The sequence below is a fragment of the Streptomyces sp. NPDC058401 genome, from assembly GCF_042722885.1.
Classification (GTDB): Bacteria; Actinomycetota; Actinomycetes; order Streptomycetales; family Streptomycetaceae; genus Streptomyces.
Map to the genome: position 1 here is coordinate 1 of NZ_JBHXKA010000016.1, position 98634 is coordinate 98634.

General features: G+C 72.6%; 92 protein-coding genes and 1 riboswitch. Of the genes, 39 read left to right on the forward strand and 53 right to left on the reverse strand.

What is annotated here, in order from left to right:
• Positions 1 to 123: 123 nt before the first annotated feature.
• The 3 genes from moaA to ACFWNV_RS08510 all read right to left on the reverse strand — a co-directional run bounded on the left by moaA (position 124) and on the right by ACFWNV_RS08510 (position 3340).
• On the reverse strand, positions 124 to 1113 hold the full coding sequence (gene moaA, locus ACFWNV_RS08500; protein ID WP_383942507.1) for a GTP 3',8-cyclase MoaA: 990 nt from the start codon (positions 1111 to 1113) through the stop codon (positions 124 to 126).
• A 209-nt stretch (positions 1114 to 1322) separates the two neighbouring features.
• Positions 1323 to 2978 (reverse strand): cation acetate symporter, encoded by a 1656-nt coding sequence (locus ACFWNV_RS08505; RefSeq protein WP_383942510.1) that lies wholly within the window; start codon positions 2976 to 2978, stop codon positions 1323 to 1325.
• Positions 2975 to 3340, reverse strand: coding sequence for a DUF485 domain-containing protein (locus ACFWNV_RS08510; RefSeq protein ID WP_383942513.1), 366 nt, complete (start codon positions 3338 to 3340; stop codon positions 2975 to 2977). Before ACFWNV_RS08510 ends, ACFWNV_RS08505 begins: the two co-directional genes overlap by 4 nt.
• Positions 3341 to 3625: 285 nt before the next feature.
• Here ACFWNV_RS08510 and ACFWNV_RS08515 point away from each other — a divergent pair, with 285 nt between their 5' ends.
• Complete coding sequence (locus ACFWNV_RS08515) at positions 3626 to 5176, forward strand: S8 family serine peptidase (RefSeq protein ID WP_383942516.1); 1551 nt, start codon at positions 3626 to 3628, stop codon at positions 5174 to 5176.
• An 81-nt stretch (positions 5177 to 5257) separates the two neighbouring features.
• Here ACFWNV_RS08515 and ACFWNV_RS08520 read toward each other — a convergent pair whose 3' ends face one another.
• Genes ACFWNV_RS08520 through ACFWNV_RS08530 form a run of 3 tightly spaced genes read right to left on the reverse strand, consistent with a single transcriptional unit; the run spans position 5258 to position 7977 of the window.
• The gene (locus ACFWNV_RS08520; protein WP_383942519.1) at positions 5258 to 6301 is read right to left on the reverse strand and encodes a zinc-dependent alcohol dehydrogenase family protein; all 1044 of its coding nucleotides are present in this window, start codon (positions 6299 to 6301) and stop codon (positions 5258 to 5260) included.
• 18 nt (positions 6302 to 6319) lie between these two features.
• On the reverse strand, positions 6320 to 7048 hold the full coding sequence (locus tag ACFWNV_RS08525) for a lysoplasmalogenase (RefSeq protein WP_383942522.1): 729 nt from the start codon (positions 7046 to 7048) through the stop codon (positions 6320 to 6322).
• Complete coding sequence (locus tag ACFWNV_RS08530; RefSeq protein WP_383942525.1) at positions 7045 to 7977, reverse strand: sterol desaturase family protein; 933 nt, start codon at positions 7975 to 7977, stop codon at positions 7045 to 7047. The genes ACFWNV_RS08525 and ACFWNV_RS08530 overlap by 4 nt, the downstream gene beginning before the upstream one ends.
• A 128-nt stretch (positions 7978 to 8105) precedes the next feature.
• Here ACFWNV_RS08530 and ACFWNV_RS08535 point away from each other — a divergent pair, with 128 nt between their 5' ends.
• Entirely contained in the window at positions 8106 to 11072 is a 2967-nt protein-coding gene (locus ACFWNV_RS08535; RefSeq protein WP_383942527.1) for an NACHT domain-containing protein, read from the forward strand.
• A gap of 116 nt (positions 11073 to 11188) precedes the next feature.
• Here ACFWNV_RS08535 and ACFWNV_RS08540 read toward each other — a convergent pair whose 3' ends face one another.
• From ACFWNV_RS08540 to ACFWNV_RS08555, 4 genes are read right to left on the reverse strand one after another with little or no spacing between them, the layout of a single operon-like run.
• Positions 11189 to 12430: an amidohydrolase family protein gene (locus ACFWNV_RS08540; protein ID WP_383942529.1), complete on the reverse strand. Its 1242-nt coding sequence runs from the start codon at positions 12428 to 12430 to the stop codon at positions 11189 to 11191.
• On the reverse strand, positions 12427 to 13713 hold the full coding sequence (locus tag ACFWNV_RS08545; RefSeq protein ID WP_383942532.1) for an amidohydrolase family protein: 1287 nt from the start codon (positions 13711 to 13713) through the stop codon (positions 12427 to 12429). Before ACFWNV_RS08545 ends, ACFWNV_RS08540 begins: the two co-directional genes overlap by 4 nt.
• A 12-nt stretch (positions 13714 to 13725) precedes the next feature.
• Positions 13726 to 14610: an SDR family NAD(P)-dependent oxidoreductase gene (locus ACFWNV_RS08550; protein WP_383942535.1), complete on the reverse strand. Its 885-nt coding sequence runs from the start codon at positions 14608 to 14610 to the stop codon at positions 13726 to 13728.
• Positions 14610 to 15407 carry an acetoacetate decarboxylase family protein gene (locus ACFWNV_RS08555; protein ID WP_383942538.1) on the reverse strand — a complete coding sequence of 266 codons (798 nt, stop codon included), beginning with the start codon at positions 15405 to 15407 and terminating at the stop codon, positions 14610 to 14612. Before ACFWNV_RS08555 ends, ACFWNV_RS08550 begins: the two co-directional genes overlap by 1 nt.
• A 156-nt stretch (positions 15408 to 15563) precedes the next feature.
• Here ACFWNV_RS08555 and ACFWNV_RS08560 point away from each other — a divergent pair, with 156 nt between their 5' ends.
• The 6 genes from ACFWNV_RS08560 (at position 15564) to ACFWNV_RS08585 (ending at position 22055) form a co-directional block, all read left to right on the forward strand.
• Complete coding sequence (locus ACFWNV_RS08560; RefSeq protein ID WP_383942540.1) at positions 15564 to 16187, forward strand: TetR/AcrR family transcriptional regulator; 624 nt, start codon at positions 15564 to 15566, stop codon at positions 16185 to 16187.
• A gap of 145 nt (positions 16188 to 16332) precedes the next feature.
• A complete protein-coding gene (locus ACFWNV_RS08565; RefSeq protein WP_383942732.1) occupies positions 16333 to 18957 on the forward strand; it encodes an MXAN_6230/SCO0854 family RING domain-containing protein in 2625 nt (874 codons plus the stop codon).
• A 59-nt stretch (positions 18958 to 19016) separates the two neighbouring features.
• Positions 19017 to 19991: a DEDDh family exonuclease gene (locus ACFWNV_RS08570; RefSeq protein WP_383942543.1), complete on the forward strand. Its 975-nt coding sequence runs from the start codon at positions 19017 to 19019 to the stop codon at positions 19989 to 19991.
• A gap of 143 nt (positions 19992 to 20134) precedes the next feature.
• On the forward strand, positions 20135 to 20368 hold the full coding sequence (locus tag ACFWNV_RS08575) for a hypothetical protein (RefSeq protein ID WP_112453882.1): 234 nt from the start codon (positions 20135 to 20137) through the stop codon (positions 20366 to 20368).
• 124 nt (positions 20369 to 20492) lie between these two features.
• Positions 20493 to 21290 carry an SURF1 family protein gene (locus ACFWNV_RS08580; protein ID WP_383942546.1) on the forward strand — a complete coding sequence of 266 codons (798 nt, stop codon included), beginning with the start codon at positions 20493 to 20495 and terminating at the stop codon, positions 21288 to 21290.
• A 9-nt stretch (positions 21291 to 21299) separates the two neighbouring features.
• Positions 21300 to 22055, forward strand: coding sequence for an SDR family oxidoreductase (locus tag ACFWNV_RS08585; protein WP_383942549.1), 756 nt, complete (start codon positions 21300 to 21302; stop codon positions 22053 to 22055).
• A 25-nt stretch (positions 22056 to 22080) separates the two neighbouring features.
• On the opposite strand, the gene ACFWNV_RS08590 is transcribed toward ACFWNV_RS08585, so the two are convergent.
• The 8 genes from ACFWNV_RS08590 to ACFWNV_RS08625 form a co-directional block, all read right to left on the reverse strand.
• Positions 22081 to 22629, reverse strand: a complete 549-nt coding sequence (locus ACFWNV_RS08590; protein WP_383942552.1) for an alkaline shock response membrane anchor protein AmaP — start codon at positions 22627 to 22629, stop codon at positions 22081 to 22083.
• The gene (locus tag ACFWNV_RS08595; protein ID WP_383942555.1) at positions 22626 to 23156 is read right to left on the reverse strand and encodes a DUF6286 domain-containing protein; all 531 of its coding nucleotides are present in this window, start codon (positions 23154 to 23156) and stop codon (positions 22626 to 22628) included. The genes ACFWNV_RS08590 and ACFWNV_RS08595 overlap by 4 nt, the downstream gene beginning before the upstream one ends.
• Complete coding sequence (locus tag ACFWNV_RS08600; protein WP_383942558.1) at positions 23153 to 23515, reverse strand: hypothetical protein; 363 nt, start codon at positions 23513 to 23515, stop codon at positions 23153 to 23155. Before ACFWNV_RS08600 ends, ACFWNV_RS08595 begins: the two co-directional genes overlap by 4 nt.
• The gene (locus tag ACFWNV_RS08605) at positions 23512 to 23769 is read right to left on the reverse strand and encodes a hypothetical protein (protein ID WP_383942560.1); all 258 of its coding nucleotides are present in this window, start codon (positions 23767 to 23769) and stop codon (positions 23512 to 23514) included. The genes ACFWNV_RS08600 and ACFWNV_RS08605 overlap by 4 nt, the downstream gene beginning before the upstream one ends.
• A gap of 10 nt (positions 23770 to 23779) precedes the next feature.
• Complete coding sequence (locus tag ACFWNV_RS08610) at positions 23780 to 24217, reverse strand: Asp23/Gls24 family envelope stress response protein (protein ID WP_383942563.1); 438 nt, start codon at positions 24215 to 24217, stop codon at positions 23780 to 23782.
• Positions 24218 to 24645: 428 nt separating this feature from the next.
• Positions 24646 to 25425: an enoyl-CoA hydratase/isomerase family protein gene (locus ACFWNV_RS08615; protein ID WP_383942566.1), complete on the reverse strand. Its 780-nt coding sequence runs from the start codon at positions 25423 to 25425 to the stop codon at positions 24646 to 24648.
• Between the two features lie 171 nt (positions 25426 to 25596).
• Positions 25597 to 25818, reverse strand: coding sequence for a helix-turn-helix domain-containing protein (locus ACFWNV_RS08620; RefSeq protein WP_327307398.1), 222 nt, complete (start codon positions 25816 to 25818; stop codon positions 25597 to 25599).
• A gap of 350 nt (positions 25819 to 26168) precedes the next feature.
• Positions 26169 to 27767 (reverse strand): ABC-F family ATP-binding cassette domain-containing protein, encoded by a 1599-nt coding sequence (locus tag ACFWNV_RS08625; protein WP_383942570.1) that lies wholly within the window; start codon positions 27765 to 27767, stop codon positions 26169 to 26171.
• A gap of 286 nt (positions 27768 to 28053) precedes the next feature.
• Here ACFWNV_RS08625 and ACFWNV_RS08630 point away from each other — a divergent pair, with 286 nt between their 5' ends.
• Together ACFWNV_RS08630 and ACFWNV_RS08635 are read left to right on the forward strand one after the other, a co-directional pair.
• On the forward strand, positions 28054 to 28944 hold the full coding sequence (locus ACFWNV_RS08630; RefSeq protein WP_383942572.1) for a neutral zinc metallopeptidase: 891 nt from the start codon (positions 28054 to 28056) through the stop codon (positions 28942 to 28944).
• Positions 28945 to 29029: 85 nt separating this feature from the next.
• A complete protein-coding gene (locus tag ACFWNV_RS08635) occupies positions 29030 to 29425 on the forward strand; it encodes a VOC family protein (protein WP_266876850.1) in 396 nt (131 codons plus the stop codon).
• Positions 29426 to 29461: 36 nt separating this feature from the next.
• On the opposite strand, the gene ACFWNV_RS08640 is transcribed toward ACFWNV_RS08635, so the two are convergent.
• Positions 29462 to 30955 carry a hypothetical protein gene (locus ACFWNV_RS08640; protein ID WP_383942575.1) on the reverse strand — a complete coding sequence of 498 codons (1494 nt, stop codon included), beginning with the start codon at positions 30953 to 30955 and terminating at the stop codon, positions 29462 to 29464.
• Positions 30956 to 31108: 153 nt separating this feature from the next.
• The gene (locus ACFWNV_RS08645; protein ID WP_383942578.1) at positions 31109 to 32251 is read right to left on the reverse strand and encodes an alpha/beta hydrolase; all 1143 of its coding nucleotides are present in this window, start codon (positions 32249 to 32251) and stop codon (positions 31109 to 31111) included.
• Between the two features lie 322 nt (positions 32252 to 32573).
• Here ACFWNV_RS08645 and ACFWNV_RS08650 point away from each other — a divergent pair, with 322 nt between their 5' ends.
• The 7 genes from ACFWNV_RS08650 (at position 32574) to ACFWNV_RS08680 (ending at position 41293) form a co-directional block, all read left to right on the forward strand.
• Positions 32574 to 33845, forward strand: coding sequence for an anion permease (locus tag ACFWNV_RS08650; protein WP_383942581.1), 1272 nt, complete (start codon positions 32574 to 32576; stop codon positions 33843 to 33845).
• A gap of 28 nt (positions 33846 to 33873) precedes the next feature.
• Positions 33874 to 34095: a hypothetical protein gene (locus ACFWNV_RS08655; protein WP_243338472.1), complete on the forward strand. Its 222-nt coding sequence runs from the start codon at positions 33874 to 33876 to the stop codon at positions 34093 to 34095.
• Between the two features lie 160 nt (positions 34096 to 34255).
• A riboswitch (cobalamin riboswitch) is annotated at positions 34256 to 34346 on the forward strand.
• 58 nt (positions 34347 to 34404) lie between these two features.
• Positions 34405 to 35382, forward strand: coding sequence for a cobalamin biosynthesis protein (locus ACFWNV_RS08660; RefSeq protein ID WP_383942585.1), 978 nt, complete (start codon positions 34405 to 34407; stop codon positions 35380 to 35382).
• The gene (locus ACFWNV_RS08665) at positions 35379 to 36899 is read left to right on the forward strand and encodes a cobyric acid synthase (RefSeq protein WP_383942588.1); all 1521 of its coding nucleotides are present in this window, start codon (positions 35379 to 35381) and stop codon (positions 36897 to 36899) included. The genes ACFWNV_RS08660 and ACFWNV_RS08665 overlap by 4 nt, the downstream gene beginning before the upstream one ends.
• A gap of 286 nt (positions 36900 to 37185) precedes the next feature.
• The gene (locus ACFWNV_RS08670) at positions 37186 to 39300 is read left to right on the forward strand and encodes a putative cobaltochelatase (RefSeq protein ID WP_383942591.1); all 2115 of its coding nucleotides are present in this window, start codon (positions 37186 to 37188) and stop codon (positions 39298 to 39300) included.
• The gene (cobO, locus tag ACFWNV_RS08675) at positions 39300 to 39899 is read left to right on the forward strand and encodes a cob(I)yrinic acid a,c-diamide adenosyltransferase (RefSeq protein WP_243338462.1); all 600 of its coding nucleotides are present in this window, start codon (positions 39300 to 39302) and stop codon (positions 39897 to 39899) included. The genes ACFWNV_RS08670 and cobO overlap by 1 nt, the downstream gene beginning before the upstream one ends.
• A complete protein-coding gene (locus ACFWNV_RS08680; protein ID WP_383942594.1) occupies positions 39893 to 41293 on the forward strand; it encodes a cobyrinate a,c-diamide synthase in 1401 nt (466 codons plus the stop codon). Before cobO ends, ACFWNV_RS08680 begins: the two co-directional genes overlap by 7 nt.
• A 29-nt stretch (positions 41294 to 41322) precedes the next feature.
• Here the strand turns inward: ACFWNV_RS08680 and ACFWNV_RS08685 are convergent, their stop codons facing one another.
• The gene (locus tag ACFWNV_RS08685) at positions 41323 to 42069 is read right to left on the reverse strand and encodes a ZIP family metal transporter (RefSeq protein WP_383942597.1); all 747 of its coding nucleotides are present in this window, start codon (positions 42067 to 42069) and stop codon (positions 41323 to 41325) included.
• Between ACFWNV_RS08685 and ACFWNV_RS08690 the strand changes: the two genes are divergently transcribed.
• The 3 genes from ACFWNV_RS08690 (at position 42070) to ACFWNV_RS08700 (ending at position 45088) form a co-directional block, all read left to right on the forward strand.
• The gene (locus ACFWNV_RS08690) at positions 42070 to 42279 is read left to right on the forward strand and encodes a hypothetical protein (protein WP_383942600.1); all 210 of its coding nucleotides are present in this window, start codon (positions 42070 to 42072) and stop codon (positions 42277 to 42279) included.
• Positions 42276 to 43700 carry an Rv2231c family pyridoxal phosphate-dependent protein CobC gene (gene cobC, locus ACFWNV_RS08695; RefSeq protein ID WP_383942602.1) on the forward strand — a complete coding sequence of 475 codons (1425 nt, stop codon included), beginning with the start codon at positions 42276 to 42278 and terminating at the stop codon, positions 43698 to 43700. The genes ACFWNV_RS08690 and cobC overlap by 4 nt, the downstream gene beginning before the upstream one ends.
• A gap of 149 nt (positions 43701 to 43849) precedes the next feature.
• A complete protein-coding gene (locus ACFWNV_RS08700; RefSeq protein ID WP_383942605.1) occupies positions 43850 to 45088 on the forward strand; it encodes a CapA family protein in 1239 nt (412 codons plus the stop codon).
• Positions 45089 to 45141: 53 nt separating this feature from the next.
• Here the strand turns inward: ACFWNV_RS08700 and ACFWNV_RS08705 are convergent, their stop codons facing one another.
• Together ACFWNV_RS08705 and ACFWNV_RS08710 are read right to left on the reverse strand one after the other, a co-directional pair.
• Positions 45142 to 46041 carry an SCO1860 family LAETG-anchored protein gene (locus tag ACFWNV_RS08705; protein ID WP_383942607.1) on the reverse strand — a complete coding sequence of 300 codons (900 nt, stop codon included), beginning with the start codon at positions 46039 to 46041 and terminating at the stop codon, positions 45142 to 45144.
• Between the two features lie 318 nt (positions 46042 to 46359).
• Positions 46360 to 47487, reverse strand: a complete 1128-nt coding sequence (locus ACFWNV_RS08710) for an amidohydrolase family protein (protein ID WP_383942610.1) — start codon at positions 47485 to 47487, stop codon at positions 46360 to 46362.
• Between the two features lie 97 nt (positions 47488 to 47584).
• Here ACFWNV_RS08710 and ACFWNV_RS08715 point away from each other — a divergent pair, with 97 nt between their 5' ends.
• On the forward strand, positions 47585 to 48673 hold the full coding sequence (locus ACFWNV_RS08715; protein WP_383942613.1) for a pyridoxal-phosphate-dependent aminotransferase family protein: 1089 nt from the start codon (positions 47585 to 47587) through the stop codon (positions 48671 to 48673).
• A gap of 86 nt (positions 48674 to 48759) precedes the next feature.
• Here ACFWNV_RS08715 and ACFWNV_RS08720 read toward each other — a convergent pair whose 3' ends face one another.
• From ACFWNV_RS08720 to ACFWNV_RS08755, 8 genes are all read right to left on the reverse strand, one after another.
• Positions 48760 to 49818, reverse strand: a complete 1059-nt coding sequence (locus ACFWNV_RS08720) for an aminotransferase class V-fold PLP-dependent enzyme (protein WP_383942615.1) — start codon at positions 49816 to 49818, stop codon at positions 48760 to 48762.
• An 83-nt stretch (positions 49819 to 49901) separates the two neighbouring features.
• Positions 49902 to 50612, reverse strand: coding sequence for a DsbA family oxidoreductase (locus ACFWNV_RS08725; RefSeq protein ID WP_383942618.1), 711 nt, complete (start codon positions 50610 to 50612; stop codon positions 49902 to 49904).
• Positions 50613 to 50670: 58 nt separating this feature from the next.
• Positions 50671 to 51180, reverse strand: coding sequence for a GNAT family N-acetyltransferase (locus tag ACFWNV_RS08730; RefSeq protein WP_383942620.1), 510 nt, complete (start codon positions 51178 to 51180; stop codon positions 50671 to 50673).
• 44 nt (positions 51181 to 51224) lie between these two features.
• Positions 51225 to 52676 (reverse strand): penicillin-binding transpeptidase domain-containing protein, encoded by a 1452-nt coding sequence (locus ACFWNV_RS08735; RefSeq protein WP_383942623.1) that lies wholly within the window; start codon positions 52674 to 52676, stop codon positions 51225 to 51227.
• A 62-nt stretch (positions 52677 to 52738) separates the two neighbouring features.
• Entirely contained in the window at positions 52739 to 53392 is a 654-nt protein-coding gene (locus tag ACFWNV_RS08740) for a response regulator (RefSeq protein WP_383942735.1), read from the reverse strand.
• 92 nt (positions 53393 to 53484) lie between these two features.
• Positions 53485 to 54891 carry a sensor histidine kinase gene (locus ACFWNV_RS08745; protein WP_383942626.1) on the reverse strand — a complete coding sequence of 469 codons (1407 nt, stop codon included), beginning with the start codon at positions 54889 to 54891 and terminating at the stop codon, positions 53485 to 53487.
• Between the two features lie 10 nt (positions 54892 to 54901).
• Positions 54902 to 55897, reverse strand: a complete 996-nt coding sequence (locus ACFWNV_RS08750; RefSeq protein ID WP_383942629.1) for a hypothetical protein — start codon at positions 55895 to 55897, stop codon at positions 54902 to 54904.
• 131 nt (positions 55898 to 56028) lie between these two features.
• A complete protein-coding gene (locus tag ACFWNV_RS08755; protein ID WP_383942632.1) occupies positions 56029 to 56814 on the reverse strand; it encodes an IclR family transcriptional regulator in 786 nt (261 codons plus the stop codon).
• A 156-nt stretch (positions 56815 to 56970) separates the two neighbouring features.
• Here ACFWNV_RS08755 and ACFWNV_RS08760 point away from each other — a divergent pair, with 156 nt between their 5' ends.
• A complete protein-coding gene (locus ACFWNV_RS08760; RefSeq protein WP_383942634.1) occupies positions 56971 to 58494 on the forward strand; it encodes an aldehyde dehydrogenase (NADP(+)) in 1524 nt (507 codons plus the stop codon).
• A 28-nt stretch (positions 58495 to 58522) separates the two neighbouring features.
• Here the strand turns inward: ACFWNV_RS08760 and ACFWNV_RS08765 are convergent, their stop codons facing one another.
• Together ACFWNV_RS08765 and ACFWNV_RS08770 are read right to left on the reverse strand one after the other, a co-directional pair.
• Positions 58523 to 58891, reverse strand: a complete 369-nt coding sequence (locus ACFWNV_RS08765; protein ID WP_383942636.1) for an SHOCT domain-containing protein — start codon at positions 58889 to 58891, stop codon at positions 58523 to 58525.
• 58 nt (positions 58892 to 58949) lie between these two features.
• The gene (locus ACFWNV_RS08770; RefSeq protein WP_383942639.1) at positions 58950 to 59396 is read right to left on the reverse strand and encodes a DUF6325 family protein; all 447 of its coding nucleotides are present in this window, start codon (positions 59394 to 59396) and stop codon (positions 58950 to 58952) included.
• 141 nt (positions 59397 to 59537) lie between these two features.
• On the opposite strand from ACFWNV_RS08770, the gene ACFWNV_RS08775 reads away from it, so the two are divergent.
• The 3 genes from ACFWNV_RS08775 to ACFWNV_RS08785 all read left to right on the forward strand — a co-directional run bounded on the left by ACFWNV_RS08775 (position 59538) and on the right by ACFWNV_RS08785 (position 61402).
• Entirely contained in the window at positions 59538 to 59765 is a 228-nt protein-coding gene (locus ACFWNV_RS08775) for a hypothetical protein (protein WP_383942642.1), read from the forward strand.
• Between the two features lie 92 nt (positions 59766 to 59857).
• The gene (locus ACFWNV_RS08780; protein ID WP_383942645.1) at positions 59858 to 61132 is read left to right on the forward strand and encodes a TerD family protein; all 1275 of its coding nucleotides are present in this window, start codon (positions 59858 to 59860) and stop codon (positions 61130 to 61132) included.
• A 102-nt stretch (positions 61133 to 61234) separates the two neighbouring features.
• Entirely contained in the window at positions 61235 to 61402 is a 168-nt protein-coding gene (locus tag ACFWNV_RS08785; protein WP_383942648.1) for a hypothetical protein, read from the forward strand.
• A gap of 113 nt (positions 61403 to 61515) precedes the next feature.
• Here the strand turns inward: ACFWNV_RS08785 and ACFWNV_RS08790 are convergent, their stop codons facing one another.
• Together ACFWNV_RS08790 and ACFWNV_RS08795 are read right to left on the reverse strand one after the other, a co-directional pair.
• Positions 61516 to 62982 (reverse strand): alkaline phosphatase PhoX, encoded by a 1467-nt coding sequence (locus ACFWNV_RS08790; protein ID WP_383942651.1) that lies wholly within the window; start codon positions 62980 to 62982, stop codon positions 61516 to 61518.
• 166 nt (positions 62983 to 63148) lie between these two features.
• Positions 63149 to 64696, reverse strand: coding sequence for a hypothetical protein (locus tag ACFWNV_RS08795; protein ID WP_383942654.1), 1548 nt, complete (start codon positions 64694 to 64696; stop codon positions 63149 to 63151).
• Between the two features lie 264 nt (positions 64697 to 64960).
• Between ACFWNV_RS08795 and ACFWNV_RS08800 the strand changes: the two genes are divergently transcribed.
• The 3 genes from ACFWNV_RS08800 to ACFWNV_RS08810 all read left to right on the forward strand — a co-directional run bounded on the left by ACFWNV_RS08800 (position 64961) and on the right by ACFWNV_RS08810 (position 67761).
• The gene (locus tag ACFWNV_RS08800) at positions 64961 to 66802 is read left to right on the forward strand and encodes an endonuclease/exonuclease/phosphatase family protein (protein ID WP_383942657.1); all 1842 of its coding nucleotides are present in this window, start codon (positions 64961 to 64963) and stop codon (positions 66800 to 66802) included.
• A gap of 59 nt (positions 66803 to 66861) precedes the next feature.
• Positions 66862 to 67329 (forward strand): GNAT family N-acetyltransferase, encoded by a 468-nt coding sequence (locus ACFWNV_RS08805; RefSeq protein WP_383942660.1) that lies wholly within the window; start codon positions 66862 to 66864, stop codon positions 67327 to 67329.
• A gap of 177 nt (positions 67330 to 67506) precedes the next feature.
• Positions 67507 to 67761, forward strand: a complete 255-nt coding sequence (locus ACFWNV_RS08810; RefSeq protein WP_383942663.1) for a hypothetical protein — start codon at positions 67507 to 67509, stop codon at positions 67759 to 67761.
• A 169-nt stretch (positions 67762 to 67930) separates the two neighbouring features.
• Here the strand turns inward: ACFWNV_RS08810 and dapD are convergent, their stop codons facing one another.
• Together dapD and ACFWNV_RS08820 are read right to left on the reverse strand one after the other, a co-directional pair.
• Positions 67931 to 68911: a 2,3,4,5-tetrahydropyridine-2,6-dicarboxylate N-succinyltransferase gene (gene dapD / locus ACFWNV_RS08815; RefSeq protein WP_383942666.1), complete on the reverse strand. Its 981-nt coding sequence runs from the start codon at positions 68909 to 68911 to the stop codon at positions 67931 to 67933.
• Positions 68912 to 68920: 9 nt separating this feature from the next.
• Positions 68921 to 70204, reverse strand: a complete 1284-nt coding sequence (locus tag ACFWNV_RS08820; protein ID WP_383942669.1) for an MFS transporter — start codon at positions 70202 to 70204, stop codon at positions 68921 to 68923.
• Between the two features lie 102 nt (positions 70205 to 70306).
• Here ACFWNV_RS08820 and ACFWNV_RS08825 point away from each other — a divergent pair, with 102 nt between their 5' ends.
• A complete protein-coding gene (locus ACFWNV_RS08825; protein ID WP_383942671.1) occupies positions 70307 to 71179 on the forward strand; it encodes a winged helix-turn-helix transcriptional regulator in 873 nt (290 codons plus the stop codon).
• Between the two features lie 64 nt (positions 71180 to 71243).
• On the opposite strand, the gene ACFWNV_RS08830 is transcribed toward ACFWNV_RS08825, so the two are convergent.
• Positions 71244 to 71792 carry a TetR/AcrR family transcriptional regulator gene (locus ACFWNV_RS08830; protein WP_383942674.1) on the reverse strand — a complete coding sequence of 183 codons (549 nt, stop codon included), beginning with the start codon at positions 71790 to 71792 and terminating at the stop codon, positions 71244 to 71246.
• A 176-nt stretch (positions 71793 to 71968) separates the two neighbouring features.
• Between ACFWNV_RS08830 and ACFWNV_RS08835 the strand changes: the two genes are divergently transcribed.
• The gene (locus ACFWNV_RS08835) at positions 71969 to 73633 is read left to right on the forward strand and encodes a hypothetical protein (RefSeq protein WP_383942677.1); all 1665 of its coding nucleotides are present in this window, start codon (positions 71969 to 71971) and stop codon (positions 73631 to 73633) included.
• A gap of 49 nt (positions 73634 to 73682) precedes the next feature.
• On the opposite strand, the gene ACFWNV_RS08840 is transcribed toward ACFWNV_RS08835, so the two are convergent.
• Complete coding sequence (locus ACFWNV_RS08840; RefSeq protein WP_383942679.1) at positions 73683 to 74006, reverse strand: DMT family transporter; 324 nt, start codon at positions 74004 to 74006, stop codon at positions 73683 to 73685.
• Positions 74007 to 74219: 213 nt separating this feature from the next.
• Here ACFWNV_RS08840 and ACFWNV_RS08845 point away from each other — a divergent pair, with 213 nt between their 5' ends.
• On the forward strand, positions 74220 to 75131 hold the full coding sequence (locus ACFWNV_RS08845) for a hypothetical protein (protein ID WP_383942682.1): 912 nt from the start codon (positions 74220 to 74222) through the stop codon (positions 75129 to 75131).
• On the opposite strand, the gene ACFWNV_RS08850 is transcribed toward ACFWNV_RS08845, so the two are convergent.
• The 11 genes from ACFWNV_RS08850 to ACFWNV_RS08900 form a co-directional block, all read right to left on the reverse strand.
• Positions 75118 to 76425, reverse strand: a complete 1308-nt coding sequence (locus ACFWNV_RS08850; protein WP_383942738.1) for a DUF3616 domain-containing protein — start codon at positions 76423 to 76425, stop codon at positions 75118 to 75120. The genes ACFWNV_RS08845 and ACFWNV_RS08850 overlap by 14 nt on opposite strands.
• Before the next feature lie 140 nt (positions 76426 to 76565).
• Complete coding sequence (locus tag ACFWNV_RS08855) at positions 76566 to 77948, reverse strand: hypothetical protein (RefSeq protein ID WP_383942685.1); 1383 nt, start codon at positions 77946 to 77948, stop codon at positions 76566 to 76568.
• Between the two features lie 258 nt (positions 77949 to 78206).
• A complete protein-coding gene (locus ACFWNV_RS08860) occupies positions 78207 to 78551 on the reverse strand; it encodes a metal-sulfur cluster assembly factor (protein ID WP_215020285.1) in 345 nt (114 codons plus the stop codon).
• The gene (gene sufU / locus ACFWNV_RS08865; RefSeq protein ID WP_327307360.1) at positions 78548 to 79009 is read right to left on the reverse strand and encodes a Fe-S cluster assembly sulfur transfer protein SufU; all 462 of its coding nucleotides are present in this window, start codon (positions 79007 to 79009) and stop codon (positions 78548 to 78550) included. Before sufU ends, ACFWNV_RS08860 begins: the two co-directional genes overlap by 4 nt.
• Positions 79010 to 79038: 29 nt before the next feature.
• A complete protein-coding gene (locus ACFWNV_RS08870; RefSeq protein WP_383942690.1) occupies positions 79039 to 80295 on the reverse strand; it encodes a cysteine desulfurase in 1257 nt (418 codons plus the stop codon).
• The gene (sufC, locus tag ACFWNV_RS08875; protein ID WP_383942692.1) at positions 80292 to 81059 is read right to left on the reverse strand and encodes a Fe-S cluster assembly ATPase SufC; all 768 of its coding nucleotides are present in this window, start codon (positions 81057 to 81059) and stop codon (positions 80292 to 80294) included. Before sufC ends, ACFWNV_RS08870 begins: the two co-directional genes overlap by 4 nt.
• Positions 81060 to 81066: 7 nt before the next feature.
• A complete protein-coding gene (locus ACFWNV_RS08880) occupies positions 81067 to 81384 on the reverse strand; it encodes a bifunctional 3-phenylpropionate/cinnamic acid dioxygenase ferredoxin subunit (protein ID WP_250742308.1) in 318 nt (105 codons plus the stop codon).
• Entirely contained in the window at positions 81384 to 82562 is a 1179-nt protein-coding gene (gene sufD / locus ACFWNV_RS08885) for a Fe-S cluster assembly protein SufD (RefSeq protein WP_383942696.1), read from the reverse strand. Before sufD ends, ACFWNV_RS08880 begins: the two co-directional genes overlap by 1 nt.
• 59 nt (positions 82563 to 82621) lie before the next feature.
• A complete protein-coding gene (sufB, locus tag ACFWNV_RS08890) occupies positions 82622 to 84037 on the reverse strand; it encodes a Fe-S cluster assembly protein SufB (RefSeq protein WP_266909690.1) in 1416 nt (471 codons plus the stop codon).
• Entirely contained in the window at positions 84034 to 84795 is a 762-nt protein-coding gene (locus ACFWNV_RS08895; RefSeq protein WP_383942700.1) for a helix-turn-helix transcriptional regulator, read from the reverse strand. Before ACFWNV_RS08895 ends, sufB begins: the two co-directional genes overlap by 4 nt.
• A 119-nt stretch (positions 84796 to 84914) precedes the next feature.
• A complete protein-coding gene (locus ACFWNV_RS08900) occupies positions 84915 to 85706 on the reverse strand; it encodes a formate/nitrite transporter family protein (RefSeq protein WP_383942703.1) in 792 nt (263 codons plus the stop codon).
• Between the two features lie 133 nt (positions 85707 to 85839).
• Here ACFWNV_RS08900 and ACFWNV_RS08905 point away from each other — a divergent pair, with 133 nt between their 5' ends.
• The 4 genes from ACFWNV_RS08905 (at position 85840) to ACFWNV_RS08920 (ending at position 89740) form a co-directional block, all read left to right on the forward strand.
• Positions 85840 to 86766, forward strand: coding sequence for an ABC transporter ATP-binding protein (locus ACFWNV_RS08905; RefSeq protein ID WP_383942706.1), 927 nt, complete (start codon positions 85840 to 85842; stop codon positions 86764 to 86766).
• Entirely contained in the window at positions 86763 to 87530 is a 768-nt protein-coding gene (locus ACFWNV_RS08910) for an ABC transporter permease (RefSeq protein WP_383942708.1), read from the forward strand. The genes ACFWNV_RS08905 and ACFWNV_RS08910 overlap by 4 nt, the downstream gene beginning before the upstream one ends.
• A 79-nt stretch (positions 87531 to 87609) precedes the next feature.
• Positions 87610 to 88746, forward strand: a complete 1137-nt coding sequence (locus tag ACFWNV_RS08915; RefSeq protein WP_383942711.1) for a hypothetical protein — start codon at positions 87610 to 87612, stop codon at positions 88744 to 88746.
• Positions 88747 to 88750: 4 nt separating this feature from the next.
• Entirely contained in the window at positions 88751 to 89740 is a 990-nt protein-coding gene (locus ACFWNV_RS08920; protein WP_383942714.1) for a heme A synthase, read from the forward strand.
• Positions 89741 to 89815: 75 nt separating this feature from the next.
• Here the strand turns inward: ACFWNV_RS08920 and ACFWNV_RS08925 are convergent, their stop codons facing one another.
• The 3 genes from ACFWNV_RS08925 to ACFWNV_RS08935 form a co-directional block, all read right to left on the reverse strand.
• Complete coding sequence (locus ACFWNV_RS08925; RefSeq protein WP_383942717.1) at positions 89816 to 90925, reverse strand: amidohydrolase; 1110 nt, start codon at positions 90923 to 90925, stop codon at positions 89816 to 89818.
• A 141-nt stretch (positions 90926 to 91066) separates the two neighbouring features.
• Positions 91067 to 91429 carry a hypothetical protein gene (locus ACFWNV_RS08930; protein WP_383942719.1) on the reverse strand — a complete coding sequence of 121 codons (363 nt, stop codon included), beginning with the start codon at positions 91427 to 91429 and terminating at the stop codon, positions 91067 to 91069.
• A gap of 69 nt (positions 91430 to 91498) precedes the next feature.
• A complete protein-coding gene (locus ACFWNV_RS08935; protein ID WP_383942741.1) occupies positions 91499 to 92446 on the reverse strand; it encodes a heme o synthase in 948 nt (315 codons plus the stop codon).
• 269 nt (positions 92447 to 92715) lie between these two features.
• On the opposite strand from ACFWNV_RS08935, the gene tkt reads away from it, so the two are divergent.
• From tkt to opcA, 4 genes are read left to right on the forward strand one after another with little or no spacing between them, the layout of a single operon-like run.
• Complete coding sequence (tkt, locus tag ACFWNV_RS08940; protein WP_383942722.1) at positions 92716 to 94803, forward strand: transketolase; 2088 nt, start codon at positions 92716 to 92718, stop codon at positions 94801 to 94803.
• A 35-nt stretch (positions 94804 to 94838) separates the two neighbouring features.
• Positions 94839 to 95957, forward strand: a complete 1119-nt coding sequence (gene tal, locus ACFWNV_RS08945) for a transaldolase (RefSeq protein WP_383942725.1) — start codon at positions 94839 to 94841, stop codon at positions 95955 to 95957.
• Positions 95958 to 95962: 5 nt separating this feature from the next.
• Positions 95963 to 97492: a glucose-6-phosphate dehydrogenase gene (gene zwf / locus ACFWNV_RS08950; protein ID WP_250742320.1), complete on the forward strand. Its 1530-nt coding sequence runs from the start codon at positions 95963 to 95965 to the stop codon at positions 97490 to 97492.
• Positions 97489 to 98532, forward strand: coding sequence for a glucose-6-phosphate dehydrogenase assembly protein OpcA (gene opcA, locus ACFWNV_RS08955; protein WP_383942729.1), 1044 nt, complete (start codon positions 97489 to 97491; stop codon positions 98530 to 98532). The genes zwf and opcA overlap by 4 nt, the downstream gene beginning before the upstream one ends.
• Positions 98533 to 98634 lie beyond the last annotated feature (102 nt).

The window sequence follows — 98634 nt, forward strand, 5'->3', positions numbered from 1 at the left end:
GGGGGCGGGGTCTCCCCCCGGGGCCTCCCCCCCCGCGCGGGGGGGCCCGCCCCGGGGGGCCCGGCGGGGCCGTAGCCGCTGCGAGCCCTCGGGGTCGCTCCGAGCCGTTGCCGGCGGCGGAGCTCAGCCGCCGATCGCCGACATCGGGCGGTCGGGCTGCAGGAAGGTCGGGTCGTCGAGGCCGGATCCGGCCTTCTTGCCCCACATCGCCACCTTCCACAGGCGGGCGATCTCCTCGTCCGGGGCGCCCGAGCGCAGGGCGGCGCGCAGGTCGGACTCCTCGGTGGCGAAGAGGCAGGTGCGGATCTGGCCGTCGGCCGTGAGGCGCGTACGGTCGCAGGCTCCGCAGAAGGGGCGGGTGACCGAGGCGATGACGCCGACGGTGGCCGGGCCGCCGTCGACGACCCAGCGCTCGGCGGGGGCGGAGCCGCGCTCCTCGGAGCCCTCTTCGGTGAGGGTGAAGCGGGTGCGCAGGGATTCCAGGATGTCACCGGCGGTGATCATGCCGTCGCGCTTCCAGCCGTGCTGGGCATCGAGCGGCATCTGCTCGATGAAGCGGAGCTCGTACTCGTTCTCCACGGCCCAGGCCAGCAGGTCGGGGGCCTCGTCGTCGTTGAGTCCGGGCATCAGGACCGCGTTGACCTTGACGGGGGTGAGGCCGGCTTCGCGGGCGGCGGCCATGCCCTCGATGACGTCCTTGTGGCGGTCGCGCCGGGTCAGGGTCTTGAAGACCTCGGGCCGCAGGGTGTCCAGGGAAACGTTCACCCGGTCCAGGCCGGCGGCCTTGAGGGCCTGTGCGGTGCGCTTGAGGCCGATGCCGTTGGTGGTCAGCGACATCTTGGGGCGCGGCTCCAGGGCCGCGCACTGCTCGACGATCCCGACGAGGCCGGGGCGGAGCAGCGGTTCGCCGCCGGTGAAGCGGACTTCCTTGATCCCGAGCTCGGTGACCGCGATGCGGATCAGCCGGACGATCTCGTCGTCGCTGAGCAGATCCGATTTGCCGAGCCACTGCAGGCCCTCCTCGGGCATGCAGTACGTACAGCGCAGATTGCACCGGTCGGTGAGTGAGACGCGCAGGTCAGTGGCTACGCGGCCGTAGGTGTCGAGAAGCACTGTAAGCCCCCTCCCCTGTCCGGTTTGTAGAGGTTTGCGTCGCGATGGATGAGAGTACGAGCGCTATCAACGAGCCTACGCGACACCTGTGACGTATAGGGGTGCCCGAATGAACGAGACGAGGCGTGGCCGTGTCGTAGGGAAATACGACACGGCCACGCTCGGTGCTCGGAGGATCCGTTTAGGTGTTGGCGCCGAGGCGCAGGGGGTCAGTGCGCGCCGGTTCCGGTGAGCGAGCGGACTTCGAGCTCGGCGAACTTCTGCGGGTCGGCCTTCTCCTTGGAGAGGACGGTTCCCAGCCACCCCAGCAGGAAGCCCAGCGGGATGGAGATGATGCCGGGGTTCTCCAGGGGGAACCAGTAGAAGTCGGCGCCCTTGAACATCGAGGTGGGCTTGCCGGAGACGACCGGCGAGAACAGCACCAGGACGACCGAGGAGACCAGGCCTCCATAGATGGACCACAGGGCGCCCTGGGTGGTGAAGCGCTTCCAGAAGAGGCTGTAGAGGATCGTCGGCAGGTTCGCCGAGGCGGCGACCGCGAAGGCCAGGGCGACGAGCCCGGCCACGTTCAGGTCGCGGGCCAGGGCGCCGAGGCCGATGGCCACGGCTCCGATGACCACGGTCGACCAGCGGGCCGCCCGTACCTCTTCCTTCTCGCTCGCCTTGCCCTTGCGGATCACGTTCACGTAGATGTCGTGGGCGAAGGACGAGGAGGAGGCCAGCGTCAGGCCCGCGACGACCGCGAGGATCGTGGCGAAGGCCACCGCGGAGATCACGGCGAGCAGCACCGCGCCGCCGGTGGAGCCGGCGCCGCCGCCGATCTCCTGGGCGAGCAGCGGGGCCGCGGTGGTGCCGGCCTTGTTGGAGGCGATGATGTCGGCCCGCTTGAGCAGGGCCGCGGCGCCGAAGCCGAGGACGATCGTCATCAGGTAGAAGGCGCCGATGATGCCGATGGCCCAGTTCACGGACTTCCGGGCGGCCTTGGCCGTGGGGACCGTGTAGAAGCGGATCAGGATGTGCGGGAGGCCCGCGGTGCCCAGGACCAGGGCGAGGCCCAGCGAGAGGAAGTCCAGCTTCGAGAGGGAGTCCTTGCCGTACTTCAGGCCCGGCTCCAGGAACTTCGTCCCCTGGCCGCTGTTGTCGGCGGCCTGGCCCAGCAGGTCCGAGATGTTGAAGTGGAACTTGAGCAGCACCAGGAAGGTGATCAGCAGCGTGCCCGCGATCAGCAGCACGGCCTTGATCATCTGCACCCAGGTGGTGCCCTTCATCCCGCCGATGGTGACGTAGAGGATCATCAGGACGCCGACCAGCGAGACGATCACGACCTTGCCGAAGTCGCTGGTGATGCCGAGGAGCAGCGAGACGAGCACGCCGGCGCCGGCCATCTGGGCGAGCAGGTAGAAGATCGAGACCACGATGGTGGAGGTGCCGGCGGCGGTGCGCACGGGGCGCTGGCGCATCCGGTACGCGAGCACGTCGCCCATCGTGTAGCGGCCGGAGTTGCGCAGCGGTTCGGCGACCAGGAGCAGGGCCACCAGCCAGGCGACGAGGAAGCCGATGGAGTAGAGGAAGCCGTCGTAGCCGAAGAGGGCGATGGCTCCGGCGATGCCGAGGAAGGACGCGGCGGACATGTAGTCGCCGGAGATGGCCAGGCCGTTCTGGAATCCGGTGAACTGGCGGCCGCCGGCGTAGAAGTCGGCGGCGTCCTTGGTCTGGCGTCCGGCCCAGATGGTGATGGCCAGGGTGGCGACGACGAACGCGCCGAACAGACTGATGATCAGGGGGCGGTGCTCGGAGGCGCCGGCGGCGGTGGTCGTGCCCGCCGTGGCCGCCCCGGCCAGGGCCACGTACAGCGGGGCGCTCATTCGCCCGCCTCCATCCTTGCCTTGATGGCCGAGGCCTTGGGGTCGAGCCGGGTCGCCGCGTGGCGCGAGTACAGCCAGGCGATGAGGAAGGTCGTCGCGAACTGTCCGAGGCCCAGGACGAGCGCGACGTTGATGTTGCCGAAGAGCTTCGTCCCCATGAAGCCGCCCGCGTAGTTGGAGAGCAGGACGTAGAGCAGGTACCAGGCGATGAACGCCACGGTGAGCGGGAAGGCGAAGGAGCGCTGGGCGCGGCGCAGTTCGGCGAACTCCGGGCTCTGCTGGACGCGCACGAACTCTTCGGCCGCCGGGGTCGCCGGCGGCGCTCCCGGACTGCTCGGAGGCGGCGCTGCTTCGGTGGTCACGGGGGACTCTCCTTGTGACGCGGGGGCGGTGGGAACGGCGGGGACTGCGGGGACGGCGGACAAAACAACCTCCGTGGGGGGACGGTGGTGCCGATCCCCCTGTCAACGGCACGTCCGGCGCGTCGGGGCGGTTCAACACCTGTTTGTTTCTTTGGGAACTGATTCCTCGAACTGATTCCTCGAACTGATGGCGCGGAGTCGAACGGCGGCACTAGGTTCACGTGACATGAACCCGTCGGGCGCGACCGCGCCCGCACGGCTTTTTCACGATGATGTGGAGAACCCATGGCTCATCTGGGAACCGGTAACCGGCGGCGCGCTCTCGCCGTTCCGGTCGGCCTGGCGCTCACCGCCTCGCTCGCCTTCCTGCCCACGGTCGCGGCCTCCGCCGCCCCGGTCGGCGTGACGGCGGACTCGGCGGCCACGGCCAAGCCCGACACCTCCGGCCCCAAGCTGTCCTACGTGGCCAACTTGACCTCGTACGGAAGCGTGAAGCAGGCGAAGAAGGCGATCGAGCGGGCCGGCGGCACCGTGGTGATCGCATATGAGCAGATCGGTGTGGTCGTAGCCCACTCCCAGAACCCGGAGTTCGCCAAGCAGCTCCGCGGTCAGCGCAGCCTGTTCGTCTCGGTGGGCGCCACCCGTACGGCCCCGCTCTCGGTCGTGCAGACCACCGAGGAAGGCACGACGCAGCGGCTGAGCGACTCCGACGCCGCGAAGGCGGCGGCGCAGGCGGAGCCGGGGCAGGAGCCCCTGGAAGCGAACCAGTGGGACCTGCGGGCTATCAAGGCCGATCAGGCTCACAAGATCAACGATGGCAGCCGCAAGGTCACGGTGGGCGTCATCGACACGGGCGTGGACGACACCCACCCCGATCTGGCCCCGAACTTCTCCAAGGGCCAGTCCGCCAACTGCGTGGGCGGCGTCGCCGACACCACCGAGGGCGCCTGGCGTCCGTACGCGGACGGCAGCGACCACGGCACCCACGTGGCGGGCACCATCGCGGCCGCACGCAACGGCATAGGCATCAGCGGTGTGGCGCCCGGCGTCCAGGTCGCCGCGATCAAGGTGAGCGAGCCCGCGACCAGCCTCTTCTTCACCGAGGCCGTCGTCTGCGCCTTCATGTTCGCCGCCGAGAAGGGGATCGAGGTGACCAACAACAGCTACTACACCGACCCCTGGCTCTACAACTGCAAGACGGACGACGACCAGAAGGCGCTGGTGGAGGCCCTCGGCCGGGCGACGAAGTACTCCGAGCGCAAGGGCGTGCTCAGCGTGGCCTCGGCCGGCAACTCCAACCACGACCTGGCGTCCAACGCCATCGTGGACGACACCAGCCCGGACGACGTGGAGACCCCGGTCACCCGCACCATCGACCCGCACGTCTGCCTGGACCTGCCCACGCAGCTCCCCGGCGTGGTGACGGTGAGCGCGACCGGCAACCAGGGCTTCAAGTCCTACTACTCCAGCTACGGCCTGGGCGTCGTGGACGTGGCGGCCCCCGGCGGCGACAAGTGGCAGATCCCCGCCACCCCGGACGCCAACGGCCGCGTGCTGTCCACCCTCCCCGGCGGCGGCTACGGCTACAAGCAGGGCACCTCGATGGCCGGCCCGCACGTCGCCGGTGTCGCGGCGCTGCTCAAGAGCGCGCACCCGTGGGCGAACCCGGCGCAGCTCCAGCTGCTCCTCAAGGCCCAGGCCACGAAGACGGCCTGCCCCGAGAAGGTCTACGACGCGGCGGGCGTGCTGGTCGACGCCACCACCTGCAACAGCAAGTGGGGCCAGAACAGCTACGACGGCTTCGGCGTGGTCGACGCGCTGAAGGCCGTGAAGTAACCGGCTGATACGGGGAAGGGCCGGGCGGGGAACATCCCGCCCGGCCCTTCCTCGCGTTACCGGCTTCCTACCGCCCTGCGGTCAGGGCTTGATCATGACCTTCAGCGCGCTGCGGTCGTCCATCGCCCGGTAGCCGTCCGGGACCTCGTCCAGGCTGACGGCCCGGTCGAAGACCGGCGACGGGTCGATCGCACCGCTGAGCACGTCCGCGAGCAGCTCGGGGATGTACGCGCGGACCGGTGCGACGCCGCCGCGCAGGGTGAGGTTGCGGTCGAACATGACGCCGAGGTCCAGGCCGGTGCCGCTGCCGTGCGGGACGCCGACGTAGCCGATGGCCCCGCCGTCGCGGGCGATGTTCACGGCGGTGCGCATGGACTGCTCGGTGCCGACCGCCTCGATGACCGAGTGCGCGCCCTGGCCTCCGGTGAGCTCGCGCACGGCCGCCTCGGCGGCCTCGCCGCGCTCGGCGACCACGTCGGTGGCCCCGAAGAGCTTCGCGATGTCCGTACGGACGGCGTGCCGGCCCAGCGCGATGATCCGGTCGGCGCCCAGGCGCTTGGCCGCGAGGACCCCGCACAGGCCGACGGCCCCGTCGCCGACGACGGCGACCGTGGAGCCCTTGCGGACCCCGGCGCCGAGCGCGGCGTGGTGGCCGGTGCCCATGACGTCGGACAGCGCGAGCAGTGCGGTGAGCAGGTGGTCGTCGGAGGCGGCGTCGGCGGGCAGCTTCACCAGCGTGCCGTCGGCGTGCGGGACCCGGACGGCCTCGCCCTGGCCGCCGTCGTGGCCGACCGAGCCCCAGAAGCCGCCGTGCTCGCAGGAGGTGTAGAGGCCCTCGGTGCAGTAGGCGCAGGTGCCGTCGGACCACATGAAGGGGGCGACGACGAGGTCTCCGGCGCGCAGGTCCGAGACGGCGGAGCCGGTCTCCTCGACGACGCCGAGGAACTCGTGGCCGATCCGCTGGCCCGGCTGGCGCTTGGCCTCGCCGCGGTAGGCCCACAGGTCGCTGCCGCAGATGCAGGCGCGCAGGACGCGGACGACGGCGTCCTCGGGGCGCTGGATGGCAGCGTCGGGCACCTCCTCCACGCGGATGTCGTGCGGGGCGTGGATGACGGTGGCGCGCATGGTGGTGCAGTCCTCCGGTTAGGAAATGGTTGAGCCCTGTAGGGCTTCCCTACCGTACGCCCGCTCCGGCGCGAGTGCTCCCGTGGCCAGCAGGTACTGGGCCGCCACGTACGTGGCCATGACCCAGAAGTCGGGGCGGGGCGGCTGGGGCCACTCGGCGACCCCGGTGGCGATGAGCGTGTCGGAGAGCAGGAACAGCGCCCCGCCGAGCCCGGCCCGCCGTCCCAGGGCGCTGGAGCGGTAGGCCATGGCGGTGAGCAGCAGGCTGTACCCGGCGACCGGGATCCGCAGCTCCGCGGGCAGGTCGCCCCAGAGCAGCGTGACGGTGGACAGCAGCGCGCCGGCGTACGCGGCCCCGAGCACGGGGCCCGTGCGGCGGCGGCCGAACAACACGAGGTAGCAGACGTGCCCGGCGGCGAAGGAGCCCATGCCGATCAGGAAGGCGGGATCGGCGTCGAAGAGCAGGGCCAGGTCCCCGCCCCAGCCGAACAGCAGGGCCGCGATCAGCAGGCGGGGGGCGCGGCGGGTGATGACGTAGGCGACGAGCAGCGGCATCAGCAGCGGCTTGGCGATCAGGTGCCCGGTGTGCCAGCCCGCCAGCAGGGATCCGAGGTCCAGGGCGGTGGCGACGGCGAAGGCGACGAGCAGCGCCCTGGTGGCGGGGCCGGAGCCCGGCGGGAGGACGGGGCGTGCCCAGGAGGGCGTACGGGACTGCGTGCGATCGGGGGCGGACCCGGTGGCGCTCACGCGGCGTGCTCCGGGGCGGGGACGGAAGCGGGGGCGGGGGCGGCGGCGGAAGCGGCGGCGGCGGAAGCGGGCGCCTCGGCCTGCGCCGCCTGAGGCGGCTGCGCGGGCTGCCAGCCCGGGCCGCGGAACACGCGTCCGGCGCGCTCGCGCCAGGTGGCGGCCCCGCGTACGTCGCGGGCGATGGAGGCGTATTCGTGGGTGGCGACGCGCAGCGGGTTGTAGGTGCCGATGTTCTTGGTGAGGCCGAAGACGGGCTTGTCGGTCTCACCCACCCAGGAGCCGAACATCCGGTCCCAGACGATGAGGATGCCGCCGAAGTTCCGGTCCAGGTAGCCGCCCTGGGAGGCGTGGTGGACGCGGTGGTGGGAGGGCGAGTTGAAGACGAACTCGATCGGCCGGGGCAGCTTGTCGATGCGCTCGGTGTGGATCCAGAACTGGTAGACGAGGTTGACCGAGTAGCAGAAGGCGATGGCGGCCGGGTGCACGCCCAGCGCGATCATCGGGAGGTAGAACGGCCAGGAGGTGGCGCTGGTCCAGGGCTGGCGCAGGGCGGTGGTGAGGTTGAACTTGCGGCTGCTGTGGTGGACGACGTGGCAGGCCCACAGGATCCGGATGACGTGGTGGCCGCGGTGCTGCCAGTAGTAGAGGAAGTCCTGGGCGAGCAGCATCAGCGGAACGGTCCACCACAGGACGGGGACGCGCAGCGGGGTGAGCTCGTAGACGGCGGTGTAGATCGCGACGATCGGGATCTTCCAGAGGAAGTCGAAGCCGAGGCTGCCGATCCCCATGCCGAGGCTGGTGACGGCGTCCTTGGTCTCGTACCCGGCGGAGTCCTCGTCGGGATGGATGCGGTAGCTCACGAGCTCTATGACGGTGAGCAGGACGAAGGCGGGTATGGACCACAGCACGACATCGGGCAGGTTCGGCATGTCCGCACCATAGAGGCGGGTTCGGGGGCTCGGCTAGAGGTTGTTACCGATCGGTATCCATCGGTGTTACCGACGGTTCACGAGATGCTTCCGGATGAGGGTCTCCGGGACTGGGGGAAGGCGTGGGGATGGGGCAGGAAGCGGGATTCGAGGAGGTCGCCCCGGCGGCGGCGGACGCGGTGGCGCGGGCCCTGGTCAGGGCGCGGCCCCCCGGGGGACCCAGGCTCAGGCCGCCGCGGGAGGACGGCTCCGAACGGCTGCGCCGCGCACAGCGGCTGGTCGCCCTGTTGTCGGAGGGGAGCGCGGGGCTGGGCGAACCCGCCCGCTCCGAGGCGGTGGCCGCCGTCGGCCGGGCGTTCGCGGCGCTCAGCGCGAGGCAGGCCGGGGCCCTCCTCGTGGCCGCCTTCGGCCCCGCCGCCGTCCCCGTGCCCCCGTCGCCCGCGGAACTGTCCCCCGCCGCGGAGGCCGCCTACCGGAAGCTGTTCGTGCTGTGCCTCGGCGGCCGGCCGGCGGAGCAGGAGCAGGACCCCGCCGCGGCCTTCGAGGAGCAGTACGCCCGGTACGTCGCCGGGGCCCAGGGGCGGGTCCAGCTGTACGGGCTGACGCTCAGCCAGGCCCGCCAGGACTGGTCGCTGGACCTGGCCTACATCAGCCTCGCGGTCAGCGGCGGGGAGTTCCTCGAAGAACCCGGCCTGCAGAGCTCGGTGAAGGCCGAGGTGGCGCTCGACGCCACCGAGCGGGTGCTGCTGCGCGGCCCGGCCGGCTCGGGGAAGAGCACCCTCGTGAAATGGCTGGCCCTCAATGCCGCCCGGAGCAGCTTCGGGCCCCAGCTGCGCGACTGGAACGGCCTGGTGCCCTTCGTCCTGCCGCTGCGCTCGTTCAACTCCCCCGCCGGACTGCCCCGGCCGCAGGACTGGCTCGGTGCCACCGGTGTGCCGCTGCCGCCGCCGGAGGGCTGGGTCACCGGGCTCCTCGCCTCCGGGCGGGCGCTGGTGCTGATCGACGGAGTGGACGAGGTCTCCCCGCGGCTGCGCGACAGGACCGAGTCCTGGCTGCGGGACCTGCTCACCGCGTACCCGGCGGCCCGCTTCGTGGTCACCACCCGCCACTCGGCCGTGCCCGAGGACTGGCTGACCGCCCACGGTTTCACCTCCCTCGCCCTGCTGCCGATGGACCGGGACGACGTGGGCGCCTTCATCACGCACTGGCACGCATCCGCCCGGGCGGAGGCGGACGGCGAGGGCGCGGGGCCCGAGCGGGACCTGCTCGACCGGTACGAGAAGGCACTGCTGGAGGCCGTGGGATCGCGCCGGGACCTGGGCAGGCTGGCGACGAACCCGCTGATGTGCGCCCTGCTGTGCGCGCTGAACCGCGACCGCCGGATGCATCTGCCCCGGGCCCGCAAGGAGCTCTACGACACCGCTCTGGACATGCTGCTGATCCGCCGCGACAGCGAGCGGGACATCTCCGGGGTCGAGGGCGTCTACCTCAGCCGGGACGAGCAGACCCTGCTGCTCCAGCGGCTGGCGTACTGGCTGATCCGCAACGGGCAGGTGGAGGCCTCCGCCGAGGAGGCGATCGGGATGATCGCCGAATCGCTCGACTCCATGCCCCAGGTCAAGGCGCAGGGCGACGCGCAGACCGTGTTCCGTCACCTGCTGATCCGCAGCGGGCTGCTCCGCGAGCCGGTACCGGGATCGGTCCTGTTCGTCCACCAGACCTTCCAGGACTACCTCGGCGCCAAGGCGGCCGTGGAGGCACGGGACTTCGGCGTCCTGGTCCGCAATGCGCACGAGTACACCTGGGACAACGTGGTCCGGATGGCCGTGGGGCACGCCCGGCCCGACGAACGCGCCTATCTGTTGCGCCAGTTGCTGGCACGGGCCGACCGGTCGGAGCCGGATCGGAGCCGGCTCGTACTGCTCGCGGCGGCCTGCCTCGAACACGCGCCGGAGCTGGATCCGGAGGTCAGGCGCGAGGTGACGGCCCGGACGGCGCTCCTGCTGCCCCCGCGCTCCCCGGGCCAGGCCGAGGAACTGGCCAAGGCGGGGGAACTGGTGCTGGAGCTGCTGCCGGAGCCGGCCGGGCTCGTCGAGGCCGAGGCGGCCGCGACGATCCGTACGGCGGCGCTCGTCGGCGGCGACCGGGCGCTCCAGGTGATCGCGGGCTTCCGCAGGGACGACCGCTACGAGCCCGCCCGCGAACTCTCCGACGCCTGGGGGCGGTTCCCCGTGGACGTGTACGCGGACACGGTGCTCGCGGACGCCCCCATGACCACGGCCCACCTGCACGTGCGGACGCCCGGGCAGTTACGGGCCCTGGACCGGCTCCGGCACGTCCGCCGGCTGCACGTCACCTGGGACGGCCCGGTCCCGCCGGAGATAGCGGGGCGGCCGGACCTGGAGTCGCTGACCCTGCACCGCAATCCGCGGCTGGCCGATCTGTCCCCGCTGGCCGGTCAGTCCTCACTGCGGCACCTGGGCGTCCTGGACTGCCCGCAGGTCACCGGGATCGAGGTGGTGGGCGAACTCCGGGCGGACAGCCTCGCCTTCGGCTACCTCCGCGACGACCTCTCGCTCGCCCCGCTGGCGGGGGCGGCCGGGCTGCGCTCCCTGATCATCGGTTTCGAACCGGAGGAGCGGCGGATCGGGGACGTGCCCGCCGCGGACTCGCTGACCGCGCTGCACCTGTGGCAGGGCGCGCGGCGGATGACGCTCGACGGGATCGAGCGCTGGCCGCGGGTGGAGAAACTGACGGTCGCCGGGAGCACCCAGTACCGGCAGCTGGTGCGCACGCTGCCGCTCAGGGGGCTGACCGCGCTGCAGATCCGGCACGCCGCGCCCGTATCGGCCGGAGCGCTCCTGCCGTACGAGCGCCTGCGCCGGCTCGTGCTGATCCGGTGCGCCCTGGAAGGGTCGCTGGAGGCGCTGCGCGAGGTCCCGGCGCTGCGCCGGCTGGTGCTGAGCGAATGCCTGGGGACCGTGGACCTGGCCCCGCTCGCCCCCTTGGCGGACCTGGTGATCGAGCTGCGCCGGGGCACGCACGTCACCGGGGCGGAGCTGATCCCGCCGGAGCGGCTCGTCCGCAGGGACTGAGCCGCTCCGGCGGGGCGCGGGTGCGACCGGCGGGGCGCGGGTGCGACCGGCGGGGCGCGGGTGCGACCAGACGGGCGCGGGTGCGACCAGACGGGCGCGGGTGCCACCCGGCGGTGCTACCAGACCCGGACCGAGCCCCCGCGGGCGAAGGCCGGGCTGGTGGCGGCCGGCGGGACCTCGGTCAGGGGTTGTGCGACCTCCGAGACGAGGGGGCCGTGTTTGGCGGCGACCGCGTCGAGGAGGGCGAGGTCGAAGCCGTACACCCGGGCGGCGTTGCCGCCGACCATGGCGGCGACCTCCTCGCGGGGCAGGCCCGCGTAGGCGATGCGCAGGCCCTCCCGGGAGTAGGGCGTGGTGCCCTCGTCGTGGGGGTAGTCGCTGCCCCACATGATCTTGTCGAGGCCGATCCGGTCCCGCAGCGGGACCTCGTGGGGGCGCATGAAGCTTGCTCCCACGAAGCAGTTGTCCCGCCAGACCTGGCTCGGCCCCTTGCCCATGGACTCCGCCAGCCCGGCCCCGAACTTGGCCTCGGCGGTGGCCGAGGCCGCGACCAGGCGGCCGTGGTAGTAGTCCAGCATCTCGATCACGCCCGGGATCCAGCCGGAGCCCTGCTCCGTCAGGACCAGTTTCAGCCCGGGGTTGCGGCGGAAGGCGCCGCCGAAGATGAGGTGCCACAGGGCCCGGTGGGAGAACCAGGTGGTCTCCACCATGAAGACGGCCCGGGCCGCCGGTTCGTCGCCCAGCGGCGGCGAGGCGGAGCCGCCGTGGTGGTTGACCGGCACGTCCAGCTCGTCGCAGACGGCCCAGATCGGGTCGTAGACCTCCGAGTAGAGCTCGGGAACGGTGGAGCCGGGCGGGACGCCGGGCAGCAGGATGCCGCCGGTCAGGCCCGCGGTGCGGGTGCGGCGGATCTCCTTGACCGCCGCGTCCACGTCGTTGAGCAGGATCTGGACCACGCCCGCCCGGCGGCCCGGCGCGTCCGCGCAGAAGTCCGCCAGCCACCGGTTGTGGGCCTGGAGCCCGGCCCAGCGCATCTCGTACTCGGCGGCCGTCGGGGGCTGGGCCATCAGGGAGGCCTTGGGGAAGAACGGCGGGATGGTGTTCGGGAAGAGCACCTCCGCGACGATCCCGTCGGCTTCGAGCTCGGTCAGGCGCCGCTGGGAGTTCCAGTTGCGGTCGGCCGTGTCCGCGAGGAGGTCCTCGTACGGGTTCACGTAGCCGGCGGCCCAGGCGTCGAACTCCTCGTGGTACCGCTTCTCCAGGTACGGCTTGTAGTCCAGGAGGTCGGCGCCCGCGTGGCAGTCGGCGGAGATGACCGTGTAGCGGTCCTCCCCGGTGGCCGGGTTCTCGGCGCTCACGGGTTCACCCCCAGCACCGGGAAGTCGTTGTCGGTCAGCCAGTGCCGGCCCACGTCGCGCGAGCGCGCCCAGGAGGCTTCGACGGCCGCCTGGTCCTCGCTCTGGCCGAGTTCGGCCGGGGTGGGGCCGATGCGGCGGGCGATCGGCGCCAGCTTCTCGGTGTCGAAGCCGAAGACGTCCGCCGCGGCCAGGCCCAGCATCCGCCGGGTCTCCCCGACCGGGATGTCGTGGAAGGTGTTCTTCAGCCAGTTGCGGGTGTTCGGCCAGGTCCCCTCGGGGTGCGGGAAGTCCGAGCCCCACAGGATGTTGTCCACGCCGATCTCGTAGCGCTGGGCCAGTTCGCGCCGTTTGGTGTTCGTCGCGCAGATGAACACCTGCCGGTCCAGGTACTCGCTCGGCGGGCGCTTCAGCTCCTCGAACGGGGAGAGCTTCTTGCCGCCGTGCGCGCCGAGGTAGAGCCGGTCCATGAACCACAGCTGGTTCGGCAGCCACCAGCAGCCCGACTCGGCGACGCCGAACTTCAGCCCCGGGTGCCGCTCGAAGACCCCGGACCAGAGCAGGAACCACAGCGGGCGGGCCGGCCACCAGGTGACCTCGGAGACGAAGATGCCCAGGTGGTCCCCGTACTCGTGGCGCGGTGAGGAGCCCGAGTGGGTGACGATCGGCATCTGCGTCTCGGCGGCCGCGGCCCACACCGGGTCGTAACGGCGGTCGTGGTACGGAGCCTTGTCCACCCACATGGCCGGGATCATCAGGGCGCCCAGCCCGGAGGCCTTGGCGCGGTGGATCTCGGCGACGACCTTGTCCGGTTCTCCGGTGATGGGCAGCAGGGCCACCCCGCAGTGCCGTTCGGGGTTCTCGGACACGAACTCGGCGAGCCACCGGTTGTGTGCCTGGGCCCCGGCCATGCCGAGCTCGGGGTCCTGGTCCCCGGAGAGGCCGAGGCCCACTCCGAAGGGGGCCGCGGTCTGGCTGTCCACGGCGTCGGCGTCGGGGAAGACGACTTCGGCGGCCACGCCGTCGCCGTCGAGTTCCTTCAGGCGCTGCCCGACGTCCCAGCCGCCCTTGAGGCCCTCCTCGTGGTCGTGGAACCACTTCTCGGCGAAGGCCTCGTTGCGCACGCCGAGCTTGGTGGCCTCGGCGCGGCGGGCGTCGCGCTGGCCGAGGAACTCGTCGAACTGCGGGTGGAAGGCGCTGTCCAGGTAGGGGCGGTACTGCTCGGTGGGCAGTCCCGCGTGGCAGTCGGAGGAGATGATCAGGTACGGGTCTTCGTACGCACTCACGATTGAGGCTCCTCAGTCGAGGATGAAGCTTTCCAGGTAGGCGGGGTTGGCGCGGTCGAGCATCGACTGCGACCGGGCGCGGATCTGCCGGTCGCTGTGCTCGCTGTCGGGCAGCATCCAGAAGCGGTCGGCGCGGATGCCGTCCACGACGTGGTCGGCGACGTCCTCGACCGGGGTGAAGTTCACCTCGTGGCCGGCCTGCTTCATGGCCGCCTCGTACTGGTCGAGGCTGCGGTACGGGGACTTGCGCGGGCGCTCCTTGGCGTACCGGTCGGGCCGGTTGCGGTGCGACTCCCACAGCCCGGTGCGCAGCATGTGCGGTCCGGGGAAGAGCACGGAGGCGCCGATGGCCGCGCCCTCCGCCTTGAGGTGGGCGTAGAGCGACTCGGTCATGGTGACCACGGCCGCCTTGGTGACCGCGTACACCGAGGCGGTGGGCAGCGGGGCGATGCCGCCGTCGCCGGAGGAGGTGTTGACGATGTGGCCGGGGCCGCCGGCCGCGATCATGCGGGGGACGAAGGCCTGGATGCCGTGGAAGACGCCCCAGACATTGACGGAGAAGGCCCATTTCCAGTCGTTGGGCTCGTGCTCCCACATGCGGCCCTCGGCGCCGGAGCCGACGCCCGCGTTGTTGCAGAGCACGTGCACGGCGCCGAAGGTCTCGTACGCGGCGTCGGCCAGCGCGATCACGGAGTCGCGGTCGCTGACGTCGACGAGTCTGGCGAGCACCTCGGCGCCGTCGGCGGCGAGTTCGTCGGCGGCCTTGCGCAGGGCGCTCTCCTCCACGTCGGCGAGGACCACCTTCAGCCCCTCGGCGGCGAAGCGGCGGGCCATCGCGAGGCCGATGCCACTGGCGGCTCCGGTGACCACGGCCACCTGTCCCGGTTCGAGTCGCATCAGACGCTCCCCTCGGGCGGTCCGTCGAGGATCTGCATCGGGTCGTCGTAGCGCTGGTGGATGTACGGCAGCAGGGCCTGGGCGCTGACCCGCTCGACGACCCTGCCCCGCTGGTCGGTGGTCTTCTCGCCGATGGTGAGCTCGACGAGGCGGCGTACGGGGAGGTCGGCGATCGGATCGAACATCGACTCGCGGAGCACCACGTCCCCGGTGACGTGCTCCAGCTTGCGGACCTTCTCGTTGCGGGTGCAGTGCACCAGCACCGGATCGGCGTCGAAGCCCGAACCGTCCACCGCGGGAAGGAACTTGAAGTAGAAGTCGGTCTTCACGGTGGGCTCGGGCAGCGGCAGCTCGCGGTCCACCGCCCCGCGCACCTCCACGAAGGCGATCCCGTGCCGGGCGAGGGAGGCCCGGACCATCAGGCCCTCGCGCTCGACGGTGATCTCGCCGAGCTTCTTCGGCTCGCCGAAGACCTCGCGGCCCCCGATCAGGGCGCGCTCCATGCTCATCGGCATGACCAGCGGGTACCAGCCCTCGACCCCGTCGTGCTGGGCGGCGACCGCCACCGAGCCGGCGCCGAGCGGGTAGCCGGGCAGGTCCACCTTGCTGATGTTGGCCCGCACCAGGGGCCGCTCGGTGGGCTTCAGGGGCGGCGGGAGGACCGCCGCCACCACGTCCGGGTCGGTCTCCCAGACGGCCACCACTCCGGTGGACCAGATGTCGGGGAGCTTGGAACTCTTTTCGCGCGCGGCGGCGATCTCGGCCTCGGTGCGCGCTCCGTACCGTACGCGTGCCATCTATCGCACCATCCTTCGTCCAGGACTCGGTTGGTTCTGACGCAGTCGGTTCTGACGCAGCTGGTTCTGTAACACAGTTACACCGCTGCCGATGAAGGGTAAAGACCCGTGCACGTAACCGATCTGACGGATCGACAGAAAGTTGGGACGGACACGATGACCAGAACCACGCTGACCCGCGCGGAGGTACTGGACGCCGCCGCGTCCCTGGTCAAACAGCACGGCCCGGCCGCCCTCACCATGCGCAAGCTCGCCGCCGAGCTGGGCACCGCGGTGACCTCCATCTACTGGCACGTCGGCAACCGCGAATCCTTGCTCGACGCCCTCGTGGAACGGACCGTGGAAGAGGTGGGCGCCATCCGGCCGGTCGGCCGCAACCCCGGCGACCGCATCCTCTCGGTCGCCCGGATCCTGCGCCGCGAACTGCGCGCGCGCCCGCACCTGATCGCGATGGTCCACGAACGCGGCCTCACCGACCGGATGTTCCTGCCCGCCCAGCAGGCCCTGGTCCACGAGGTGCACGCGGCAGGCCTGCGCGGGGCCCGGGCCGCGGACGCGGTGCGCGCGATCCAGTTCCAGATCATCGGCTTCGTCCTGGTCGAGCGCAATCGCGAACGCTCCCCCGCCCAGTCCCCCGCCGAGAGCGAGCTCTGGGAACCGGCCGACGCCCCGCACGACCCCCCGCTGGCCCGCGCGCTGGCCCGGCCGGTGGATCCGGAACGGCTGTTCCAACTGACCCTGAAGGCCCTGGTACGGGCGCTGCTGGCACCGGGCGGGTAATTCCTTTGCGCCCGGCAGCGGCCCCGTGATGGGATCCGTGGACACGGGGGCGGCTCCCCGGCGCGCATCCTTCTCACCCTTCCTCCGACGACCCCGCGCGCCCACTCCCCGCCCCCGTTCTGCACGTTCACGGAGGGGAACACCCATAGCAACCGCAGAATCCGTCCTGCTGCGCCGACTTCAGACCTGCTACGTCGACGGTCCGCCCGCCCGGGCCGGCGCAAGCGGCGGGCCCGCCCTGCGCAGGCTCGAAACCGAACTCCTCGGGCGCGGCCACACCCTGGACCCGGAGCTCTACGCCGCCCTGGCCGCGCTGACCCCCGAGGAGCTGGCCGCCTCCCACGTCCGCCTCGTCGCCCTGGTCGAGGACCTGCTCGGCGCCGACCGGACCCACACCCCGCTCTTCCGCCGCTTCCCGGTGATACCGGTGGTCGCCCCGCGCGATACCGAACGGCTCTACGTGGACCGGGTCTTCGCCCATCTCCTCCAGCAGGCCGACCACCCGTGCGTGCTCTGCGGCGAGCCGCGCACCGTCTTCCCCGTCTCCCCCTGCGCCCACCTCGTGTGCCGGCTCTGCTGGGACGGCGCCGACTACGCCGGCTGCCCGCTGTGCCACCGGCGGCTCGATCCCGCCGATCCGTTCCTGCGGCCCGTACGGGCCGTCGGCGCGGCCAAGCCCGCCCTCCCGGGCCCGCTCCGGCTGCTGCGGCGCGGTACCGGCCTGGCCGCGGACGCCACCCCGGTCGTGGCGGCGCTGCTCGCCCGCGCGACCCCCCTGTCCCCGCAGGACCGCGAGGATCTGGTCACGCTGCTGCCTCTGACCCCGGCCGCGCGCGGGGAACTCCCCGACGACATCCCCGTGCGGGAGACCAAGGCGCTGGTGCTGGCGACCCTGCTCACCCAGCCCGGCGCACGGGAGTTCGTACGGCCCCTGCTCGCCGAGTGGCTGACCACGGCCACGGACGTGCTCCGGCTGCTCGCCGTGGCGTCCGGGGGCCAGCCCGGACTGCTGCCGCTGCCGGTGTTCGTCTCCCTCAGCCGGCCGCTGCGACGCGAACTCCTCGCCCTGCTCGACGCGTTGCCGGTCCCCTACCTCGTCGAGGACCTGCTGCGGCATCCCACCGCGTGGAAGCGGGCCGCCGAGACCCTGCACCCCTTCGAGCAGCACGCCCGCCATCCGCGGGCCGCGCTGGCCTTCGCCGTCCTGCGCGGGACCCGGCTCGACGGAGCCCTGGGCGCCGCCCTGCGGGACACCGCCGCCGCGCATCCGGACGCCGTGCGCGTGGAGGACGACCTGATCCGGCCCGCCTCCTGGGGCGGACGCCTGGAGCGGGCCCTCGCCGACGGGGCCCCCGAAGCCGCCGCGGCGCTGGCCGGGCAGCGTCCCGGCGAACTCGTCCGGCGCCTCGACCACCTGCTGCGCCTGCACACCGGCGACCGCCCCGTCCCGGAGCTCGTGCGGGCGCTGGAGCGCGGACTGCCCTCCGTGGGCCCCGGCCCGCTGCTCTCCGCCTTCGGGGCGCTGCGCGTGCGCGCCGAGGACCGGCGCGGTGCCCGCCGGGTGTTCTTCCCGCGCGGCGAGGTCACCCGCGCCCTGTCGGTGGCGGAGGACCGGCCGCCGCTGCCGGAGCCGCTGGTCCGGGAGGTCGCGGGGCTGCTGGAGGCGGAGGTGCTGCGCCGGTTCGCCCGGCCCGGCGCGGAGCCGTACGAGCTCGCGGTGCTCGATTCCTCGCTCGCGGACCTGGTCGTCCCCTTCGCGGAGCACGATGCGGCCAGGACCCTGGTCGCGGTGCCGCGGGGCAGCACCCAGAGCCTGCCCACGGGCGAGGTCATGCGGCTGTTCCTGCACTGGACGGAGCCGGCGGGCCAACGCACCGACCTCGACCTGTCCGTCGCCTTCTTCGACGCCGACTGGCGGTTCACCGGACAGTGCGACTACACGCGGCTCCGGCACGGCCCCGAGGGCGCCGGCGCCGCCGTGCACTCCGGCGACCTGACCTCGGCTCCGGCCCCCGCCGGGGCCACCGAGTACGTGGACCTGGATCTGGCGAAGCTGGCCGCGCACGGGGACGCGTACGCGGTGCCGCTGGTGTTCAGCTTCAACAACGTGCCGTTCGAGGAGCTGCCGGACGCCTTCGCCGGCTTCATGGCCCTGCCGGCGGGCGGGCCGCGCGATGCCTCGTACGACCCGAAGTCCGTGCGCCAGCGCTTCGACCTGGCGGGCGAGTCCAAGGCCTACCTGCCGATGGTGGTGGACCTGAGCGCCCGGCGGGCCCTGTGGGCGGACGTCCACCTGCCCCCTTCGGGCTCCTTCCAGAGCGTCGGCGCCTCTGGCGGCGAACGGCTCGCCGCCGCCGCGGAGGACGTCTGCGCCCACTTCGGCTCGGGCACCCGCACCACCCTGTGGGACCTCACCGTGTGGCGGGCCGCGGCCCGTACCCGGGAGGTGGCGGTGATCCGCCGGGCCGCTGAGAGTTCGGTCTCCGACGAGGTGTGGCTCTACCGGGCCGCGACCGGCGAGGACGCGGCGTCCTTCGCCGCCCGGATCGGCGCCCTGGAGCCGCCCGAGGAGCGCCGGACCCCTGCGGACGCGGACGCGGAGGCCGCCGAACTGGCCTCCGGGAAGCGCGCGTTCCTGGCGCTGACCTGCGCGAGCGTGGCGCCGGTGGGCGGTTCGGGGACGGCCTACCGGCTCTTCCCCGGACCCGCCGAAGTGCCCGGGTCCTTCGCCCGGGTGACGGCCGGGGACCTCGTGACGGAGCTGGGCTGAACCGGGCCGAAAGGCCGTAGGGCTTCGAGTGTCGGCGCGGGCCGATATCCTCTGTGACCATGCTCGCCGACCGTACGACCGCAGAGACGATGTGGCCGACCGCGTACCCACAGGGGTACGCGGTCGTCGACGTGGAGACCACCGGGCTCGCTCGCGACGACCGGATAATCTCCGCCGCCGTCTACCGGCTCGACGCTCAGGGCAACGTCGAGGACCACTGGTACACGCTGGTCAACCCGCTCCGGGACCCCGGGCCCGTGTGGATCCACGGTCTGACCAGCGACATGCTCCAGGACGCGCCGCTCTTCAAGGACATCGCCGAGGAGTTCGCGGGCCGGCTCGCGGACCGGGTGCTGGTCGCGCACAACGCGATCTTCGACTGGCAGATGATCGCCCGCGAGTACGCGCGGGCCGAGGCCACCGCGCCGGTGCGTCAGCGGCTGTGCACCATCGCCCTGTCGAAGGAACTGAACCTCCCGCTGCCCAACCACAAGCTGGAGTCGCTCGCCGCGCACTTCGGCGTGGTCCAGCAGCGCGCCCACCACGCGCTCGACGACGCCCGGGTCCTCGCGGAGGCGTTCCGCCCGTCCCTGCACGCGGCCGCGCGGGACAACGTACGGCTGCCGCTGCTGGAATGCCGGCCGCTGACGGAGTGGTCGGACACCCCCGCCGCCCCGCGCGTCGGGTACCAGGCCTCGTACGGGGCCGGCTCCAGCTGGCGGCCCTCGCGCAAGCGGCCGCCGTGCCCGTACCCGAACCCGGGGCGGTGGACGGACGGCACCCCGCTCAAGCAGGGCATGCGCATCGCCTTCTCCGGTGACACCTCGGTGGACCGGGAGCTGCTGGAGGACCGCGCCGTGGAGGCCGGCCTGCACGTGGCGACGAGCCTGTCCCGGCTCACGAGCCTGCTCGTGACGAACGACCCGGAGTCCTCGACGTCCAAGACGGTGAAGGCGAAGTCCTTCGGGACCCCCGTCGTCGACGAGGCGGCCTTCACCCAGCTGCTGCGGGACGTGGCTCCGGCGCAGGACTGACGCCGGGGAGGTCCGGGGGCCACCCCTCGGGTCGCCCCGGCCGGTCGGCCGTCGGACCGCCCGTTGGGCCGGCCGGGTGCACGCGCGGCGACTCACCCCGGTGGATCTTGTTCCGGCGGTCCGCCCTGCGCAGCATGCCGCGCATGGCACGTTGCGAAGTCTGCGGGAACGATTACGGCATGTCCTTCGAAGTCCACGCACAGGGTGCTGTGCACGTCTTCGACTGCTTCTCCTGCGCCATTCACCGCATGGCGCCCATCTGCGAGCACTGCCGGGTCCAGATCATCGGGCAGGGCGTCGAGGTCGAGGGACAGTGGTTCTGCGGAGGGCACTGCGCCCGCGCGGAGGGGAAGGTGGGCATCACCGACCGCGTCTGACTCCCGTCCGCTCCTCCCCCTCCACCATCCCCTCCCCCTCTTCCTCCCCTCCTCTCCCTCCGCCGCGACCCCGGACGGCCACCCGGCCGCCGGGGTCCTCGCCGCTGGGGGTACCGTCGTGGGCGTGTACCGCTTTGTGCTGACCCGGCAGTGGGTGTGCCTCACCCTCATCGGCCTCGCTGTGATCCCCGCGATGATCAAGCTGGGGTTCTGGCAGTTCCACCGTCATGAGCACCGTGTCGCGCAGAACCAGCTGATCGACGCGAACCTGCGGGCGAAGCCGGTCCCCATGACCGAGGTCACCTCCCCCGGCCACGTGGTCCCGCGCGCCGACTACTGGCGGGCCGTGACCGCCACCGGTACGTACGACTCCGCGCACGAGGTCGTCGTGCGCATGCGCACCGACAACGACGACAAGGTCGGCTTCCACGTCCTCACCCCGCTGGTCCTGGCCGACGGCCGGGCCGTGCTCGTCAACCGCGGCTGGGTCGCGGGCGGCGACGACCCGCGCGCCTACCCGCCGGTGCCGGCCCCGCCCACCGGCGAGGTCACGGTCACCGGGCGGCTGAAGGCCGACGAGACCAGCGGCGGCAGCGGCATCAAGGACCGCAAGGGCCTGCCGGACCGCCAGGTGATGCTGATCAACAGCAAGCAGCAGGCGCAGTACCTGGGCAAGCCCGTCCTCGGCGGCTACCTGGAACTCACCGCCCCCGTCCCGGCCGACGGCAGGCCCGAGGTGGTCGCCGAGCCCGACCACGACTCGATCGGGCCGCACATGGCGTACGCCATCCAGTGGTGGCTGTTCACCTTCGCGGTGCCGGTGGGCTGGATCGTGCTCGTCCGGCGCGAGAAGCGCGACCGCGAGGCGGCCGCCGCCGCCGAGGCCGCCGCTTCCGAGCGGGAGCCGGTGGCGACCGCGTAGCGTGTCGGCATGGATCTTGGACTGAAGGACCGTGTCTACGTAGTCACCGGCGCCACCAGGGGCCTCGGCTACGCATCCGCCCGCGAACTGACGGCCGACGGCGCGAAGGTGGTGCTGACCGGCCGGGACGCGGCGCGCGCCGAGGCCGCCGCCAAGGCGCTGGGCCCGAACGCGGTCGGCGTGGCCGCCGACAACTCCGACCCCGGCGCCGCCGCCCGGCTCGTGGCCACCGCCCGGGAACGCTTCGGCCGCCTCGACGGCATCCTCATCAGCGTCGGCGGCCCGGCGCCCGGTTCGGCGGCCGACAACACCGACGAACAGTGGACGGCCGCCTTCGAGTCGGTCTTCCTCGGCGCGGTCCGCCTCGCCCGGGCGGCCGCCGCCGAGCTCTCCGACGGCGGGGTCATCGGCTTCGTCCTGTCGGGCTCCGTCCACGAACCGATCCCGGGCCTCACCCTCTCCAACGGCCTGCGCCCCGGCCTGGCCGGCTTCGCGAAGTCCCTCTCCGTGGAGCTCGGCCCGCGCGGCATCAGGGTGGTCGGCCTGCTGCCCGCCCGCATCGACACCGACCGGGTCCGCGAGCTCGACGCCCTGTCCGGGGACGCGGACCTCGCCCGGACCCGCAACGAGGCGGGGATCCCGCTGCGGCGGTACGGCACCCCGGAGGAGTTCGGCCGCTCGGCGGCGTTCCTGCTGTCCCCGGCGGCTTCCTACCTCACCGGCGTCATGCTCCCGGTGGACGGCGGCTCCCGGCACGGGTTCTGACGCCCCGCCCACGACGTGTCCCGCCTCACGTCACCCGTCGCGCCCGGCGGGGGGTGACGTGGAGGCGGGCCTCCGCCGGGAGGGCCGCGAGCGCCGCCGAGGTGCGGGCCCGGCCGAGCACCGGGCCGGCGAGGGCCGCCAGTACGTCGGCCGGCACCGCGTACGGCTCCAGCTCCAGGGCCACCCGCAGCGCCGGGGCCCCGCGCCGTCCGTGCAGGGTGACCCGGCACCGTGCCACGCCCTCCACGGCCTCCCGGACATCGGCCTCGACGGCCTCCTCCAGCGCCCGCCCGCGCAGCACCGCGAACGCCCCGTCCCCGGTGTCCACCAGCACCGCCGCGAGCCGGGCCCGCCGCAGCTGGGACAGCAGCCACCACAGCGCCAGCAGGACACAGACCCCGAGCACGGCGAGCACCGCCCACCAGGGCGCCGGCCAGCCCGGCCCGTGCGGAGCCAGCAGCGGTTCGTGGCGGCCCCCGAACGGCCCGGACGCGGTCAGCACCGACGCCCCCGCCGCCAGCAGGGCCAGTCCGAGCAGCGCGAGCAGGACCCGGTTCACCGCGGCGAGGGTCACCGGCGGTCCACCCGTACCCTCGGCCGCAGCGCGCGGGCCAGGCCCAGCTCGTCGGCGCCGACGGCCAGTACGGCATCCAGATCGGCCCGTACCTCGTCCAGTTCCCGGAAGTGGGACACGGCCCGGACCCCGATGCGGGACCGGCCCACCCTGACCCGCACCGAGCGCACCCCGGACACCTCCATGACCCGGTCGCGCAGCACCTGCGCGGCGGCCCCGCGTTCCAGTCCGCCCCGGACCTCCGGGTGCGGCGAGGCCATCGGGAGGACCCCGCGCAGGCCCGGAGTGAGGGCGTACAGCAGCAGCGCGGCCCCGGCCGCGGCCAGGATCCCGCCGCCGATCAGCACGCCGGGATCGGCCGGGGTGTGCCGCTCCAGCGCGCGGGAGAGCTCGTCGCGCCAGCGCATGCCCGGGCGGTGGGCCCGTACGGCGGCCAGGTCGTACAGGAACAGCCCCGCCACCCCGAGGACGGCGAACGCCCCCACGGCGGCCGGAAGCCGCCGGGGCGACCGGAAGCGGGCGCTCACCGGACCCGCCGGTCCCGCGCGGCGGTGGGCCGCGCGGGGCGCAGGTGCTCGATGTCGACGTCCACCTCGGGTACGGCCATCTCCGCGTACTCCTCGACGCGCCGGGCGACTTGGCGGCGTACGGCCGCGCACTGGGCGGCCAGGTCGGAGGGGTAGCCGAGCTCCAGGACCACCCGTACCCGGGCGATGTCGTGGTGCACGGTCACACTGGCGTGCGGCGGGGCCGCGTCCGGGGCGGGCCGGGTCAGCGCCTCCCGGGCGGCCCGGGCGGCGATCTTCGCGACGACCCGGTCGGCGATCCGGGTGGCTCCCCGCTCGGCGGCGGGGATCCGTTGCGGGGCGGGGCGGGGGGTGCTCATCGGTCGCGGTCCCGGTCGCGGTCCCGGTCGCGGTCCCGGTCGCGGAGCCTGCCATCACGGTCACGGTCGCGGTCTCCGGGGCGGCCTCGGGGGCGGAAGAAGTCCCCCGGTTCCAGGTCCCCGTCGAGGAACCGGCCCACGACGAAGCCGATGGCGCCGAGAGCGGCCACCAGCAGGAAGGCCCCGAAGCCGCCGAAATACCCGGCGAACCCCAGTGCCATGCCGGCCACCAGGCCGACGACCGCCATGCTCATGCGGGCTCCTCTACTGCAGTCGGGACTCCGGCTCCTCGTCGTCCTCGTCCGGCAGCTTGACGTCGCTGACCGCGATGTTGACCTCGACGACCTCGAGGCCGGTCATCCGCTCCACCGCCGAGACGACGTTCTCACGGACGGCCCGGGCCACGTCCCTGATCGACACGCCGTAATCCACCACGATCTCCAGGTCGAGGGCGGTCTGCACCTCGCCGACCTCCGCCTTCACGCCCCGGCTGACGGTGGACTTGGCCCCGCCGGGGACGCGGTCGCGGACTGCGCCGAAGGTACGGGACAGGCCGCTGCCGCTGCCCATGGCGTGGACGCCGGCCACCTCCCGGGCGGCCAGGCCCGCGATCTTCTCCACGACGCCGTCGGCGATGGTCGTGCGGCCGCGGTCTGCTGGGGGCTTGGCGGCATTGCCGCCTGCGGCGGCGGATTCGGTCATGGCGGATCCCTTCGCGGTGGGCTCCCGACCACGGTAATTCGGGACCGGCCCCGCCGCCCGTCCCGACGCGGCGGATGCGCGCCGCTGCGCGGGGCGAAGTCCCCGCAGCACCCTTCGCCGCTGCGCGGGGCGGAGTTCCCCGCAGCACCCTTCGCCGCTGCGCGGGGTGAAGTCCCCTACCCGCCCTTCGCCCGTTCCCCGGGCTCCGCCCGGACCCGCCCTGGGGCTCCGCCCCAGACCCCGGTCCTCAAACGCCGGACGGCAGGATATGGCCGGGCGCAGCCGAATCCAGGCCCTGCCCCCCCCCCCCACCCCCCGCAACCACCCCGCCCCTCCGCTCAGACACGCCGCCCCCCCCCCTAACCCCCGCCCCGCTACCTCCTCGCCCCGGGGGTCCGGGGGCTGGCCCCCGTGTCGCGGCGGCGCGGCTAGTCGGAGAGGCCGGCCAGGTCGCGGAGGCGGCGGGCCTGGGCTGCGCGCTCGGCGGCGCGCTGGTCGTCGTACGACCGGGCACCCGCACCGCGCAGCAGTGCCTTCGTCTCGGTCACCGCATCGCGCGGCGGAGCCAGCAGCGCGGTGGTGAGGTCCTGGACGGCCGCGTCGAGCTCGCCCGCGGGGACGACCAGGTTGGCGAGGCCGATCCGCTCCGCCTCCTCGGCATGGACGAAGCGGCCCGTCGCGCAGATTTCGAGCGCGCGGGCGTAGCCGACCGCCGAGGTCAGCGGCTGGGTGCCGCCGAGGTCGGGCACCAGACCCAGTCCGGTCTCGCGCATGGCGAACTGCACGTCGTCCGCGACGACGCGCAGATCGCACGCGAGGGCAAGCTGGAAACCGGCACCGATCGCGTGCCCCTGAACGGCGGCGACGGAGATGATGTCGTTGCGCCGCCACCAGGTGAACGCCTCCTGGTACTCGGCGATGGTGGAGTCGAGCAGTTCCTCCGAACCGCGCGCCAGGTCGAGAAAGGACGGCTCGCCCTCGAAGCCTTCGGGGGTGAAGGCCTGCCGGTCGAGCCCTGCGGAGAAGGACTGCCCTTCGCCGCGCAGCACGACGACCCGGACGGTGCCCGGCAAAGACCGTCCAGCCTCCGTCAACGCCCGCCAGAGCGCGGGGGATTGAGCGTTTCGTTTGGCCGGATTGGTCAGTGTCACCGTGGCGACCGTGTCGTCGACGGTGAGCCGTACGCCGTCCTTGTCGAGCAGAGCCATCTGTGTGCCTCCGGTGTCGTGCCGTCGTTCGGCCGTGTTCTCGGCCTAAGTGACTGCACAGTAACCACCCAGCCGGCCATGGAGCCGACCGGGGGGTCACCGAAGGACGGTTGAAACTGGAACCGTGAAGCTGATTACGGAAAACCGTTGGAACCATGGGGAACCAAATGGTCAGGCCGTAGCCGCCTTCTTGCCGCGCGTCGCGCCTCCGCGACCACGCAGCGTGACTCCGGACTCGCTGAGCATCCGATGGACGAATCCGTAGGACCGGCCGGTCGATTCGGCCAGCGCCCGGATACTCGCACCGGAGTCGTACTGCTTCTTCAGGTCTGCCGCGAGCTTGTCGCGCGCGACGCCGGTTACCCGGCTGCCCTTCTTCAGAGTTTCGGCCACCCGTGCCTCCTCATGGGAAGTGCGCTCTGACTTCTCATGATCACCCCTCCCCGGCTTCCTGGCCACCCATTCAGCAAGGTGGTACGGCGACATTTCTTCAGCCGTGGACACACGAGCAGAACGGAATCTCCTCTTCCGCTGCATGACCTCCGTCACATTTCCGCTCGCCCGGTATGAATCACCAGGTCAGGGGCCGGAGCGGAAAAACGGAAGGCCCCGGCCGCACATCCTGGGAGATGCGGCCGGGGCCTTCGTCGCGCACGGATCGGTATGAGACCGACTCACTCAGATGATGGATCACGCCTGAGCCGAATGATCCATAAGCAAAGGATCACGGAAGCGGAAGCGCCTCAGGCGAGCGCCACGAGGTCCCGGTAGTCCGGACCCCAGAGGTCCTCGACGCCGTCCGGGAGCAGGATGATCCGCTCCGGCTCCAGCGCCTCGACCGCGCCCTCGTCGTGGGTGACGAGGATGACGGCGCCCTTGTACGTGCGCAGGGCGCCGAGGATCTCCTCGCGGCTGGCCGGGTCGAGGTTGTTGGTGGGCTCGTCGAGGAGCAGCACGTTCGCCGAGGAGACGACCAGCGTCGCCAGGGCCAGCCGGGTCTTCTCGCCACCGGACAGGACGCCCGCGGGCTTGTCCACGTCGTCGCCGGAGAAGAGGAAGGAGCCCAGCGTCTTGCGTACGGAGACCAGGTCCAGGTCCGGCGCCGAGGAGCGCATGTTCTCCAGGACCGAGCGCTCCGGGTCCAGGGTCTCGTGCTCCTGGGCGTAGTAGCCGAGCTTGAGGCCGTGGCCGGGGACGACGCTGCCGGTGTCGGGCTTCTCGGTGCCCGACAGCAGGCGCAGCAGTGTGGTCTTGCCGGCGCCGTTGAGGCCGAGGATGACCACGCGGGAGCCCTTGTCGATGGCCAGGTCGACGTCGGTGAAGATCTCCAGCGAGCCGTAGGACTTAGACAGGCCCTCCGCGGTCAGCGGGGTCTTCCCGCAGGGCGCCGGGTCCGGGAAGCGCAGCTTGGCGACCTTGTCGGAGACGCGGACGGCGTCGAGGCCGGCCAGCAGGCGGTCGGCGCGCTTGGCCATGTTCTGGGCGGCGACGGTCTTGGTGGCCTTGGCGCGCATCTTGTCGGCCTGCGAGTTCAGCGCCGCGGCCTTCTTCTCGGCGTTCTGGCGCTCGCGCTTGCGGCGCTTCTCGTCGGCCTCGCGCTGCTGCTGGTAGAGCTTCCAGCCCATGTTGTAGACGTCGATCTGGGAGCGGTTGGCGTCCAGGTAGAACACCTTGTTGACGACCGTCTCGACCAGGTCCACGTCGTGGGAGATCACGATGAAGCCGCCGCGGTAGGTCTTCAGGTAGTCGCGCAGCCACACGATCGAGTCGGCGTCGAGGTGGTTGGTCGGCTCGTCGAGGAGGAGGGTGTCGGCGTCCGAGAAGAGGATGCGGGCGAGCTCCACGCGGCGGCGCTGACCACCGGAGAGGGTGTGCAGCGGCTGGCCGAGGACCCGGTCGGGCAGGCCGAGGGCGGCGGAGATGGTCGCGGCCTCGGACTCGGCGGCGTACCCGCCCTTGGTGAGGAACTCGGTCTCCTGGCGCTCGTACTGGCGCATCGCCTTCTCGCGGGTGGCGCCGGAGCCGGAGGAGATGCGCTCCTCGTTCATCCGCATCTTCTTGAGCAGCACGTCCAGGCCGCGCGCGGACAGGATCCGGTCGCTGGCCAGCACGTCGAGGTCGCCGGTGCGCGGGTCCTGCGGGAGGTAGCCGACCTCGCCCGAGCGGGCGATGCTGCCGCCGGCCGGGGTCCCCTCGCCGGCGAGGCACTTGGTGAGGGTGGTCTTGCCGGCTCCGTTGCGGCCCACGAGGCCGATGCGGTCGCCCTTGGCGACGCGGAAGGAGGCGTTCTCGATGAGGATGCGGGCGCCGGCGCGCAGCTCGATGCCGGTGGCGGTGATCACGGAAATACTCCAGGGCGGGTCGGGACGGCGGAAGGGGGGCAGGACGCGATGCTTCGACGCCGCTAATCCGCGAGGAGATTTGCCATGGGAGTCATTCTACCGGGGGTCCGCAACTACTTTCGGGCCCGCCCGCCCCTGCGGGGAGCGGCCGGCCCGCACCGCCGCGTCCCCCGTTCGGCCCAGGGAACACGCCTCCCGGCCGCGGGGCGTATGAGGATGAACGGGTTGATACTCGCCGCAGGGGCGTACACGTACCCCCCTTGGTAGGAATGGAGGGCGGTGCGGGATGCAGTTCGACGACAACGCCAATCTGGACACTTCCGAGGTCAAGGACGTACGCGGCAGCCGCATCCCGGGCGGGAAGGCCACGATCGGCGGCGGCATCATCGGTTTCATCGCGCTGATCATGGGGCTGCTGTTCGGGGTGGGCCCGGAGCAGCTGGGCCTGTCCGACGGAAGTCCGGAGCCCGCGGCGACCTCCTCCTCCGCCGCCCAGGTGCAGCAGAGCTGCAAGACCGGCGCGGACGCGAACGCCAAGGAGGACTGCCGGCTGGTGGCGGTGATCAACAGCACCCAGGACTTCTGGAAGCAGGAGTTCGCCAGGCGCGGCGCCCAGTACACCCCGGCGCAGACGGTGTTCTTCACCGGCAAGGTGGGCACCGCCTGCGGGGCGGCCACCTCGGCGGTCGGCCCGTTCTACTGCCCCGGTGACCGGCAGGTCTATCTGGACCTGGGCTTCTTCAACGAGCTCCGCACCAAGTTCGGCGCGAGCGGCGGCCCCTTCGCCCAGGCGTACGTGGTGGCCCACGAGTACGGCCACCACATCCAGAACCTGACCGGCACCCTGCAGAAGGCCCAGGACGGCCGGCAGGGCGCGAACAGCAACGCGGTACGGGTCGAGCTCCAGGCCGACTGCTACGCCGGGGTCTGGGCCCACAACGCGACGAAGACCCCGGACGAGTCCACGGGCAAGCCCCTGATCACGAGCCTCACCGACCAGGACATCAAGGACGGCCTGGACGCGGCGGCCGCGGTCGGCGACGACCGGATCCAGGAGAAGTTCCAGGGCCGGGTCACCCCCGAATCCTGGACGCACGGCTCGGCCGAGCAGCGCCAGCAGTGGTTCTACCAGGGCTACCGCACGGGCGACATGGCCCAGTGCAACACCTTCCGCTGACTGTCGGTGGCGCCTGTCATGCTGTGACGTGGCTCACGGTCCACCCACGGACCGTGCGCCCACGGTGCGAGAGGGAGTGATCGTCATGGCAGGCGTTCCGTCCATCTGTCCGACCTTGCTGTACACCGATGCCAAGGCCGCCATCCAGCTGCTCACGGAGGCCTTCGGCTTCACCCAGGTCGCGGCGTACGAGGGCGAGGACGGCGCGGTGGCGCACGCCGAGCTGTCCTACGGGAACGGCATGGTGATGCTCGGCAGCAAGGGCACCGGCGGCCTCTTCGACAAGGCGATGGAGAAGGCCGGCCCGGCCGGGGTCTACGTGCTCGTCGACGACGTGGACGCCCACCACCGCCGGGCCGTCGAGCACGGCGTGGAGATCGTGATGGAGCCGACCGACCAGGACTACGGCTCGCGGGACTACATGGCCCGCGACGCCGAGGGCAACGTGTGGAGCTTCGGGACGTACGCGCCGCAGGTCTGAGGGACCGGCGGCGCGTACGCGACTCCCGTACGGGCGCTACGCGCCGCCGGTGTGCACCTGGAAGGCGGCCCGGCGCACCGCCTTGGCCAGGGCGGGATCGGGATGGGCGGCGGCCAGCGCCACCAGCACCTGCACGGTGCGGGGGTGCCCGACCGCGCGGACCTCGTCCAGGAGGCGCGGAACCGTGGTCCGCACCGCCGAGTCCAGGTGGCGGGCGAGCAGCTCGGCCTCGCCGTGGTCGGCGATGGCGGCCGCGGTGTCCACCCAGAGCCAGGTCTGCTCCTCGGCGGTGAGCACGTCCTGCGCCTCGTCGGGGTCGACCCCGTCGTGCTCGGCGAGCCAGAGCAGGGCGTAGGGGCGCAGTGCCGCCTCGCGGGAGGCTCCGCGCACCTCCGGTTCGGCGGGGGCTCCGACCACGCGCAGGGCTTCGAAGGCGAGCCCGCGCAGCAGGGCGTCCTCGCCGCGGGCCGCGTGCAGCAGCTCGGAGACCGCGTGGCCGACGGGCCGGGCGGCCAGCCAGGCCTGGTATTCGGCGCGGGCCGGGCCGGGGGTGAGCCGCGCGCAGCCGTGGAGCATTGCGGCGGCGGACTGTTCGATGTTCCCGGCCGGGCTCTGCGCGGCGACGCAGATCTGCTCCAGCTTGACCCAGACGGCCCAGCTCCCGAGCGGGGTGAGGGTGGCCCGGGCGGGTCCGAGGGTGACGGCGTCGACGGCGGCGAGCCCGCCGAGCGCCCAGCGCAGCAGCCGGGCGAGCGGGAAGGGCGGCGCGGCCTCGGCGGCACCGGCCGGCGCGGGGCCGGCCGGCACGGAACCCGTCGGCACGGAACCCGTCGGCACCGAGCCCGTCGGGCCCGCGGAGGCGGTGTCCGCCTGCGCCGTGGACTCGTAGGGGACCTCGCACCGCTCGTCGCGCAGTTCGTCGACGCGCTGGCGGAGCAGGTCCAGCAGGTCGGGGACGGTCACGGGACCGGCGGAGAGCTGGAGCAGGGAGAGCAGCTGGGGCATGGCCTCGACCACCTCGGCGACGGCCGCGGGGGCGATGTCGGCGGGGGCCGGGTGCACCAGTGACCAGGCGTCGAAGAGGGCGACCCAGCCGCGCAGGACGGCGGTGTCGTCCCGGTCCCAGGCGCGCAGGCGCCAGCCCGGCCGGGCGTGCCCGCCGTGCATCTCGATGAGGCCGGCGAGCCGGGCCCGGTCCCAGCCGACCCGGATCTGGCCCGGTGTCAGGCGCAGCTGGGCGGCGGCGCGTTCGGCGTCGGCGGCGGGCAGGGCGCCCGCGAGGGCGGGCCCGGTACCGTCGGCCGTGCCGAGGTGGAGCTCGGCCCAGCGGGCGAGCCGTGCCGCGTCGGAGAGGGAGGCGCGGGCCCTGTTCGCGAGGTCGGCCGTGGCGGGCGTGCCCGCCGGAGGCCGCGGGGCGGTCCGGGTGCGCCGGTCGGTCACCGCCTTGCGGGCCGTGGCCACGGACCGCGGGGCGACGAGTCGGAGTCTGGAGTCGCGAGCCAACTGCTCATCAGGCTTTCGGGACGTCACGTGAGCAGTCTCGCCCGTCACTGGCCGAAAGCCCAAACGGAACCAGCCATTGCCACAAGGCGCCTCGGGGACAGAACGGGACGATCCACCCTCAGCGCCCTGCCAACCCCACACTCTTCGGACAACCCGTCCGACGGTCCGTCACCCGGCGCTTCACATGAAAGGGGTCAGGAAACGGCGCAGCGCCTCTTCGTAGGCGGCCGGGTCGGCGTTCCACATGGCCCCGTGGGAGGCGCCGGAAACGGAGTGCAGGGTGACGAGGTCGGGGCGGGCCGCGGCGAGCCGGCGCGAGGGCTCCCAGGGCGCGAGCGCGTCGTCGGGGCCGTGGAAGATCAGCACGGGGACCTTCAGCAGCGCCGGATCCGACCCCGGAGCCCGCCGGTCGGCGCGCAGGCCCGCACGGCCTTCGGCCGCCTTGACGGCGAACGGGAGCAGGGGGGCCGGGGTGCGGCGGGCGGCGGCGAGGGCGCGCAGGGTGGTGTGCCAGTCCAGGACGGGCGAGTCGAGGACCAGCCCGCAGATCCGGTCGGCCAGTGCCGAGCGCTCGGCCGCGTGCAGGGCCATGGTGGCGCCGGTCGACCAGCCGTGCAGGACCACGCGGCGGGCTCCGTAGCGCAGGGCGTAGCGGATGGCGGCGTCGAGATCGCGCCATTCGGACTCGCCGAGGTGGCCGAGGCCGTCCGGTGACCCGGGGGCGCCGAGGTCGCCCCGGTACCCGAGGTCCAGGACGGGGAGCTTGTTGCGGTGGAGGAAGGGCATGACCACCATCGGGTGCTCGCGGGTGGCTCCGAGCCCGTGCACGGTGATCACCCAGGTGTCGCGGGCCGCGGGCACGAACCAGGCGGGCAGCGCGCCGAGCTCCCCGGGGACGTCCACGTCGGCGTGGTCCAGCCCGAGGGCGGTGCCCGGGTTGCCCAGGTGGACCTGGGGGGTGAGGGTGACGCGGGTTCCGGGGTCGAGGCTGCCGTGGGTGACGGCGACGAGCCTTCGCACCACGGTGTCGGGGCCGTGCGGGGCGCCGGGCAGGACGGGCCCGACCACGGCGTGCACTCCCGGGGCGGTGAGCCCGTAGGTGCCGGGGCGCAGGGAGGCGAGCGAGCGGGTCAGCTCGACCCGGCCGGCCGCGGCGGAGTGGACGGTGAGCCGGGGGCTGCCGGGGAGCGGACGGCCGGGCTCGGTCCGCAGGGCCGCGTCGGCGGCGTACCGGCCGGCGAGCGCGGCGGCGGTGACGGCGGCCGCGCCGGCGCCGAGCAGGGTCGTGGTGACGGCGGCGGCCGTCGCGGTAGCGGTGCGCACCGCTCCAGTGTCGGGGCGGACGGGGCGGCGGGCCACCGGAGGAGATCGTTCCGGGCGGCGGCCCGGAGGGGCCGCAGGGCAGGTGATCTAGGTCTCTTCAGGGGTCCCGGGCGCACGGGAGCACCTAACGGAAGTCCCGAGCCGAAACATCCGGACACCCTGCCGTGACATGCATTAATCGACATATCAACCCGGCTCCCGGGACGAAGGTCCTGATCGGGTGCCGCACTGGTACACCACTTGATCCCTGCCAGTTCACCTTCCGTTCATCCAGGTTGCCTACGGTCCACGAACCACTGACGTCAAACAGAAGCCTGGGTAAATGGAGCACATAACGCTTCTCCTCGGGATCGTGATCATCACCGCTCTCGTGTTCGATTTCACGAACGGTTTTCACGACACGGCCAACGCGATGGCCACCACCATCTCGACGGGCGCCCTCAAGCCCAAGACCGCGGTGGCCATGTCCGCCGTGCTCAACCTCGTCGGCGCTTTCATGTCCGTGGAGGTCGCCAAGACGATCTCCAAGGGACTGGTCAACGAGGAAGGCATCCAGCCGGAGGTCATCTTCGCCGCTTTGGTCGGCGCGATCCTCTGGAACCTCGTCACCTGGCTGGTCGGACTGCCCTCCAGCTCCTCGCACGCCCTGATGGGCGGCCTGATCGGTGCGGCCGTGGCCTCCGCCGGCATGGGCGCCGTCAACGGCAGCGTCGTCGTCACCAAGGTGCTGATCCCCGCGATCGCCGCACCGCTGGTCGCCGGCTTCGCCGCGTACCTGGCCACGAAGGTCACGTACAAGGTCGGCAAGGGCATGGGCAAGAAGACCTCGGCCAAGGGCTACCGCGCCGGCCAGATCGCTTCCGCGAGCCTCGTCTCGCTGGCGCACGGCACCAACGACGCACAGAAGACGATGGGCATCATCACCCTGGCGCTCGTCGCCGGCGGCGCCCTCGCGCCCGGCTCCAACCCGCCGGTCTGGGTCATCGTCTCCGCCGGTCTGGCCATCGCGATGGGCACCTACCTGGGCGGCTGGCGCATCATCCGCACCATGGGCAGCGGCCTGACCGACCTGCAGCCGCAGCAGGGCTTCGCCGCCCAGACCTCGGCCGCCAGCGTCATCCTGGCCTCCTCGCACCTGGGCTTCTCCCTCTCCACCACCCACGCGTGCTCCGGCGCCGTCATGGGCTCCGGTCTGGGACGCAAGGGCGGCGTGGTCCGCTGGTCCACCGCCTCCCGCATGTTCATCGCCTGGGGCCTGACCCTCCCGGCCGCGGCCCTGGTGGCCGCCCTCGCCGAGCTCGTCATGCGCACCGGGGACATCGGCGTCGCCGCCGTCACGGTCTTCCTGATCGGCTCCTGCGTCGCCATCTGGCTGATCTCGCGCCGCCAGGTCGTCGACCACACCAACGTCAACGAGGCCGCCCCGGCCGACGCCGAGGAGCCGGCCGGTGCCGTCACCACGGCCATGGCCGCCGTCGCCGTTCCGCCGACCGCAGCCGCCGGCAGCACCGCCGCGGTGACGGACGAGGAGCTCAAGGCCACCATCCCGGCCTCCGCGACGGCGACCCCCGCGGCCCCGGCCGCAGCGGTCTGACCCCGAGAACGACAGAGGATTCAGCGGTATGAAGATCGACTGGGAAGCACTCGGCTCCGTCTTCGGGGTCAGCCTCTCCGCCACCGTCGTCCTGGTGACCCTGTTCACCCTGGGCCTGATGGGACTCTCCAAGCACGAGGCCGCCACCGAGCAGGGCGGCGCCGCCACCCTGGCCCGCAGCGGTGCGTACGCCTGCTTCGCGCTCTGCGCGGCGGCCGTGGCCTACGGGATCTACCTGATCGTCGCCTGAGGCGCCGGACGGCACGTACGAAGGCTCCCTCGGGGTTCGTCCCGGAGGGAGCTTTCGCATGCCCGGAGCCGTGTGCGACGCCACCCCGCCGCAGGTCAACCGCGAGTTGACGGGCCTTCGCGCTGCGTGGTGGACTGCCCGAGCCATTACGGCGGCATGGAGAGGAAGTCCGGTGCGAATCCGGCGCGGTCCCGCCACTGTCACCGGCACGCACGGGCCCCCGGCCAGGCGCGGCCGGGAGCCAGGAACTCTCGCCGCCGGACACGTCGAACCAGGGCGCGGACCCTGAGTGAGGACATACCTGCCACCATGCGTGCCGATCGCGTCTTCGCGTACGGCGTCACGGCGGGCCTGATCGGCGACCGGATCCTCGGGGATCCGCGCCGAGGGCACCCCGTGGCCGCCTTCGGACGAGCCGCCGCCGCCGTCGAACGCGCCCTGTGGCGCGACGACCGCGCGCGGGGCGTCCTGCACACCGTGCTGTGCGCCGGAGGCGCCGCCGCCGTCGGCGCGCTGGGCGCCCGCGCCGTGCGCTCCCGGCCCGCGGCCGCCCGCATCGCCCTCACCGCCGCCGCCACCTGGGCCGTCGTGGGCGGCACCTCGCTGGGCCGCGAGGCCCGCGCCATCGGCGGCGCGCTCGCCGCCGGCGACGCCGAAGTCGCCCGCGAACGGCTGCCCCACCTGTGTGGACGCGACCCGCAGGCACTGGACGAGCAGCAGATGGCCCGCGCGGTCGTCGAATCGGTCGCCGAGAACACCTCCGACGCCGTGGTCGGGGCCCTGGTGTGGGGCGCCGTCGCCGGCGTCCCCGGGCTGCTGGCCTTCCGCGCCGTGAACACCCTGGACGCGATGGTCGGCCACAAGTCCCCCCGCCACCTGCGCTACGGCTGGGCCTCGGCCCGGCTCGACGACGTGGCCGGCTGGCCGGGCGCCCGGCTGACGGCCCTGGCCGCCGTACTGGCCGGGCCCGACCGGCGGGGAGCCGTACGGGCCTGGCGCGCGGACGCCGCCAAGCACCCGAGCCCCAACGCCGGACCCGTGGAGTCCTCCTTCGCCGGGGCCCTCGGCGTACGGCTGGGCGGGACCCTCGCGTACGCGGGCCGCGTCGAACACCGGGCCGTGCTCAACGGAGCCGCCGGGCGGCCCGTGGAGGTCGCCGACATCGAACGGGCGGTGCGGCTGTCGCGCCGGGTGACGTGGCTGTCGTTCGGGGCCTGTGTGGCCGTCCGGACGCTGGTCGCCCGTACTACGAAGACGAAGACGAAGACGAAGGGGCGGCGCGCATGAGCGGCGCGAAGCGCGGCGGGGGCCTCCTCGTCGCCGGTACGACCTCGGACGCGGGCAAGAGCGTGGTCACGGCCGGCATCTGCCGGTGGCTGGCCCGGCAGGGCGTGAAGGTGGCCCCGTTCAAGGCGCAGAACATGTCGCTGAACTCCTTCGTGACGCGGGAGGGCGCCGAGATCGGCCGCGCCCAGGCCATGCAGGCCCAGGCGGCCCGGGTGGAGCCGACCGCGCTGATGAACCCCGTGCTGCTCAAGCCCGGCAGTGACCGCAGCAGCCAGGTGGTGCTGCTGGGCAAGCCGGTGGGCGAGATGAGCGCCCGCGGCTACCACGGAGGCCGTCAGGAGCAGCTCCTCGGCATCGTCACGGACTGCCTGGAGCAGTTGCGGGGCACGTATGACGCCGTGATCTGCGAGGGGGCGGGCAGCCCGGCCGAGATCAACCTGCGCCGGACCGACATCGTGAACATGGGCATCGCGCGGGCCGCGCGCTTCCCGGTGGTCGTCGTCGGCGACATCGACCGGGGCGGGGTCTTCGCGTCCTTCTTCGGCACCACCGCGCTCCTCTCGCCCGAGGACCAGTCGCTGATCGCGGGCTACCTGGTCAACAAGTTCCGCGGCGACGTCACCCTGCTGGAACCGGGCATGGAGATGCTGCGCGGCCTGACCGGCCGGTCCACCTACGGGGTGCTCCCCTTCCAGCACGGGCTGGGCATCGACGAGGAGGACGGCCTGCGGGTCTCCCTGCGGGGCGCGGTACGGGAATCCGTGGTCGCCCCGCCCGTGGGCGAGGACGTGCTGCGGGTCGCCGTCTGCGCGGTGCCGCTGATGTCCAACTTCACGGACGTCGACGCGCTCGCGGCGGAGCCGGGCGTGGTGGTGCGGTTCGTGGACCGGGCCGAGGAACTGGCCGACGCGGACCTGGTCGTCGTCCCCGGCACCCGCGGCACGGTCAAGGCCCTGGCCTGGCTGCGCGAGCGCGGACTGGCGGACGCGCTGGCCCGGCGGGCCGCGGAGGGCCGGCCGGTGCTGGGCATCTGCGGCGGGTTCCAGGTCCTGGGCGAACACATCGAGGACGAGGTCGAGTCGAAGGCCGGCTCCGTGCCGGGGCTCGGGCTGCTTCCCGTCCGGGTCCGCTTCGAGCGGGAGAAGACCCTGGCCCGGCCGGTGGGTTCGGCGCTGGGCGAGCCGGTGGAGGGGTACGAGATCCACCACGGCGTGGCCGAAGTCCTCGGCGGGACCCCCTTCCTGGACGGATGCCGGGTCGGAGCGGTGTGGGGCACCCACTGGCACGGCTCGCTGGAGTCGGACGGCTTCCGCCGGGCCTTCCTCCGCGAGGTCGCCTCCGCCGCGGGCCGCCGCTTCGTCCCTTCCCCGGACACCTCCTTCGCCTCCCTGCGGGAGGAGCAGCTCGACCTGCTCGGCGACCTGATCGCGGAGCACGCGGACACGGACGCCCTCCTCCGCCTCATCGAGCACGGCGCCCCCGCGGACCTCCCCTTCCTCCCGCCGGGCGCACCATGAGCGACACAGCCCTGCGGGGGCCGTCCCCTACCCGCCCTTCCACCGTTCCCCGGGCTGCGCCCGGACCCTTTGCCGCGTGCAGCGCCGTCGCCGGGGAGCCCGGGTACATCCAGCCTCGCCGGCGTTTGAGGCGCGGGGTCCGGGGCGGAGCCCCGGGGAACGGGCGAAGGGCGGGTAGGGGACCTGCCCCGCGCAGCGGCGCCCCGCAGCCCGGCCCCACCGTCACCGCCCGCCCGCGCACAACCATCCGTACCCGCATACAAGGCATACAAGAAGGGGCCACCGCATGAGCACGCCCTACCCGTTCACCGCCCTGGTCGGCCAGACCGACCTGCGCCTCGCGCTGCTGCTCAACGCCGTGAGCCCCGCGGTCGGCGGTGTTCTCGTGCGCGGTGAGAAGGGGACCGCCAAGTCCACCGCCGTCCGTGCCCTGTCCACCCTGCTGCCGCAGGTGGACGTGGTCCCGGGCTGCCGGTTCAGCTGCGCGCCCACCGCCCCGGACCCGGCCTGCCCCGACGGCCCCCACGAGCCGGGACCGGCCGCCGCGCGGCCCGCCCGCATGGTGGAGCTGCCGGTCGGCGCCTCCGAGGACCGGCTCGTCGGCGCCCTCGACATCGAACGCGCCCTCGCCGAAGGCGTGAAGGCCTTCGAGCCCGGCCTGCTGGCCGACGCGCACCGCGGGATCCTGTACGTCGACGAGGTCAACCTGCTCCACGACCACCTCATCGACCTGCTCCTCGACGCCGCCGCGATGGGCGCCTCCTACGTCGAGCGCGAGGGCGTCTCCGTACGGCACGCGGCCCGTTTCCTCCTCGTCGGCACGATGAACCCCGAGGAGGGCGAGCTCCGCCCGCAGCTGCTCGACCGGTTCGGGCTGACCGTCGAGGTCGCCGCCTCCCGCGAGCCCCTCCAGCGGGTCGAGGTGGTGCGCCGCCGGCTCGCCTACGAGGACGATCCCGCGGGGTTCGCGGGCCGCTGGTCCGGGGACGAGGAGGAGGTGCGCGCCCGGGTGGTGGCCGCGCGGGCGCTGCTCCCGCAGGTGCGCCTCGGCGACACCTCGCTGCTGCAGATCGCCGCGACCTGCGCCGGTTTCGAGGTCGACGGCATGCGCGCCGACATCGTGATGGCCCGTACCGCGACCGCGCTCGCCGCCTGGGCCGGGCGGACCGAGGTGCGCAAGGAGGACGTGCGGCAGGCCGCCCTGCTGGCGCTCCCCCACCGGCGCCGCCGCAACCCCTTCGACGCGCCCGGTCTCGACGAGGAGAAGCTGGACCGGATCCTGGACGGGTTCCCGGACGACGAGCCCGAGCCGGAGCCCGAGCCGGAGCCGGAGGGTCCCGGCGAGGGCCCGGAGGACGGCGGCCCGGACGACGGCGGCACCGACGGCCCCGACGGCGGAGGCGGCGTACCCCCGCAGGACTCCGGACCGGACGCACCAGAGACGGAGCCAGAGGCTCCGGAGGCGCCCGAGACGCAGCCCTCCGCCCAGGAGAAGGCCCAGGAGAAGGCTCCGGAGAACGAGGCGGCCGCCGGTCCGCCCGAGCAGGCGCCCGTACGGGCCGCCGAGCCGTTCCGCACCAAGATGCTCAGCGTCCCGGGCCTCGGCGAGGGCGCGTCCGGACGGCGTTCGCGCGCCCGCACCGCGCACGGCCGCACCACCGGCGCCCAGCGCCCCCGGGGCCAGCTGACCAAGCTGCACCTGGCGGCGACCGTCCACGCCGCCGCCCCGCACCAGAAGGCGCGCGGGCGCACCGGGCGCGGGCTGGTCGTCCGCAAGGACGACCTGCGCCAGGCGACCCGCGAGGGACGCGAGGGCAACCTCGTCCTGTTCCTCGTCGACGCCTCCGGTTCCATGGCGGCCCGGCAGCGCATGAGCGCGGTCAAGGGGGCGGTGCTGTCGCTGCTGCTCGACGCCTACCAGCGCCGGGACAAGGTCGGCCTGATCACCTTCCGGGGCTCCTCGGCCGAGCTCGCCCTGCCGCCCACCTCCTCCGTCGACGCCGCCGCGACCCGGCTGGAGAACCTGCCGACCGGCGGCCGTACCCCGCTCGCCGCCGGGCTGCTCAAGGCCCACGAGGTGCTGCGGATCGAGCGGCTGCGGGATCCGAGCCGGCGCCCGCTGCTCGTGGTCGTCACCGACGGGCGGGCCACCTCGGCCGGCTCCGTGGGCGGCGACCCGCGCGAACTCTCGGCGCGCAGCGCCCGGCTGCTGGCGGCCGGCGGGCTCGCCTCCGTGGTCGTGGACTGCGAATCGGGTCCCGTCCGGCTCGGGCTGGCCGCAGCGCTGGCCGCCGATCTGGGCGGCCCGGCCGTCACCCTCGACGGGCTGCGGGCCGATTCGCTGGCCGGGCTCGTGAAAAACGTACGTACCCCATCCCCGACCCTCAGGAGGGCCGCGTAATGCCGCAGGGACAGCCGTCCGTCGTTCCGGACGACGGACTCACGACGCGTCAGCGCCGCAACCGCCCGCTCGTCTTCGTCCACACGGGGCCGGGCAAGGGCAAGTCGACGGCTGCCTTCGGCCTGGCGCTGCGCGCCTGGAACCAGGGCTGGCCGATCGGGGTGTTCCAGTTCGTCAAGTCGGCGAAGTGGAAGGTCGGCGAGGAGAACGCGCTGAAGGTGCTCGGCGCCTCCGGCGAGGGCGGCTCCGTCGTCTGGCACAAGATGGGCGAGGGCTGGTCCTGGGTCCAGCGCGACGCGCAGCTCGACAACGAGCAGGCGGCCAAGGAGGGCTGGGAGCAGGTCAAGCGCGATCTGGCCGCCGAGACGCACAAGCTGTACGTGCTGGACGAGTTCGCGTACCCGATGCACTGGGGCTGGATCGACGTCGACGAGGTCGTCGAGGTGCTGCGGAACCGTCCCGGGACCCAGCACGTGGTGATCACCGGGCGCAACGCACCGGAGAAGCTGGTGGAGTTCGCGGACCTCGTCACCGAGATGACCAAGGTCAAGCACCCGATGGACGCCGGCCAGAAGGGCCAGAAGGGCATCGAGTGGTGACCTCGTTCAACGTACCGAGACTGGTCATCGCCGCGCCCTCCTCCGGCAGCGGCAAGACCACCGTGGCGACGGGCCTGATGGCGGCCTTCTCGGAGCGCGGCCTCGCCGTGTCCCCGCACAAGGCCGGGCCCGACTACATCGACCCCGGCTACCACGCGCTGGCCACGGGCCGGCCCGGGCGCAACCTGGACGCCTTCATGTGCGGACCGGAGCTGGTGGCTCCGCTGTTCGCGCACGGGGCGGCCGGATGCGATCTGGCCGTCATCGAAGGCGTGATGGGGCTCTACGACGGGGCCGCGGGGCGGGGTGAACTGGCGTCGACGGCGCAGGTCGCGAAGCTGCTCCGGGCGCCGGTGGTGCTGGTCGTCGACGCGTCCTCGCAGTCGCGGTCGGTGGCGGCGCTGGTGCACGGCTTCGCCTCCTTCGACCCGCAGGTGCGCCTCGGCGGCGTGATCCTGAACAAGGTCGGCTCCGACCGGCACGAGGTGATGCTGCGGGAGGCCCTGGAGGAAGCGGGCATGCCGGTGCTCGGCGTCCTGCGGCGGGCTCCGCAGGTGGCCGCGCCCTCACGGCACCTGGGCCTGGTACCGGTCGCCGAGCGGCGGCGGGATGCCCTTGACTCCGTGACGGCCCTGGCCGAACAGGTCCGCCAGGGTTGCGACCTGGAAGCCCTGATGGCCCTGGCCCGCACGGCCCCGCCGCTGGACTGCGAAGCCTGGTCTCCGGTGAATCCGGCCTCGCCGGCGTTTGAGGCGCGGGGTCCGGGGCGGAGCCCCAGCGGCGGCGCCGCACCCGTCATCGCCGTCGCCGGAGGCGCAGCCTTCACGTTCTCGTACGCCGAGCACTCGGAGCTGCTGCGCTCGGCGGGCGCGGAGGTGGTCACCTTCGACCCGCTCAGGGACGAGGCGCTGCCCGAGGGAACCACCGGCCTGGTGATCGGTGGCGGGTTCCCCGAGGTGTACGCCCCGGAGCTGTCCGCCAACGAGCCGCTCCGCAAGGCCGTCGCCGCGTTCGCCGCGGCCGGCGGCCCGCTGGCGGCGGAGTGCGCGGGGCTGCTGTACCTGGCCCGTTCGCTGGACGGCAAGCCGATGTGCGGGGTGCTCGACGCCGACGCGCGGATGTCGGAGCGGCTCACGCTCGGCTACCGCGAGGCGGTGGCCGTCTCCGACAGCGTCCTGGCCCCGGCCGGGACCCGGCTGCGCGGGCACGAGTTCCACCGGACGGTGATCGAGCCGGGCGCCGGCAGCGCACCGGCGTGGGGCTTCACGCATCCGGAACGCCGGGTCGAGGGCTTCGTGGCCGGCGGGGTGCACGCCAGCTACCTGCACACGCACTGGGCGGCGGAGCCCTCCGTGGCCCTGCGGTTCGCCGAGGCCGCGGCAGCCCATCGGTGAGCGGCAGACGCCCGGGGCCGGCCGCCCGGTCACTCCGCCAGGCCCACGACCAGCCAGATCCCGGCGACCCCGCCGACGGTGCACATCAGGGTGGAGAGCGCGGGGTGCTTGTGGTGGGCCTCGGGCAGGATCTCGGCGGCGGCCAGGTACAGCAGGACGCCTCCGAAGAAACCGAGGTAGGCCCCGAGCGGTTCCTCCGGAAGGGTGAACAGCAGAGTGGACGCGGCCCCCACGACGGGGGCGGCCGCGTCCGCGAAGAGCATGAGCAGGGCCTTGCGGCGTGCGTTGCCGTACAGCCGGGTGAGCGTGTACGTGTTGAACCCGTCGGCGAAGTCATGGGTGATGACGGCCAGGGCCACGGCCACGCCCATCCCCCCGCCGACCTGGAACGCGGCGCCGAGGGCCACTCCGTCGGCGAGGCTGTGGCCGACCATGGCGGCGGCCGCCGTCAGGCCGACCTGGGGGACCCGCTGCCCGTCCCCCAGGTGCCCGTCGCCGTTCGTGCCCCCGTGGGAGGCCTGGCGGACGGCCAGGAGGCGTTCCACGCAGTGCGCGGCGAGGAACCCGCCGACGAAGAGCAGCAGGGCCAGCGGGACGCCGAAGAGTTCGTCGCCCGCGGCGTGCATGGCCTCCGGGAGCAGGTCGAGGCCCACGACGCCGAGCATCAGCCCGCCGGCCAGGCCCAGCACGAGGTGGCGGCGGTCGGTGACGCGCTGCGCCGTCCATCCGCCTGCCAGGGTCATCAGGAACGCACCCAACGCCACGATCACGGCCATGTGCCCCTGCATACCGACTCCGCGCCGCCCGCGCACTTCCGCGTCCGGGTGGCGGGCCACGGCGGGTTGACGGCCCGACGGTACGCGCGGCCCCCGCGCACGAGGCCGCAGACCACGAACACGACCATGGTCATGGCTGTGCCCATGAACACGACCATGACCACGAGCGGCACGACGAACGCCACGAACACGACGACGGAGAACGGGTGAACCTGTTGGGCGAGTACGCGACGCAACTGGTCGTCGGGGTCGGTGGCCGCGCGGGCGTGTCCGTGGCGGAGGTCTGCGCGCTGGTGGAGGAGACCCTGCGCGGCGCCGGACTGGCGTCGGACGCGGTGACGGCCCTGGCCACGGTGGAGGGAAAGGTCCTGGAACCGGGCATCGCGGGTGCGGCGGAACGTTTCGGCGTGCCCCTGCTCAGCTACCCCGCCGAGCGGCTGGCCGGGATCCCGGTCCCGCACCCCTCGGACGCCGCCCGCGAGGCCGCCGGCACCGCGTCGGTGGCGGAGGCCGCCGCGCTCGCCGGGGGCGGGGAACTCCTCGTACCCAAGCGGCGGTCGGTGGCGGCGACCTGCGCGGTGGCCACGGCCCACACGCACGATCTGCGCCACCACGGGGACGCGGAGGTCGCCGACGGGGGCGCCGAGCTGGTCGATCTCGCGGTGAACGTACGGTCCCACACGCCCCCGCAGTGGCTGAAGGACCGGATCGCGGCTTCGCTCGACGTCCTGGCCGCGTACCCCGACGGCCGCGCCGCCCGCGCGGCCGTGGCCCTGCGCCACGGGCTGCCGGTGGAGCGGGTCCTGCTGACCGCGGGGGCCGCGGAGGCGTTCGTACTGATCGCGCGGGCGCTGGGCGCCGTACGGCCCGTGGTGGTGCATCCGCAGTTCACCGAGCCGGAGGCGGCCCTGCGCGATGCGGGCCACCGGGTGGAGCGGGTGGTGCTGCGGGCCGCGGACGGCTTCCGGCTGGACCCGGCGGCGGTACCGGAGGAGGCCGACCTCGTGGTGGTCGGGAACCCGACCAACCCGACCTCGGTGCTGCACCCGGCGGCGACCCTGGCCGCGCTGGCCCGGCCCGGGCGGATCCTGGTGGTCGACGAGGCCTTCATGGACGCGGTCCCCGGCGAAGGCGAGGCGCTGGCCGGGCGGACGGACGTACCGGGCCTGGTGGTGCTGCGCAGCCTGACCAAGACCTGGGGCCTGGCCGGCCTGCGCATCGGCTACGTGCTGGCCGAGCCCGGGGTGATCGCGAAGCTGGCGGCGGCGCAGCCGCTGTGGCCGGTGTCCACGCCCGCGCTGGTGGCGGCCGAGGCGTGCATGTCCCCCGCGGCGCTGGCCGAGGCGGAGGCCGCGGCCCGGCAGATCGCGGTGGACCGGGAGCACCTCCTCGCGGGGCTCGCGGAGTTCGAGGAGATCTCGGTGGCGGGTACGGCGGCGGGGCCGTTCGTGCTGATCCGGGTCGAGGGCGCCGCGGAGATCCGCACCCGCCTGCGCGCCCTGGGCTTCGCCGTGCGCCGCGGCGACACCTTCCCGGGGCTGGACGGCTCCTGGCTCCGCCTGGCGGTCCGCGACCGCACGACGACGGGGCGCCTCCTCCAGGCCCTCGACCTGGCCCTCGCGGCGCGCTGACCACGCGCCAGGGGCACGTCGCCGAGGGGGGCCCGCACCGTGCGAGCATCACCTCATTGGCGCGTTTGCGCGGGTCGCGCGTGGCGGCGCCCGCACGGGTGCGCGACTATTTCCGCAGGTAGTGACCATGCGACACCGGGGGTACGGGGATGAAGTCAGTCGGCAGGATAGGTGCGGCCGTGGCCGGACTGGCCGTGGTGGGGGGCGCCGTCTACGGCGTGACGCAGCTGGCCGGTGAGGGCGGCGGGGCGGCGGCGAAGCAGCGGCTGGGGGCGGAGCCGGGGGCGGCGGCGAGTCCGGGCCGAGAGTCGGCGGCCGGGGCCAAGGCCTCGGCCCCGCCCGGCGCGAAGCCGTTCACGCTCGTCGGTACCGGTGACATCATCCCGTACCCGTCGATCATCCAGCGGGCCGCCGACGACTCCGCGGAGAAGGGCGGTCACGACTTCCGGAAGATACTCGCCGGGGTCAAGCCCCTCGTCTCCGCCGCCGACCTGGCGATATGCCACCACGAGATACCGTACGGCCGGCCCGGCGGCCCCTACACCGGATACCCCCTGTTCAAGGCACCGCACCAACTGGCCGACGCCCTCAAGGACACCGGCTACGACAGCTGCTCGACCGCCTCGAACCACACCCTGGACGACGGGTACGACGGCCTCGTCCGCGTCCTCGACAACCTCGACCGCGTCGGCATCCGCCACGTCGGGTCGGCCCGCAGCGCCGAGGAGGCCAAGGCCCCGGCCGTGCTGGAGGCCGGCGGGGCCAAGGTCGCGCAACTGGACTACACGTACGGGACGAACGGCGTCCCGCTCCCCGAGGGCAAGCCCTGGGCCGTGAACCTGATCGACCCGGCGCGGATCGTCGCCGACGCCCGCGCCGCGCGCGCGGCCGGCGCGCACGTCGTCGTCCTCAGCGTCCACTGGGGCTCCGAGTGGCAGACGGCCCCGGACAAGCAGCAGCTGGAGCTGGCCCGGACGCTGACCGCCTCGCGCGGGGCGGACGGCCTCCCCGACATCGACCTGATCCTCGGCACCCACAACCACGTGCCGCAGCCGTACGAGAAGGTCAACGGCACCTGGGTGGTCTACGGCATGGGCGACCAGGTGGCCAGCTTCTACGAGGCCGAGAAGGCCCGCGGCAACATGTCCTCGGTCCCCCGCTTCACCTTCGCCCCGGCGGCCGCCCACCCGGGCCGCTGGGAGGTGGTGAAGGCCGAGTACCTCACCCAGTTCTCCGACATGCGGCCGCCGTTCCGCGTCGTCTGCACCTCCTGCGAGGCCGCCACCTCCTCCGGCGACGGCACGTACACCGCCGCCGACCGCGAGGTGACGAAGGCCGTCATGTCACGCGGCGCCGGGGCGCAGGGGCTGACCCGCGCGACGAAGTAGGCCGGAGGCCCCCTCCCCTCCCTCCCCCACCCCGGCGCTACGAGACCCCTGCCCTACGAGGCCTTGCCGCGCCGGGTCACGACGAGCGCGGCGGCGCCGAAGCCGAGCAGGATCAGGGCGCCGCCCGTCACGTACGGGGTGAGCGAGCCGCCTCCGGTCTCGGCGAGCCCGGCCTGGGATCCGGAGCCGCCCGCGGTGGCCGTCTGGGGCTTGACGTCGGGCAGCTTGGAAGCCTCGGCGGTGGGGGCGGCCGGGGACTCGCAGCGGGCCTCGGCGAGCACGATCTCCCCCTCGACCTCGGCGACGTTCAGGTCGAGCGGGTTGACCGACACCTTGAGCCGCAGCGCGCTCGCGGCGGCCGTGGTGGAGGTGGTCTGCGTGCCGGAGAGCTCCAGGCTCACCAGGCCGACCTTGGGGACCTCCACCTTGGTGGGGCCGCCCGCCGAGAGGGTGACCTTCTTGCCCAGGACGGTCACGGTGCCCAGGACGTTGGCCGTGGCGACCGGCTTCTCGCCCGCCGCGCAGACGGCCTTGGAGCTGACCTTCTCCACCTCGATCAGGGACAGCAGGGGCAGCCCCGGCACGTGGATCCGGGCCTTGGCGAGGTTCGCCTCCGCCGCGGCGCGGCCGGCGTCGACGGTGGCCTTGGAGGTGGCGAGGTCGGCGCGCAGGACACTCACCGGCGCTCCGCCCTCGACCCCGTCGAGGGTGACGGTCAGTGCCGTCTTCGCGGCGTCCGCCGGGGCGCTGACCTCGTTGAGGGTCGCGTTCAGCGGGACGTGCACGGTCTTGTTGAGCAGGCCCACGTCCAGGGTGGTGCGCAGGACGACGGCACTGGCCTTGCCCGAGCCCGGGTGGGATCCGGTGGCGAAGGCGGGCGGTGCGGCGAGCAGGGCAACCGCTCCCGTGGCGACGAGCGCGGCCGCGGGCATGCGGAAGGTGTTGCTGTTCAAGGTGGTGGAACCCCCAGGGAGATGGGAGCCGTCGCGCCGCCAATGGGGGACATTGCGCGCGCCGACGGCCTCGACCCCGGAATCTTTACGCACTGAGAGTGAACGGGGGTGAACCCGACGTGAGTTCACCCCAAAGGGTGGTTTCCAGGCATAGGTTCGAATGCATACGCCTCATCCGGAACGGGAGTTCCCTCCCATCCCGGGAATCTCGGCCATCAGGACCCGCACCGGGCGTACACAACGACGGTGCGGCCACCGACGTCACGCCCCGTCAACTCCCGCACGGCTACCCGGCCAACAGCTGCGGGGCTGCGGACCTCAGGCCACCGCCCTCCCGTTCACCACCACCCGCAGCGGCGCCGCCAGCGCCCGTACGTCGGCCCGCGGATCGGTCCCGTAGACCACGAGGTCGGCCGGTGCGCCCTCGGTCAGGCCGGGCCTGCCGAGCCACTCGCGCGCGCCCCAGGCCGTCGCCGAGAGGGCTTGCAGCGACGGGATCCCGGCCTTGACGAGCTCGCCGACCTCGGCCGCGACCAGGCCGTGCGGGAGGGAACCCCCCGCGTCCGTGCCGACGTAGACCCCGATGCCCGCGTCGTAGGCGGCGCGGACGGTGTCGTAGCGGCGCTCGTGCAGCCGGCGCATGTGCGCCGACCAGCGCGGGAACTTGGCCTCGCCGCCCGCGGCCATCTTCGGGAAGGTCGCGATGTTCACGAGGGTCGGCACGATGGCCACCCCGTGCTCCGCGAACAGCGGGATGGTGTCCTCGGTGAGCCCCGTGGCGTGCTCGATGCAGTCGATGCCGGCCTCGACCAGGTCCCGCAGGGAGTCCTCGGCGAAGCAGTGCGCGGTGACGCGCGCCCCGAGGCGGTGCGCCTCGGCGATGGCCGCCTCGACCTCGGCGCGCGGCCAGCAGGCGGCCAGGTCCCCGGCCTCCCGGTCGATCCAGTCCCCGACCAGCTTGACCCAGCCGTCGCCGCGCTCCGCCTCGCGGCCCACGTACGCGACGAGGTCGGCGGGTTCGATCTCGTGGGCGAAGTTGCGGATGTAGCGGCGGGTGCGGGCGATGTGCCGGCCCGCCCGGATGATCTTCGGCAGGTCCTCGCGGGCGTCGATCCAGCGGGTGTCGGAGGGGGATCCGGCATCGCGGATGAGGAGGGTGCCGGCGTCCCTGTCGGTCAGGGCCTGCCGTTCGGCGGTGTCCGCGTCCACCGGGCCGTGGGCGTCGAGCCCCACGTGACAGTGCGCGTCGACCAGCCCGGGCAGCACCCACCCGGTGACCTCGGTGGCCTCCCCGGCGCCGCGCGGGCGCTCGTAGGAGATCCGGCCGCCGATCACCCAGAGCTCGTCGCGGACCTCCTCGGGCCCGACCAGCACCCGCCCCTTGACGTGCAGCAGACCCGGCTGTGCGCTGTCTCCGTTGACCTCGTCGTTGACCTCGTCGCTCATGGCGGCACTCTATGTGCGGGCTCGGTAGGCTCTCCAGGTCGGTCCGGACGTATCCGGACGAACGACCCCGATCCGAGCGAACGAAGAGAGCGGCGCCGTGAACCACCCCCTCCTGGACCTTCCGCCCCTGACCGCCGCGCGGTTCGCGTCGATCGAGCGGGGGGTCGCGGAGCTGCTCGGGACCCGGGCCGACGTGGTGATCACCCAGGGCGAGGCGCTGCTTCCGCTGGAGGGGTGCATCCGCTCGGGCGCACGGCCCGGTTCGACCGCACTGAACGTGGTGACCGGCCCCTACGGAACCACCTTCGGCAACTGGCTGCGCGACTGCGGGGCGCACGTCGTGGACCTGGAGGTCCCCTTCGACACCGCCGTGTCCGCCGCCCAGGTGGACCGGGCCCTGTCGGAGCACCCGGAGATCGACTTCGTCTCCCTGGTCCACGCGGAGGCGGCCACCGGGAACACCAACCCGGTGGCGGAGATCGGCGAGGCCGTACGGGCCCACGGGGCGCTGTTCATGCTGGACGCGGTGGCCTCGGTGGGCGCGGAGCCGCTGCTGCCGGACGCGTGGGGCGTGGACCTGTGCGTGATCGGCGCCCAGAAGGCGATGGGCGGTCCGGCGGGGGTCTCGGCGGTGTCGGTCTCGGACCGCGCGTGGGCCCGCTTCGCGGAGAACCCCTCGGCGCCGCGCCGCTCGTACCTCTCCCTGCTGGACTGGAAGGAACGCTGGATCGACGCGGGGCGCACGGCGCTGCCGCACGCGCCGGCGCAGCTGGAGATGCTGGCACTGAAGGCCTGCCTCGACCGCATCGCGGCCGAGGGCCTGCCGGCGGTGACGGCCCGGCACGCGGCCGCCGCGGCGGCGACCCGGGCGGGCGCGGTGGTGCTGGGCATCGCCCCGTACGTCGGCCTGGACGCGGCGGCGGCCCCGGTGGCCACCACCCTGCGGGTGCCGGACGCCTCCGTGGTGGTGGCGAAGGCCCTCGCGGCGGATCCGGCGGTCCCCCTCGCGGCGGGCGGCGGTGCGCTGGCCCGGGAGATGGTCCGGGTCAACCACTACGGCACGGCGGCCTCCCTGGACACCGTCACCTCCAGCCTGACGGCCCTGGCCGGGGCCCTGTCGGTGGACCCGGCCGGGGCCCTCGCGGCGGCGGGCTCGGCCTGGTCGGCGGCCCTGCCCTCCGCCTGAGCCGGCTGAGCCGGCGGGGCAGCGGGGCGGCCGGGCGGCCGGATCAGGAGCCCCGGCCCGGCCGTCCGGGATCAGCCGGGCCCGGGTCAGCCCTCCAGGAAGTTCAGCAGCCGGTCCACGTCCGCCTCGGTGGTGTAGAGGTGGAAGGAGGCCCGCAGGCTCCCCGCGCGGGCGGCCGTGGGGATGCCCGCGGCGAGCAGGGCACCCTGATGGTGGGCCAGGCCCGGCACCGAGACGATCGGGGATCCGCCCGCGACGGGCTCGTGGCCCAGGCGTGCGAGGCCGGCGCGGTAACGGGCGGCCAGGGCGGTGTCGTGGGCGTGGACGGCGTCGATGCCGACCCGCTCCAGCAGGGCCAGCGAGGGCTCGGCCGCGTGGTAGGCCAGGAAGGCCGGGGACTCGTCGAAGCGCCGCGCCCCGTGGGCCAGTTCCCGCAGCGGGCCGTAGATGGCGTCCCACATGTCGGCGAGCGCCACCCAGCCGGCGTGCAGCGGGGTCACAGAGTCCTGGGCCTCCTCCGAGACCGTGAGGTAGGAGACCCCGCGCGAGGCCAGCAGCCACTTGTACCCGGCGGTGACCGTGTAGTCGTAGGGGCTCGCGTCGAAGGGCAGCCAGCCCGCCGCCTGCGAGGCGTCGACCAGCATCCGCGCCCCGTGCGCGGTGGTGGCGGCGCGCACGGCCGCCAGGTCCGCCGCACGCCCGTCGGCGGACTGTACGGCGCTCAGCGCGACCAGTGCGGTGTCCGGGCCGACGGCCTCGGCGAGGGACTCCAGCGGGGCGAAGCGGACCTTGAGATCGTCGCGCACCACGAAGGGATTGATGTCGGAGGCGAACTCGCCCTCCGGGCAAAGGACTTCGGATCCGGCCGGGAGGGAGGCGGAGATCAGGCCGACATGGGTGGAGACGGCCGAGCCGACGGCCACCCGGTCCGCGGGGACTCCGACGAGGCGGGCGAAGGACTCCCGCACCCGTTCGACGCGGCCGAAGTCGCCGAAGCCTTCCGGGAGTCCGGCCCCGGCCGCCTCCGCGAGCCGCCGCACCTCGGCGACGGCGGCTCGCGGGAGGATCCCGCAGGTGGCGGTGTTGAGATAGGTGGTGGAGTGGGCGAACTCGCCGCGGACGGCCTCGGGCACAGATAGGTCCATGACCTTCACTCTGCGCCAGGACCATCCCAAAGTCCATTACCTGATTTCACGCACCACACCAAAGAATTACTTATGCGCGCGCCTTACGGCTGCGGCACCGCGCACGCTCCGTCGGGCTCGCACGCCTCGCCCTCGGGGGCGGCGGGCGCGAGGACCTCGCGGCCGGCCCAGGCCTGCTCCAGCGCCTGCGCGAACACCTCGGCGGGCTGCCCGCCGGAGATCCCGAAGCGGCGGTCGAGCACGAAGAACGGTACGGCGTTCGCGCCCAGTTCGGCCGCTTCGCGCTCGTCGGCCCGCACCGCGGAGGCGTACGCGGTCTCGTCGCGCAGCACCGACCGGGCCTCCCACTCGTCCAGTCCGGCCTCGACCGCGAGCGCGACCAGCACCTCGGGATCGAAGACGGAGCGCTCCTCGCCGAAGTTGGCGCGGTAGACGAGGTCGAGCAGCTCCTCCTGGCGGCCGCGGTCGGCGGCCATGTGCAGCAGGCGGTGGATGTCGAAGGTGTTGCCGTGGTCACGGCCCTCGGTGCGGTACGTCAGCCCCTCGGCGCGGGCGCTCTCGGCGACGTGCTCCTCCATGCCGCGGGCCTCTTCGAGAGTGCGGCCGTACTTCTTGGCCAGCATGTCCAGGACGGGCGCCACCTGGCCCTTGGGGCCGTTCGGGTCGAGCTCGAAGGAGCGGTGGACCACCTCGACCTCATCGCGGTGTGCGAAGCCGGCCAGCCCCTTGGCGAACCGGGCCTTGCCGATGTAGCACCACGGGCAGGCGATGTCGCTCCAGATCTCGACGCGCATGTTCCTTCTTCCCTCCACGGAATCAACTGTTCCGTGTTCAACCATCCGGCCCGGCATCTCATTCCCCGGACGGGCCGCTCCCGGACGGGTCCCCCACCGTGAGCCACAGGATGCGGTGGGAGCCCGCGAGCCGGGCTCCGGCGGGGTCCGGGAGCCAGCCGTGGGTGGCGTAGAAGGCCTGGGCGCGGAGGTTGTGCTCGTAGACCTCCAGGCGGACCCTGCGGACGCCCGCGCGGCGCCAGGCGTCGAGGCAGGCGGCGTGCAGGGCCGCCCCGGTGCCGCGGCGCCAGTGCACGGGGTCCACGTGCAGCTGGGTGAGGGTGGTCTCCCCGTCGGCGGTGCGGAAGGCCGCCACCCCGGTGAGCTCCCCGCCGCTCTCCGCGCAGAGCACCCCGCCGTCGGCCTCGGCCCGGGCCACCGCCCGGGACCAGCCCTCGCGGGTGCGCGCCAGTTCGGCGGCGCCGCCGTAGGCCTCCGCCGGTATCCGGCCCCGGTAGTAGGTGGCCCGGGCCCGGGTGTGGAGGGCTGCGATGGCGTCGAGGTCTTCGGGCTGCGCGGTCCGGATCATGGGAAGGAGAACGCGCCGGGAACCGTGTCGGTTCCCGGCGGTCACTACTTCAGCCAGGCCTGCATCATCTTCTGCGCCACCGGCGCGGCCAGCTTGCCGCCGGCGATCTCGGAGCGGTCGGTGTCCGACCCTACGATCACCACGGCGACGGCGATCTGCTTGCCACCGGCCTTGCCGTACGTGGTGTACCAGGCGAGCGGCGGGAGGCTGTTGTCCACGCCGCGCTGGGCGGTACCGGTCTTGGCGCCCGACTCCACGCCCGGGATCTGGACGTTCTTGCCGCCGCCCTCGGTGGCGACCGTCTTCATGACGTCCTGGAGCATCGAGGCGGTCTTCCCGCTCATCACCTGCGTGGACTTCGGGTCCTTGAAGCTCTGCAGCACGTTGCCGTTGGAGTCGGTGACCTCGGAGACCTCGTGCGGGGTGACGAGCTTGCCGCCGTTCTCGATCGCGGCACTCACCATCGCCATCTGGAGCGGCGTGGCCTGGACGTCGAACTGACCGATACCCGTCTGCGCGACCTGGTCGACCGACATCGTCTTCTTCGGGTACTTGCTCGCGGGGTCGGTGTAGACGGGGAGCTCGTACCTCACGTTGAAGCCGAGCTTCTCGGCCATCGCGCGCATCTTGTCCTGGCCCAGCTTGTGGGCGAACTCCGCGAAGACGTTGTTGCAGGACAGCTTCAGCGCGGTCCGGGGGGACACGTTGTTGCACATGGCGTCGGGAACCTCGCTGCGCAGCTTGGTCCGCGTACCGGGGATCGTGTAGTCGCCGGGGACCGAGGTGGGCGTGTCCACGTTCGTGACCAGGCCGTTCTCGATGGCCGCCGCGAGGGTGACCAGCTTGAAGGTGGAGCCGGGCGCCTGCGGCTTGCGCAGCGCCGTGTTCTCCATGGCCTTGCCGTTGTCGGCGTTGAGCTCGTTCCACGCCTTCTGGTCCGCTTCGCCCGCGCCCGCGATGGTGCCCGGGTCGTAGGACGGGTTGTTCACGACGGCCAGGATCTCGCCCGTCGCCGGGTCGAGGGCCACGGCCGAGCCCTGCTTGCCCTGGAGCGCGTCCCAGCCCGCCTTCTGGACGTCCTTGTCGATCGTGGTCAGGACGTTTCCGGGGGCTGCCCGCTTGTTGGTGAGCGTGTCCATGACGCTCTTGAGCCGGTTGTCGGTGCCGTTGAGGATGTCCTTGTAGACGCCCTCCAGCATGCTCCACCCGAAGGCCTGGGAGCTGTAGCCGGTGATCGGGGCGTACAGAGGTCCGTCGGTGTAGGTCCGCTTGTACCGGAAGTCCTTGCCTCCCGTGTCCGTGGAACCGGTGATCGCCTCCCCGCCCACGATGATGTTCCCCAGCGGGTTCTCGTACTTCCCGATGAGGTTGCGCCGGTTGTTCTTGTCGTCTGCGAGGGCCTGGCCTTGGTATGCCTGCACCCAGGTGACCCGCACCAAAAGGGCCAGCACCAGAAGCAGACAGAAGACCGACGCACGCCTGATCGTCTTGTTCATCCCCCAGAAGGACGCCCCAACCGCCCCGGGCGTTCCGCTCTGCCCCGATTGTGGCGGAGTTCTCAGCCTTTCTTCATGAGGAAGCCTCCCTCGTACGCCGCGATGACCGCCTGGGTCCGGTCCCGGGAGCCGGTCTTCGCCAGCACCGCGGCCACGTGCGTCTTGACCGTCTGCGGGCCGACTCCGAGCCGCTCGCTCACCTCGTGGTGGGAGAGCCCGGCGGCCATCAGCCGCAGGACGTCGGCCTCCCGGTCCGTGAGCCTGGCCACCCAGGGGGCGGCGGCCGGGCCGCCCCTGGACGGGATGTGGGCCGCGGCCAGGGAGCGGACGGCCGCCGGAAAGAGCAGCGAGTCCCCGCGGGCCACGAGCCGGACCGCGGCGGTCAGCTCGTCGGGGTCGGCCCGCTTGAGGAGGAACCCGGCGGCTCCCGCGCGCAGCGCGTCGTACACGTAGGCGTCGTTCTCGAAGGTGGTGACCACCACGATCCGGGGCGGCTCGGCCATGGTGGCGAGGATCCGCTCGGTGGCCCGGATGCCGTCGATCTCCGGCATCCGCACGTCCATCAGCACCACGTCCGGGGCCAGCGCCCGCACCACGGCCACGGCCTCGGCCCCGGTGGCCGCCTCCCCCACGACCTCCAGGTCGGGTTCGGCGTCGAGGATGACCCGCAGGGCGGTACGGACCAGCCGCTCGTCGTCGGCCACCACCAGCCGCAGCGGCGGCCGGCCCGGCCCTGCCGTCACCACGGGCGCGGGCGCGGGCAGAGCCGTATCCGGGTCCGCCGGGCCGGCCCGCTCCGCCGTCGGCCTCATCGGGAGCGCTCGCCGGATCGGGCGTCCCCGCCGAGCGGGAGGACGGCCCGCAGCCGCCACCGACCCTCGTGCGGCCCGGCCTCGACCTGCCCGCCCAGCAGCGCGGCCCGCTCGGCGGCGCCCTGCAGCCCCCGGCCCCCGGTGGTGCGGGCCCCCGCAACGGCCGGTGCCGGCGCCGGGCCCGGGCCCGCCGGATCGTTCGTCATGATGATCTCCAGTTCCTCATGCCCACGGGGCTCCTCATATCCACGGGGCTCCCCCGACCCGGCTGGCTCCCCCGACCCACCGGGCTTCCCCCACCCACCGGCATCCCCCCACCCCCCTCCGCCCACCCGTACGGAGATCCGCAGATCGACCGGCCCCGTCCCGTGCCGCAGGGCGTTGCTCAGCCCCTCCTGCACGATCCGGTACGCCTCGCGGGAGGCGATCTCCGGGAGCCGCCCCCAGTCGCCGGCCGGTCCCGGGTCCTGGCGGGCGGTGATCGGAGTCCCGGAGGCCCGGCTGCGGGCCAGCAGCCCGTCGAGGTCGGCGGCGAGCGTCGGAGCGGCGGGCAGTCCGCCGCCCCCGGCGCCCGCTCCGTCGCCCTCGCGCAGCAGGCCGAGGACGGCGTCCAGCTCCCCCACCGTGCGCCGGGTGGTGTCCTCGATCGCGGCCAGCGCCTCCCGGACGAAGCCGGGGTCGGTGTCGAGCACCCGCCGGGCGGCGCTCGCCTGGAGGGTGACCGCGCTCAGCGCGTGCCCGACGGCGTCGTGCAGCTCCCGCGCCAGCCGGTTGCGGACCGCCAGGTCGGCGGCGCGCTCCTCGGCGGCCGCCAGCCGGTCCGCCGCCGTCGGCCCGAGCAGCACGGGCGCCAGCCGGGCCAGCAGGGCCCCCGCCCCGGCGGCGAACAGGACGACCCCGGCCAGCACCGCGATCCCGGCCAGGGGGGCCACGTAGGGCTGGGCCCGGGAGTCGAACCAGCCGAGCGTGACGGGCACCTCCCGCAGCGCGCTCACGAACGGCAGGGCGATCAGCACCACCGCCATGGGCGGCAGGGCCAGGCTCACCCCGCTGACCAGGGCTCCGACCCCCAGGTGCAGGGTCCACCAGGCCGAGGCCCGTCCCCGGGCCGCCCAGCTCCGGGCGGGCCCCTCCGCGAACCGCTCCCCCGGCACCCCGCACAGGGCCCGCGCGGCGGCCACGGACATCGGCCGGACCAGTCCGGACAGCCCGGTCGCGGCGATGAGCGGCAGGGCGACGGCGTAGGCCGCGAGGCTGAGCGGCAGGGAGTTGAGCGCGTTGACCCCGCCCACGGCGCCACCGACCGCCACCTGCGTGAGCAGGAAGTACGGCATCAGCAGGGCCCCGCCGAGTATCTGGTGCACCCAGCGCAGCCGGGCCCGCGCCCCCAGCAGCCTCTCCACGCCGTCTCCTTCAGGCAGTTCGGCGCCGGGCCAGGAACCGCGCCGTGACACTGACCGCAAGGAGTCCGACGATCATCTGGCCAGCGTAGATCAACTGGGTCGCGGTGGTGGGCCGTTCACCCGGGCCGGGGTCACCGCCCAGCACGGCGGTCATCATCCACATGCCCCAGCACAGGGTCGCCGCCGACCCGGTCCACGCTATGACCAGCGGCCACCACGCCCGCCGCTCCCCGCCCCTGGCGAGCAGCACCGCCCCCGCCGCGGCCGTCAGCGCACACAGCGCGTGGACGAAGGACACCGCTCCCGCATCGGAGGAGTACTGCGCGATCTGGTCCGCATTGTGTCCGGCCGTGCCGCCGAAGGCCCAGTACAGGTGCATCGCCGCCACCACCGCGGCCACCGCCGCCGCGGCTCCCGCCACCACCCCCGTGGGTGACGGGAGCCGCGCCCCGAGGACGCCCTGCCAGGACCGGCCCCAGCGCTCTCGCGCATAGGGCACGAACAGCCCGGTCAGGGCTATGGCTTGGATGATGAAGCCCGGGTAGACCACGTTGAATACCCAGGGATCGAGGAACGGCGGCTGGGCCGCCTGCGCGGTCTCGTCCGGCCCCAGTCCCCCGACGCGCAGGAGGAGTTGGCCGGGGAAGCCGAGGACGATCGGCGTGAGCAGTCCGGTGGCGATGAAGACGGGAAGGACCAGCAGCCAGGCCGGCACGCGCAGCCCCCAGGGCCGGGTGAGCACCAGGACCAGCAGGACCACGCTGGAGTCCATGACCAGCGACAGGCCGTTGAGCACGGTGAAGAACGGGCTGCCCGGCTCCAGGAGCACGCTGCCGTCCGGTATCCCGAGGTGGCTCCCGGCCAGCCAGGCGGTCTTCAGCGTCAGGTAGGGGACGGTGGCGGCGATGGCCGCCGCTCGAAGGAACCTGCGCCCGGCCCCCGGCCGGACGGCCGACGGCTGCGCTGCCCCGGTCGGTCGCGACGTGTGAACGGCTCGTGTGGTCATGGCTCAACGGTCCCGCGTCCGCGCCCCCGCCACCTCCCCCTTGAAGGGGAACCGCCTCCCCCGCCCGGGGGAGGAACCCTGCCCTCCACAACGCCGCCCGCACCGCCGCCCGACGCGGCGCGCCCCGCCCGCTACATCCGCCGCGTCACCACCGACAGCCGGTCGCGCGCCGCGAACAGCGCCGCCTTGATGCCCCGTTCGTGCCCCGGCGTCAGCCGCGCCACCGGCACCGAACAGCTCACCGCGTCCCGCGCCGGCGTCCGGTACGGCACCGCCACGCCGAAGCAGCGCAGTCCGAGGGTGTTCTCCTCCCGGTCCACCGCGTACCCCTGCTCCCGTACCAGTGCCAGGTCCTCGATGAGCCGGTCCCGGTCGGTGATGGTGTGCTCGGTGACGGCTTCGAGCCGCCGCGGCAGCAGTGCGCGCACCTCTTCGTCCGTGTGCGTGGCGAGCAGCGCCTTCCCGAGCGCCGTCGAGTGCACCGGCAGCCGCCGCCCGACGCGGGTGAAGGGCCGCAGGTAGTGCTGGGACTGCCGGGTGGCCAGGTAGACCACGCTCGTCCCGTCCAGGCGGGCCAGGTGGATCGTCTCCGTCGTGTCGTCGGAGAGCCGGTCCAGCGTGGGCCGCGCGGCCGCGACCACCTCGTCCCCGTCGATGTACGAGCTGCCGACGAGCAGGGCCCGTACGCCGATGCCGTAGCGCGTGCCCGTCGCGTCCGTCTCCACCCAGCCCAGGTTCACCAGGGTGCGCAGCAGCATGTAGAGGCTGGATTTGGGCAGGGAGAGGTCGCTCTGGATGTCGGCCAGGCTGTGCAGCCCCGGCCGGGAAGCGAAGTGTTCCAGCAACTGGACCGTGCGTACCGCCGACTTGACGGCCGCCGGTGCTCCCGAGCCCCCCGGCTCGGCTGTGGTGGTCATCCGCCTTCGTGCCCCTCTGTCTCTTGCTGTCTCTTGTCAACCCGGAAGACACGGAAATAGAGTCCACGGTGGATGTGATCATTCATCCAACGGAACAGCGTTCACAATACTGAACGCATCCGCGCGGGTCAGCGTAGATCCAGGAGGCAGTTCGCCATGGCAGCAACACCAGTCTGGAGTGTGGACCCCCGCACCGGGAAGCACCGCGAGCAGGTTGCGGTGGAGGCCACATCCCGGGAGGTGGACGAAGCCGTGCGTGCGGCCCACGCCGCCCGCGGCTCGCTGGCCGACGCCGGGAGGCGCGCCGCCTTCCTGCGCACCGCCGCCGATCTGCTCGACGAGGCGGCCTCCCACGTCATCGAGGCCGCCGACGCCGAGACGGCGCTCGGGCCCGGCCGGCTCACCGGCGAGCTCGCCCGCACCACGGGCCAGTTCCGCGCCTTCGCCGACGCCGTGGACGAGGGCTCGTACCTCGACATCCGCATCGACCGCGCCGATCCCACCACCGCCCCGCCCCGCCCCGAGCTGCGCCGTTACAAGGTGCCGCTGGGCGTGGTCGCGGTCTACGCCGCCTCCAATTTCCCCCTCGCCTTCTCCGTGCCCGGCGGCGACACCGCCAGTGCGCTGGCCGCGGGCTGCCCCGTCGTGGTCAAGGCGCACCCCGACCACCCGGCCACCTCCGAGCTGTGCGCCTCGCTGCTGCGCCGGGCCGCCGTCGCGGCCGGGCTGCCGGCCGAGGTCGTGGCCGTGGTCCACGGGTTCGACGCGGGCCTGGAGCTGATCCGGCACCCGCTGGTCGGCGCCGCCGGGTTCACCGGCTCCATCAAGGGCGGGCGGGCCCTGTTCGACGCGGCCGCCGCACGGCCCGTACCGATCCCCTTCCACGGGGAACTGGGCTCCCTGAACCCGGTCGTGGTCACCCCGGCGGCCGCCGCGGAACGCGCCGAGGAGATCGGCGGCGGACTGGCCGGCTCGGTCACGCTCGGCGTCGGCCAGTTCTGCGTCAAGCCGGGCCTGGTCCTCGTACCCGAGGGTGCGGACGGGGACCGGCTCGCGGGCGCGCTGACCAAGGCCCTCGGCGAGACCGAGCCGGGGGTGCTCCTCGACCACCGGATGCGGGAGAACTTCGTCGCCGGGGTCCGCGAACGCGCCGCGCTGCCCGGGGTCGAAGCGCCCGTCACCCCCGGCTCCGGCGGCGAGCACACCGTCGGCGCGGGCTACCTGAGCGTGCCGGTGCGGACCCTGCTGGAGGGCGGGCCCTACGAGGTGCTCCTGGAGGAGTGCTTCGGCCCGGTCACGGTGCTGGCCCGGTACGCCGGCCAGGACGAGGCCGCCGCCCTGCTCGGGCGGCTCCCCGGCAACCTCACCGCGACCCTCCAGCTGTCGGCCGCCGAGGCGGACGGCGGCCCGGGTCCGGCGGCGGAGCTGATCTCCCAGGTCACCACGCTGGCGGGCCGGGTCGTGGTGAACGGCTGGCCGACCGGTGTGGCGGTGGCCCCGGCCCAGCACCACGGGGGCCCCTACCCGGCGGCGACCTCCCACTCCACCTCGGTCGGCGGCACGGCGATCGAGCGCTGGCTGCGCCCGGTGGCCTACCAGTCGGTGCCGGACGCCCTGCTCCCGGCGGAACTCCGCGAGGCGAACCCGCTGAACCTCCCGCGACGGGTCACGGGAGGCTGAGCGCTGCCGGAACGGGAACGCGGCGGGGTCAGGCGCTCAGCACCCGGGCCTTCTCCGCCGCGAACTCCTCGTCGGTGAGCAGCCCCTGGGCCTTCAGCTCGGCCAGCGCGGTGAGCTGGCCGACCCGGTCGACCGCGGGAACCGGCGCGGCGGCCGGCTGCTGGGCCTGCTGCGACTGCTGCCAGGCCTGCTGCTGCGCCTGCTGCTGGGCGGCCGCCTGGGCCGCCGCCTGGTTGACGAGGGCCTGCTGCTCGGCGTCCGCCGCGGCCTGCTGCTGAGCGCTGCGCTCGGCCTGTCCCCGCTGCATCCGGCCGGACACGGCGGTGGCCGTACCCGCCACCACCGCGGTACGGGCCATCGCGCCCAGCAGACCCGGGCGCCCCATGCGTCGACGCATGACTCTCCTCACCTCAGTTCTCGGTCGGTCAGTTCTCGGTCGCTCAGTTCTCGCTCGGTCAGTTCTCGGTCAGTGCGGCGACGGCTCGTTCGACGCCGTCCCGCGGAACGCGTTCCATGAAGAGCACCCGCCCGTCGGACTCCCGTACCGCCGAGGCCAGGCGCGTGGCCCAGGCGTTCTCCCACACCACGACGAGCGCGGAGGACTCCGGTTCCAGGCCCTGCGCCACGGTCTCCAGGTCCTCGTCGCTCAGCAGGTCGAACTCCTCGCCGAGGACCCGCTCGAACTGATCGGCCACCTCGGAGTCCTCGAGCTCGACCACGGACACCGCGCCGTCCCGCTCCTTGCGGACGAACGTGAGGTCGAGGATGCGGACCACTCCGCTCTCCTGGAGCTCGCGCAGGGCCGGGGCCACATCGCCGTTGAACCGATTGCCGTCGAAGGTGACCACGGCGACGTCCACCGGGCCGATCGATTCGGCCGTAAGAGCTGCACCAGCAGGCATGAGCAAACCTCTTCCATAGCTCTTCCATAGCGCATGAAATCACCGCAAAAGTGACCTTACTCGGCGGGACTGACACCGCATCGCGAGGCGAGGTGCGGAATTGCGTTGCAGGCCGCCGCCCGGGGACGGCACCCTCGGCCCATGCCGAAACCCCACGGATTCTCGTACGAACAGCGCGGCGACCAGAGCGTCGTCATCACCCATCAGGGCCGGTCCGCGGCCACCCTCCGGGGCGGGCGGGCCGCCGCGTTCCTGGCCGAGGTCGAAGCCGGTGACGCCCAGCTCGTCATGGCGCGCTGGACCGGCTCCTACAAGTTCGGCAACGAGCGGACCGCCAGGAACCACCCCCGCAACCGGGGCCGGGTCTGAGGCACGGGTGGGACACGGGTGAAGAACCGGGAAACCGGGTGAAAGTAAGGGAACGGCAAAGCCACCTCGGTCGTTCTCCCGGCATGACCGCTATGACCCCTGGTTCCAACCTGCCGCTCAATGCCGTCCGCGTGACGGTGGACGTGGCTGCCCCGGTGCGGCTCGACGTGTCCGCGCTGCTCCTCGCCGCCGACGGCAAGGTGCGTTCCGACGCCGATTTCATCTTCTTCAACCAGCCGTCCGGCCCCGGCGTCACCTACCGCTCGGGCGGCGGCACGGCACCGGACTCGATCACCGTGGACACCGGCTCGGTTCCGCCCGGCATCGAGCGGATCGTCATCACCGCCAGCCCGGACGCCGCGGGCCAGTCCTTCCAGGGCATCGAGCCCACCGCCACCGTGCGGGACGCCGGCGGCGGAGCGGTGATCTCCACCTTCACCCCGCCGCGGCTCGGCACGGAGACCGCCCTGGTGGTCGTCGAGGTCTACCAGCGCGGCGGCGTGTGGAAGGTGCGCGCGGTCGGCCAGGGGTACGCGAACGGCCTCGCCGGCATCGCGACCGACTTCGGGGTCTCGGTGGAGGACGAGCCGGCTCCGGCGGCCGCCGCCCCGGCCCCGGTAGCCCCGCCCGCACCGCCCGCGCCCCCGGCTCCCCCCGCGGCGCCGCCCACGTACGCGGCCTCCCCGTGGCTCACCAGCGGCGCACCCGGGACGGCCCCGGCACCCGCGCCGGTCGCCCCCGCGCCGGTCGCGGCTCCCGCCGCCGCTGCCGCCGCTGCCCCCGGCGCCGGGAAGATCAACCTCGACAAGGGCCGGGTCAGCCTCCAGAAGAACCAGACCGTCTCCCTGGTCAAGGGCGGCCGCCCGCTGCTCTCCCAGGTCAAGATGGGCCTCGGCTGGGAGCCCGCGTTCCGCGGCCGGGACATCGACCTGGACGCCTCGGTCATCGCGTACGGCCCGCAGCGCAACCACATCGACAGCTGCTACTTCGGCAAGCTGTCCATCCTGGGCGGCTCCGTCAAGCACTCCGGTGACAACCTCACCGGCGAGGGCGCGGGTGACGACGAGGTGATCGTCGTGGACCTCGGCCGGCTGCCCGCGGACGCGACGGGCCTCGTCTTCACGGTCAACTCCTTCTCCGGCCAGAAGTTCACCGAGGTGGCCAAGGCCTACTGCCGCCTCATCGACGCCGCGACCAACGAGGAGCTGGTCCGCTTCGACCTCACCAGCGCCGAGCCGCAGACCGGCGTGATGATGGCCAAGCTCATCAAGCAGTTTTCGGGCGAATGGGAGATGACGGCCATGGGCGAGTTTGTGAAGTCGCGCACAGTGCGGGGCATGGTGAAGCCGGCCGCACAGGCACTCTGAGCAGGTGAGCGGGCACATGGAGCAACGGACGCCCTCCCCGGGTGATCTGTTCCACCCTTAATACGGAGGTGGCTGTCAGTGCCCGCCCGTAGCCTTGGAACCATGCACCAGACACTCCAGCCCGCGGGCCCCGCGCGCCCGTCCGCCGCCGAGGCGAACGAGGCGATCCGGCAGCTCGTCGAGAGCCGGGTGGACGGCGAGTGGCCCTCCGAGGCGTACGAGTTCCTCCTCGAAGAGTGGGCCGCGGCCAGCCGCGCCGAATCTCAGTAAACGAACAGACGCACAGACGAAGAGACGCACAGAGCGAGACGACGAGAAGAGCCGCCGGGCCCGAAGACCCGGCGGCTCTTCTCATGTCCGCCGCTCCCGGATCAGCGCCCGGATCAGCGCCCGCGCCGCCACGGTCCCGTGACGGCCAGCATGATGCCCGGGTCCTGGATGTTGGCGAAGAGCGTCCGCCCGTCCGGGGAGAAGCAGACCCCCGTGAACTCCGAGTACTCCGGCTCCTCGGCCGTCCCCATGTTCATCTCGTTGCGGGCCAGCGGGTAGGTGCGCCCCGACTCGGTCGCGCCGAAGAGGTGCTGGAGCCCCGAGCCGTCCTCGGCGATGATCAGACCGCCGTACGGGGAGACGGTGATGTTGTCCGGGCCGTCGTACCCGCCGTCCACCGACGGGTCGGCGTTCACCCCGAGCAGGACCTGCAGCCGCACCGTGCGCCGCTTGGGGTCGTAGAACCACACCTGGCCGTCGTGGGCCGCGCCCGGGCTCTCCTCACGGGCGTAGGAGGAGACGAAGTACGCCCCGCCGTCGGCCCACCACATGCCCTCCAGCTTGCGCGCGCGGGTCACGGCCGACGCGCCGAACTGCTTGCGCACCGCCACGGTCCGCGCGTCGCGGTCCGGGACCGGCACCCAGTCCACCCCGTAGGTGGTGCCGATCTTCGTCGCGCGCGAGAGGTCGTCGACGAACAGCCCCGCGCTGTCGAAGCACTTGGCGGCCGCCAGCACACCGGCGTCGGCGGCGAGCGTACGGAGCTTGCCGCGCCCGTGGCGGAAGCCGCTCGGCGGGGTCCAGCGGTAGAGCAGCCCGTTGGGGCCGGAGGCGTCCTCGGTGAGGTAGGCGTGGCCCTGCCGCGGGTCGATGACGACGGCCTCGTGGGCGTACCGGCCGAAGGCCTTGACCGGCTTCGGGTCGCGGTTGGCCCGGCGGTCGTGCGGGTCCACCTCGAAGACGTAGCCGTGGTCCTTCGTCATCCCGTTCTTCCCGGCGAGGTCCTCGTTCTCCTCGCAGGTCAGCCAGGTGTTCCAGGGGGTGGAGCCGCCCGCGCAGTTGGTCGACGTACCGGCGATGCCCACCCACTCGGCGACCTCGCCGCCGCGCCGGACCTCGACGACCGTGCAGCCGCCGGCCGCGCCCGGGTCGTAGACGAGGCCCTCGGTGAGCGGGACGGGGTGCGTCCAGCCCGAGCGGGGGCCCTTCAGCTCGTGGTTGTTGACGAGGAGGGTGACGCCCCGGTGGCCCTCGAAGGCGGCGGTGCCGTCGTGGTTGGAGGGGGTGCTCTCGCCCGAGTCGAGCGAGGTGACCCCGCTGTGGGTGATCACGCGGTAGGTGAATCCGGCGGGCAGGGCCAGGATGCCGGCCGGGTCGGGCACGAGCGGGCCGTAGCCGGGACCGCGGCCGTGGCCGTGCCCGTGGCCCTGAGCCCGGTCCGGGCCGGCGTCCTGCAGTGCGCCGTCGTCCGCGGCGAGGGCCCCGGGGGCGGTGGCGAGTGCGCCGACCGTTCCGGTGAGCGCGACTCCGGCACCCGCGAGTGCGGTGCGGGCGGTGAAATCTCTGCGGCTGAGCGGCATCGGGTCTCCAGGGGTGGGGAGGTGGTGCGCCTGTCGTGCGGTCGTCGGCGCACACGCTCCCGCCCGCACGTGAACGCCGACTGAACTACCCGGGAAAACGAATCGACCCCTTGCCCGGTGTCCCCGTTGGCCGACTCCCTTTCGGGAACGGCTGGTTACCAGCGCCTCACACGCCCCGGGAACGCGCCTTGAACGCGGCCTTCCGGGCTTCCTTGGCCGCCTTCCTGTCGGGGTGCAGCCGCCCCATCGCCTCCAGCACCTGGGCCGTCGCCGGGTGCTCCACGCGCCAGGCCTGCTCGAAGAACCCGGTGTGGTGGTCGGTCAGCGATGCGATCAGGAGCGGCAGCTCCGCCTCGGCGCCCTCCCCGCCGTCGGCTCCCCCGCCGCCCGCACCGCCCGTCGCGAGCTGCGCCGCGATCGTGTCGACCGTCAGCCAGAACACCATCTCCTGGTCCGGCGCCGGTACGTCGGCCACCCCGCGCTCGGCCAGCCAGACCCGGGCGAGCCCGCCGAGTTCGTGGTCGTCCAGTACCGCGCGGACGGCCTGCTCGGCCTCCGCTCCGGCCGGAGCGAGGGCCTGCTGGCAGCGCAGCCGGCGCAGCGGGCCGCCGGGGTCGGCGCCGCGCGCGGCGGCGAGCAGCTCCGTGACGGCTTCGGGTACGGGGCGGCCGGCCAGCCACTGCTCGATCTCGGCCTGGGCGGCGGCCTCGGAGTAGTGGGAGACCACGTCGAGCAGGACGTCCGCGCCCTTGTCGGCCAGTTCTCCCACGGCCGGGGCCTCGACGCCCGCCTCCAGCATGCGCGCCCGGATCCCGTAGAGCCCGAGCGGGGTCAGGCGGACCAGCCCGTACCGGGAGACGTCCTCCTCGTCGGGGGCGGCGCCGTCGGCGGCGCCCGCGCCCGCGAGGAACTCCTCGTCCTCGGCCTCCGCCATCAGCTCCTCGTCGACGGGGCGGAACTCGACCAGTCCGATCGGCTCCAGCTGCCGGAACTGGTCGTCGAGGCGCATCATCGCGTCCGAGACCTGTTCCAGTACGGCGTCGGTGGGGTCGCCCATGTCGTCCGGCACCACCATCGAGGCGGCGAGCACCGGGAGCGGTACCGGGCCGTCGGCCGTGCCGCCTTCGGCCACGGCGAGCAGGTAGAGGTTGGCGAGCACCCCGTCGAGGAAGTCGGCCTCGCGGCGCGGGTTCCAGTCGAGCTGGTCGAAGTCGATCTCGCCCCCCGCATCGAGGGCGTCGACGAGGTCGTCCAGGGCCGGTACCGCCGCGTCCGCGAGGACGGTGTCCAGGGCCGCCAGCCACAGGTCGAGCACGTCGCCCGGGGTTCCGCCGGTCACCAGGGCCAGGTCCTCGCCGGGCTCGGCGGTGCCGAACTCCCGGTCGTCCCCGTCCGCTTCCCCGGCGGCGGAGCCGTCCTCCTCCTCCTCCGGTTCGGTGACGTCGACGAGGCCGGTGTCGACGGCCACCCGCCAGGCCTGGCTCGCGTGGGCGGCGGAGTCCTCGTCGGCGGGGTCGAGGCCCAGCAGGGCCACCGCGTCGGGCAGTTGCGCGGCGACGAGCTCGCCGCCGGTGTCCACGCGGGTGTCCGGTCCGGCCCAGCGGGCCAGGCGCACGGCGCGGGCGAACAGCGGGGCGGCCAGGGCGTCGCGGGCCAGTTCCGCGTCGGGGAGCAGCCGTACCGGCGGCAGCGTGGGGTGCGAGTCTGCGGACATGGGGCGGTTCTCCTCGCGGGCACGGGTGGTTCGGGTACGGGGTGGTTCGGGTGGATCAGTACGGGTGGTTCGGGCGGTTCGTCTACAGGTCGTACGGCGCCCCAGAGTAGACGCATTTCGGGCGCTCCCGGCGGCCCCTCCCCTTTGGTTCATCCCACAGTCAACCTCCGTATTCCCTGTAGGGCTTGACAACTTTGCCGGGCACGAAGGAAATTGACGCGCGTAGATATCTGCTTCCCCCTCCACACACCGGAGTTCCCGCCCATGCGCTCCTCGCATCCCCGTTCCGCCGCCGTCGCGGCCCTCGTCGCCACCGCGCTGGCCACCGGCCTGCTCGCGGGCACCGCCGACGCGGCCGAAGGCGCCGTGTCCGCCGATCCGATACGCATCCACGACATCCAGGGCGCCACCCGCACGTCCCCGCTGGTCGGCAAGCAGGTCACCGATGTGGCGGGCATCGTCACGGGCGTGCGCACCTACGGCTCGCGCGGGTTCTGGATCCAGGACCCCGACACGGACGACGACGACGCCACCAGCGAGGGCGTGTTCGTCTTCACCAACTCGGTCCCGACCGTCGCGGTCGGCGACGCCGTCACCGTCTCCGGTCTGGTCGGCGAGTACGTCCCCGGCGGCGTCGCCTCCGGCAACCAGTCGGTCACCCAGATCTCCAAGCCCGTCGTGGCCGTGGTCTCCTCCGGCAACGCGCTGCCCGCGGTCACCGCCGTCAACGAGTACTCGGTCCCCTGCGCGTACGCCCCGGAGGGCGACCCGGCCGCCGCCGGCAGCATCAACGGCCTGACCCTGGAGCCCTCGCGCTACGCCCTGGACTACTACGAGTCCCTGGAAGGCATGAACATCGCGATCGGCAACTCGCGCGTGGTCGGCGCCACCGACCCGTACGCCGAGCTGTGGGTGACGGTGAAGGGCTGGGAGAACAACACCAAGCGCGGTGGCACGCTCTACGGTTCGTACGACTCCCAGAACACCGGCCGCCTCCAGATCCAGCAGCTCGCGCCCCTCGCGCAGCAGCCGTTCCCGGTGGCCAACGTCGGCGACAAGCTGACCGGCCGCACCGAAGGCCCGCTGGACTTCAACCAGTTCGGCGGCTACACCCTGGTGGCCCGCACCCTCGGCACGGTCAAGCCGGGCACCCTGGCCCCGGAGAAGACCAAGCCGCAGGCCGAGAAGGAACTCTCGGTGGCCACGTACAACGTGGAGAACCTCGACCCGACCGACCCGCAGGAGAAGTTCGACAACCTGGCGAAGGCCGTCGTCGAGAACCTCGCCTCCCCCGACATCCTCGCCCTGGAGGAGATCCAGGACGACAACGGGGCCAAGAACGACGGCACGGTCTCGGCCGGTGCCACCGTGGCCAAGTTCACCGCGGCCATCGCGGCCGCGGGCGGCCCGGCGTACCAGTGGCGCTCGGTGGACCCGGAGGACAAGAAGGACGGCGGTGAGCCCGGCGGCAACATCCGCCAGGTGTTCCTCTTCAACCCGGAGCGGGTCTCCTTCACCGACCGGGCCCCGGGCGACGCCGTGACGGCGACCGGTGTGGTCAAGGAGAAGGGCAAGGCCGCCCTGACGCACTCCCCCGGCCGCATCGACCCGGCGAACCCGGCGTGGGCGGACAGCCGCAAGCCGCTGGCCGGCGAGTTCGTCTTCCGCGGCAAGACGGTCTTCGTGATCGCCAACCACTTCGGTTCGAAGGGCGGCGACGAGGGCCTGGCCTCCTCGCACCAGCCTCCGGTGCGCTCCTCCGAGGCCAAGCGGCTGCTGCAGGCGCAGGCCGTGAACGGCTTCGTGAAGGACCTCCTGGCCGTGGAGAAGAAGGCCGCGGTCCTCGTGGTCGGCGACATCAACGACTTCGAGTTCTCGGACACGGCGAAGGCGCTGGAGGACGGCGGGGCGCTGTACTCGGCGATCAAGTCGCTGCCGAAGCCGGAGCGCTACTCCTACGTCTACCAGGGCAACGCGCAGGTCCTGGACCAGATCCTGACGAGCCCGGGCATCAAGCAGTTCAGCTACGACAGCGTGCACATCAACGCGGAGTTCGCGAACCAGAACAGCGACCACGACCCGCAGGTCGTGCGCTTCCGCCCGTAGCGGCGGCGCCGAAGGGGCCGGGCCGCACCGCCGCCCGGCCCCTTTGGCATGATCCCGGCATGATCTTCCGTACCGCTACCCGCCAGGACCTGCCCGCCGTACTGGCCCTGCTGGCCCAGGACGAGAACCCGGCCGCGGCCGCCACCGGAGCCCCGGCACCGGCACCGGAGCCGGTCTCCGAGGCCCACGAGCGGGCCTTCGCCGCGATCGAGGCGGACCCGCGCAACGAGATGCTGGTCCTGGAGCAGGACGGGGAGCTCGTCGGCTGTCTGCAGCTGACCTACGTTCCGGGTCTGGGCCAGGGCGGCCGGGAGCGGGCCCTCGTGGAGGCGGTACGGATCCGCGCGGACCGGCGGGGCGGGGGGCTCGGGGCCCGCCTGATGGAGCTGGCGGCGGACCGGGCCCGCGCGCACGGCTGCGGCCTGGTGCAGCTCACCAGCAACAAGCGGCGCACCGCCGCGCACCGGTTCTACGAGCGGCTGGGCTACGCCCGGAGCCACGAGGGCTTCAAGCTGCCGCTGACCTGATCCGACCGGGGTCCGGGCCGGGGACCGGGCCCGGAGTGCGGACGGTCGGGAGCCGAGGTAGGGACCTTTGGCCCTGGCGTGACGCTCAGCACATCCCTACCCATTCGGGCGGTTCTGGTGTTGAGTGTCCCCACGCCCGATCTTGTACCGCACTCCAGCACTCCTTTGGAGGACCGCGTGTTCCCCTCCATTTCCCTCGCTCAGGAAATCGGCATCGCCGTCCTGCTCGTGGCCGCCGCCGTCTGGCTGATCGGCCTCGGCCACATGCTGTGGGACAGCCGTTTCCACCACCCGGAGCCAGGCGCCTTCGAAGGCCTCTCGGTCATCCCCGCCCAGCGCGGCGTCTCCGTCCATCCGATGGAGTCGGTGGAACTGACCGAGGCGGAGCAGCAGGCCTTCGCCGGGCTGGTCCGCACGATCCCCCTGCGCTGACCGCCGCCGGCCGGATCCCCGGCCCGCGGGGACCCCGCGTGCGCAATGCCCCTCCCCCGCTCGGGGCGGGAGGGCGCTCACCACGCACGACGCCCTCCCACCCCGACGGGGTGGGAGGGCGTCGGCAGGACCAGGACCGGACCGGGGTCGGTCGCGTTGCGGCTGTAGGTCAGTTGTGGCTGTGCAGGACCTCGTTCAGGCCGCCCCAGGCCGCCTTGTACGGGCGGGCCTCGACGGCGCCGGTGACCGAGTTGCGGCGGAAGAGGATGTTGTCGGCGCCGGAGAGCTCCAGGGCCTTGACGATCTGGCCGTCCGGCAGGGTCACCCGGGTGCCGGCGGTGACGTAGAGACCCGCCTCCACGACGCACTCGTTGCCCAGGGCGATGCCGATGCCCGCCTCGGCGCCGATCAGGGTGCGCTCGCCGATCGAGATGATCTGCTTGCCGCCGCCCGACAGGGTGCCCATGGTGGACGCGCCGCCGCCGATGTCGGAGCCGTCGCCGACCACGACGCCCGCGGAGATCCGGCCCTCGACCATGGAGGTGCCCAGGGTGCCGGCGTTGAAGTTGACGAAGCCCTCGTGCATGACGGTGGTGCCCTCGGCGAGGTGCGCGCCCAGGCGGACCCGGTCCGCGTCGGCGATGCGCACGCCCTTGGGGGCGACGTAGTCCGTCATCCGCGGGAACTTGTCGATCGAGGTGACCTGGAGGTGCAGGCCCTCGGCGCGGGCGTTCAGGCGGACCGTCTCGACCTGGTCGATCGCGACCGGGCCCAGCGAGGTCCAGGCGACGTTGGCCAGCAGGCCGAAGACGCCGTCCAGGTTCTGGCCGTGCGGCTTGACCAGGCGGTGGCTGAGCAGGTGCAGGCGCAGGTACGCGTCGTGCGCGTCCAGCGGCTTGTCCTCCAGGGAGGCGATCACGGTGCGGACGGCTACGACCTCGACGCCGCGGACCGCGTCCTGGCGGATCGCCTTGGGCGCGGTGGCCCCCAGCAGCTCCACGGCCTGCTCGGCGGTGAGGCGCTCGGTGCCGGCCGGGCCGGGCTCGGCGACCAGCTGGGGGGCGGGGAACCAGGTGTCGAGGACGGTGCCGTCGGCGGTGATGGTGGCAAGTCCGGCGGCGACGGCGCCGGTGGTACGCGTAGCAGTCATGCCCGAAACCTAACCGGCGACGGCCCGCGGTCGCGAACCGGTCTCATGTGCCGGGCGCGGGTCGTGTCGCGCCGGGTCCTCCGCGGGCCCCGGCGCCGGATCCCGCACCGGGTGCTGCTCTCCCGCAGGTCGCGGCCCCCGCCGGCCCCGCGCCCCCATCCACAGCACCGCCCCGCCCGCCCCTGCCGCCAGCGCCGCGCACAGCGGCCACAGCAGCCCGGGCGCCGCGGAGTACAGGGTCCCGCCGAGCGGTCCGCCGAGTACGACGCCACTGGCCGAGACCCCCGCGTACAGGCTCTGGAACAGCCCGATGGCGTGCGGGGGCGCCTGGTCGGCGACGTAGGCGGTGGCGGTGGTCTTGTAGAGGATCTCCCCGAGGCTCAGCAGCAGCATCATCGCCACGGCCGTCCCGATCCCGGCCCCGAGCAGCAGCGCCCCGTACCCGGCGCCGACGAGCAGGAGTCCCGCGCCGATGACGGCCAGCGGCGGGCGGGTGCGCAGGGCGACGGCGGCCGGCAGTTCCAGGAGGAGGATGACGGCGCCGTTGAGGGCGATGATCAGCCCGTAGGCGCCGGTGTCCAGGCCGTGGTCGGCCAGGTAGACCGGGAAGGTCGAGTACTGCTGGCGGTAGATCACGTCGACGACGAGGATCGCGGCCAGCAGGACGAGGACGGCGGGCCTGGCCCGGAGCTCCCCCCACACGCCGCGGCCCAGACCCCCGTCCGGGGCCGCGGCGGGGGTGTTCGCGGCGCCCCGCGCGGGAACGACGCGGGCGGTCCAGACGGCGAAGACGAGGGTGCCGATGCCGTCGGCGACGAAGAGCCAGTCGTAGGAGAGCCCGGTCGCGATGAGCGCGCCGAGCGGTGCTCCGAGGGTGAAGCCGCCGTTGGACACGCAGCGGACCACGGCGAAGGACGGGCGGCGCGCCCCCTCGGGGACGATCACGGCGACGAGGGCGGCGTTGGCGGAGCGGATCGCCCCGATGGCGTACTGGGCCGGGGGCAGGGCCGCGTAGAGCGCGGCGGTGGGCAGCACCGGCAGGAGGATGAGGGCTCCTCCGGCGAGCGCGGAGGCGATGAGCAGCACGCGGCGGTGGCCGTGGCGGTCCCCGAAGCCGCCACCGGTGAAGTTGCCTGCGACCAGGCCGATGCCGCCGATTCCGGTGATGAGGCCGGCCTCGGCGACGGAGAGCCCGCGCGGGCCGGTCAGGTACACGAAGACGAAGACGAAGGTGAAGCTGGACACGGCGTTGACGAAAACGCCCGGCGAGAGCAGCCACACCGCTCTGGGCACGTCCTTGAATCCTTGCAGCACCAGCCGACCCCCGAGTTAGTTCCCTTTGGGAACGGACTATGTCAGCATGACAACCTCGGGTCAACGGACAAAGGAGTGCCCATGACCCAGCGCACGCACCTCGACGACGCGGACTGCTCCATCGCCCAGGCCCTCGACGTCGTGGGCGACTGGTGGACGCTGCTGATCGTGCGCGACGCGGCGCGCGGCGTGCACCGCTTCGACGAGTTCCAGCGCGAACTGGGCATGTCCCGCAAGGTCCTGACGGAACGGCTGAAGCTGCTCGTCGAGGCCGGCGTGCTGACCCGCGAGCCGTACCAGGACCGCCCGGTGCGGCACGCGTACCGGCTGACCCCGCGCGGGCGGGGGCTGCTGCCGGTGCTGGTCGCCCTCCAGGACTGGGGGGACACCTGGATCCTGGGAGAGGGAGAGATGACGGCGACGACCCACGAGGCATCGCGCGAGGCGGTACGGGTCCACGCGCTGCGCGGCACCCGGCTGCCCGAGCTGGTGCTGCCGGACCGTTTCGGCGAGCTCCGCGACCCGGTGGCGGACACGCCGTTCACCGTCCTGTACTGCTTCCCGGGAGCCTTCGCCCGGTCCGAGTCCTACCCGCCGGGGTGGGCCGGGATCCCCGGGGCGCGGGGATGCACCCTCGAATCGTGCACCTACCGCGACCAGCTCGCGGAGTTCACGGCGGCGGGCGCGACGGTGCACGGGGTGTCGACCCAGCGGCCGGACGAGCAGCGGGAGTTCGCGGAGGCCGAGGGGCTCCGCTTCCCCCTGCTCTCCGACGCGGAGCTCGGCCTGGTGACGGCGCTGCGGCTGCCGACCTTCCGGGCGGGGGGGATCAGCCGGCTGAAGCGCCTGACGCTGGTGGTGGACCGCGACCGGACCGTCCGCGAGGTCTTCTACCCGGTCCGGGACATCGAGGCGAGCGTGGCCGCCGCCCTCGCGGCGGTCCGCGGCGCGTAGCCCCGGGGGCGCGGCCGGCGCACCGGAGCCGCGGTCGGCGGAGCCTGACCCGCTCCGGCCACCGTCAGGCCCGCAGCACCCTCCGCAGGATCCCGCAGGCGTACGCCTCGTCGTACTCCGCCCCCGTCAGCAGGACCTGCAGGCTGATCCCGTCCATCACCGCGACCAGCGCCCGGGCCGTCGCCGGGTCCACCCGGTCCGTCAGGGCCGTGGCGACGGCCTCGCACCATTCGGCCGCCACGGGACGCAGCGCGGGACGGCGCAGGGCGGCGAGGTAGAGCTCGTACTCCAACTCCGCCAGCGCCCGGTCCGCCCCGAGGAACCCGCCCAGGAGGACGGCCAGGGCCCCCGCCAGGTCCGCGCCCGGATCGGCCAGCGCCGCGGAGTCCGCCACCGCGCGGGCGAAGCCCTCGTTGGCCTGGCGCAGCGCCGCGACCAGCAGGTCGTCCAGGGTCTTGAAGTGGTACGTCGTGGAGCCGAGCGGTACGTCGGCCTCCGCCGCCACGCTGCGGTGGCTGAGCCCCGCGATGCCGCGGGCGCCCACCACGCGGATCGCCGCGGCGATGATCCGCTCCCGCCGGTCGGGGTCGTAGCGCCGCACCGAGCCGGCCATCAGCGGACGGCTCCCGGCACGGCGGCGGCGGGTGACTGACGAGGCATGCGTACGACAGTACACAGGGCCGCGCACCTCGGCGCAGCCCGATCTTCCGGCCCGGTACAACCCTTTCCCCGCCCGGTGCGTCTCCTCTCCAGATCTTGATCATTCGTCAGCATCCCGGAAGGAGACACATGAGGAAGCGCAGCCTGGCTGCCCTGTGCACGTCCACGGCGCTCGGGGTCGTCCTCGCCGTTCCCACCACCGCCCTGGCGGCCGACCCCGCGGCGTCCGGCTTCAAGGCCTGGACCGACGGCACGCGGATCCACCTGGATTTCGGCGGCTCCAAGCTGCCGAAGCGCCTCAAGGTGCAGCTGCGCAAGGCCGGCAGCACCGCCCCGGTCGCGACGGTCACCTCGTTCGAGTCCACGCCGGACGAGGACCCGTGCAGCCCGTCCTGCCAGGACGACACCGACCCCGGGACCGGCATCCGCTCCGCGCCCCTGCGGCTGGCGGACCTGGGCACGTACAGCGTGGACGTCCTGTACGACGGCACCCTGAGCGAGCCGATCGTGCACAAGGACAAGGCCACCCTCGCCTACGGGCTGATCCCCCGGGTCACCGCCCTCGATGTGGTCGGGAGGCCGGACGTCGAGCACCGGACGGTCACCATCAAGGCCGACGCCGTGGGCCGCGACCCCCGCAACGACACCGAGCGGCCGCTGCCCAACGGCAAGCTGATGCTGGACACGGCGGCGGGCTCCACCCCAGTGTTCACCGACGCCGCGGGGCACATCGAGACGCCGTTCACCTTCACCGGCTCCGAGAAGAACGAGGCGTCGCACGGGACGGCGGTCCGCGTGACCCTCCGGCCGGAGAAGGAGGGGGCGAACAGCCCGCTCGGCGCATCGCGCACGATCCAGACGGCCCAGGGCCCGAGTTCCAGGATCACCCTGGACGCCGCCAAGGTGAGCGCGCCGGACGGCTCCAAGGCTCCGCTGAGCGGCCGGGTCACCTTCAAGGGCGCCGACGGCACCATGAAGCCGGCGCCCGCCGGCACCTGGGTCCAGTCCCGGAACGGGGGCCGGGCGCAGACCGGCGAGGACGGCCGGTTCACCGCACAGATCCCGGTGGACGGCAGGATCACCGGGCTGGTCACCCTCACCGGCTCGGCCTGGATGGCGAGCAGCCAGGCGACCGTGGCCGTGGACCCCTCCACCAGCGCCGGTTTCCACGGGGGCCTGACCACTACCGTCACCCAGGACCGGAAGGTCTCCCTCACCGGCAGGCTGTCCGCGTACGACCTCCCGGCGCCCGCCAAGCTGAAGGTCCTGGTCGAGTTCCAGTCCAGCGGCTCTTCGGAGTGGATCACCAAGGCGACCCGGGAGAGCGCCGCCCCGGCCGGTGACAGCACGCGCGCCGTCACGGCGGCGTCGCTGCCCTATACGGGACCCGGATCCTGGCGGCTGCGGTACGCCGGAACCCCCGACATCCCCGCCGGACCTGCGGGGACCTCCGGCATCGCGGCCCGGGTGGCCACGGCGATCCCGGAGTTCAACGCAGCCCCGGAGCCGGTCAAGGCCGGCCGGCCCATCACGGTCACCGGAAAGCTCACTCACACCCGGTACTACAACGAGACCACGTGGAGCGGGTACGCGGGCCAGCCGGTCCGCGTGTACTTCCGCGCGACCGGCACGACCGCGTGGACCCTGGCGGGTACGGCCACGACGGCGGCCGACGGCACGTTCAAGAAGGCCTTCACGGCCACCAAGGACGGCTCCTGGCAGGCCCGCTACGAGCAGGCCGCGTCCGACCACTTCGCCGCGACGAGCCGCGGGGACCTCGTCGACGTGCAGTAGCAGCGCGGAACGGCACGCATCGATGCCCCGCCGGGATTCCGGCGGGGCATCAGTGCGTGGTCCCCCCGAGGTTCAGCAGCACGACCCCGGCGATCACGAGCACGATGCCGCCGATCTTCGCGGCCGTGGCGGCCTCGCCCATGAAGACCATGCCGATCCCGGCGATCGCGGCCGTGCCGACACCGGCCCAGATCGCGTACGCGGTCCCGACCGACATCGACTTCAGCGTCTGTGCCAGCAGCGTGAAGGCGATGACGTACCCCACCAGCGTGATCAGCGAGGGCCACAGCCTGGTGAAGCCCTCGCTGAACTTCATGGCGGTGGTACCGGCGACCTCGGCGGCTATGGCCGCGGCCAGGAGGAGATAGGGCATGCGTACGACCGTACACAACGATGCGTACATCCGTACACAGAGAAGACGCGGACATCCGGGGCTCGTTCACCAGAACATCCCGCGCGCACGCCGCGCCCCTCCCCGCCGGAGCCCAAGGCCCGGCGGGGCGGGGTCATTTGCGCGCGGCTGCGGGACTTCCCCGGCACCCGCGGTTACGGTGTGCGCCCCGACCGGGGACGGGAGGAGATCCGCATGGACGGTCAGTGGACCCACTGGGGCGGTGGCTGGCTGGCGCCGCGGCCGCCCCGGCCGGGCGTGATATCCCTGCGGCCGCTGGGCTGCGGCGAGATACTCGGCGGCGCCTGCGCCGCCCTCGCCCGGTACTGGGTCCCGCTGACCGGTGCCATGCTCCTCGGCCAGCTCGCCGCCCTGCTGCTGCTCGCCGGGGCCGCCCTGGCCGCCCTCGCGCTGCACGTCCGGCCCGTCGCCGTCCTGGTTCCCGCCGCGGCCCTGGCCACCCTGCTGACCTGCGCCCTGGCCTCCGCCCTGACGGGCGCCGTGCTCCGCCCGGCGGTACTCGGCCGCCGCGCCACCGCCCGTACGCTGCTGCGCGCCGCCCGCCCCCGCTTCGGAGCCGTCCTCGGCACGCAGCTGCTGGCCCTCGGCGCCGTGGCCGGACCGGGCGCCGCCGTCCTGGCCGCCGGGCTGCCCCCGCTGCTCGCGGCCGCCACCCTGCCGGCCGCCCTCGGGCTCGGGGTGCTGTTCGCGCTCGCGCCCACGGTCGCCGCCTGCGAGGGCCCGGGCCCGCTCGGCGCCCTGCGCCGCTCGGCCCGCCTGGTGCGCGGGGCCTGGTGGCGCACGCTCGGCCTCGGCGCCCTCGCCGCCGCGATCGCGCTCTCAGCGGCGTACGCCGTCCAGCTGCCCTTCGCCTTCGCCGGGGCGCTCAGCCTGATCCCGGCGGTGGACGGCGGCTTCGTGCACGCGGTCCTCACCGCGCTCGGCGCGATGGTCGCCCAGACCCTGCTGCTCTGCTTCCCGCAGCTCACCGCCGGTCTGCTCTACACGGACCGGCGGATCCGCCGCGAGGACCTGGCGGCGGAGCTCACCAGACAGTCCGAGCCGCCCGAGCAGCCCGAGCAGCCCGGGGAGCTCAGTTCAGCGTGAACCAGGCCGCGCGGGACTTCTTCCACTCCGGGTGGGTGAGGTCCTTGGCCTCGGTGCCGTCGCCGTACAGGTCGGCGGAGCCGCTGTCGGTGATCAGCTGCACCCGCGCGCCCGCGACCGACAGGTCGGGGACCGCCACGATGGCCTCCCAGCCGCCCGGGTCGGTGGTCGGCAGGTCGGCCCGCTTGACCGGGGCGTGGCCCGCGATCCCGTCCCACTGGTAGAGGGCGTAGGGGTCGGAGTTGTCGTCCGCGGCCCAGGAGCCGGCCAGGATCAGGTACTGGTCGGCGGCGTTCTTGCGGATGTCACGGATCGCGAGCCCGCCGAGGTCGAGCTCTATGCCCGCGCCGAAGGTGGCCTTGGTCCCGCTGGAGATCACCTTGTCGAAGTTGGTCACCGGCACGATCAGGGCCTTGCCGCCGGGCACCGCCGGGGCCAGCGGGGCGCGGAAGCCCAGGTAGGCGGTGGTGGTGGAACCGGGGGCGAACTCCAGCCCCTCCACGTTGAACCCGTCGATCTGCTTCGGCGCCTCACCGTCGGCCGTACCGGCGGCGAAGCCGTAGCGGTTCCCGTTCGCCTTGTCCCAGGCCACCAGGTCGTCGCGGAGCTTCTTGTACGAACGCCCGTACGCGAGCTGCGCGGTGGAGCCGGAGCCGCTGAGCGTGGTGGTGAACACGGTGTTGCGCGGGGCCTTGTACTCGCCGTCCTTGTTGTTGCCGAGCGAGCCCGTCCAGTAGATGGTGTTGCCGATCAGGGTCGCGCCCTCGATGTCCACCTCCTTGGTGACGCCGAGCTGCGAGCTGAAGTCCCAGGTCCGGACCGGGGCCGCGGAGTTGGCGCGGTCGTACAGCCGCAGCACGTTGCTCTCGTCGTCGGCGACGACGGTGTGGCCGCCGCCGACGTCCACGGCGGCCGAGGAGTCGGAGGCGCCGGTGAAGTAGCGGGCGTCGGCCGGGTTCTGCACGGCGGAGGAGGCGGCGTAGTACAGCGTCTTGGTGGCGGTCTTGCCGCCCAGCCCGGTCACCTTGACGGTGAGGTTGGTGTAGCCGCGGCCGCGGGCGGCGACCGCCAGCTTGCGGACCGCGCCGGCCCCGGTGAAGCTCACGTCGCCGGTCCCGGCGACCGTGGCCTTGCTGGAGGCCGAGGCGCTGACGGTGAGCGCGGAGACGTCCGCGCCGCTCTGCGCCACGGTCACGTCCACCGTCGGGTCACCCGTCGCGCCGACGGCCCCGGACAGGTAGGCGGCGGACAGCGAGATGGTGGGCGTGCCGTAGGTCACCGCCTGCGCGGGCATGGCCGTGGCGGCGAGGAGCAGGGCCGCGATGCCCGCGACACCGGCGGTCGCGAGGTGGGCGTGCTTCTGGGTCTTCCGCATCGTCTGCTTCCTCTGCTGCTCGGGCTGCTCGTGCTGCTCGTACTGCTCGGCGTGCTGCTTCATCGGGATCCCCCGCGCATCGGGCCGAGCGCGAACCATCCGGACCGGGACTTCTTCCACTCCGGGTGGTCGAGGTCCTTGGCCTCGGTACCGTCGCCGTACAGGTCGGCGGAGCCGCTGTCGGTGATCAGCTGGACGCGGGCGCCGGGCACGCGCAGGTCGGGTACGGAGACCACGGCCTCCCAGCCGCCCGGGTCGGTGGTCGGCAGGTCGGCCCGCTTGACCGGGGCGTGGGCCGGGTTGCCGTCCCACTGGTAGAGGGCGTACGGGTCGGAGTTGTCGTCCGCGGCCCAGGAGCCGGCCAGGATCAGGTACTGGTCGGCGGCGTTCTTGCGGATGTCGCGGATCGCGAGCCCGCCGAGGTCCATCTCGACCGGCTCGCCGAAGACCGGCTTGGCCGCGCCGGCCACGACCTGGTCGATGTTGGTGACGGGCACGACCAGGGCCTTGCCGCCGGGTACCGCGGGGGCGAGCGGGGCGCGGAAGCCCAGGTAGGCGGTGGTGGTGGAACCGGGGGCGAACTCCAGCCCCTCCACGTTGAACCCGTCGATGCTCTTCGGGATCTTGCCGGCCGCCGTGCCCGCGGCGAAGCCGAAGCGGTTCCCGTGGGCCGTGTCCCAGGCGATGAGGTCCTCGCGCAGGCCCTTGTAGGCGGACCCGAGGACGACCTCGGTGTCGGCGCCGGTCCCGGTGAGCCGGGTGGTGAAGACGGTGTTGCGCTCGGCCTTGTACTTGCCGTCCTTGTTGTTGCCGAGCGAGCCCGTCCAGTACACGGTGTCGCCGACGCGGGCGGCGGCCTCGATGTCGGCTTCCTTCTTGATGCCGAGCGCGGGGCCGAGGTCCCAGGTCTTCACGGGGGCGCCCGAGCGGGAACGGTCGTACAGGCGCAGCACGTTGGTCTCGTCGTCGGCGACCAGCGCGTAGCCGCCGCCGACGTCCACGGCGGCCGAGGAGTCGGCGGAGCCCGTGAGGTAGCGGGTGGAGAAGGCGGCGGCCACCCGCGCCGAAGCGGCGTAGGAGAGGGTGGCCGTGGCCGTCCTGCCGCCGCGGCCGGTCACCCGCAGCGTCAGGTCGGTGTGGCCCTGGGCCCGCGGGCGGACGGTCAGCTCGCGCTCGCCGCGGCCGGTCCGGCCGATGTGCACGTCGCCGGGGCCGGCGACGGCCGGGTTGCTGGAGGAGAGGACGTCGACCTTGAGGAACGCGGCGGGCATGCCCTCCTGCGCGATGTCCACGGTGACGGCCGGGTCTCCGATCGCACCGACGGCCCCGGACAGGTACCCGGCCGAGAGCGCGATGGTCGGTTCGGCGGCGGCTTCCTGTGCGGCGTGGGCGGGCGCGGCCAGTCCTGCGGTGAGCAGGGCGGCGGCTCCGGCGGCTCCCACGGCACCGAGGCGGCGTGCCGGTGAAGGGCGAACGGTCAACGGAGGTCCTCTCGTCTGCGCCGTCACGTTGTGACGGCCGTCGAGAAGATTCGGCCACCATGGCCAACTCCCGGTGCACGCGGTCCGTCCGCCGGGAAAACAGACGACCCCCGGCACGGGTGTGCCGGGGGTCGTCCGTTCACTCGGCCGTAGGACGGCCGTCGTTCTCAGGGCGTCGGTCAGACGTTGAACCCGCAGGTCAGACGTTGAACCCGCAGGTCAGACGTTGAACCCGAGCGCGCGCAGCTGCTCGCGGCCGTCGTCCGTGATCTTGTCCGGGCCCCACGGCGGCATCCACACCCAGTTGATGCGCAGTTCGTTGACGATTCCGTCGGTGGCCGACTTCGCCTGGTCCTCGATGACGTCCGTCAGCGGGCAGGCCGCCGAGGTGAGGGTCATGTCGAGGGTGGCGATGTTCGCGTCGTCGACGTGGATGCCGTAGATCAGGCCCAGGTTGACGACATCGATGCCCAGCTCGGGGTCGACCACGTCGTAGAGGGCCTCGCGGACCTCTTCCTCGGTGGCCGGCTTGATGGACGCCTCGGGCGTCGCGTTCTCGGTCATGCCGTCTTCCTCTCGGCGTCGCCCAGTGCCTGGGCGGTCGCGTCCTTCCACGCCATCCAGCTCAGCAGGGCGCACTTCACCCGGGCCGGGTACTTGGAGACGCCGGCGAACGCGACCGCGTCCTCCAGCACCTCCTCCATGGCCTCGTCGGGCTCCATCTTGCCCTTGGACTGCATCAGCTCCAGGAAGACTTCCTGGATCTTCCGCGCCTCGCCCAGCTCCTTGCCGACGAGCAGCTCGTTCAGTATCGACGCGCCGGCCTGGCTGATGGAGCAGCCCTGGCCCTCGTACGAGATGTCCGTGAGGGTCTCGCCGTCGTACTTCACGCGCAGGGTGATCTCGTCACCGCACGTCGGGTTGACGTGGTGCACCTCGGCGTCGCCGTCGCGCAGGCCTCGCCCGCGCGGGTGCTTGTAGTGGTCCAGGATCAGTTCCTGGTACAGGGATTCCAGCTTCACTGCGCCCTCGTCGCCTTCGTCGCTTCGTCTTATCCGAAGAAGTTCCGTACGTGCTCCAGCCCGGCGACCAGTGCGTCGACCTCGGCCGGAGAGGAGTACAGATAGAAAGACGCTCGCGTCGTCGCCGGAATTCCGTACCGGAGGCAGACCGGGCGGGCGCAGTGGTGTCCCACGCGGACCGCGATGCCCTGCTCGTCCAGTACCTGGCCGACGTCGTGCGGGTGGATGTCACCCAGCACGAAGGAGATCGCGGCGCCGCGGTCCTCGGCCGTGGTGGGGCCGATGATGCGCAGGTCGGGGACCTCCGCGAGCCGCTTGATCGCGTACTCGGTGATCGCGTGCTCGTGCGCGGCGATCTTGTCCATGCCGATCGCGGTCAGGTAGTCCACGGCCGCGCCGAGGCCGACGGCCTGGGCGATCGGGGGCGTACCGGCCTCGAACTTGTGGGGCGCCGGGGCGTACGTCGAGGAGTGCATCGAGACGGTTTCGATCATCTCGCCGCCGCCCAGGAAGGGCGGCAGGTCCTCGAGCAGCTCCTGGCGGCCCCAGAGGACGCCGATGCCGGTCGGGCCGCACATCTTGTGGCCGGTGAAGGCCACGAAGTCGGCGCCGAGCGCCTGCACGTCGAGCGGCATGTGCGGAGCGGCCTGCGAGGCGTCGATCAGCACCAGCGCGCCGACCTCCTGCGCGCGCCGGACGATCGCCTCGGTCGGGTTGACCGTGCCCATGATGTTGGAGACCAGCGTGAAGGAGACGATCTTCGTCTTCTCCGTGATGACCTCTTCGATGTTGGACAGGTCGAGACGGCCGTCGTCGGTCAGGCCGAACCACTTCAGCTTCGCGCCGGTGCGCTGCGAGAGCAGCTGCCACGGGACGATGTTGGAGTGGTGCTCCATCTCGGTGATGGCGATCTCGGTCTCGCGGTCGACCCGGTAGGGCTCGTCCGCCCAGCCGAGCATGTTCGCGACCAGGTTGAGCGACTCCGAGGCGTTCTTGGTGAAGATCACCTCGTTGCGGCTCGGAGCGTTGATGAAGGCGGCGACCTTGTCGCGGGCGCCCTCGTACAGCGCCGTGGCCTCCTCGGCGAGCACGTGCACGCCGCGGTGGACGTTGGCGTTGTGCTGCTCGTAGTACTCGTTCAGCGCGTCGAGCACCTGGCGCGGCTTCTGCGAAGTCGCCGCGTTGTCCAGGTAAACGATCTTCTTCCCGTCGTGGACCACACGATCCAGAAGGGGGAAGTCCTTGCGGATCGCCTCGGTGTCGAGGAGGCCAGGCAGCTGTGTCACGCGGTCGCGCCACCCTTCGTGCTGTACGACTCGTAGCCTTCGGCCTCCAGCTTGTCGGCGAGCTCGGCGCCGCCGGACTCGACGATGCGGCCCTCGGAGAAGACGTGGACGAAGTCGGGCTTGATGTAGCGGAGGATCCGCGTGTAGTGCGTGATCAGCAGGGTGCCGACCTCGCCCGTGTCGCGGACGCGGTTGACGCCCTCGGAGACCTGGCGCAGGGCGTCGACGTCGAGGCCGGAGTCGGTCTCGTCGAGGATCGCGATCTTCGGCTTCAGGAGCTCCAGCTGCAGGATCTCGTGGCGCTTCTTCTCACCGCCGGAGAAGCCCTCGTTGACGTTGCGCTCGGCGAAGGCCGGGTCCATCTGGAGCTGCTCCATCGCGGACTTGACCTCCTTCACCCAGGTACGCAGCTTCGGCGCCTCGCCACGGATGGCGGTGGCCGAGGTGCGCAGGAAGTTGGAGACCGAGACGCCGGGGATCTCCACCGGGTACTGCATGGCGAGGAAGACGCCGGCGCGGGCGCGCTCGTCGACGGACATCTCCAGGACGTCTTCGCCGTCGAGGGTCACGGTGCCCTTGGTGATGGTGTACTTCGGGTGACCGGCGAGCGCGTACGCGAGGGTGGACTTGCCGGAGCCGTTCGGACCCATGATGGCGTGCGTCTCACCCTGCTTGATGGTGAGGTTGACGCCCTTGAGGATCTCGCGGGCGGCGTTCTCGGCCTCGACGGAGACGTGCAGGTCGTGGATTTCAAGCGTTGCCATGGATACCTCAGGACTCCTGGGTGAGGGAGACGAGCACGTCGTCCCCTTCGATCTTTACGGGGTATACGGGTACGGGGCGCGTCGCGGGCAGACCGGACGGCTTGCCGGTGCGCAGGTCGAAGGCCGAGCCGTGCAGCCAGCACTCGATCATGCAGTCTTCGACCTCGCCCTCCGAGAGCGAGACGTTCGCGTGCGAGCAGATGTCGTTGATCGCGAACACCTCCCCCTCGGCGCGGACGATGGACACCGGCGTGCCGTCGAGTTCGACCCGCTTGGGGGCGTTCTCCTCCAGCTCGCTCAGCGCACAGGCCTTGACGTAGGTCATCAGACGGACGCCTGCAGCTCGGTTTCGATCTTCGCGAGCAGCCGCTCCTCGATGTCCGGGACACCGATCTGCTGGACGAGCTCGCCGAAGAAGCCGCGCACGACCAGGCGGCGGGCCGTGTCGGCCGGGATGCCGCGGGACTGCAGGTAGAAGAGCTGCTCGTCGTCGAAGCGGCCGGTCGCGGAGGCGTGGCCGGCGCCGACGATCTCGCCGGTCTCGATTTCCAGGTTCGGCACCGAGTCGACCCGCGCGCCGTCCGTGAGGACGAGGTTGCGGTTCATCTCGTAGGTGTCGGTGCCCTCGGCGGTCTTCTCGATGAGCACGTCACCGATCCAGACCGCGTGGGCGTCCTGGCCCTGGAGCGCGCCCTTGTAGACCACGTTCGACTTGCAGTGCGGGGCCTTGTGGTCGACCAGGAGGCGGTGCTCCTGGTGCTGACCGGCGTCCGTGAAGTACAGGCCGAAGAGCTGGGCCTCGCCGCCGGGGCCCGCGTAGTTCACGCGCGGGTGGAGGCGTACGAGGTCTCCGCCGAAGGTGACCACGATCGACTTGAAGGTCGCGTCGCGGCCGATCAGGGCGTTGTGCTGGGAGACGTGGACGGCGGTGTCGTCCCAGTCCTGCACGGAGACCACGGTGAGCTTGGCGCCGTCGCCGACGAGGAAGTCCACGTTGGCGGCGCGCACGCCGTCACCGGTGTGGTCGATGACGATGACGGCCTCGGCGAAGGCCTGGACGTCGAAGACGGTGTGACCGAAGGTCGTGCCGCCCTCGCCGTGCAGCGTGACGCGCACGGGCTCGGTGAGCACCGCTTCCTTGGGCACGGTCACGACCGTGGCCTTGGCGAAGGACGAGAACGCCTGGGCGGCGATCCGGTCCACCGGGGTGCCGGCCTTGCCGATGCGCGCGTCGCCGCGCTCCACGGACTCGATCGTGACCACGTCGGGCGCGTCGATCTGTGCCTTCATGGTGCCGTTGGCGACCGCGGTGCCGTCGTGCAGGCCCTTGAGGCGGGCGAGCGGCGTGAAGCGCCACTCCTCCTCGCGCCCGGTGGGCACGGGGAAGTCCGCCACGTCGAAGGACGGGGGGGCACTCATCCGGGTGGCGACGGTGGACTCGGCGGCCACCGCGATCGCGCCGGCGGTAGTCGAGCCCGCCGGGATGTTCTGAGCCTCAGCCATGGCTGTCGTGTTGCTCTCTTCCTTAAAGAATCTGCTGCGGGACGTCGGGCGGGCCGGGACTAACCGACCGAGCCTTCCATCTGCAGCTCGATCAGCCGGTTCAGCTCCAGCGCGTACTCCATCGGCAGCTCACGGGCGATCGGCTCGACGAAGCCGCGCACGATCATCGCCATGGCCTCGAACTCCGTCAGACCGCGGCTCATCAGGTAGAAGAGCTGGTCGTCGGAGACCTTGGAGACGGTCGCCTCGTGGCCCATGGACACGTCGTCCTCGCGGACGTCCACGTAGGGGTACGTGTCCGAGCGGGAGATGGTGTCGACCAGGAGCGCGTCGCACAGCACGTTGGACTTGGAGCCGTGGGCACCTTCGCCGATCTCGACCAGACCGCGGTACGAGGTGCGGCCGCCGCCACGGGCCACCGACTTCGAGACGATGTTGGAGGAGGTGTTCGGCGCCATGTGGACCATCTTGGAGCCGGCGTCCTGGTGCTGGCCCTCGCCCGCGAAGGCGATGGAGAGGGTCTCGCCCTTGGCGTGCTCGCCCATCAGGTAGACGGCCGGGTACTTCATGGTGACCTTGGAACCGATGTTGCCGTCGATCCACTCCATGGTCGCGCCCTCGTACGCCACGGCGCGCTTGGTGACCAGGTTGTAGACGTTGTTCGACCAGTTCTGGATCGTCGTGTAGCGGCAGCGGCCGCCCTTCTTCACGATGATCTCGACCACGGCGCTGTGCAGCGAGTCCGAGGAGTAGATCGGGGCGGTGCAGCCCTCGACGTAGTGGACGTAGGCGTCCTCGTCGACGATGATCAGCGTCCGCTCGAACTGGCCCATGTTCTCCGTGTTGATGCGGAAGTAGGCCTGGAGCGGGATGTCGACCTTGACGCCCTTGGGGACGTAGATGAACGAGCCGCCCGACCACACGGCGGTGTTCAGCGAGGCGAACTTGTTGTCGCCGACCGGGATGACCGTGCCGAAGTACTCCTGGAAGAGCTCCGGGTACTGCTTGAGCGCGGTGTCCGTGTCGAGGAAGATGACGCCCTGCTCCTCCAGGTCCTCGCGGATCTGGTGGTAGACGACCTCGGACTCGTACTGGGCGGCGACACCGGCGACGAGGCGCTGCTTCTCCGCCTCCGGGATGCCGAGGCGGTCGTACGTGTTCTTGATGTCCTCCGGCAGGTCCTCCCACGAAGCGGCCTGCTTCTCGGTGGAGCGCACGAAGTACTTGATGTTGTCGAAGTCGATGCCCGAGAGGTCGGAACCCCAGTTGGGCATGGGCTTCTTGCCGAACAGCTTGAGGCCCTTGAGACGGAGGTTCAGCATCCACTCCGGCTCGGACTTCTTCGCCGAGATGTCGCGGACGACCTCCTCGGACAGGCCTCGCTTCGCGACCGCACCGGCCGCGTCGGAGTCGACCCATCCGTATTCGTAGGTGCCCAGGCCATCGAGCTCAGGGTGAGCAGTCTCCGTGGTCATGCGGGGTTCCTCCCGGCCGTACTTGCAGATACTGAGGTGTCGGTCTGTGTGGCGCCTGTGGCAGCGACGCCGCTCCCACTGCGTGGAATGAACGTCGTGCACACCCCGTCGCCGTGGGCGATCGTGGCGAGACGCTGCACGTGCGTCCCGAGCAGGCGGGAGAAGACCTCGGTCTCCGCCTCGCAGAGCTGCGGGAACTGCTCGGCGACGTGTGCGACCGGGCAGTGGTGCTGGCAGAGCTGTTCACCGCTGTGCGGACCGGGAGCGCTCTTCGCCGTAGCAGCGTACCCGTCTCCGGTCAACGCCCTGGCAAGGGCCTCGGTGCGCCCCGCCGGGTCGGCCGCTTCCACGGCTTCGCGGTAGGTCTCGGCCTGCGCCGTGAGCCTGGCCTTGGCGAAGGCGGCAACGGCCGCCTCGCCCTGCTCCCCGCCCCCGGCGGCCTGCGCGATCCAGCGCATGGCGTCCGCGGCGAGGGAGTCGTAGGACTGGTCGAAGGCGTCACGACCGCAGTCGGTCAGCGCGAAGACCTTGGCGGGCCGGCCTCGGGTCCGCGCTCCGTACACGCGCTGCTCACGGGGCTCGACGACGTCGTCTGCGACGAGCGTGTCGAGGTGGCGGCGGACGGCGGCCTGGGTGAGGCCTACACGCTGGGCGAGGTCGGCAACGGTGGAAGGACCGTGGTCCAGGATCGACCGCGCGACCCGGTTGCGGGTTGACCGCTCCCCGGTCGCGAGTTCGCCCTGGGGGGCCTCGCTCATCCGTTCGCCGTATTTCACAACGCCATTGTTGCGTAATTAGTCGGGCCCCGACAAGCCGTGATGGAGGCCACCTCTGGTGGCCTCCATCACTAAGGGTTACCTTATTTATCCACGGAGCGTTACTCGGAAGTCGACGCTCCGCCCTCGCGCAGGGCCCCGCCGGTGAACCAGTAAACGGCTCCCACCAGCAATCCTCCGCCCACGACGTTCCCCGGCACGGTGAACATCAGATTCCGGAAAAGATCACCGAATCCGGCTGAGCCATCCAGGATCGCGAGGCTGAAAACAGCCATGTTCGCTACACAGTGTTCGAATCCGACGGCGACGAAAACGGCCACCGGCAGCCACAGGACGAAAATCTTGGCCGCATCGCCGCGGGCCCGGGTGAACATCCAGATGGCCAGGCAGACGAGCATGTTGCAGAGGACCGCGCGCCAGAACAGCTGTCCGCCGCTCAGCGCCATCTTCCCGTGGACCATCTCGGTGAGCATGGACCGCGCCGAGGGCGAGGAGGCCACGCCCGAGGCGTGCACCATGGCCCCGAAGGCGAAGGCCCCGACCAGGTTCCCGGCCAGCGAGAGCGTCCAGGAAAGGAACAGGTCCCGCGGACCGGTCCGCCCCGACAGGGCGCCGACCAGCATGACCATCACATTGCTGGTGAAGAGCTGGGCGCCGGCGAACATCACGATGGTCAGGGCGATCGGGAAGACCGCGCCCTCCAGCAGTTTCACGGCCGGCGAGCCCTTCGCCACGAACGGCGAGATCGCGACCAGGAGCAGCACCTCGCCGACGGCGATGTAAGCGCCCGCGAGCATCGCCGACACGAAGTAGCGCGGCGGATGCCCGAGGTCATGGGCCTTGTGCTCGGCCTGCCCCGAGGTGGCTTCGACGTTCTGAGCGATGCTGTTCACCATTCGACGTTAGGCCCCGGACCGGCACCCGAGCGGACGATAAAGTCACGAATGCGCAGGTCCGTGACCCTTCGGGGGCGGGACCTACGGCCCCACCCCGGTCACCCCCCACGGCTCCGTAGACTCACTCCCCATGAGCAACGACCCCGCCGTGGAAATCCGCGGACTGGTGAAGCGGTACGGCCCCAAAACCGCGGTGGACGGCCTGGACCTCACCGTCCGGAGGGCCTCGGTCACCGCAGTCCTTGGTCCCAACGGCGCGGGCAAAACGACCACTGTGGAAACCTGCGAGGGCTACCGCCGCCCCGACGCCGGATCCGTCCGCGTCCTCGGCCTCGACCCCGTCGCGCAGGCCGGGGCCCTGCGCCCGCGCATCGGCGTGATGCTCCAGACCGGCGGCGTCTACTCCGGCGCCCGGGCCGTCGAGATGCTGCGCCACATGGCCAAGCTCTACGCCGACCCCCTGGACGTCCCCACCCTGGTGGAACGCCTCGGCCTCGGCGGCTGCGGCCGCACCGCCTACCGCCGGCTCTCCGGCGGCCAGCAGCAGCGCCTGGCCCTCGCCATGGCCGTCGTCGGCCGCCCCGAGCTGGTCTTCCTGGACGAGCCGACCGCCGGCCTCGACCCGCAGGCCCGCCGCGCGACCTGGGAACTCGTACGGGAACTGCGCGCCGACGGGGTCTCGGTCGTACTCACCACCCACCACATGGACGAGGCGGAGCAGCTCGCGGACGAGGTCGCCATCGTCGACGCCGGCAAGGTCATCGCCCACGGCTCCCCCGAGGCCCTGTGCCGCGGCGGCGCCGAGAACACCCTGCGCTTCACCGGCCGCCCCTCCCTCGACGTCGGCTCCCTGCTCAAGGCCCTGCCCGACGGCACCCAGGCCGCCGAGCTCCTCCCCGGCGTCTACCGGGTCACCGGCGACGTCGACCCCCAGCTGCTGGCCACCGTCGCCTCCTGGTGCGCGCAGCACGGGGTCATGCCCGACAGCCTCTCGGTGGAGCGGCACACCCTCGAAGACGTCTTCCTGGAACTGACCGGTAAGGAGCTGCGCGCATGAGCGCCGGTACGTTCACCCCCCGCCCGGGGGCCGCGCCCGTGTCCCGCATGATCCTGGCGCAGACCGCGCTGGAGACCCGGATGCTGCTGCGCAACGGGGAGCAGCTCCTGCTGACCGTGATCATCCCGGCGCTGCTGCTGACCCTCTTCTCCGCCGTCGACATCGTCGACACCGGCTCGGGGAAATCCGTGGACTTCCTCGCCCCCGGCATCCTGGCGCTGGCGGTGATGTCCACCGCCTTCACCGGCCAGGCCATCGCCACCGGCTTCGACCGGCGCTACGGGGTCCTCAAGCGGCTCGGGGCCTCCCCGCTGCCGCGGTGGGCGCTGATGGCCGCCAAGACGCTGTCGGTGCTCGTCACCGAGGTGCTGCAGATCGCGCTGCTGACGGTGATCGCCTTCGCCCTGGGCTGGTCCCCGCACGGGAACCCGCTGTCCGCGGCCCTGCTGATCCTGCTCGGCACCGCCGCCTTCTCCGGGCTCGGCCTGCTGATGGCCGGCACCCTGCGGGCGGAGGCCACCCTGGCCGCGGCCAACCTGGTCTTCCTGCTGCTCCTGGTCGGCGGCGGGGTGATCGTGCCGATGGACAAGTTCCCCGGCGCGGTCCAGTCCGTGCTCGGCCTGCTCCCCATCTCCGCGCTCTCCGACGGGCTGCGCGAGGTGCTCCAGCACGGGGCCGCGCTGCCCTGGGGCGACGCGGCGATCCTGGCCGTCTGGGCGGTACTCGGTCTGGGGGCCGCGGCGCGCCTGTTCCGCTGGGAGTGAATCCCTTCCCCCGAGCGTTGCCCCGGCAGGAGGATGGTCGCCTCCACACGGGAGCGCACCACAGACGCCGGGGGGCGGCATGGCGCAGCGGGAGGCCGTTCTGCGGCTGGACGAACAGTGGGCACGGATCCGGTCGGGCGCGGCGCACGCGCAGCCCGCGGAGGCCGACGCCCTGCTGGCCGAGCTGATCGGAGCCCTGCGCGAGCCGGCCCGCACCGACGCCGAGTGCGCGGCCCGGCTGGGTCTGCGCCTCGGCGACCTGGCGGCCCGCCGGTTCGCCGACGGGGACCGGGCCGGGGCCCTGGCCGCCATCGAGGAGGGGCTGCGGTCCTCGCAGCAGGCGGCCGGGCACGCAGCCGAGTACGCCCGCTGGTACGCCCGGGGTCTGATCAACCAGGGGGTCTGGCTGTCCTGGCCCCTCAGCGACGGGGAGCGGCTGCCGAAGCACCCGCTGGGCCCCGGCTCCGAGAGCGGCCCGAGCGCCATGGAGCGGGCCGCCGGAGAGCGGGCCCGTGACCTGACGCGCGGCGCCGTGGAGGTCTGGGCCTCCCTGGACCAGGAGGATCCGGTCAACCAGCGGGGCCTCGCGCAGGCGAAGGTGTTCCTCGGCGACCGGCTCGCCGAGCTGGGCCTGGCCGAGGAGTCCGTGGCCTGGGCGGTCGACGCGGAGGGCTCCTTCCGGCGGCTGCTGCTCGCCGATCCCGGCTCCGAGGAGTCGCAGGAGGCCGAAGAGGCCCTGGACCACATCGGCCGCCAGCTCGAACTGCGGCTGCGCTTCCTCTCCTTCCCCTCCCTGTCCGGCCTGCGCACGCGCGGGCTGCTGCCCGAACGGCTGCTGCCCCAGGCCGTGGTGGCCGCCCGCATCCAGGGCGTGCCCGAGGCGGAGATCGCCGCCCATCTGGGCCTGGAGGCCGACCAGGTCCACACGATGCTGGAGGTGACCCCCTGGGTCGCGGTGTGGCGCATCGAGGTCCGCGGCTCCGACGGAGTCTGGAACGTACAGTCACATCCCTGGCACAGCGGGGCGGAAGTGAGGAACAGGACAGCCGAGGACGTAGGGGCTGAATTGGTACGCGGCTTCGCGGCCTCGGCCGACTACCCGGGCGAGGGCGCGCATTGGCGGGTCCGCGTCTGGTGGCATGCGGAAGGCGATCCGGCCGGGGCCCGGTTCCGCCTGGGCTTCGGCCCCGACGGGGTGACCGCCACCCCCTCGTGAAACTTTGCACAAGTGTCCGCGTACGATAAGCGCCGTGTTGACCCCACTCGCATATCTCGCCCGCCGCTGGACGCCGTCACCCCGGACCGTCCAGCGGGCCGCGTTCGCGGCGGTGCTCATGAGCGTCGTCATCGTCGTCACCGGCGGCGCCGTGCGGCTGACCGGATCCGGTCTCGGCTGCGACACCTGGCCCAAGTGCACCGGCGACAGCCTGATCGTGACCCAGGAGCAGGGCTTCCACGGGGCGATCGAGTTCGGCAACCGGATGCTGACGTACGTGCTCTGCGCGGCCGTTGGCTGGGCGATCACCGCCGCCCGCTGCGCCACGCCGTGGCGCCGCTCGCTGACCCGGCTCGGCTGGCTCCAGTTCGCCATCGTGATGGGCAACGCGGTCCTCGGCGGCATCACCGTCCTGACGGGTCTCAACCCCTACAGCGTGGCCGGGCACTTCATGCTCGCCACCTCGCTGATCACCGTGACCACGATCACCTGGCAGCGCACCCGCGAGGGTGACGGCCCGGCCAAGCCGCGCGTCCCCTCCCCGGTGCGCAAGCTCTCGTGGGCGCTGCTCGCGGCCACCGTCGTGCTGATCGCCGCGGGCACGGTGGTCACCGGGTCCGGCCCGCACGCCGGCGACAGCAGCGAGATCAAGCGGATGCCCTTCGACTGGTCCGCCACCGCCCACGTCCACGCGATCTCCGCCTGGGTGGTGTGCGCGCTCGCCGTCGCGATGTGGCTGGTGCTGCGCGTGGTCGACGCCCCCGTGGACACCCGGGCGCGCGCCCGCGACCTGCTGATCGTGCTGCTCGCCCAGGGCGCCATCGGCTACGTCCAGTACTTCACCGACGTCCCCGAGGCCCTCGTGGCGGCCCACATGCTCGGCTCCTGCCTGGTGTGGATCTCGGTGGTCCGGGTGGCGCTGAGCCTGCGCGAGCGTCCGTCCGAGCAGGCCGGGATCCCGGCGCAGACCGACGCCCGGCTCGCCGCGGTCTGACCCTCCCGGCGCCCTCCGGGGCGTCGGCCCCACCCGTCGGCTCCGTTCGGCGGCCCCGCCCGTCGGCCCCGCCCGTCAGCCCCGTTCGTCCAGCCGGTAGACGCGGCGGGCATTGCCCGCCGCGACCATCGCCGCCACCCGCTCCGCGTCCCGCCAGGACCAGGAGCCGTCGGCGACCCAGCCGCCGAGCACCCGGCCGAGCGCCTCCCGGAAGACCAGCGCGCCCACCGCGTGCAGTTCGGGCAGCTGCCGTCCGCCGCCGGAGAACATCAGCTTTCCGAAGGGCGCGGTCTCCAGGCACTCCGCCAGCACGGCGGCCGCCCGCGCCCCCGTGGACCCCAGGGCCGCGCCGAGGTCGGCGTGGACGTGCGGGAAGGCCGCGGCCAGCCCGGCCGCCCGCCGGTGGTGGGGGTACCCGCCGATCAGCACCAGCCGCGCTCCCAGGCCCTCGGTCGCCCGTACGAACCCGGTCAGCCGGTCCGGCGCCGCCGGCTCCCCGCCGGTGTGCAGCTGGAGCGGCAGCCCCGAGGACACCGCGCTCCACGCCAGGTGCCGCAGCAGCACGGGGTCCCGCAGGGCCCCGCCCCTGGCACGCCCGGCCAGCCAGCGCCCGGCCGCGCCCCGCACCTCGCCCGGGCCGGGCGGCTCGGGCGCGGCTTCGAGGGCCGCTGCCCAGGCGCGGCCCCCCTCCCCGGCCCCGCAGGTGAAGGCCACGGCCCCGGCGGCGGCCCGGTGGACCGCCCCCGCGAGGTCGGCCAGGAAGGCTGCTACGGTCCCGGCGGTGTCCGCCGCCTGCTCGGCCAGCAGCTCCGGCCGCACCAGCTCGAAGGCCTCCGCCCCGCCCGTCAGGGCCAGTTCCTTGGGCCCGGTGAGGTCGCCCGGCACCCCGGTGTCGACGAGCCGGGTGCCGGTCCCGCAGCCGCGCAGCAGCCGGCGGGCCGACTCGGCGGCGCCGAGCTCGCGCCGCCGGGCGAGGTAGTGCACGGGGGCGCAGTGCGGTTCGAGCCCGAGCAGCGGCGGACACCAACGGCGCACGGCGAAGCCGGTCTGGGTGTCGAAGAAGGTGGTGCCGGCGGCGGGCGGGCCGGCCGAGTGGATCAGCTGGGCCTCGAAGGTGGCGAGGCCGAGCTCCGTGCGGAGCACTCCCTGGCAGTGCTGGTCCACCAGGGGCGGCGTTTCGATCATCCGGGCATCCCGTTGCGGACGTGAGGAAGGGGCTTCCACACGTCCTAACGGGTGAGCGGGGTGTGAGGTGTTGCTCGCGCTGTTGACCGAGCGGGTGACGCGGAAACGATCAAGCCAATGATCAAGCCAAGATCGACCGGGTCAGGCGGCCGGCTCCGCGGCCGGATTGGCGGTTCCGCCGAGCTGCATGCCGGCCATCCGGGACCACTCGTAAGGCCCCGTCCGCACCCGCGCGGCGAACTCGCCGTCGAACTCCTCGTGGAGGGTCAGCCCGGCCTTCTCGGCCGCGAGCCGCGCGGTGTCGTACGCCGGGGCCACCAGGTCGCCCCACTCGCCGTCGGTCCCGACGAGGACGATCCGGGTGCCCGCCTGGCCGATGTGCGCGAGGTGGCCCTCGGCGCCGCCGTGCTGCTCGGCGAACGCGCCGATCTGCTTGGCCAGCTTCGCGGCACGGCGGTCCTGCTTCTTGTCCGCCGTGGTGGCGGTCTCCTCGGTGTCTGCCATGACAGGCATGCTACCGGCGAGTAGCGAACGGAGGAAGCATGACCGGAGGAAGCACGAACAGCGGAAGCATCAGCGGAGGAAGGGATCCACGGCGACGGCCACGAAGAGCAGCGACACGTAGGTGATCGACCAGTGGAACAGCCGCATCTCCTTGAGCTTCGCTCCCGCCACGCCCGACTTGGCGCGGGCGTTGAGCCCGTGCGCCTCCCAGAGCCACCAGCCGCCGGCCAGCAGGGCGACCGAGGTGTAGAACCAGCCGGTGTACCCCAGCGGGGTCAGCAGCAGCGAGACCGCCACCATCACCCAGCTGTAGAGGACGATCTGCTTGGCCACGGCCTTGTTGCCCGCCACGACGGGCAGCATCGGCACGCCGACCCGCGCGTAGTCGTCCTTCACCTTCATGGACAGCGGCCAGTAGTGCGGCGGCGTCCAGAAGAAGATGACGAGGAAGAGGATGACCGCGGCCCAGGAGACCTCGTTCTTCACGGCCGACCAGCCGATGAGCACCGGCATGCAGCCCGCGATGCCGCCCCAGACGATGTTCTGCGAGGTGCGCCGCTTCAACAGCATCGTGTAGACGACGACATAGAAGAGGAGCGCGCCGAGCGCGAGCGCGGCCGACAGCCAGTTGATCAGCAGCCCGAAGAACAGCGTGGACGCGATCCCGAGCGTGATGCCGAAGACCAGGCACTCGCGCGGGCTGACCATGCCGGTCACCAGCGGGCGTCCCGAGGTCCGGTCCATCAACGCGTCGATGTCGCGGTCGATGTACATGTTCAGCGCGTTGGCGCCGCCCGCGGACAGGTAACCGCCGAAGCAGGTGGCGAGGACCAGCCACAGCGAAGGCACGTCCTGCTCGGCGAGGAACATCACCGGCACGGTCGTGATGAGCAGAAGCTCGATGATCCGCGGCTTGGTCAGTGCCACGAAAGCCATGGCCCGGGCCCCGAACGGCCGGTGACCGGGGCTCGTCCCGAGCACCCCCGCTGGACGGGATTCGACGGCCGTCACGCACACCCCTGACAGAGAATCCAGCAAGCTCCGACGTGAACCCGTTTAAACATGTAGGTCCCGTAAAGGCTTGCGCGTACCACGCCACTCTAGACGTAGCCATTGGCTCGTCCTGCGCGGGGGTCGCCCCGTGTTGGTCCGATCGGCGCTGAGACGTCACGCGCGGACCGCGGGTACTCGAATAGCTGCACGCTGTGGCGGGGGTAGGCTCGGAATCGCGCCGGTGCACCGTTCGTCACCGGGACTAGACATGTGGAGAGGAGCCCTGACCCACGGTGAGCACCAAGCCGACGACCACAGAGCTCGACTGGACCGAACTGGACCAGCGTGCTGTCGACACCGCCCGGATCCTGGCCGCCGATGCGGTCCAGAAGGTCGGTAACGGCCACCCCGGTACGGCGATGAGCCTGGCCCCCGCCGCGTACACCCTCTTCCAGAAGGTGATGCGGCACGACCCGGCGGACCCGGAGTGGGTCGGCCGCGACCGTTTCGTGCTCTCCGCGGGTCACTCCTCGCTGACCCTCTACACCCAGCTGTACCTCGGCGGGTTCGGGCTCGAGCTGGATGACCTGAAGGCCTTCCGCACCTGGGGCTCGAAGACCCCGGGCCACCCGGAGTACGGCCACACCGCGGGCGTCGAGACCACCACCGGCCCGCTGGGCCAGGGCATCGCCAACGCGGTGGGCATGGCCATGGCCGCCCGCTACGAGCGCGGCCTGTTCGACCCCGAGGCCCCCGCGGGCGCCTCCCCGTTCGACCACATGATCTACGCGATCGCGGGCGACGGCTGCCTCCAGGAGGGCATCTCCCACGAGGCGTCGGCGCTGGCCGGCCACCAGAAGCTCGGCAACCTGGTGCTGCTGTGGGACGACAACCACATCTCCATCGAGGGCGACACCGAGACGGCCGTCTCCGAGGACACCCTCAAGCGCTACGAGGCGTACGGCTGGCACGTCCAGCGCGTCGCGCCGCAGGAGAGCGGCGACCTCGACCCGAAGGCGCTGTTCGCCGCGCTGCAGGCCGCCAAGGCCGAGACGGAGCGCCCCTCCTTCATCGCCGCCCGCTCGATCATCGCCTGGCCGGCCCCGCACGCCCAGGGCACCGAGGCCTCGCACGGCTCGGCCCTCGGCAACGACGAGGTCGCCGCCACCAAGCGCGTCCTCGGCTTCGACCCGGAGCAGACCTTCGAGGTCTCCGACGAGGTCATCGCGCACACCCGCGCGCTGGGCGAGCGGGGCCGCGAGGCCCGCGCCGCGTGGGAGAAGGAGTTCTCCGCCTGGCGCACCGCCAACACGGAGCGCGCCGCCGAGTTCGACCGCATCAACGCCAACGAGCTGCCCGCGGGCTGGGAGGACAAGCTCCCCGTCTTCGAGACCGGCAAGGGTGTCGCCACGCGCGCCGCCTCGGGCAAGGTCCTCGAAGCGCTCGGCGCGATCATCCCGGAGCTGTGGGGCGGCTCGGCCGACCTGGCCGGCTCCAACAACACCACCATCGACAAGAACTCCTCGTTCCTGCCGGTGGGCAACCCGCTGCCGGAGGCCGACCCGTACGGCCGCACCATCCACTTCGGCATCCGCGAGCACGCCATGGCCGCGGCCATGAACGGCATCGCCCTGCACGGCCACACCCGCATCTACGGCGGCACCTTCCTGGTGTTCTCCGACTACATGCGCAACGCCGTGCGCCTCTCCGCCCTGATGCACGTGCCCGTCACCTACGTGTGGACGCACGACTCCATCGGCCTCGGCGAGGACGGCCCGACCCACCAGCCGGTCGAGCACGTCGCCGCGCTGCGCGCCATCCCGGGCCTGAACGTGGTCCGCCCGGCCGACGCGAACGAGACGGCCATCGCCTGGCGCGAGATCCTGCGCCGCCACACCAAGGTCTTCGGCAAGGGCGCCCCGCACGGTCTGGCGCTGACCCGCCAGGGCGTGCCGACGTACGAGCGCAACGAGGACGCCGCCAAGGGCGGGTACGTGCTGTTCGAGGCTGAAGGCGGCCCCGCGCAGGTCGTCCTCATCGGCACCGGCTCCGAGGTCCAGCTCGCCGTCGCCGCGCGCGAGGCGCTGCAGGCCGAGGGCGTCCCGGCGCGCGTCGTCTCGATGCCTTCCGTCGAGTGGTTCGAGGAGCAGTCCCAGGAGTACAAGGACAGCGTCCTGCCGCCTTCGGTCAAGGCGCGTGTCGCGGTCGAGGCCGGCATCGGCCTGACCTGGCACCGCTACGTCGGCGACGCCGGCCGCATCGTCTCGCTGGAGCACTTCGGCGCCTCGGCCGACGGCGCCGTCCTGTACCGCGAGTTCGGCCTGACCGCCGAAGCCGTGACCGCCGCCGCACGCGAGTCGCTCGCCGCCGCCGCGCGCTGACTCCCGTACCCAGACCAGTAGGAGATGCAATTCCCATGACAGACGCACTGAAGCGCCTTTCCGACGAGGGCGTGGCGATCTGGCTGGACGACCTGTCCCGCAAGCGGATCACGTCCGGCAACCTGGCCGAGCTCATCGACCAGCAGCACGTGGTGGGTGTCACCACCAACCCGGCGATCTTCCAGAAGGCGATCAGCGGCGGCGAGGGGTACGAGCAGCAGCTCGCCGACCTGGCCGCCCGCAAGGTCACCGTCGAAGAGGCGATCCGCATGATCACCACGGCGGACGTCCGCGACGCCGCCGACATCCTGCGCCCGGTCTACGACGCGACCGAGGGCCAGGACGGCCGGGTCTCGATCGAGGTCGACCCCCGTCTGGCCCACAACACCCCGGCGACCATCGCCGAGGCCAAGCAGCTCGCGTGGCTGGTGGACCGTCCGAACACGCTCATCAAGATCCCGGCGACCAAGGCCGGCCTGCCGGCGATCACCGAGGTCATCGGCAAGGGCATCAGCGTCAACGTGACGCTGATCTTCTCGCTGGAGCGCTACCGCGAGGTCATGGACGCGTACCTGGCGGGCCTGGAGAAGGCGAAGGCCGCGGGCCTGGACCTCTCCAAGATCCACTCGGTCGCCTCCTTCTTCGTGTCCCGCGTGGACTCCGAGATCGACAAGCGCCTGGACTCCCTCGGCACCGACGAGGCCAAGGCCCTCAAGGGCAAGGCGGCGCTCGCGAACGCCCGTCTGGCCTACGAGGCCTACGAAGAGGTCTTCTCTTCCGAGCGCTGGGCCGCCCTGGACAAGGCGCACGCCAACAAGCAGCGTCCGCTCTGGGCCTCGACCGGCGTCAAGGACCCGGCGTACAAGGACACCCTGTACGTGGTGGACCTGGTCGCCCCCGGCACCGTGAACACCATGCCCGAGGGCACCCTGGAGGCCACCGCCGACCACGGCGTGGTCGACGGCGACACCATCAGCGGCACGTACGAGCAGTCGCGCGCCGAGCTCGCCGCGGTCGCGAAGCTGGGCATTTCGTACGACGATGTGGTGCAGCTGCTCGAAGAAGAGGGCGTCGAGAAGTTCGCGGTGTCCTGGAACGACCTGCTGAAGTCGACCGAGGCGGAGCTTGAGCGCCTCGCCCCCACGGAGGCCTGAACACTTTGTCTGTAAACGGAGCGAACCCGCTTCGTGACGCACAGGACCGGCGGCTCCCGCGCATCGCGGGGCCGTCCGGCCTGGTCATTTTCGGCGTTACGGGTGACCTGTCGCGCAAGAAGCTGATGCCTGCCGTCTACGACCTCGCCAACCGCGGCCTGCTTCCGCCGGGCTTCTCCCTGATCGGCTTCGCCCGACGGGAGTGGCAGGACGAGGACTTCGCACAGGAGGTTCACGACGCGGTCAAGCAGCACGCACGCACCCCCTTCCGTGAAGAGGTCTGGCAGCAGCTCGTCCAGGGCTGCCGCTTCGTCCAGGGCGACTTCGACGACGACCAGGCGTTCGAGACGCTGAAGTCGACGATCGAGGAGCTGGACAAGGCGCAGGGCACCGGCGGCAACTTCGCCTTCTACCTGTCCGTCCCGCCGAAGTTCTTCCCCAAGGTCGTCGCCCAGCTCAAGAAGCACGGGCTGGCGGACCAGAAGGAGGGCTCCTGGCGGCGCGCGGTCATCGAGAAGCCGTTCGGGCACGACCTGACCAGTGCACAGGAGCTCAACCAGCTCGTGCACGACGTCTTCCCGCCCAACGAGGTCTTCCGGATCGACCACTACCTGGGCAAGGAGACCGTCCAGAACATCCTGGCGCTCCGCTTCGCCAACACGATGTTCGAGCCGATCTGGAACCGGTCGTACGTCGACCACGTGCAGATCACCATGGCAGAGGACATCGGCATCGGCGGCCGGGCCGGCTACTACGACGGCATCGGCGCGGCCCGCGACGTCATCCAGAACCACCTGCTCCAGCTGCTGGCGCTGACCGCGATGGAGGAGCCCGGCTCCTTCCACCCCAAGGCGCTGGTGGCCGAGAAGCTCAAGGTGCTGACCGCCGTGGAGCTGCCCGAGGACCTGGGCAAGCACACCGTGCGCGGCCAGTACTCGGCGGCGTGGCAGGGCGGCGAGAAGGTCGTCGGGTACCTCGAAGAAGACGGCATCGACCCCAAGTCGAAGACCGACACCTACGCGGCCATCCGCCTGGAGATCAACAACCGCCGCTGGGCGGGCGTCCCGTTCTACCTGCGGACGGGCAAGCGCCTGGGCCGCCGGGTGACCGAGATCGCGGTCGTCTTCAAGCGGGCCCCGTACCTCCCGTTCGAGTCGGGCGCGACCGAGGAGCTGGGGCAGAACGCCCTGGTCATCCGGGTCCAGCCGGACGAGGGCGTGACGGTGCGCTTCGGCTCCAAGGTTCCGGGCACCTCCATGGAGGTCCGGGACGTGACGATGGACTTCGCCTACGGCGAGTCCTTCACGGAGTCGAGCCCCGAGGCCTACGAGCGGCTGATCCTCGACGTGCTGCTGGGTGACGCGAACCTGTTCCCGCGCCACCAGGAGGTCGAGCTGTCCTGGAACATCCTCGACCCGATCGAGCGGTACTGGGACACGCACGGCAAGCCCGCCCAGTACCCGTCGGGCACCTGGGGGCCGGTCGAGGCGGACGAGATGCTCGCACGAGACGGACGGAGCTGGCGCCGGCCATGAAGATCGATCTCACGGAGACCAACTCCAGCAAGATCAATGCCGCGATGGTGCAGGCACGCCGGGACCTCGGCACGCCGGCCATCGGCATGGTCCTCACGCTGGTGATCGTGACCGACGAGGAGAACGCGTACGACGCGCTCAAGTCGGCCGGCGACGCATCCCACGAGCACCCCTCGCGGATCATCGTCGTCATCAAGCGGGCCAGCCGCTCGCCGCGCAGCCGCCGCGACGCCCGTCTCGACGCGGAGATCCGCGTCGGGGCGGACTCCGGCAGCGGTGAGACGGTCGTGCTCCGCCTGCACGGCGAACTGGTCGACCACGCGCAGTCGGTGGTCCTCCCCCTGCTCCTCCCGGACGCGCCCGTCGTCGTCTGGTGGCCCGAGGGCGCTCCGCAGGACCTCGCGGGCGACCCCCTGGGGGCGCTCGGCCAGCGCAGGATCACGGACACGTACTCCGCCGAGACCCCGATCGAGGCACTCGGCAGCCGCGCCGAGGCGTACGCACCCGGGGACACGGACCTGTCCTGGACCCGGATCACCCCGTGGCGCTCCATGCTGGCGGCCGCGCTGGACCAGCAGACCCACTCGGTCACCTCGGCGACCGTGGAGGGCGAGGACGACAACCCGAGCTGCGAGCTGCTGGCGATGTGGCTCGCGGACCGGCTCCAGGTCCCCGTCAAGCGCACCTCCTCGGCGGGCCCCGGGCTCACCGCGGTGCGCCTGGAGACCAAGGGCGGCGAGATCGTCCTGGACCGGGCCGACGGGGCGCTGGCCACGCTGTGCATGCCGGGGCAGCCCGACCGTGCGGTGGCGCTGAAGCGCCGCGACACGGCCGAGCTGCTGGCGGAGGAACTCCGCCGCCTGGACCCGGACAACACCTACGAGGCCTCGCTGAAGTTCGGCGTGGCCCGCCTGGCCCCCGCGAAGCCGGCCGCCGCCAAGGCGGAGACCCCGGCCAAGGCGGAGACCCCGGCCAAGGCCGAGGCCCCGGCCGCCAAGCCGGCTCCGGCGAAGCCGGCCAAGAAGGCCGCGGCGAAGTAACGGCCCCGCTGCGCGGAGCCGTCCCCTACCCGCCCTTCCACCGTTCCCCGGGGCTCCGCCCCGGACCCCGCGCCTCAAACGCCGGCGAGGCTGATCTTTCAG

Bases quoted from the DNA above. Each gene is read 5' to 3' on its own strand.
- ACFWNV_RS08860 (WP_215020285.1), bottom strand. From the start codon at position 78,551: ATGACCGAGAACGCGACGCCCGAGGCGTCCATCAAGCCGGCCACCGAG.
- ACFWNV_RS08825 (WP_383942671.1), top strand. From the start codon at position 70,307: ATGACCCAGCGCACGCACCTCGACGACGCGGACTGCTCCATCGCCCAG.
- ACFWNV_RS08840 (WP_383942679.1), bottom strand. From the start codon at position 74,006: ATGCCCTATCTCCTCCTGGCCGCGGCCATAGCCGCCGAGGTCGCCGGT.
- ACFWNV_RS08845 (WP_383942682.1), top strand. From the start codon at position 74,220: ATGGACGGTCAGTGGACCCACTGGGGCGGTGGCTGGCTGGCGCCGCGG.
- dapD (WP_383942666.1), bottom strand. From the start codon at position 68,911: ATGACTGCTACGCGTACCACCGGCGCCGTCGCCGCCGGACTTGCCACC.
- ACFWNV_RS08520 (WP_383942519.1), bottom strand. From the start codon at position 6,301: ATGCGCGCCACCGTCATCCACGCCCCGCACGACATCCGCGTGGAGGAG.
- sufC (WP_383942692.1), bottom strand. From the start codon at position 81,059: ATGGCAACGCTTGAAATCCACGACCTGCACGTCTCCGTCGAGGCCGAG.
- ACFWNV_RS08725 (WP_383942618.1), bottom strand. From the start codon at position 50,612: ATGCGCGTCGAGATCTGGAGCGACATCGCCTGCCCGTGGTGCTACATC.
- ACFWNV_RS08700 (WP_383942605.1), top strand. From the start codon at position 43,850: ATGAAGTCAGTCGGCAGGATAGGTGCGGCCGTGGCCGGACTGGCCGTG.
- ACFWNV_RS08790 (WP_383942651.1), bottom strand. From the start codon at position 62,982: ATGCCGCTCAGCCGCAGAGATTTCACCGCCCGCACCGCACTCGCGGGT.
- ACFWNV_RS08770 (WP_383942639.1), bottom strand. From the start codon at position 59,396: ATGCCTGCTGGTGCAGCTCTTACGGCCGAATCGATCGGCCCGGTGGAC.
- ACFWNV_RS08655 (WP_243338472.1), top strand. From the start codon at position 33,874: ATGAAGATCGACTGGGAAGCACTCGGCTCCGTCTTCGGGGTCAGCCTC.
- ACFWNV_RS08925 (WP_383942717.1), bottom strand. From the start codon at position 90,925: ATGATCGAAACGCCGCCCCTGGTGGACCAGCACTGCCAGGGAGTGCTC.
- ACFWNV_RS08550 (WP_383942535.1), bottom strand. From the start codon at position 14,610: ATGCGACTCGAACCGGGACAGGTGGCCGTGGTCACCGGAGCCGCCAGT.
- ACFWNV_RS08660 (WP_383942585.1), top strand. From the start codon at position 34,405: ATGCGTGCCGATCGCGTCTTCGCGTACGGCGTCACGGCGGGCCTGATC.
- opcA (WP_383942729.1), top strand. From the start codon at position 97,489: ATGAAGATCGATCTCACGGAGACCAACTCCAGCAAGATCAATGCCGCG.
- ACFWNV_RS08735 (WP_383942623.1), bottom strand. From the start codon at position 52,676: ATGAACAAGACGATCAGGCGTGCGTCGGTCTTCTGTCTGCTTCTGGTG.
- ACFWNV_RS08830 (WP_383942674.1), bottom strand. From the start codon at position 71,792: ATGGCCGGCTCGGTGCGGCGCTACGACCCCGACCGGCGGGAGCGGATC.
- ACFWNV_RS08915 (WP_383942711.1), top strand. From the start codon at position 87,610: ATGGCGCAGCGGGAGGCCGTTCTGCGGCTGGACGAACAGTGGGCACGG.
- cobO (WP_243338462.1), top strand. From the start codon at position 39,300: ATGCCGCAGGGACAGCCGTCCGTCGTTCCGGACGACGGACTCACGACG.
- ACFWNV_RS08800 (WP_383942657.1), top strand. From the start codon at position 64,961: ATGCGCTCCTCGCATCCCCGTTCCGCCGCCGTCGCGGCCCTCGTCGCC.
- ACFWNV_RS08895 (WP_383942700.1), bottom strand. From the start codon at position 84,795: ATGAGCGAGGCCCCCCAGGGCGAACTCGCGACCGGGGAGCGGTCAACC.
- ACFWNV_RS08910 (WP_383942708.1), top strand. From the start codon at position 86,763: ATGAGCGCCGGTACGTTCACCCCCCGCCCGGGGGCCGCGCCCGTGTCC.
- ACFWNV_RS08785 (WP_383942648.1), top strand. From the start codon at position 61,235: ATGCACCAGACACTCCAGCCCGCGGGCCCCGCGCGCCCGTCCGCCGCC.
- sufD (WP_383942696.1), bottom strand. From the start codon at position 82,562: ATGGCTGAGGCTCAGAACATCCCGGCGGGCTCGACTACCGCCGGCGCG.
- ACFWNV_RS08605 (WP_383942560.1), bottom strand. From the start codon at position 23,769: ATGAGCATGGCGGTCGTCGGCCTGGTGGCCGGCATGGCACTGGGGTTC.
- ACFWNV_RS08760 (WP_383942634.1), top strand. From the start codon at position 56,971: ATGGCAGCAACACCAGTCTGGAGTGTGGACCCCCGCACCGGGAAGCAC.
- tal (WP_383942725.1), top strand. From the start codon at position 94,839: ATGACAGACGCACTGAAGCGCCTTTCCGACGAGGGCGTGGCGATCTGG.
- ACFWNV_RS08835 (WP_383942677.1), top strand. From the start codon at position 71,969: ATGAGGAAGCGCAGCCTGGCTGCCCTGTGCACGTCCACGGCGCTCGGG.
- ACFWNV_RS08685 (WP_383942597.1), bottom strand. From the start codon at position 42,069: ATGGCCGTGATCGTGGCGTTGGGTGCGTTCCTGATGACCCTGGCAGGC.
- ACFWNV_RS08515 (WP_383942516.1), top strand. From the start codon at position 3,626: ATGGCTCATCTGGGAACCGGTAACCGGCGGCGCGCTCTCGCCGTTCCG.
- ACFWNV_RS08710 (WP_383942610.1), bottom strand. From the start codon at position 47,487: ATGAGCGACGAGGTCAACGACGAGGTCAACGGAGACAGCGCACAGCCG.
- ACFWNV_RS08665 (WP_383942588.1), top strand. From the start codon at position 35,379: ATGAGCGGCGCGAAGCGCGGCGGGGGCCTCCTCGTCGCCGGTACGACC.
- ACFWNV_RS08530 (WP_383942525.1), bottom strand. From the start codon at position 7,977: ATGCCGAACCTGCCCGATGTCGTGCTGTGGTCCATACCCGCCTTCGTC.
- ACFWNV_RS08730 (WP_383942620.1), bottom strand. From the start codon at position 51,180: ATGATCCGGACCGCGCAGCCCGAAGACCTCGACGCCATCGCAGCCCTC.
- ACFWNV_RS08880 (WP_250742308.1), bottom strand. From the start codon at position 81,384: ATGACCTACGTCAAGGCCTGTGCGCTGAGCGAGCTGGAGGAGAACGCC.
- sufB (WP_266909690.1), bottom strand. From the start codon at position 84,037: ATGACCACGGAGACTGCTCACCCTGAGCTCGATGGCCTGGGCACCTAC.
- ACFWNV_RS08780 (WP_383942645.1), top strand. From the start codon at position 59,858: ATGACCCCTGGTTCCAACCTGCCGCTCAATGCCGTCCGCGTGACGGTG.
- ACFWNV_RS08765 (WP_383942636.1), bottom strand. From the start codon at position 58,891: ATGCGTCGACGCATGGGGCGCCCGGGTCTGCTGGGCGCGATGGCCCGT.
- ACFWNV_RS08850 (WP_383942738.1), bottom strand. From the start codon at position 76,425: ATGCCCGCGCAGGCGGTGACCTACGGCACGCCCACCATCTCGCTGTCC.
- ACFWNV_RS08635 (WP_266876850.1), top strand. From the start codon at position 29,030: ATGGCAGGCGTTCCGTCCATCTGTCCGACCTTGCTGTACACCGATGCC.
- ACFWNV_RS08615 (WP_383942566.1), bottom strand. From the start codon at position 25,425: ATGGCTCTGCTCGACAAGGACGGCGTACGGCTCACCGTCGACGACACG.
- ACFWNV_RS08755 (WP_383942632.1), bottom strand. From the start codon at position 56,814: ATGACCACCACAGCCGAGCCGGGGGGCTCGGGAGCACCGGCGGCCGTC.
- ACFWNV_RS08600 (WP_383942558.1), bottom strand. From the start codon at position 23,515: ATGAGCACCCCCCGCCCCGCCCCGCAACGGATCCCCGCCGCCGAGCGG.
- ACFWNV_RS08905 (WP_383942706.1), top strand. From the start codon at position 85,840: ATGAGCAACGACCCCGCCGTGGAAATCCGCGGACTGGTGAAGCGGTAC.
- ACFWNV_RS08535 (WP_383942527.1), top strand. From the start codon at position 8,106: ATGGGGCAGGAAGCGGGATTCGAGGAGGTCGCCCCGGCGGCGGCGGAC.
- ACFWNV_RS08775 (WP_383942642.1), top strand. From the start codon at position 59,538: ATGCCGAAACCCCACGGATTCTCGTACGAACAGCGCGGCGACCAGAGC.
- ACFWNV_RS08805 (WP_383942660.1), top strand. From the start codon at position 66,862: ATGATCTTCCGTACCGCTACCCGCCAGGACCTGCCCGCCGTACTGGCC.
- ACFWNV_RS08670 (WP_383942591.1), top strand. From the start codon at position 37,186: ATGAGCACGCCCTACCCGTTCACCGCCCTGGTCGGCCAGACCGACCTG.
- ACFWNV_RS08650 (WP_383942581.1), top strand. From the start codon at position 32,574: ATGGAGCACATAACGCTTCTCCTCGGGATCGTGATCATCACCGCTCTC.
- ACFWNV_RS08505 (WP_383942510.1), bottom strand. From the start codon at position 2,978: ATGAGCGCCCCGCTGTACGTGGCCCTGGCCGGGGCGGCCACGGCGGGC.
- ACFWNV_RS08555 (WP_383942538.1), bottom strand. From the start codon at position 15,407: ATGGCACGCGTACGGTACGGAGCGCGCACCGAGGCCGAGATCGCCGCC.
- ACFWNV_RS08795 (WP_383942654.1), bottom strand. From the start codon at position 64,696: ATGTCCGCAGACTCGCACCCCACGCTGCCGCCGGTACGGCTGCTCCCC.
- ACFWNV_RS08560 (WP_383942540.1), top strand. From the start codon at position 15,564: ATGACCAGAACCACGCTGACCCGCGCGGAGGTACTGGACGCCGCCGCG.
- ACFWNV_RS08630 (WP_383942572.1), top strand. From the start codon at position 28,054: ATGCAGTTCGACGACAACGCCAATCTGGACACTTCCGAGGTCAAGGAC.
- ACFWNV_RS08585 (WP_383942549.1), top strand. From the start codon at position 21,300: ATGGATCTTGGACTGAAGGACCGTGTCTACGTAGTCACCGGCGCCACC.
- ACFWNV_RS08570 (WP_383942543.1), top strand. From the start codon at position 19,017: ATGCTCGCCGACCGTACGACCGCAGAGACGATGTGGCCGACCGCGTAC.
- ACFWNV_RS08930 (WP_383942719.1), bottom strand. From the start codon at position 91,429: ATGGCAGACACCGAGGAGACCGCCACCACGGCGGACAAGAAGCAGGAC.
- ACFWNV_RS08750 (WP_383942629.1), bottom strand. From the start codon at position 55,897: ATGACCACACGAGCCGTTCACACGTCGCGACCGACCGGGGCAGCGCAG.
- ACFWNV_RS08720 (WP_383942615.1), bottom strand. From the start codon at position 49,818: ATGGACCTATCTGTGCCCGAGGCCGTCCGCGGCGAGTTCGCCCACTCC.
- ACFWNV_RS08610 (WP_383942563.1), bottom strand. From the start codon at position 24,217: ATGACCGAATCCGCCGCCGCAGGCGGCAATGCCGCCAAGCCCCCAGCA.
- ACFWNV_RS08575 (WP_112453882.1), top strand. From the start codon at position 20,135: ATGGCACGTTGCGAAGTCTGCGGGAACGATTACGGCATGTCCTTCGAA.